108 protein-coding genes, 1 CRISPR repeat array and 1 riboswitch (1 of these 110 running past the window's edge) are annotated in these 115,343 nt (G+C 54.4%); of the genes, 34 read left to right on the top strand and 74 right to left on the bottom strand.

Features of this window, described 5'->3' with window-relative positions; all coding sequences use genetic code 11:
• Nucleotides 1-4,550: a CRISPR direct-repeat array (repeat unit 33 nt; unit sequence ATTTCAATCCACGCACCTCATACGAGGTGCGAC) (it extends 1,490 nt beyond the left edge of the window).
• Between the two features lie 182 nt (nt 4,551-4,732).
• The 11 genes from cas2 to GSF01_RS17910 form a co-directional block, all read right to left on the bottom strand.
• Nucleotides 4,733-5,023, bottom strand: coding sequence for a CRISPR-associated endonuclease Cas2 (cas2, locus tag GSF01_RS17955; RefSeq protein WP_159886480.1), 291 nt, complete (start codon nt 5,021-5,023; stop codon nt 4,733-4,735).
• 9 nt (nt 5,024-5,032) lie between these two features.
• Nucleotides 5,033-6,064, bottom strand: a complete 1,032-nt coding sequence (cas1c, locus tag GSF01_RS17950; protein WP_159886424.1) for a type I-C CRISPR-associated endonuclease Cas1c — start codon at nt 6,062-6,064, stop codon at nt 5,033-5,035.
• Complete coding sequence (cas4, locus tag GSF01_RS17945; protein ID WP_159886422.1) at nt 6,061-6,720, bottom strand: CRISPR-associated protein Cas4; 660 nt, start codon at nt 6,718-6,720, stop codon at nt 6,061-6,063. The genes cas1c and cas4 overlap by 4 nt, the downstream gene beginning before the upstream one ends.
• The gene (gene cas7c / locus GSF01_RS17940) at nt 6,707-7,591 is read right to left on the bottom strand and encodes a type I-C CRISPR-associated protein Cas7/Csd2 (RefSeq protein ID WP_159886420.1); all 885 of its coding nucleotides are present in this window, start codon (nt 7,589-7,591) and stop codon (nt 6,707-6,709) included. The genes cas4 and cas7c overlap by 14 nt, the downstream gene beginning before the upstream one ends.
• Before the next feature lie 2 nt (nt 7,592-7,593).
• Nucleotides 7,594-9,528, bottom strand: coding sequence for a type I-C CRISPR-associated protein Cas8c/Csd1 (cas8c, locus tag GSF01_RS17935; RefSeq protein WP_159886418.1), 1,935 nt, complete (start codon nt 9,526-9,528; stop codon nt 7,594-7,596).
• Entirely contained in the window at nt 9,529-10,248 is a 720-nt protein-coding gene (cas5c, locus tag GSF01_RS17930) for a type I-C CRISPR-associated protein Cas5c (RefSeq protein ID WP_159886416.1), read from the bottom strand. It lies immediately after the preceding gene.
• Nucleotides 10,249-10,471: 223 nt separating this feature from the next.
• Nucleotides 10,472-12,904, bottom strand: coding sequence for a CRISPR-associated helicase Cas3' (cas3, locus tag GSF01_RS17925; RefSeq protein WP_159886414.1), 2,433 nt, complete (start codon nt 12,902-12,904; stop codon nt 10,472-10,474).
• Between the two features lie 300 nt (nt 12,905-13,204).
• A complete protein-coding gene (locus GSF01_RS30055) occupies nt 13,205-13,339 on the bottom strand; it encodes a hypothetical protein (protein ID WP_268893721.1) in 135 nt (44 codons plus the stop codon).
• Between the two features lie 166 nt (nt 13,340-13,505).
• The gene (gene sdhB, locus GSF01_RS17920; RefSeq protein WP_159886412.1) at nt 13,506-14,273 is read right to left on the bottom strand and encodes a succinate dehydrogenase iron-sulfur subunit; all 768 of its coding nucleotides are present in this window, start codon (nt 14,271-14,273) and stop codon (nt 13,506-13,508) included.
• 2 nt (nt 14,274-14,275) lie between these two features.
• Nucleotides 14,276-16,039: a succinate dehydrogenase flavoprotein subunit gene (sdhA, locus tag GSF01_RS17915; RefSeq protein WP_159886410.1), complete on the bottom strand. Its 1,764-nt coding sequence runs from the start codon at nt 16,037-16,039 to the stop codon at nt 14,276-14,278.
• 15 nt (nt 16,040-16,054) lie between these two features.
• Complete coding sequence (locus tag GSF01_RS17910) at nt 16,055-16,711, bottom strand: succinate dehydrogenase cytochrome b558 subunit (RefSeq protein WP_159886408.1); 657 nt, start codon at nt 16,709-16,711, stop codon at nt 16,055-16,057.
• Between the two features lie 271 nt (nt 16,712-16,982).
• On the opposite strand from GSF01_RS17910, the gene GSF01_RS17905 reads away from it, so the two are divergent.
• On the top strand, nt 16,983-17,870 hold the full coding sequence (locus GSF01_RS17905) for a LysR family transcriptional regulator (protein WP_159886406.1): 888 nt from the start codon (nt 16,983-16,985) through the stop codon (nt 17,868-17,870).
• 115 nt (nt 17,871-17,985) lie between these two features.
• On the opposite strand, the gene GSF01_RS17900 is transcribed toward GSF01_RS17905, so the two are convergent.
• Together GSF01_RS17900 and GSF01_RS17895 are read right to left on the bottom strand one after the other, a co-directional pair.
• A complete protein-coding gene (locus GSF01_RS17900) occupies nt 17,986-18,648 on the bottom strand; it encodes a potassium channel family protein (protein ID WP_159886404.1) in 663 nt (220 codons plus the stop codon).
• A 15-nt stretch (nt 18,649-18,663) separates the two neighbouring features.
• A complete protein-coding gene (locus tag GSF01_RS17895; RefSeq protein WP_159886402.1) occupies nt 18,664-20,025 on the bottom strand; it encodes a TrkH family potassium uptake protein in 1,362 nt (453 codons plus the stop codon).
• A 68-nt stretch (nt 20,026-20,093) separates the two neighbouring features.
• Nucleotides 20,094-20,248, bottom strand: a riboswitch (cyclic di-AMP (ydaO/yuaA leader).
• 338 nt (nt 20,249-20,586) lie between these two features.
• Between GSF01_RS17895 and GSF01_RS17890 the strand changes: the two genes are divergently transcribed.
• The gene (locus tag GSF01_RS17890) at nt 20,587-22,215 is read left to right on the top strand and encodes a CPBP family intramembrane glutamic endopeptidase (RefSeq protein ID WP_159886400.1); all 1,629 of its coding nucleotides are present in this window, start codon (nt 20,587-20,589) and stop codon (nt 22,213-22,215) included.
• 817 nt (nt 22,216-23,032) lie between these two features.
• On the opposite strand, the gene uvrC is transcribed toward GSF01_RS17890, so the two are convergent.
• Nucleotides 23,033-25,237 (bottom strand): excinuclease ABC subunit UvrC, encoded by a 2,205-nt coding sequence (gene uvrC / locus GSF01_RS17885; RefSeq protein ID WP_159886398.1) that lies wholly within the window; start codon nt 25,235-25,237, stop codon nt 23,033-23,035.
• A gap of 96 nt (nt 25,238-25,333) precedes the next feature.
• A complete protein-coding gene (trxA, locus tag GSF01_RS17880; RefSeq protein WP_159886396.1) occupies nt 25,334-25,651 on the bottom strand; it encodes a thioredoxin in 318 nt (105 codons plus the stop codon).
• 249 nt (nt 25,652-25,900) lie between these two features.
• Here trxA and GSF01_RS17875 point away from each other — a divergent pair, with 249 nt between their 5' ends.
• Entirely contained in the window at nt 25,901-26,050 is a 150-nt protein-coding gene (locus tag GSF01_RS17875; protein WP_159886394.1) for a YqzM family protein, read from the top strand.
• A 95-nt stretch (nt 26,051-26,145) separates the two neighbouring features.
• On the opposite strand, the gene dnaI is transcribed toward GSF01_RS17875, so the two are convergent.
• The 3 genes from dnaI to GSF01_RS17860 all read right to left on the bottom strand — a co-directional run bounded on the left by dnaI (nt 26,146) and on the right by GSF01_RS17860 (nt 29,211).
• Complete coding sequence (dnaI, locus tag GSF01_RS17870; protein WP_159886478.1) at nt 26,146-27,114, bottom strand: primosomal protein DnaI; 969 nt, start codon at nt 27,112-27,114, stop codon at nt 26,146-26,148.
• Nucleotides 27,115-27,265: 151 nt separating this feature from the next.
• Entirely contained in the window at nt 27,266-28,777 is a 1,512-nt protein-coding gene (locus GSF01_RS17865; protein WP_159886392.1) for a replication initiation and membrane attachment family protein, read from the bottom strand.
• Between the two features lie 149 nt (nt 28,778-28,926).
• A complete protein-coding gene (locus GSF01_RS17860; protein ID WP_201305427.1) occupies nt 28,927-29,211 on the bottom strand; it encodes a YuiB family protein in 285 nt (94 codons plus the stop codon).
• Nucleotides 29,212-29,416: 205 nt separating this feature from the next.
• On the opposite strand from GSF01_RS17860, the gene hemQ reads away from it, so the two are divergent.
• On the top strand, nt 29,417-30,163 hold the full coding sequence (gene hemQ, locus GSF01_RS17855) for a hydrogen peroxide-dependent heme synthase (protein WP_159886388.1): 747 nt from the start codon (nt 29,417-29,419) through the stop codon (nt 30,161-30,163).
• A 207-nt stretch (nt 30,164-30,370) separates the two neighbouring features.
• Here the strand turns inward: hemQ and GSF01_RS17850 are convergent, their stop codons facing one another.
• The 3 genes from GSF01_RS17850 to GSF01_RS17840 all read right to left on the bottom strand — a co-directional run bounded on the left by GSF01_RS17850 (nt 30,371) and on the right by GSF01_RS17840 (nt 32,599).
• Nucleotides 30,371-30,949 (bottom strand): nitroreductase family protein, encoded by a 579-nt coding sequence (locus tag GSF01_RS17850; RefSeq protein ID WP_235941581.1) that lies wholly within the window; start codon nt 30,947-30,949, stop codon nt 30,371-30,373.
• Between the two features lie 183 nt (nt 30,950-31,132).
• Nucleotides 31,133-31,405 (bottom strand): hypothetical protein, encoded by a 273-nt coding sequence (locus GSF01_RS17845; protein WP_159886386.1) that lies wholly within the window; start codon nt 31,403-31,405, stop codon nt 31,133-31,135.
• 3 nt (nt 31,406-31,408) lie between these two features.
• Nucleotides 31,409-32,599 carry an NAD(P)/FAD-dependent oxidoreductase gene (locus GSF01_RS17840; protein WP_159886384.1) on the bottom strand — a complete coding sequence of 397 codons (1,191 nt, stop codon included), beginning with the start codon at nt 32,597-32,599 and terminating at the stop codon, nt 31,409-31,411.
• A gap of 464 nt (nt 32,600-33,063) precedes the next feature.
• Here GSF01_RS17840 and GSF01_RS17835 point away from each other — a divergent pair, with 464 nt between their 5' ends.
• Nucleotides 33,064-34,056 carry an NAD(P)/FAD-dependent oxidoreductase gene (locus GSF01_RS17835; protein WP_159886382.1) on the top strand — a complete coding sequence of 331 codons (993 nt, stop codon included), beginning with the start codon at nt 33,064-33,066 and terminating at the stop codon, nt 34,054-34,056.
• Nucleotides 34,057-34,139: 83 nt separating this feature from the next.
• Here the strand turns inward: GSF01_RS17835 and sda are convergent, their stop codons facing one another.
• On the bottom strand, nt 34,140-34,295 hold the full coding sequence (gene sda / locus GSF01_RS17830) for a sporulation histidine kinase inhibitor Sda (RefSeq protein ID WP_159886380.1): 156 nt from the start codon (nt 34,293-34,295) through the stop codon (nt 34,140-34,142).
• A gap of 304 nt (nt 34,296-34,599) precedes the next feature.
• Between sda and GSF01_RS17825 the strand changes: the two genes are divergently transcribed.
• Together GSF01_RS17825 and GSF01_RS17820 are read left to right on the top strand one after the other, a co-directional pair.
• Entirely contained in the window at nt 34,600-34,896 is a 297-nt protein-coding gene (locus GSF01_RS17825) for a DUF4870 domain-containing protein (protein WP_159886378.1), read from the top strand.
• A gap of 114 nt (nt 34,897-35,010) precedes the next feature.
• On the top strand, nt 35,011-35,337 hold the full coding sequence (locus GSF01_RS17820; RefSeq protein ID WP_159886376.1) for an SPW repeat domain-containing protein: 327 nt from the start codon (nt 35,011-35,013) through the stop codon (nt 35,335-35,337).
• A 318-nt stretch (nt 35,338-35,655) separates the two neighbouring features.
• On the opposite strand, the gene GSF01_RS17815 is transcribed toward GSF01_RS17820, so the two are convergent.
• Both GSF01_RS17815 and GSF01_RS17810 read right to left on the bottom strand, forming a co-directional pair.
• The gene (locus GSF01_RS17815) at nt 35,656-36,018 is read right to left on the bottom strand and encodes a HesB/IscA family protein (protein ID WP_159886374.1); all 363 of its coding nucleotides are present in this window, start codon (nt 36,016-36,018) and stop codon (nt 35,656-35,658) included.
• 33 nt (nt 36,019-36,051) lie between these two features.
• Nucleotides 36,052-36,285 (bottom strand): aspartyl-phosphate phosphatase Spo0E family protein, encoded by a 234-nt coding sequence (locus GSF01_RS17810; RefSeq protein WP_159886372.1) that lies wholly within the window; start codon nt 36,283-36,285, stop codon nt 36,052-36,054.
• A gap of 270 nt (nt 36,286-36,555) precedes the next feature.
• Here GSF01_RS17810 and mqnE point away from each other — a divergent pair, with 270 nt between their 5' ends.
• Nucleotides 36,556-37,662, top strand: a complete 1,107-nt coding sequence (mqnE, locus tag GSF01_RS17805; protein ID WP_159886370.1) for an aminofutalosine synthase MqnE — start codon at nt 36,556-36,558, stop codon at nt 37,660-37,662.
• Between the two features lie 28 nt (nt 37,663-37,690).
• A complete protein-coding gene (locus GSF01_RS17800) occupies nt 37,691-38,755 on the top strand; it encodes an NAD(P)/FAD-dependent oxidoreductase (protein WP_159886368.1) in 1,065 nt (354 codons plus the stop codon).
• A 6-nt stretch (nt 38,756-38,761) separates the two neighbouring features.
• Here GSF01_RS17800 and GSF01_RS17795 read toward each other — a convergent pair whose 3' ends face one another.
• Nucleotides 38,762-39,022: a YuzB family protein gene (locus GSF01_RS17795; RefSeq protein ID WP_159886366.1), complete on the bottom strand. Its 261-nt coding sequence runs from the start codon at nt 39,020-39,022 to the stop codon at nt 38,762-38,764.
• A gap of 79 nt (nt 39,023-39,101) precedes the next feature.
• Between GSF01_RS17795 and GSF01_RS17790 the strand changes: the two genes are divergently transcribed.
• Complete coding sequence (locus tag GSF01_RS17790; RefSeq protein ID WP_010493716.1) at nt 39,102-39,350, top strand: NifU family protein; 249 nt, start codon at nt 39,102-39,104, stop codon at nt 39,348-39,350.
• A gap of 81 nt (nt 39,351-39,431) precedes the next feature.
• Here the strand turns inward: GSF01_RS17790 and GSF01_RS17785 are convergent, their stop codons facing one another.
• The 5 genes from GSF01_RS17785 to GSF01_RS17765 all read right to left on the bottom strand — a co-directional run bounded on the left by GSF01_RS17785 (nt 39,432) and on the right by GSF01_RS17765 (nt 43,352).
• The gene (locus GSF01_RS17785; protein ID WP_159886364.1) at nt 39,432-40,253 is read right to left on the bottom strand and encodes an SDR family oxidoreductase; all 822 of its coding nucleotides are present in this window, start codon (nt 40,251-40,253) and stop codon (nt 39,432-39,434) included.
• Between the two features lie 58 nt (nt 40,254-40,311).
• A complete protein-coding gene (locus tag GSF01_RS17780; RefSeq protein ID WP_159886362.1) occupies nt 40,312-41,085 on the bottom strand; it encodes a Cthe_2314 family HEPN domain-containing protein in 774 nt (257 codons plus the stop codon).
• A gap of 215 nt (nt 41,086-41,300) precedes the next feature.
• Nucleotides 41,301-41,735, bottom strand: a complete 435-nt coding sequence (locus GSF01_RS17775) for a universal stress protein (RefSeq protein WP_159886360.1) — start codon at nt 41,733-41,735, stop codon at nt 41,301-41,303.
• Between the two features lie 103 nt (nt 41,736-41,838).
• Entirely contained in the window at nt 41,839-42,783 is a 945-nt protein-coding gene (locus GSF01_RS17770) for a COX15/CtaA family protein (RefSeq protein WP_159886358.1), read from the bottom strand.
• Nucleotides 42,784-43,007: 224 nt separating this feature from the next.
• The gene (locus tag GSF01_RS17765; protein ID WP_159886356.1) at nt 43,008-43,352 is read right to left on the bottom strand and encodes a thioredoxin family protein; all 345 of its coding nucleotides are present in this window, start codon (nt 43,350-43,352) and stop codon (nt 43,008-43,010) included.
• A 161-nt stretch (nt 43,353-43,513) separates the two neighbouring features.
• Here GSF01_RS17765 and GSF01_RS17760 point away from each other — a divergent pair, with 161 nt between their 5' ends.
• Both GSF01_RS17760 and GSF01_RS17755 read left to right on the top strand, forming a co-directional pair.
• Complete coding sequence (locus GSF01_RS17760) at nt 43,514-44,359, top strand: SPFH domain-containing protein (protein WP_159886354.1); 846 nt, start codon at nt 43,514-43,516, stop codon at nt 44,357-44,359.
• A gap of 10 nt (nt 44,360-44,369) precedes the next feature.
• Complete coding sequence (locus tag GSF01_RS17755) at nt 44,370-44,597, top strand: hypothetical protein (RefSeq protein ID WP_159886352.1); 228 nt, start codon at nt 44,370-44,372, stop codon at nt 44,595-44,597.
• A gap of 220 nt (nt 44,598-44,817) precedes the next feature.
• On the opposite strand, the gene GSF01_RS17750 is transcribed toward GSF01_RS17755, so the two are convergent.
• The gene (locus tag GSF01_RS17750) at nt 44,818-46,434 is read right to left on the bottom strand and encodes a copper amine oxidase N-terminal domain-containing protein (protein WP_159886350.1); all 1,617 of its coding nucleotides are present in this window, start codon (nt 46,432-46,434) and stop codon (nt 44,818-44,820) included.
• Nucleotides 46,435-46,567: 133 nt separating this feature from the next.
• On the opposite strand from GSF01_RS17750, the gene GSF01_RS17745 reads away from it, so the two are divergent.
• Nucleotides 46,568-47,860, top strand: coding sequence for a DUF2515 family protein (locus tag GSF01_RS17745; RefSeq protein WP_235941580.1), 1,293 nt, complete (start codon nt 46,568-46,570; stop codon nt 47,858-47,860).
• Between the two features lie 17 nt (nt 47,861-47,877).
• Here GSF01_RS17745 and GSF01_RS17740 read toward each other — a convergent pair whose 3' ends face one another.
• The 13 genes from GSF01_RS17740 to GSF01_RS17680 form a co-directional block, all read right to left on the bottom strand.
• On the bottom strand, nt 47,878-49,581 hold the full coding sequence (locus GSF01_RS17740) for a putative polysaccharide biosynthesis protein (RefSeq protein WP_159886348.1): 1,704 nt from the start codon (nt 49,579-49,581) through the stop codon (nt 47,878-47,880).
• Nucleotides 49,582-49,689: 108 nt separating this feature from the next.
• The gene (locus tag GSF01_RS17735) at nt 49,690-50,178 is read right to left on the bottom strand and encodes a DUF456 domain-containing protein (protein WP_159886346.1); all 489 of its coding nucleotides are present in this window, start codon (nt 50,176-50,178) and stop codon (nt 49,690-49,692) included.
• 29 nt (nt 50,179-50,207) lie between these two features.
• Nucleotides 50,208-50,951, bottom strand: a complete 744-nt coding sequence (locus GSF01_RS17730) for a Cof-type HAD-IIB family hydrolase (RefSeq protein ID WP_159886344.1) — start codon at nt 50,949-50,951, stop codon at nt 50,208-50,210.
• A gap of 143 nt (nt 50,952-51,094) precedes the next feature.
• Entirely contained in the window at nt 51,095-52,972 is a 1,878-nt protein-coding gene (gene asnB / locus GSF01_RS17725; protein ID WP_159886342.1) for an asparagine synthase (glutamine-hydrolyzing), read from the bottom strand.
• Between the two features lie 172 nt (nt 52,973-53,144).
• A complete protein-coding gene (locus GSF01_RS17720; protein ID WP_159886340.1) occupies nt 53,145-54,029 on the bottom strand; it encodes a metal ABC transporter permease in 885 nt (294 codons plus the stop codon).
• On the bottom strand, nt 54,026-54,991 hold the full coding sequence (locus GSF01_RS17715) for a metal ABC transporter permease (protein WP_159886338.1): 966 nt from the start codon (nt 54,989-54,991) through the stop codon (nt 54,026-54,028). Before GSF01_RS17715 ends, GSF01_RS17720 begins: the two co-directional genes overlap by 4 nt.
• Before the next feature lie 5 nt (nt 54,992-54,996).
• Nucleotides 54,997-55,764, bottom strand: a complete 768-nt coding sequence (locus GSF01_RS17710) for a metal ABC transporter ATP-binding protein (RefSeq protein ID WP_159886336.1) — start codon at nt 55,762-55,764, stop codon at nt 54,997-54,999.
• A 23-nt stretch (nt 55,765-55,787) separates the two neighbouring features.
• Nucleotides 55,788-56,756, bottom strand: coding sequence for a metal ABC transporter solute-binding protein, Zn/Mn family (locus GSF01_RS17705; RefSeq protein ID WP_407945776.1), 969 nt, complete (start codon nt 56,754-56,756; stop codon nt 55,788-55,790).
• Nucleotides 56,757-57,028: 272 nt separating this feature from the next.
• A complete protein-coding gene (locus GSF01_RS17700) occupies nt 57,029-59,116 on the bottom strand; it encodes a peptidoglycan D,D-transpeptidase FtsI family protein (RefSeq protein ID WP_159886334.1) in 2,088 nt (695 codons plus the stop codon).
• Between the two features lie 46 nt (nt 59,117-59,162).
• Nucleotides 59,163-59,870 carry an HAD-IA family hydrolase gene (locus GSF01_RS17695; protein WP_159886332.1) on the bottom strand — a complete coding sequence of 236 codons (708 nt, stop codon included), beginning with the start codon at nt 59,868-59,870 and terminating at the stop codon, nt 59,163-59,165.
• 148 nt (nt 59,871-60,018) lie between these two features.
• A complete protein-coding gene (locus tag GSF01_RS17690) occupies nt 60,019-61,197 on the bottom strand; it encodes a transglutaminase domain-containing protein (RefSeq protein WP_235941578.1) in 1,179 nt (392 codons plus the stop codon).
• Nucleotides 61,198-61,255: 58 nt separating this feature from the next.
• Nucleotides 61,256-61,693 (bottom strand): hypothetical protein, encoded by a 438-nt coding sequence (locus tag GSF01_RS17685; protein WP_159886330.1) that lies wholly within the window; start codon nt 61,691-61,693, stop codon nt 61,256-61,258.
• 72 nt (nt 61,694-61,765) lie between these two features.
• On the bottom strand, nt 61,766-61,918 hold the full coding sequence (locus GSF01_RS17680; RefSeq protein ID WP_159886328.1) for a hypothetical protein: 153 nt from the start codon (nt 61,916-61,918) through the stop codon (nt 61,766-61,768).
• A 219-nt stretch (nt 61,919-62,137) separates the two neighbouring features.
• On the opposite strand from GSF01_RS17680, the gene GSF01_RS17675 reads away from it, so the two are divergent.
• The 3 genes from GSF01_RS17675 to GSF01_RS17665 all read left to right on the top strand — a co-directional run bounded on the left by GSF01_RS17675 (nt 62,138) and on the right by GSF01_RS17665 (nt 65,793).
• Nucleotides 62,138-63,298: an MFS transporter gene (locus tag GSF01_RS17675; protein WP_159886326.1), complete on the top strand. Its 1,161-nt coding sequence runs from the start codon at nt 62,138-62,140 to the stop codon at nt 63,296-63,298.
• A 336-nt stretch (nt 63,299-63,634) separates the two neighbouring features.
• The gene (locus tag GSF01_RS17670) at nt 63,635-65,215 is read left to right on the top strand and encodes an S-layer homology domain-containing protein (RefSeq protein ID WP_159886324.1); all 1,581 of its coding nucleotides are present in this window, start codon (nt 63,635-63,637) and stop codon (nt 65,213-65,215) included.
• Nucleotides 65,216-65,442: 227 nt separating this feature from the next.
• Entirely contained in the window at nt 65,443-65,793 is a 351-nt protein-coding gene (locus GSF01_RS17665) for a toprim domain-containing protein (RefSeq protein ID WP_159886322.1), read from the top strand.
• 34 nt (nt 65,794-65,827) lie between these two features.
• Here the strand turns inward: GSF01_RS17665 and GSF01_RS17660 are convergent, their stop codons facing one another.
• From GSF01_RS17660 to cyoE, 3 genes are all read right to left on the bottom strand, one after another.
• Complete coding sequence (locus tag GSF01_RS17660) at nt 65,828-66,751, bottom strand: AEC family transporter (protein WP_159886320.1); 924 nt, start codon at nt 66,749-66,751, stop codon at nt 65,828-65,830.
• Nucleotides 66,752-66,814: 63 nt separating this feature from the next.
• A complete protein-coding gene (locus tag GSF01_RS17655; RefSeq protein WP_159886318.1) occupies nt 66,815-67,429 on the bottom strand; it encodes an SCO family protein in 615 nt (204 codons plus the stop codon).
• Nucleotides 67,430-67,547: 118 nt separating this feature from the next.
• Nucleotides 67,548-68,477 (bottom strand): heme o synthase, encoded by a 930-nt coding sequence (gene cyoE / locus GSF01_RS17650; RefSeq protein ID WP_159886316.1) that lies wholly within the window; start codon nt 68,475-68,477, stop codon nt 67,548-67,550.
• A gap of 338 nt (nt 68,478-68,815) precedes the next feature.
• Here cyoE and GSF01_RS17645 point away from each other — a divergent pair, with 338 nt between their 5' ends.
• Together GSF01_RS17645 and gerQ are read left to right on the top strand one after the other, a co-directional pair.
• The gene (locus tag GSF01_RS17645; RefSeq protein ID WP_159886314.1) at nt 68,816-69,649 is read left to right on the top strand and encodes an aldo/keto reductase; all 834 of its coding nucleotides are present in this window, start codon (nt 68,816-68,818) and stop codon (nt 69,647-69,649) included.
• A gap of 191 nt (nt 69,650-69,840) precedes the next feature.
• On the top strand, nt 69,841-70,308 hold the full coding sequence (gene gerQ / locus GSF01_RS17640; RefSeq protein ID WP_159886312.1) for a spore coat protein GerQ: 468 nt from the start codon (nt 69,841-69,843) through the stop codon (nt 70,306-70,308).
• 326 nt (nt 70,309-70,634) lie between these two features.
• Here the strand turns inward: gerQ and GSF01_RS17635 are convergent, their stop codons facing one another.
• Complete coding sequence (locus GSF01_RS17635; RefSeq protein ID WP_159886311.1) at nt 70,635-70,868, bottom strand: hypothetical protein; 234 nt, start codon at nt 70,866-70,868, stop codon at nt 70,635-70,637.
• Between the two features lie 198 nt (nt 70,869-71,066).
• On the opposite strand from GSF01_RS17635, the gene GSF01_RS17630 reads away from it, so the two are divergent.
• Entirely contained in the window at nt 71,067-72,050 is a 984-nt protein-coding gene (locus tag GSF01_RS17630) for a metal-dependent hydrolase (protein ID WP_159886310.1), read from the top strand.
• A 169-nt stretch (nt 72,051-72,219) separates the two neighbouring features.
• Here the strand turns inward: GSF01_RS17630 and GSF01_RS17625 are convergent, their stop codons facing one another.
• Nucleotides 72,220-72,447, bottom strand: a complete 228-nt coding sequence (locus GSF01_RS17625) for an alpha/beta-type small acid-soluble spore protein (protein WP_159886309.1) — start codon at nt 72,445-72,447, stop codon at nt 72,220-72,222.
• 210 nt (nt 72,448-72,657) lie between these two features.
• Between GSF01_RS17625 and GSF01_RS17620 the strand changes: the two genes are divergently transcribed.
• Nucleotides 72,658-72,858 (top strand): DUF5325 family protein, encoded by a 201-nt coding sequence (locus GSF01_RS17620; RefSeq protein ID WP_159886308.1) that lies wholly within the window; start codon nt 72,658-72,660, stop codon nt 72,856-72,858.
• A gap of 82 nt (nt 72,859-72,940) precedes the next feature.
• Here GSF01_RS17620 and trpS read toward each other — a convergent pair whose 3' ends face one another.
• On the bottom strand, nt 72,941-73,930 hold the full coding sequence (trpS, locus tag GSF01_RS17615) for a tryptophan--tRNA ligase (RefSeq protein ID WP_159886307.1): 990 nt from the start codon (nt 73,928-73,930) through the stop codon (nt 72,941-72,943).
• Nucleotides 73,931-74,464: 534 nt separating this feature from the next.
• On the opposite strand from trpS, the gene GSF01_RS17610 reads away from it, so the two are divergent.
• Complete coding sequence (locus GSF01_RS17610; RefSeq protein ID WP_159886306.1) at nt 74,465-75,547, top strand: permease; 1,083 nt, start codon at nt 74,465-74,467, stop codon at nt 75,545-75,547.
• Between the two features lie 10 nt (nt 75,548-75,557).
• On the top strand, nt 75,558-76,520 hold the full coding sequence (locus GSF01_RS17605) for a TIGR03943 family putative permease subunit (protein ID WP_159886304.1): 963 nt from the start codon (nt 75,558-75,560) through the stop codon (nt 76,518-76,520).
• 104 nt (nt 76,521-76,624) lie between these two features.
• Here the strand turns inward: GSF01_RS17605 and GSF01_RS17600 are convergent, their stop codons facing one another.
• Nucleotides 76,625-77,125 carry a hypothetical protein gene (locus GSF01_RS17600; protein ID WP_159886302.1) on the bottom strand — a complete coding sequence of 167 codons (501 nt, stop codon included), beginning with the start codon at nt 77,123-77,125 and terminating at the stop codon, nt 76,625-76,627.
• A gap of 128 nt (nt 77,126-77,253) precedes the next feature.
• Complete coding sequence (locus GSF01_RS17595; protein ID WP_159886300.1) at nt 77,254-77,754, bottom strand: hypothetical protein; 501 nt, start codon at nt 77,752-77,754, stop codon at nt 77,254-77,256.
• A gap of 107 nt (nt 77,755-77,861) precedes the next feature.
• Here GSF01_RS17595 and GSF01_RS17590 point away from each other — a divergent pair, with 107 nt between their 5' ends.
• Nucleotides 77,862-78,089 (top strand): alpha/beta-type small acid-soluble spore protein, encoded by a 228-nt coding sequence (locus GSF01_RS17590; protein WP_072334850.1) that lies wholly within the window; start codon nt 77,862-77,864, stop codon nt 78,087-78,089.
• Between the two features lie 108 nt (nt 78,090-78,197).
• On the opposite strand, the gene GSF01_RS17585 is transcribed toward GSF01_RS17590, so the two are convergent.
• Entirely contained in the window at nt 78,198-80,546 is a 2,349-nt protein-coding gene (locus tag GSF01_RS17585; RefSeq protein ID WP_235941576.1) for a heavy metal translocating P-type ATPase, read from the bottom strand.
• A gap of 363 nt (nt 80,547-80,909) precedes the next feature.
• The gene (locus GSF01_RS17580) at nt 80,910-81,293 is read right to left on the bottom strand and encodes an O-methyltransferase (protein WP_159886298.1); all 384 of its coding nucleotides are present in this window, start codon (nt 81,291-81,293) and stop codon (nt 80,910-80,912) included.
• A 249-nt stretch (nt 81,294-81,542) separates the two neighbouring features.
• Between GSF01_RS17580 and GSF01_RS17575 the strand changes: the two genes are divergently transcribed.
• On the top strand, nt 81,543-82,802 hold the full coding sequence (locus GSF01_RS17575) for a methyl-accepting chemotaxis protein (RefSeq protein WP_159886296.1): 1,260 nt from the start codon (nt 81,543-81,545) through the stop codon (nt 82,800-82,802).
• An 88-nt stretch (nt 82,803-82,890) separates the two neighbouring features.
• Here the strand turns inward: GSF01_RS17575 and GSF01_RS17570 are convergent, their stop codons facing one another.
• Nucleotides 82,891-84,681 (bottom strand): M3 family oligoendopeptidase, encoded by a 1,791-nt coding sequence (locus GSF01_RS17570; RefSeq protein ID WP_159886465.1) that lies wholly within the window; start codon nt 84,679-84,681, stop codon nt 82,891-82,893.
• 185 nt (nt 84,682-84,866) lie between these two features.
• On the opposite strand from GSF01_RS17570, the gene GSF01_RS17565 reads away from it, so the two are divergent.
• Both GSF01_RS17565 and GSF01_RS17560 read left to right on the top strand, forming a co-directional pair.
• The gene (locus tag GSF01_RS17565; RefSeq protein ID WP_159886294.1) at nt 84,867-85,055 is read left to right on the top strand and encodes a YycC family protein; all 189 of its coding nucleotides are present in this window, start codon (nt 84,867-84,869) and stop codon (nt 85,053-85,055) included.
• A 6-nt stretch (nt 85,056-85,061) separates the two neighbouring features.
• A complete protein-coding gene (locus GSF01_RS17560; RefSeq protein ID WP_159886292.1) occupies nt 85,062-85,304 on the top strand; it encodes a hypothetical protein in 243 nt (80 codons plus the stop codon).
• Nucleotides 85,305-85,393: 89 nt separating this feature from the next.
• Here the strand turns inward: GSF01_RS17560 and GSF01_RS17555 are convergent, their stop codons facing one another.
• Nucleotides 85,394-86,092, bottom strand: coding sequence for a DUF2225 domain-containing protein (locus tag GSF01_RS17555; RefSeq protein ID WP_159886290.1), 699 nt, complete (start codon nt 86,090-86,092; stop codon nt 85,394-85,396).
• Nucleotides 86,093-86,119: 27 nt separating this feature from the next.
• Nucleotides 86,120-86,509, bottom strand: a complete 390-nt coding sequence (locus GSF01_RS17550) for a globin domain-containing protein (RefSeq protein ID WP_159886288.1) — start codon at nt 86,507-86,509, stop codon at nt 86,120-86,122.
• A gap of 375 nt (nt 86,510-86,884) precedes the next feature.
• Here GSF01_RS17550 and ylbJ point away from each other — a divergent pair, with 375 nt between their 5' ends.
• From ylbJ to GSF01_RS17530, 4 genes are all read left to right on the top strand, one after another.
• Entirely contained in the window at nt 86,885-88,135 is a 1,251-nt protein-coding gene (ylbJ, locus tag GSF01_RS17545; RefSeq protein WP_235941575.1) for a sporulation integral membrane protein YlbJ, read from the top strand.
• A 64-nt stretch (nt 88,136-88,199) separates the two neighbouring features.
• The gene (glgP, locus tag GSF01_RS17540) at nt 88,200-90,806 is read left to right on the top strand and encodes an alpha-glucan family phosphorylase (protein WP_159886284.1); all 2,607 of its coding nucleotides are present in this window, start codon (nt 88,200-88,202) and stop codon (nt 90,804-90,806) included.
• A 150-nt stretch (nt 90,807-90,956) separates the two neighbouring features.
• The gene (locus GSF01_RS17535; RefSeq protein WP_159886282.1) at nt 90,957-91,394 is read left to right on the top strand and encodes a zinc-ribbon domain-containing protein; all 438 of its coding nucleotides are present in this window, start codon (nt 90,957-90,959) and stop codon (nt 91,392-91,394) included.
• A gap of 194 nt (nt 91,395-91,588) precedes the next feature.
• A complete protein-coding gene (locus GSF01_RS17530; RefSeq protein WP_159886463.1) occupies nt 91,589-92,401 on the top strand; it encodes an NAD kinase in 813 nt (270 codons plus the stop codon).
• 100 nt (nt 92,402-92,501) lie between these two features.
• Here GSF01_RS17530 and GSF01_RS17525 read toward each other — a convergent pair whose 3' ends face one another.
• Nucleotides 92,502-93,365, bottom strand: a complete 864-nt coding sequence (locus GSF01_RS17525; protein ID WP_159886281.1) for a YutD-like domain-containing protein — start codon at nt 93,363-93,365, stop codon at nt 92,502-92,504.
• Nucleotides 93,366-93,383: 18 nt separating this feature from the next.
• Nucleotides 93,384-94,259 carry a lipoyl synthase gene (gene lipA, locus GSF01_RS17520; RefSeq protein WP_159886280.1) on the bottom strand — a complete coding sequence of 292 codons (876 nt, stop codon included), beginning with the start codon at nt 94,257-94,259 and terminating at the stop codon, nt 93,384-93,386.
• Between the two features lie 169 nt (nt 94,260-94,428).
• Here lipA and larB point away from each other — a divergent pair, with 169 nt between their 5' ends.
• From larB to GSF01_RS17505, 3 genes are read left to right on the top strand one after another with little or no spacing between them, the layout of a single operon-like run.
• Entirely contained in the window at nt 94,429-95,340 is a 912-nt protein-coding gene (larB, locus tag GSF01_RS17515) for a nickel pincer cofactor biosynthesis protein LarB (RefSeq protein ID WP_159886279.1), read from the top strand.
• The gene (gene larC, locus GSF01_RS17510; RefSeq protein ID WP_235941574.1) at nt 95,337-96,464 is read left to right on the top strand and encodes a nickel pincer cofactor biosynthesis protein LarC; all 1,128 of its coding nucleotides are present in this window, start codon (nt 95,337-95,339) and stop codon (nt 96,462-96,464) included. The genes larB and larC overlap by 4 nt, the downstream gene beginning before the upstream one ends.
• A gap of 49 nt (nt 96,465-96,513) precedes the next feature.
• Complete coding sequence (locus GSF01_RS17505) at nt 96,514-96,984, top strand: nucleoside deaminase (RefSeq protein WP_159886278.1); 471 nt, start codon at nt 96,514-96,516, stop codon at nt 96,982-96,984.
• A 119-nt stretch (nt 96,985-97,103) separates the two neighbouring features.
• Here GSF01_RS17505 and larC2 read toward each other — a convergent pair whose 3' ends face one another.
• Nucleotides 97,104-97,583 (bottom strand): nickel pincer cofactor biosynthesis protein LarC2, encoded by a 480-nt coding sequence (gene larC2, locus GSF01_RS17500; protein WP_235941573.1) that lies wholly within the window; start codon nt 97,581-97,583, stop codon nt 97,104-97,106.
• Nucleotides 97,584-98,277: 694 nt separating this feature from the next.
• On the opposite strand from larC2, the gene GSF01_RS17495 reads away from it, so the two are divergent.
• Complete coding sequence (locus GSF01_RS17495) at nt 98,278-99,342, top strand: M23 family metallopeptidase (protein ID WP_159886277.1); 1,065 nt, start codon at nt 98,278-98,280, stop codon at nt 99,340-99,342.
• 19 nt (nt 99,343-99,361) lie between these two features.
• Here the strand turns inward: GSF01_RS17495 and yunB are convergent, their stop codons facing one another.
• The 14 genes from yunB to GSF01_RS17425 all read right to left on the bottom strand — a co-directional run bounded on the left by yunB (nt 99,362) and on the right by GSF01_RS17425 (nt 114,600).
• Entirely contained in the window at nt 99,362-100,150 is a 789-nt protein-coding gene (gene yunB / locus GSF01_RS17490) for a sporulation protein YunB (RefSeq protein WP_235941572.1), read from the bottom strand.
• A 59-nt stretch (nt 100,151-100,209) separates the two neighbouring features.
• A complete protein-coding gene (locus GSF01_RS17485; protein ID WP_159886276.1) occupies nt 100,210-100,596 on the bottom strand; it encodes an ArsR/SmtB family transcription factor in 387 nt (128 codons plus the stop codon).
• Between the two features lie 17 nt (nt 100,597-100,613).
• Nucleotides 100,614-101,876: a DUF445 domain-containing protein gene (locus GSF01_RS17480; protein ID WP_159886275.1), complete on the bottom strand. Its 1,263-nt coding sequence runs from the start codon at nt 101,874-101,876 to the stop codon at nt 100,614-100,616.
• A 296-nt stretch (nt 101,877-102,172) separates the two neighbouring features.
• Complete coding sequence (locus tag GSF01_RS17475; RefSeq protein ID WP_159886457.1) at nt 102,173-102,973, bottom strand: alpha/beta hydrolase; 801 nt, start codon at nt 102,971-102,973, stop codon at nt 102,173-102,175.
• Nucleotides 102,974-103,186: 213 nt separating this feature from the next.
• Entirely contained in the window at nt 103,187-103,726 is a 540-nt protein-coding gene (locus tag GSF01_RS17470; protein ID WP_159886273.1) for a chromate transporter, read from the bottom strand.
• Between the two features lie 17 nt (nt 103,727-103,743).
• Nucleotides 103,744-104,394: a chromate transporter gene (locus GSF01_RS17465; RefSeq protein ID WP_159886271.1), complete on the bottom strand. Its 651-nt coding sequence runs from the start codon at nt 104,392-104,394 to the stop codon at nt 103,744-103,746.
• 364 nt (nt 104,395-104,758) lie between these two features.
• Complete coding sequence (locus GSF01_RS17460; protein ID WP_159886269.1) at nt 104,759-105,907, bottom strand: MFS transporter; 1,149 nt, start codon at nt 105,905-105,907, stop codon at nt 104,759-104,761.
• 122 nt (nt 105,908-106,029) lie between these two features.
• On the bottom strand, nt 106,030-106,518 hold the full coding sequence (gene lspA, locus GSF01_RS17455; protein ID WP_159886267.1) for a signal peptidase II: 489 nt from the start codon (nt 106,516-106,518) through the stop codon (nt 106,030-106,032).
• An 80-nt stretch (nt 106,519-106,598) separates the two neighbouring features.
• Nucleotides 106,599-108,098, bottom strand: coding sequence for an FAD-dependent oxidoreductase (locus GSF01_RS17450; protein ID WP_159886265.1), 1,500 nt, complete (start codon nt 108,096-108,098; stop codon nt 106,599-106,601).
• An 80-nt stretch (nt 108,099-108,178) separates the two neighbouring features.
• Nucleotides 108,179-110,221: an endonuclease MutS2 gene (locus tag GSF01_RS17445; protein ID WP_159886263.1), complete on the bottom strand. Its 2,043-nt coding sequence runs from the start codon at nt 110,219-110,221 to the stop codon at nt 108,179-108,181.
• 463 nt (nt 110,222-110,684) lie between these two features.
• Nucleotides 110,685-111,617 carry a manganese-dependent inorganic pyrophosphatase gene (locus GSF01_RS17440; RefSeq protein WP_159886261.1) on the bottom strand — a complete coding sequence of 311 codons (933 nt, stop codon included), beginning with the start codon at nt 111,615-111,617 and terminating at the stop codon, nt 110,685-110,687.
• A 492-nt stretch (nt 111,618-112,109) separates the two neighbouring features.
• Nucleotides 112,110-112,994 (bottom strand): glycoside hydrolase family 43 protein, encoded by an 885-nt coding sequence (locus GSF01_RS17435; RefSeq protein WP_159886454.1) that lies wholly within the window; start codon nt 112,992-112,994, stop codon nt 112,110-112,112.
• A 78-nt stretch (nt 112,995-113,072) separates the two neighbouring features.
• Nucleotides 113,073-113,684 carry an ABC transporter ATP-binding protein gene (locus tag GSF01_RS17430; RefSeq protein ID WP_159886259.1) on the bottom strand — a complete coding sequence of 204 codons (612 nt, stop codon included), beginning with the start codon at nt 113,682-113,684 and terminating at the stop codon, nt 113,073-113,075.
• Complete coding sequence (locus GSF01_RS17425; protein ID WP_159886257.1) at nt 113,674-114,600, bottom strand: ABC transporter ATP-binding protein; 927 nt, start codon at nt 114,598-114,600, stop codon at nt 113,674-113,676. Before GSF01_RS17425 ends, GSF01_RS17430 begins: the two co-directional genes overlap by 11 nt.
• Between the last annotated feature and the right edge of the window lie 743 nt (nt 114,601-115,343).

Here is a 115,343-nt window from a genome sequence, read left to right as displayed (position 1 = left end):
GCACCTCATACGAGGTGCGACCCGAGGTACATGAAGCAGGTCAGGGCGATGGAGATTTCAATCCACGCACCTCATACGAGGTGCGACTATTAGGTTAGTCATGCCGGATTAGCCCAACGAAATTTCAATCCACGCACCTCATACGAGGTGCGACGGTGGACGATGCTAAGGAATGGGCGATGGAGCAATTTCAATCCACGCACCTCATACGAGGTGCGACCACGATTCCGGTACCACCAATCAATGCAGTGGTTATTTCAATCCACGCACCTCATACGAGGTGCGACCCTGCCTGTAAACGCCGTCTACGTACAACTTGAAAATTTCAATCCACGCACCTCATACGAGGTGCGACTCGACCGCTGAACGCGGAGCCCGGTCCGAACGGAATTTCAATCCACGCACCTCATACGAGGTGCGACTCGACCGCTGAACGCGGAGCCCGGTCCGAACGGAATTTCAATCCACGCACCTCATACGAGGTGCGACCCACTAGCTCTAGACAAGCATTTGCCGCATAAGTATTTCAATCCACGCACCTCATACGAGGTGCGACGTATACGGTTCGTCCGTGTTGATAACCAAGTAGGTATTTCAATCCACGCACCTCATACGAGGTGCGACGAGAGAGAAGGACCGGACGAGATTGCTGCCATCAAATTTCAATCCACGCACCTCATACGAGGTGCGACGTGCATAACGTACATACGCGGTGCAGACGGATCTACATTTCAATCCACGCACCTCATACGAGGTGCGACCAGAAATAGATAGAACGACGCATTACCGATGGATATTTCAATCCACGCACCTCATACGAGGTGCGACCTGCAATCGTTCTGCTGCCTCCATAATCTTGCCGGATTTCAATCCACGCACCTCATACGAGGTGCGACGTAACTTGCAAATATTGCTCATCGAGCAAAGCCTATTTCAATCCACGCACCTCATACGAGGTGCGACAAGGACTTCCGTACGGATCTCCCCGGCCTCGGCCTATTTCAATCCACGCACCTCATACGAGGTGCGACGGTTTCTAACCAAAACATTATGTCAACAACTTCTATTTCAATCCACGCACCTCATACGAGGTGCGACCTTGCCCGCAGTCGGCGCTTCAACAGGTTATCGTATTTCAATCCACGCACCTCATACGAGGTGCGACGATGCAGGACAAGACCAGGATGGATGGGCCGGAAGCATTTCAATCCACGCACCTCATACGAGGTGCGACAATCGCCAGCGAGCTTGGAAATCCGGCGCTGGCTAAATTTCAATCCACGCACCTCATACGAGGTGCGACTGGCGTGTTTGTCTTCAACGGTGGCAGCATGCCGATTTCAATCCACGCACCTCATACGAGGTGCGACGACCAGCTCGTTTGGAAGCAGGGGCAAGTGATTATTTCAATCCACGCACCTCATACGAGGTGCGACAGCGATTGAGCGTCGTCAGAAGCAACTCAAGAAATTTCAATCCACGCACCTCATACGAGGTGCGACGTGGCAGAGCAAGCCGGGGATGGTGTGGAAGGTTAAATTTCAATCCACGCACCTCATACGAGGTGCGACCTGGGTGTTATCCGCCGCCATGGTCAGGTTGTAATTTCAATCCACGCACCTCATACGAGGTGCGACGCTTGTGACTTTTCGTCAATAAGCGACGATACTTATTTCAATCCACGCACCTCATACGAGGTGCGACAAACATCTGTGGTCGCCGATCAGGTCAAAGACGAATTTCAATCCACGCACCTCATACGAGGTGCGACTGTATGATCCCGAGCAGGAGTAAATACAAGGGAGGATTTCAATCCACGCACCTCATACGAGGTGCGACATAATTGATAAATCTCTGTCGTTCAGCCCTTCGAATTTCAATCCACGCACCTCATACGAGGTGCGACCCCGGCCCACATGGATGAGTGTTCCGAAAGTGGCATTTCAATCCACGCACCTCATACGAGGTGCGACCAGGCTTAACACCTTGTTCTCGTCCGATTATGAGATTTCAATCCACGCACCTCATACGAGGTGCGACCGGCGTTCAGGCGCTTCAGGTCGATCATAGCCTCGATTTCAATCCACGCACCTCATACGAGGTGCGACACCAATAAGTTGACCTTACCTTTTGTTTTGGGGATTTCAATCCACGCACCTCATACGAGGTGCGACCCGCCTCGCGACCGCCTCCCTATTTTGACCCGTCTATTTCAATCCACGCACCTCATACGAGGTGCGACGAGTTAGCGGCCGAGGAGGCGGAGCGTAGACGTGAGATTTCAATCCACGCACCTCATACGAGGTGCGACAAATCTTTCCTGCCTCGCCCAGGATCGGAGTATGTATTTCAATCCACGCACCTCATACGAGGTGCGACCTCGTACAGGCCGGTCGGCTGCGGAACGACGGGTGATTTCAATCCACGCACCTCATACGAGGTGCGACTGCTGCCGTTTACGTCGTTCACCGTCTCCAGCTTGATTTCAATCCACGCACCTCATACGAGGTGCGACTACCACGGAAATAGTGGTAGACCTCCCGGATGTGATATTTCAATCCACGCACCTCATACGAGGTGCGACTATTGCTGATTACTCCTGTGACTGTGTAACTGCTGATTTCAATCCACGCACCTCATACGAGGTGCGACGCCCAATTTATAACCTATTTGCCGTCCGGATCGATTTCAATCCACGCACCTCATACGAGGTGCGACAAGGGCCGCTGCCTCCGTCTCGTTAGTTACCGTATAATTTCAATCCACGCACCTCATACGAGGTGCGACACGTAAACATCGTCCTTAACGTCCGAAGACGTATAATTTCAATCCACGCACCTCATACGAGGTGCGACAGCCGCGAAGACGAAACGGAGGTGAGCGCCTAATATTTCAATCCACGCACCTCATACGAGGTGCGACTATCGGACTCATACGCATGCTCGCGGGAAGTGCTTAATTTCAATCCACGCACCTCATACGAGGTGCGACGTCCTCGGGAATTGCGATACGGACATAGTGCACTATTTCAATCCACGCACCTCATACGAGGTGCGACGATCGGGGATGTATTTTGAGTCAGCTCTGATTCAAATTTCAATCCACGCACCTCATACGAGGTGCGACAAAATCGATGGAGCGGTAACCATGATCATTGTGGAATTTCAATCCACGCACCTCATACGAGGTGCGACTACGAATGGGGCACAGGAACGGTTTGGCGGTAAGATTTCAATCCACGCACCTCATACGAGGTGCGACGGGGCGTGAGTTCTTCGCGGCATTTGCTGAGCATGCAATTTCAATCCACGCACCTCATACGAGGTGCGACGGTTTATTGTCCAGTTTCTTCGCAGGCATTGGCCAATTTCAATCCACGCACCTCATACGAGGTGCGACAGGACCTCCAGGAGTGGTTTTCATCGACTGGCAAGATTTCAATCCACGCACCTCATACGAGGTGCGACGTCTACACCACGCACCACCCCGCATGGGACGCGAAATTTCAATCCACGCACCTCATACGAGGTGCGACCGAAATGATCGACCGGATAGGATTGGAGGGGATGATTTCAATCCACGCACCTCATACGAGGTGCGACGGGATATACACGCTATTCAGTAAACCGAACGGAGACATTTCAATCCACGCACCTCATACGAGGTGCGACCCTGTATCCATGCGTAATATACCAGCTTGCCGGATTTCAATCCACGCACCTCATACGAGGTGCGACGCCTGGGAAGAGCTACCTCCCGAAAAGGGCGGGATTTCAATCCACGCACCTCATACGAGGTGCGACACGACGGGTCCGTTGCAGCGGCCATGAACGGATGATTTCAATCCACGCACCTCATACGAGGTGCGACGCGCTCGGAACTCGCTTGAATTGCAAATGCGAATTATTTCAATCCACGCACCTCATACGAGGTGCGACTCTGCCTAAATTTTGGTACGATTAACCCGTCAGGTATTTCAATCCACGCACCTCATACGAGGTGCGACGGGTTTGATTTTATAAGGACAATGGAGACACTCCATTTCAATCCACGCACCTCATACGAGGTGCGACGAAAGGTATTAAACCCCGGCACGCATACCCTTAATATTTCAATCCACGCACCTCATACGAGGTGCGACAAGGGGGTGAGTAAAGGTGAGTAAACCTTATTGGATTTCAATCCACGCACCTCATACGAGGTGCGACCGTGCGCAGAAATTGGAGCATAACGCCATTGGGGCAATTTCAATCCACGCACCTCATACGAGGTGCGACGCCGATAAGGCGTAATTGGTGGACGGATACATGCCTATTTCAATCCACGCACCTCATACGAGGTGCGACTCGAACGGATGCGGTCCGGTCTACTCGGCAACACAATTTCAATCCACGCACCTCATACGAGGTGCGACGAGGGGATTACCTGGGCGGATGCAACATTCCCTTGGATTTCAATCCACGCACCTCATACGAGGTGCGACTAAAGTCTGTCTCTCGCTGCCCGCCTTGGTTTGTATTTCAATCCACGCACCTCATACGAGGTGCGACAGCGAAAATACACAGCATTGATCTCATAGCGGCATCAATTTAGTGTATTTCTCTATTCGATTCACGGAAACAAGAATGAATCCGTGCTTGACTTTTTTTATTTTGTATCATTCTAGTATATATTCGACAAATTTCGAGGTGCGAAGGAACCAGGGTTTTCATGGGAGCTTCACATTCGCACTTTATAAGATGAGCGGACTTTCCATATCGTAAGATTCTTTGGCTCCGACGTGCTGAACCTTGCTTTTATAGTTATCGCCCAGGTTGTAGAATCGCAAGCTGTCGGTTTCCTTATCGATCATGGCTTCCAACTCATACCGAAGCTTACGGAATTGGGTCGCATCCAATATACATTCAAATACGGAATTTTGTACCCTTTGGCCGTAATTCACGCACGTCTTCGCCACCTGGCTCAGCCTTCGTCGACCTTCTTTGGTGGATGTGCTGACATCATATGTGATCAAGACTAACAATGCAATCACCTACTTCCACAGAAATGGCGGGTATTCATCCAGATCTCCCCGGATATACCGGGCCAGCAGCAAGGCTTGGGCATAGGGTACAAGCCCCCAGGAAATTTTTTCATTTAGGTAAGGATGCATAATCTTCTCCTGCTTACGCTCCTGCCAAGCCATAATCACTTTTTTTCGCGTCTCTTCATCCATGATAACAGCTCCATTTTCTTTCTTATGAAAGCCTTTATCGTGAATAAGCCGCTTGTTAATCAAAGACAAGACAAACCGGTCGGCATAAACGCCCCTTAATTCCTCCATCAGGTCCAGTGCCAGCGATGCCCGTCCCGGCCGGTCCCGGTGAAGAAAGCCAACATAGGCGTCCAGCCCCACTGACTCCAGCGCCGCCTTCGTATCATTTGCAAGCAGCGTATACGCAAAGGAGAGCAACGCATTGACGTTATCCAGCGGCGGCCGTTTGTTTCGTCCATGGAAGAAGAAATGCTCCTTCTGCTGCAAGATCAAGCTGTCGAATACGGAGTTGTACTGCACAGCGGCCGCGCCCTCCATCCCGCGCAAAATATCCAAATCCTCCACATGCCGTACAAGCTTCATCGTCTCGCTCAACGACGCCGACACTTGCTTAATCCGAGCCGTATCTATCCTCAGTGCGTAGTCACGTACGGCCCGCTCCAGGATCCATTTATGATTGTACAGCTTACCGATAATCATATTTCTGGCCGCTAAAGCGCTTCTTCGTTCGTCATCCGAGATCCGGTACTGTTCCTTCCTCAGCACGACGTTGCCCCGATCTTCTCCGGTGACCCGGGCCAAGAATCGGCCATTTCGGGTCATGAAGGTCAGCGAGATATGCCGTTCGGCACAGGCTCCCATCAAGGCCGGGCTTACACCCGCATAGCCAAACGTACAGATCGCCTCCAGATTATGAAGAGGATAACGAGCCAGGACCTCCTCCTCATTCTTGATCACCACGTTTTCGCCATCCCGCGACAGATAAGTGTCAGGCGTCGTAACGAATAAGGTATTCAGGAGCTTCTTCATTCCATCAACCTGCTTTCGATAAAGCTGGCAACCGTTCTCTTGCTCATCATCTCCGGCAAACAGATCGGGTTCAGCGAGCAGCTCGCGCAATGAGGTCCCGTCTTGGCTTTCGGAGTATGCTGCCTCTGGAAATAGTGATGCATATCCTTTAACGCACTGCGAACCCGCTCCCGATCAGCCTCGGCAACCGTAATTTCCACCCGGTGCTTAATCTCATCGTAGTAGAAGTAGCCCTGCGACAGCTCGCATCCGAGCATTTCTTCCAGACACATCATCTGCGCTACCAGTTGGGACAAGTCGGAGTCGTTTTTCTTGGGCTTCCCCCGTTTATACTCCACAGGGAAAGGAAGGTACAGCCCTTCCTCTCCCACGAGCGGGATACCATCCGGATCGCGTACAAACTCCACGACATCGCATACTCCCGTGATTCCGAGCTGCCTGGAATGGACCGGCAAGGCTCGGGCGATCAGCTTATCCCCTCTTTTCTCACGAATAAAAGGCTGATCAGCCACTCGATGCACATGAGCCCCTTCGATGGTGCGAACATTTTCTTCCCACTGCTGTTCGATATGAATGAGAGCCCACTGTCTTCGGCAAAAGTTATAGTGCTGAATTCCGGAAAGGAGCAGGTAGTCCTCTTCGTTATAGCCCTGCATACTGCCGCACTTCCAGACCCTCAAGCGGCACCACAGTCACCTTGTAATCCTCCAACGACTTTGGTTCGATCACACCTTCGTTCAAATGAATCTGGAGAGAACGGTGCACCTTGGCAGAAGAGTAGCGCCCTAGCTTGGACGGATGCTCCCACCAGTAAACCTGATGCACCTCCATGGTGCCGTCCGGGCGTGCAGAAGAGGTATCGTTTTCAAACAAAGTGATAAGCGCCTCACGAATTTTCTCCGCATCCTCGTAAGTAAACCCGGTTTTCTCGGCCAATTGTGTATTAATGCTTCCATAGCATACATAAACCCCAAAATCCACCCGATGCTTCATCCCCATCGTATCGGAGCTTTTCTTATTCGGATCGGCCTTAGGGGTAACCGCGTTCACACTCTTCGTAATCTGCATACTAGAAATATCGATCGGGTCCAGGCTGACAGCCGTATGGATGGAGACGGGCCCCCGCACTCCGATGGAAACCCCGCTGCCCGAGCTCTCCGAGCCGCTGAAGGCAAATACCTGTCCGAAGCTGCGCACGTCCATCCAGGAGCGGCAAGCCGCCTGGGCATACAGCTCGTTATTCTGCTTCTTCCCTTTGGCAAACTCCTGGACCTCCGCATTCGCATCCACGCGATCCTTGATACTGCGATGACCGTCCGAGCGCCGCTCGTCCGACTGCACCAGAATGGACTCCCCCATATCCTGCAGACGATTGCGAATTTTCCGCTTCAGACACACGTCGGAGATTTCCCCGCGCCCGTCATAATTTTGCCGAGGGCGATTGCCGTTAAGCGGATCCCCGTTCGGGTTGGCATTGCGGACGGACAAAATAACGGCAAAGTCGATCTTACGATCCAATGTACTCATGTTCAGATTTCCCCCTCTTCTTTATGTTCAGGCTCAAGCTTCCCATCCTGGGCAGCGTTTGTCTCCCGATCCTTCTTGCTTTGGTACAAGTCATGGCGCTGGCTGTAAAAGCCGAGCAAGTATAACCCGCTTAGCGGTCTGTCTGTAAAATGCTCGGCTTCCAATTGCGCGCCTACTTCATCGAGCAACCGGTTGTAGTAGCCGGCATCCGTTCCCATCCGCGCCTGGTAAGGCTGAAGATTGGACTGAATAATCGTCCAGGTCCGCCCCGGACGCTGCGCGAAAGCATTCATGTACCGGATCGCATTGGTGGCGCGCTTCTCGTCCCGTCCAAGCGCCCTTCGTTCCAGCACGTCGGCAATGGCCAGCATGCGGCCGAACAAATAGCTGCGATCTGTATTTCGGACATCCAGACTCACGCTGAATCCCTCACTCTCATAGGTTTTATTGATCAGAGCGCAAGCTATGCTCAGTGTCTTCTCCCATTCCCATTCATCAAGTCCTATAGGATTAGAAGCCCTGGCTGTAACGCTGCGGACGATATCAAGCGGAATCTTGCGCCCGTCCACGATACACGGCAGCATTCGCTCCATCAGCCCCTTGACTACCTTGTCGGAAGCGCGCGGACCGTAAGCCGCATAAGCGATGTCCCGCGACGCCGGCGCGCCCTCGAAGGTCAGCGTCCGCTTCTCTTCATCCTTATGGAAGCGATGACGCCACGAGCAAGTTTCATGCCAATGCTGCAGACGATCCAGGAACAGCTCCTTGTTCATATCCCGGTAGTAGACGATCGACATCCGTCCTGGCGTGGCCGCATCCAGCACCATCACAATAACATGGGCTTCATAATCGCCATCATAGCGGTATCCTTGGAGCGCTCGCCGCACTTGACCGGCAAATTGCTTGCGCGTGCTGTCTCCGTTCTCCTCTTCTTCGTCTGCCTCATCGTACATGCCTAAGCTCAGCCCATCGCCAAGCGGGTCGGGCATCTCCAGCTGCCCCGTTCCCCAGACAAGAAAGACTTTGCCGTCCAGAGCGTAAGATTGCTTGTCGATCAGCCACTTGAGCGCATTATGCGCCTTCTGGGACACCTCGTAGCTGACGGCCGCCGCCTCCCGACTGGTGCGGAATCGCCCGCGGAACGTAAACCCGCTCGTATCGTTGGCCGAAATCAGCTTGGACTTGTCTCCGGAGTTGCGGATGCGGGACGCATGTTTATCGGCATAAGGCAGCCGTTCCCCGGTGACATAACAGAGCTCCAACTCGGTCAGCTTCCTGTCATAGTAGCGGATAAAGGCTTGCTGCACGGACAGATCACGCCACAGACGAGGTTCCGCGTCTCCCGGAATCTGGACGGCGAACCGGACGAATGCGGCACTTTGATCGGAGGCGATCACCTTGAACAGTTCAGGCTTCAAGCCCAGTCTCTCTTCCTCCGCCGATGTCCACTTCTCGATCAATTTGTGCCGTTCATCGGTCCACAAGACCTGGGCGCGTATCAGATCCTCCATCAGCGTCCCTCGGCGCAAATACGCATACACGCTCTTCACCTTTGGATGCACCGCTTCCGACTCACACCAGTCTTGCAGTTGGGCCATATAGTCGTTGTGGGGAGTTCCCTTGGCTTCCTCGCAATATCGCGCATAGTCGCCGGCCAAATAGACCAGCTTGTCGAACAAAGGATGAGGGACGGGCGCACTTGTTCGGCTAGCCGATGCCTCCGTACAAGGGATGATTGTACTGGAATCGCTTTTGTCCACCACCTTCGCGGATATGAAATTCCCCTCTCCGTCCACATACACTTCAATATGGGCGGATTGAGTCGTGTGAGATACGGGAATCAAGGCGTATTCGCGGTCGTTGCGCTTTTTTTCAAATTGCCCGACAATATGGGCGTGGTTCTCATACGTCTGGTTAAGCCGAGCCAGCCAGGTCATTTATTCGCCTCCGTTCGGAAAGCATTCCTCATACAAATCATCTACGGATTGCATAGTGTCAGAGTCAAACGGCTTCGCCGCGCCCGAACCGGTTTGCCGCACGAACGGACAATTTTCCGGACGAATAAACCGAACGACTCCCCGTTCCATTTTGGCCCGCCATAACCGAGTTTCCCGCTCCGTTCGGCCGGTCTCATCGGGATAGCTGATGCCATGTACCATCACACCGAAATCCAGCTCAGGCACCTCGTCGTAGAAGCCCTTGCCTTCGCCGAAGATACAAGGCTCCACGTACCCCTGACATTCGCGGGCTCCCAGGAAAATATCTCTCCGGCCCCCCGCCTGCACCGCGCGCTTGCTGATCTGGTGATGCTTATGCTCATTGCGGTCATGGGCCAGATCCTCGCGATATGGGTTGAATTCAAAATGGACCCGTACCTGATATTTTACATCCTTCAGGTACGTGTAATAGGCCAGCGTATTCCCCCCGCTATACTCAATGGGCCGGATTCCCTTGGACTCTGTCTGGATCGGATTCATGATTCGCACTTCATCCACATACCAGATCAATGTGGGTTTCCAGTATATGGATTCGACAATCCCCTTAATCGCCTGATAGGTGGGAATCTGGTAGCTGAACTTTTCTCCGCCAATTTTTGATAGAGGGTCTGTGAAGAGCGCGTAGTTGCCGTATACCTCGAACTCAATTTGATTGCGCATAGCGTCCTCCTTTCTTCATTTCTTCTTATATGTTATCATTTATATACTAACATTTTCATTTTAAATCATAATTCAATTAAATACAATACTTTCCATCCTAATTTAAATTGATTTGTTGCATTTCTCTATGCTACACTTTCATTGCAATTGTCGCTGCAAAGCGTGGATTGAAATTTATAGGTTATTATTTGCAGAAAAACCCGCTGGAAGCGGGTTTTTCGTTTTAACACATCGCCGCCTGCCACTCGCCTTCGCCATTCGTCTCCAGACCGAAGCGGTCCGAATAAGCCGTCTCCCGCAAAGCCAGGACGCTGCCATGCAAAACCGGGAATACATCCCCATTCTTCTCCAGCTTGCGCAGTTCATGCTCGAAGATGTTGACCATATAGGGCTGTGCCTCCTTCAGCCGCCCCTCCAGTTCCCGTATATCCAGCTCTCCGTTAAGCGACAGGATCAGCTCCCTGGCCTTGTCGTTGTAGGGAACGAGTACCGATCGGGCAGCGCTGCTGATGACCTCGAAATACTGCTCGGCCGTCGCCAGTGCCGGACGGCTCTCCAAGGAAGGCTGCTTATTTTTGCCGTGCTTGGCCTTGTAGGCATCATAATAGGCCTTGTTTTTGTTCAATAAATCAAACATGTTTTGCTCCAGCTTGGGAACCCAGTAGTGCAGCTTCTCCTTGAGATGCTCGTAGTAATACTGGAAGTAAAGCTTCATCGCGTCGGCTGACAGCAGATCATGACCGTATTGCTCCGGATGTTGACTGAACTCGTGTAGAACCCGCTCCGTCATCCCAGCCCCGGCCCTGATCTCCGGCAAGTGCGTCAGCACCTCATCTGCCGACTTAATGATAAAAACATCCCGCGTCGGGTCCTTGCCATGGCGATTGCACCGTCCTGCCGCCTGCGCGATCGAATCTAGCCCTGCCAGTGAGCGAATGACGCATTCGAAGCTGATGTTGACCCCCGCCTCGATCAACTGGGTACTGATACACACGACTCGTTCCTCAGCCTTGAGGGCCTCCTTGACCAAGTCCAGCTCAGTTTTGCGATGTGCGGCGCACATGCCTGTGCTGAGATGAAACAGCTTCACGCCGCCCTTTACCCATTCTTCCTTCTCCAATCGGTTATATAGCTTACGCACGGCAGTCTTCGTGTTCAGGATCACCAACACACTCCGAACGCTCTCCATCCGCTCTGCGATAGATGCGGACAACTCATCTGCCCCCATACCCTGCGGCGTCGTCTGATCGATCAGCTCGACCCGCTTGAATTTCCTGACGGTCTCATCCAGATTGCCGATCATCTCCGCCTGATCGGAGAGATGCAGTTGGTGCTTAACATAGTCCAGGGCCGGCTGCGTCGCCGTACAGAGAACAATGCTCGATCGACCGATGACGTGGAGAAAATTCAAGGCCGCATTGAACATCGACACGCAGGAAACCGGCACGGACTGGACTTCGTCAAAGATCAGTACCGCATTGGCCAACTGATGCATCCGGCGAATATTGCGTGTTCCTTTGGCATAGAAGGTATTCAGAAACTGCACCAGCGTTGTGAAAATAATCGGGCTGTCCCAATTGTCCCGAGCCAGCTTGAGTTTTTTGCTGCGCACATCGTATTCTTCCTGGTCCGCCCCTTCCCTCGCCTCATCCACTACGTTGGAATGATGCTCCAAGATCAAGTCGTCTTCCTGCAGGATCCTGCGGACCTCGTCGGCATTCTGTTCAATTACGGTTGTGTATGGCACGATGTAAATGATTCGGTCCTTCTTATACCGAGTAGCATGCTTGAGTGCATAACGCAGACTAGCCAGCGTTTTGCCCCCACCCGTCGGTATAGAAAGCGTATACATGCCGGATGGACGCAAAGCAAATTCGTCGCATTGACGAGACATTTCTCTCCTTAGCTTATTAATCGGATTGCCAGCGTCCGGTACAGTTTCCAGCTCCTGCATGGCATGCATTAGAGTAGCGTAGCACCTTTTAAAAAACGCAAGCCTGTCCAGCGTAGGATCGGATTTCTCATTTTCTTCAAATTCCCTCGTATTCGTACGGTCGGCATCAATCAAACAACTGAATACATATTTGAGCGTTAGGGTGTATGTGATGGGAGGTAGACCCTTTTCTCTAATCTGAGTAAATACTTGGACTAACTCGGCTCTTGCCGCTGCAAAATACTTATCCAGTTCCTCCTCTGCCACGTAGGAAAAAAATTCAGATACAGCCTGCTCATACTCTTCCAGCACCTTCCCTGCCACTCGATCAAGAAACGGCGAGGTCATATCGGGAGCGAAATAGTCTCGAAGTCCCTGGTGATGAGAAATGATGCAATTGGCTATCCATTCGGCAGTCTCCCGGTCCCCGGGAGCTCGTGCTCGTTCGTGATACCGACTGAACAACAGCCGGCCCCCTGCGGTTGAATGATCGACGGAACCGCGGCGCGGGGCACGCTCAGGATTCGCGACGGCCTCTTCAATATACGACTTGAAAGCAAGCGTATATTTACCAAGGTCATGCAGCCACCCGGACAAGCCCGCCAGATGCTGGACGCCAATTTTGGCTCCATGACGCTCACTGCTTTGCCTGACCCCTTGAAGATGATCAGGAACGGTTTGAATCTCTCCGTCTCGTTGACGAATATGGGCAATATAATCCATACAACCCTCCAGATTCAGGACCATTCGCTCAATTTCAATCGATAAGCCCATAATTTAGGAAAAAAGGATCATATAATGAGTATTCGACAGCATTTTACGAAACCCTTCCATCATTTATATTTTTTTATAATACATTGGTTCTATATGAAATACGATCCAGAAGGCCGTACGATCCTGAGTGGAGTTGGCGATTTCAATCCACACACTCCATACGGAGTGGTGATCAATAGTCTGCTATTTGTCGCGAAAACGCCAATAGCCGCCCGGCCTCCAAACGGAGTGGCGGCTAAAGAGCGTTGCCTACACAGACGGACGGTTCGGCTCGTGCTTGTCCTTATGGTAGGTTGGCATAGTGTCCGCCTTACTCGTCTGCTCCGCGTGGTCGGCCAGCGATTGCTGCTGCTGTTGAATCGTTCTGTTCTTAGATTTAGCCACAGTTCATCCCTCCGATAGATGTAGGATACGTTCGACTTCCTTCTTGTTTTCCCTCGGAACAGGCCTCGGTATCCGCTGCGCAGCCCGGCAATAATTAGTGCCTTGATGTCATAATAAAAAAGACCCTCCATCCATCCGAAGATGAAGGAGAGTCTGATCGTCTGGCTTAGTGGCTCAGCCAGTTTTTGAACAACTGCTTCGTCGTATCGAGATTCATCGCTGCGATCGACGTCGTAAGCGGAATGCCTTTCGGGCAAGAGCGAACGCAGTTCTGCGAGTTGCCGCAGCCCTCGATGCCGCCGTCTTCCATCAAGGCGTTCAGACGCTCGTGAGCGTTCATTTCGCCAGTCGGGTGAGCATTGAACAAACGTGCCTGCGAAATCGCAGCCGGCCCGATGAACGAAGTCTTATCGTTGACATTCGGACAGGATTCGAGGCAGACGCCGCAAGTCATGCATTTGGACAGCTCATAGGCCCATTGACGCTTCGATTCGGCCATACGGGGCCCAGGACCGAGGTCATACGTTCCGTCAATCGGAATCCATGCCTTGACCTTCTTCAGTGCCGCAAACATCCGCTCCCGGTTGATGACCAGGTCGCGAACAACCGGGAAGGTATTCATAGGCGCGATGCGGATCGGCTGCTCCAGCTTATCCACGAGCGCGCTGCAGGCTTGACGCGGCTTGCCGTTGATGACCATCGAGCAAGCTCCGCACACTTCTTCCAAACAGTTCGATTCCCAGCAGACCGGCGTCGTTTTCTCGCCCTTGGCATTTACCGGGTTCCGTTGGACCTCCATCAAAGCGCTGATGACGTTCATGTTCGGGCGATAAGGAATCTCGAACTCTTCGTTATAAGGCTTGCTTTCGGCCGTGTCCTGACGTGTGACGATAAACTTAATCTTTTTGTTTGCTGCTGCGGTTGCTTCGGCCATGATTAATTTCCTCCCTTCTTCTTCTTGTCGGTCGTGTAGTCGCGTTTACGAGGCGCGATCAGGGAAACGTCGATATCCTCGTAGGTAATGGTCGGACCCTCAGGCGTCCAAGTCGCCTTCGTCGTCTTCATGAACTCTTCGTCATTGCGCTCCGGAAATTCAGGCTTGTAGTGAGCGCCGCGGCTCTCGTTGCGGAGCAGAGCTCCCAGCGTCATCGCATGCGCCAGCTCCAGCATGTTCCACAGCTGACGGGTATAGGCTACGCCCGGATTGTTGAAACGCGCCGAGTCGTTGATATTGATATTAGCATAGCGCTGCTTCAGCTCATTGATCTTGTCGATCGTCTCTTGCAGCCCTTTATTGTAACGCACGACGGTCATCTGGTTAGTCATCCAGTCGCCGAGCTCTTTCCCGAGCACATAAGCATTTTCCGTTCCGTTCATGGACAAAATGCTATTGTATTTCTCCGTATGCTGCTTGGCGTAACGTTCGAACACGGAAGACGAAATATCGTCCACATGTTTGTCCAGGCCCTTGATATATTCGATCGCCTTAGGACCGGCCACCATACCGCCATAGATTGCGGACAGCAGGGAGTTGGCGCCCAGACGGTTGGCACCGTGGTACTGGTACTCGCACTCGCCGGCTGCAAACAGCCCCGGAATGTTCGTCATCTGGTTATAATCGACCCACATGCCGCCCATCGAATAGTGAACCGCAGGGAAAATCTTCATCGGAATTTTCCGCGGATCGTCGCCCATGAATTTCTCGTAGATCTCGATGATCCCTCCGAGCTTGACATCTAGCTCCTTCGGATCCTTATGCGACAAGTCGAGGTAAACCATGTTCTCGCCATTGATCCCCAGCTTCTGGTCAACGCAGACGCTGAAAATCTCCCGCGTTGCGATATCCCGCGGCACGAGGTTTCCGTAAGCCGGATACTTCTCTTCGAGGAAGTACCAAGGCTTGCCGTCCTTGTAGGTCCAGATCCGTCCGCCTTCGCCGCGGGCCGATTCGCTCATCAGGCGCAGCTTGTCATCGCCCGGGATAGCCGTCGGGTGAATCTGAATGAACTCGCCGTTCGCATAATGTACGCCCTGCTGATAGACAGCACTTGCGGCCGTACCCGTATTGATAACGGAGTTAGTCGTTTTACCGAAGATAATGCCGGGACCGCCTGTTGCCAGAATAACGGCATCCGCCCCGAATGTGTTGACTTCCATGCTGCGCAGGTCCTGTCCGGCAATCCCGCGGCATACGCCGTCATCGTCAAGGATAGCGCCCAGGAACTCCCAATGCTCATACTTCTTGACAAGACCCGCTGTTTCCCAGCGGCGCACTTGCTCGTCCAGCGCATACAGCAGCTGTTGGCCTGTCGTTGCTCCGGCGAATGCCGTACGGGAATGCTTCGTACCGCCGAACCGGCGGAAATCGAGCAGTCCTTCGGGTGTGCGGTTAAACATAACGCCCATCCGGTCCATCAAGTGGATGATGCCCGGCGCGGCGTCGCACATAGCTTTTACCGGCGGTTGGTTGGCCAGGAAGTCGCCGCCGTATACCGTATCGTCAAAGTGCTCCCAGGGAGAATCGCCTTCGCCTTTCGTATTAACGGCGCCGTTGATGCCCCCTTGAGCACAGACAGAGTGAGAACGTTTAACTGGAACCAGAGAGAACAAGTCCACATGAACTCCGGCTTCCGCAGCTTTGATGGTTGCCATCAAGCCAGCCAGACCTCCACCGACTACAATAACTTTCGAATTCGCCACGATGTACGCCCCCCCTTAACCTTTCGTTAGTGATGTCACTTGCTGGAAAGCAGGATCCAGGAAAGCAACCAGCGACATAATGAACATAACGGTCATGACTACGAACACGCCTATCCATACGTAGGTTGAAACGCGCTGCGCACGAGGACCGATCGTAATGCCCCAGCTTACCAAGAACGACCACATTCCGTTACTGAAGTGGAAGGTTGCAGCCACGACACCGATGACATAAAAGACAAAATAAACCGGATTTGAAGCAATCTGGTGCATATGCGAGCCGATAGCCATCTGATCTACGCTGCCGATTGCGATCTGGAAACGAGTCTGGAAAAAGTGCCAAGCCACAAAAATAAACGTAATGACTCCGGTCACACGCTGCAGAAAAAACATCTGATTGCGGAAATAACCGTAGTTGCTTACGTTGTTGCGCGCCGTATAAGCGACATACAATCCGTAAATCGCGTGATACGCAAGCGGAATCCAGATTCCGAAAATTTCGAGCGCCAAGACGAGCGGCAAGCTATGTAGCCATTCGACTGACTCAAGAAAGCCTACAGGTCCGCCCTTTGCCGCCGAATAGTTCGTCAGCAGGTGCTCGATCAGGAAAAACCCGACCGGAATAACACCCAGCAAGGAATGAAGCTTTCGTGAAAAGTACGAGTTTTTGAACATTACCTTTCGTTCCCCCCTATGATTTTGGCTAGCCACGGCCTTGGTGAAAACCACTACTCATTGTACTCCCGACGCCTAAGAGCGTCAACATAAAACGCTACGTCTATTTTCCATGATTCGACAGTCTTTTATACCACTCGCGGTATATTTTGTGAACAATCCGTGACACTACCATACTACTCCTGTTTCGCTTATAATGGAAGTGCCGATTTCTTATAATCGCTTATAACCTTTACACATATGTAAAATTTGTCAAGGAGATAGAGCACACATGGAGCTTTTCGATATCCTGGTTACGGTTGTCCAGCAGCAAAGCCTCAATAAAGCTTCGCAGGTGCTTAACATCTCCCAGCCTGCGCTCTCTCGTAAAATCATGAAGCTGGAGGAAGAGCTTGGAGTGGAGCTCTTTCGGCGCAAGGGCAAGCGGCTGGAGCTTACGCGAGCCGGCGAAATTTGCTATGAGTACGCGCTGGATCAACAGCGCATGGAGCGCAAGCTGCAGCAGGCGCTCCGCCTCTTCAAGACAAATACGAAGCCTGCGAGCCTTGTCATCGGCGCCAGCCTGACGACGCTGCAGTCGACGCTGCCCGATCTTATTACTATCTATACCCGGGAGCATCCGCTGACGGACATTAAGGCGCTGACCGGCAAGACGCATGAGATTGTGCCGCTCGTCAAGGAGAAGAAGGTCGACATCGGCCTCGTTGCCTCCAAGATCGACGATCCCGGTCTGGTGTGCCTCCCTTTATTCGACGATCCGCTCTGCCTGGTGCTGCCGGCCGGTCACCCGTTTGTCGATCGTACCGACCTGACGGCGGAGGATCTCCATGAATTGCCGATGATCCTATTCTCCCGGGGGACCTGGTATCGGGTGCTGATGGACGAGATGTTCCAGCGCTACAGCATCCATCCCGATGTCAAGATGGAGATCGACTCCTTCGAGGCGATCATCCGGCTGGCGGCCACCTGCCAGACGGCAACGCTGCTGCCCGAATCTTATTTGCGGCACACGCTGGTGGAGAACAATGGCCTGATCGTCCGGTTTATCCCCGAGCTGGAGCAAACCAAAAGGACGACTTCCCTCCTGTATACGGAGGAAGCCGCCCTCGAGCCGCCGATCCGGCTGTTCATCGATCTGGCCGTCAAGCATTGCAAGTAGACGGAGCCGCTTGCATCGGCGGGGCGACCGTCCTGCCTGCCCCCTGCTTGACCTGCCTGACCTGTTTGTGCCTGGGGGACAGTATGAAACAGTCCAGGCTCTTCAACATTCAGCGTCAGCGGATGACCGACTTCTCAAAATGGTCGATCTGGTCGTTCGTACCGATGATGACCATCACGTCCTTCTCTTCTACGGAATCGGTCGCCGTCGGCGCGATAATAACGCCTTCCTTCTTATTAATAGCGACGATGCTGCAGCCGTATTTCGCTCTTGTATCGAGCTCCTTGAGCGTCCGACCGTCCAGGCACTTCGGCACGGTCAGCTCGGCGATCGTATACTCGCTGGACAGCTCGATATAATCGAGGAGATTCGGGGATACGAGCTGATGCGCAACCCGCACGCCCATATCGCGCTCCGGGAAAATAATACGGTCAACGCCGATCTTGCTCAGCACTTTCCCATGAAGCTCGGACAAAGCCTTCGCTACAACTATATTGACCCCGATATCCTTGAGCAGGATCGTCGTCAAAATACTGGACTGAATATCGTTGCCGATAGCAACGATGACGCAGTCGAAATTGCGTAAACCAAGCGACCGGATCACTTCCTCCTCCGTGGAGTCTGCGACGACGACATGCGTCAGTGCCTCGCTTAACGCTTCGACGGCTTCTTCATCCTTATCGATCCCCATAACCTCATAGCCCAGCTTAACCAGTTCCTTGGCCAGACTGGAGCCGAACCGGCCCAGCCCGATCACTGCATATTGGCTGCGTTTCATCCTGTGTCTCTTCCCCTATCCGATGGTGATTTTCCCTTCCGGGTATCTGTACAATTCCTTCTCTGCCTTGGGGCCGAGCGCATAAGCAAGCGTCAGCGGTCCGAGACGGCCGGCAAACATGGTGAACACGATCATTATTTTCCCAAAAACGGTTAGATGAGGCGTCAAGCCCATACTTAGACCGACTGTGCCGAAGGCAGACGTCACCTCGAAGAGAATCATTAGAAAGTGATGATCCTCGGTCGTCGACAGCAGCATCGTTACCGCCATGACCAGAAATAAAGCCAGCATCGTCAGCGTGATTGCCTTCAAGATACGATCCTGGCCGAGACGATAGCGGAACAGGACAATATCTTCCTTGCCGCGAATCATGGCGATCATCGCCCCGACGAGCGTCGTGAAGGTGGTCGTCTTCACCCCGCCGCCCGTCGAGCCCGGGGAGGCCCCGATAAACATCAGGATGATGATGAAAAACTGGGTCGCCTGCCGCATCCCCGCGATATCCACACTATTTGCGCCAGCGGTCCGGGGCGATACAGACTGGAAGAAGGCAGCGAGCAATTTGCCGTCCCAGGTTAGCGGGCCCAGTGTTCTCGTGTTCGAATATTCAAAGGCAAAGATGACGATGGCGCCTAGAGCGATCAATACTCCGCTGGCCGACAGCACAACTTTGGAGTGCAGAGACAAGCGTCTCTTTTCCTTGTATTCCAGCAGATCCGATAGAACGACAAAGCCGATCCCCCCGAGCACAATAAGCGCCATCGATACGATATTAATAAGAGCATCATCCACATAGGAGGAAAGACTGGTGAAGGGTCCGGTTATCGAGCCGAACAGATCGAAGCCCGCGTTGTTAAATAGCGAGATCGCGTGAAACAAACCAAAGCCGATCCCTCTAGCCAGCCCTAGATCGAACGACCAGCGAATCGAAAACAAGATCGCCGCGATGAGCTCGATGGTAAGCGAATAGACGATGACTTTGCGGATCAGCCGCACAATCCCTTCCATACTGCCCTGGTTCATCGCTTCCTGAAGAATAAGACGCTCTTTCAAGGAGATCCGCTTTTTCAGTACGAAGGCGAACAAGGTGGACATTGTCATAAACCCCAAGCCCCCGACCTGAATCATCAGAATAATGATGATTTTGCCGAACAGTGACCAATGCAGCCCGGTATCCACAACAACAAGCCCGGTCACACAGGTCGCCGACGTAGCTGTAAACAGCGCATCGAGAAACGGAGTCGGATGGCCGTCGGCGGACGAAAAAGGCAGCATAAGCAGCATGGTTCCGAGCAGGATAATAGCGGAAAATCCAAGCACAAGAATTTGCGGCGGCGTCAGCTCGAATTTCTTTTTTACCGGACCAGGGTGTTTCATCGCATCGGCCACCTCATCGTCTTTTGTGAACAACAAAAAAAGCACGGGAAACCCAGTGCCATGTGTACAAGGTTCCTGCAATAAGCCTACGAGGTTAGCTGACGGATTCGGATGTACAGGCACCCTATCCATGCGGCCGGATCGGCCAAGCACGGAATTCACCCCTATGATTCATGGTTCCCCCGTTTTCGAAACGCGATTCGAAATTCGGCTTTCTATTCAATTGATATGAATGAATTATAAGCGTGTTTGGTTGGAAGTACAAAGCTGTTTTTAACGGGTTTCCAGGGATAAACCAAGCTTCCTGGCATATGTAAGCGATCCCATGGAGCCAGCGCTTGCGTTCTCTTGTTTTTTCCGTCTCTTACGCATGTTATCATGATATTACCCGGAAGCATGGATACGAATCCTTGCGAATACAATACAAAGGCAGGTGCAAACCTGCTCGGCGAGGGTGAATCCGACATTTCGGCACCGCGTTCACCATAAGCCGCATCGTACGGAAACGAGGATTTCGGAAATAGCCCCATAGGGAGACTTCAATCGGACAAGGAGTGCGCCATGCCTACTTTCTACCAACGCCCCCCGCTGCTGCTCGCGGTTATCGGCCTCCTGCTCTACTTCGGCTTGTCCTACGCGGCTCCGCTGTTCACCAAGCCCCCTTCCGAGGAGGAGGTCAAGCTCTCCGTCCCGGCTATCAGCAAGCAGGAAGCCGAGGAGACAGCCGTTGCCTTCATCGAGAAACGGTTTGGTCTGTCGGAAGAGCGCACGACTCATACCCTTTTCCAGTCAGCCACAAGCCGCAGCGGCTATTTGCAGCAAGCAGATCTTGGCAAGGAATACCGCAAGAAATATGCAAGCCGTTTCCCGATCGATTTCTACGAGGTGGAAATCCGTGACGGAGCCTTTACCTATTACGTCGGCATCAACTTTACGAATCGCGAGGTATTCAGCTTCAGCGCTCACAAATCGGCTGCCGCCAAGACCGGGACTTTGCCGTCGCGGGCAAACGATTCCGCATCAGCGGCTGCCGAGACTCTACGGGATATGGGCTTCGACCCGGCCGACTTTACCGTGCGTAGCGGGATTAGCGGAGAAGGTTCGCCGGAGCTCGCCTACGTTAGCCGAACGGAGCGGATCGGCGAAGCCGCGCTTGAGCTTCGGCTGCAGACAGCGAACGGCCAAGTTACCGCGTTCCGGCCGCTCTTCCCTCCTCCCGACAGCTTCATAAGCTGGCAAACCGCCCAAGATGAGCGATCCGGCCTCATGACGCGGATCAGCATGCTGGCTTCGCTGGCGATGGCGTTTGCAGCACTGGTCATCGTGATTCGGAACCGGCGCCAAATTAACTTTGCCCGCGGCCTCGTGCTGTCCCTGGTCTTTCTGGCCGTGTATGTGCTGAACAATTACAACATGCTGCCCGCTTTCCGCAGTATGCACGGCAGCGGGCCTTCCGAGCCTGGCGCCGTCTTGTATCTCTGGATCACCAATGTCTATGTGACGCTGATGGCGGTATCCACGTATTTCGCTTTGCTCGCGGGAGGCAAGCTCACGCAGAACCGCGGCGTCCGCCCCTGGCCGGTCTGGCGGGATCTCGATTTCGGCGAACAGGCGAAGCGCTCCATGAAGGACGGCTACATCCTCGGGTTGTTTATTCTCGGCATCCAGCAGGCGTTATTTCTGGGAGCTTCTGCGCTGTTCGACGTTTGGGCCGTCAACGACCCCGCCGACTCCGTCTACAATATGCTGCATCCCGAATGGTTCCCGCTGCTCGCATGGTCCGCAGCTATCTCCGAAGAAGCGATCTATCGCCTGCTAGGGGTATCGCTGATGCTGCGTCTGACGCGCAGCCCGTTCGTCTCCGTGCTGGTCCCCAGCGTTATCTGGGCGATGAGCCATACGCAGTATCCGATCTATCCCGTCTATACACGACTGATCGAGGTGACGGTACTAGGCATTGCCTTCGGATATGCCTTCCTGCGTTACGGCTTCCTAACCGTCGTCTTCGCCCATGCTTCGATGGATAGCATCCTGATGGGTCTGTCGCTCGTTTACAATGGAGACGCCCGGCAGGCAGTCGTAGGATTTATATACTTTCTCGTCCCTGCAGCTGCCGGTTGGCTGCTCTATGCGATCCATCGGCGGATCAAGCGCCGCCCTCCTTCGCTGCCGTCCACTCGCTATCCTTGAGACGCAGCGCCAGTCCCCCGCCGGTGGGGCGGGGGGCTAGGGCGACGGTGGCGGGTAGCCCTGGGCGCGACGATGTGACGGAAACAGAGCCGAGTAACAAGGCAGAATGAATCGCTGTAGTAGCACGCCTCGTAGCCTCCGGATTCCGCTTCTTTGTTAATCGCTCCCAACCCAGTAACAGACTTAAGTATGTCCACGAGACATTAGCGGAGATTAGGCAGGTTGTCGAGACTTAGCCTTGCTCTAGTACCACTCTCGGGGTATAGCTGGCTCGGCTCTCATGCACCGGTCGCGAAGTCTTGACGGGAATTAAGAACCGATGACAGGTTCTTCCTGAGAGGCAGCGGTTAACGGCCCGATACTGCTTGTGCGCGTTCTAACGGCTTCTTTGACCGGGAAAAGAAAAAGCCTACAAATCTGCAGGCTTTTTTCCTTTTTTTCTCCCGGGAGGCGGAGAGCCTGCAAATATACAGGTATTCTACTCCCTTTTACGCTGAATAGTCATATTGGCTAAAAAAACTGTATATTGGTATGAATTCCGAATCGAACACGTGTTTGTAGCGGAAAAGCTGCGCATTCGCAGGCTTCTGGTTTCCTTAGCAGCAAACGTACGGCGCGGCCTCTTTCTCTATTTTTGCTCCGCCTTCTCTTTCCCTTTACTCTTCTCTTTCTCTTTCTTCTCCGACCTTGCCTTCTTCTCCGCCTCCGCCTTCTCCTCCGCCCTCACCCTACTCCCTGCATCTTCCCATCCGCGACGTAAACCCTCTTTTCAGCGGAAGCACGAAGAGACCCTGGGGCATTTACCAGGGTCTTTTCGCTAGATCAGCCGAGCGTTCTCCAAACCGCCGGCTTCTCCTGCTTCCTCGGAGTACCCGGCTTCGGTTCCTGCCCCGCCTTCGGACTCGGCGGCACCTGCGGACTCGGCGTCGCCGGGGCCATTCAGCGAGCTCAAGATATGGAGAGCGAGCTTCTCTCCGATACCCAGAGGCTTGAAGTCGGCGACTTCGGCCTCTTTGATTTTTTTCAGCGAGCCGAAGTGCTTGAGCAGCGCCTTGCGCCGTTTTTCCCCGATGCCCGTAATCGAGTCAAGCGTGGAGACGGTCATCGACTTGGCCCGCGTCTCGCGGTGGAACGTAATCGCGAAGCGGTGAACCTCGTCCTGGATGCGCTGCAGCAGGTAAAACTCCTGACTGTCGCGCGGCAGCGGAACGACCTCCGCCGGGTCGCCAATGAGCAACTGCGCCGTCTTATGCTTCGCGTCCTTGACCAGCCCGCACACGGGCAGGTAGAGGCCCAACTCGTTCTCCAGCACGTCGATGGCAGCCGCCAGATGCCCCCGGCCTCCGTCGATGACGATGAGATCCGGCAGCTGCAGCCCTTCCTTCAGGACGCGCTCATAGCGCCTGCGAACGACCTCCCGCATCGTCTCATAATCGTCGGGTCCTTGCACGGTCTTAATCTTATACTTGCGGTATTCCTTGCGGTCCGGCTTGCCGTCGGTGAACACCACCATCGCGGAGACCGGGTCCGAGCCTTGAATATTGGAGTTATCGAATGCCTCGATCCGGTGAATAGTGCCGGTCCCCAGGTACTGCCCGAGGTTCTCGACGGCTTTGATCGTCCGCTCGGCATCCCTCTCGATCAGCTTGAACTTCTCTTCCAGCGCCACCCTCGCATTATCGCCGGCCATCTCCACCATGTTTTTCTTCAGGCCGCGGCGCGGCATATGGACGCGTACCTTCAGCCAGCTCTCCAGCGCTTCCTTCACATCCGACTTCGCTTCGGCAATCCCCCCGTCCCCGACAGCAGCCGCCATATCGGAGTGCGCTTCGGCAGCGCCGATCGCATCCTCATCGGCAAGGAAAAGGACACCGGCTTCCGCAGCCGCCAACGCTGCAGCAGCATCAGCTGTCTCGGCGTTGAGTCCGAGTCCGCCGGGTCCAGCAGCTTGCCCGCCCGCAGCCGCCTCCGCAAGTGCTGCGCCTGCTTCGTCTGCGTCGCTTGCTCTACCGTCCTCAAACTCTCCATCGTCGGTACTTCCTTCGGCGCTGATCGGCAAAAAGATTTCTTTCGGCAGCGCCGGATTGTCGCTGTAGTACTGAGTAACGAACGAGATGAAATCGTCATACGGCTGCCCGTAATAAGGAAACATCGTCGCATGGCGTTCGATCAGCTTGCCCTGGCGCATGTACAAAATCTGCACGCACATCCAGCCCTTATCGACAGCAAAGCCGAACACATCGCGATCCATTTTGTCCGTCGTCGTGATCTTCTGCTTTTCCATCACAGCGTCGATATGCATGATTTGATCGCGCATTTCCTTCGCCCGTTCGAAATTCAGCTCTTCGGACGCTTCCTGCATCTTTCGTTTCAGATCCTGCTTGATCTCATCATGCCCGCCGTTCAGAAACCGGGTGATCTCCCCGACCATCTTGTCGTAGGTTTCCTGCTCCACCTCATATTCACAAGGAGCGATACACTGTCCGAGGTGATAATACAAGCAAACCTTGTCAGGAAGCGTATTGCACTTGCGCAGCGGGTACAACCGGTCCAGCAGCTTCTTGGTCTCCTGGGCCGCATAGGCATTCGGATAAGGACCGAAATACTTGGCCTTGTCCTTGAGCACCCGTCGTGTCACCTCAAGCTTAGGGTGCGCTTCATGCGTAATTTTGATATACGGAAAGGACTTATCGTCCTTTAGCAGTACATTGTAGCGAGGCACATATTTCTTGATCAGGTTGCACTCCAGTATGAGCGCTTCCATGTTGCTGGCCGTCACTATATATTCAAAGTCCACGATATCGTTAACGAGCAGCTGTGTCTTGGCCGTATGGCTTCCTGTAAAATAAGTGCGCAGACGGTTGCGGAGCACCTTCGCCTTGCCCACGTAGATGATCGTGCCTTCCCTGTTCCTCATCAAATAACAGCCCGGCAGCTCAGGAACGAGCGATAGCTTCGTCTTGATCGCTTCCCGGATTTTCTTCCGTTCCTCGGGGTTCCAGTCCCCATGCGAGACGGTCATTCTGATTCCTCCTCTCCCCAAACAAAGCAAAAAAGCTCTTCCTCAGCATAGCAGAAAAAGAGCTTTTTCACATCTGTTTCGTCCGAGTGCAGCCAATTATTGATGGCGGCTAATGACGCTTTTCAAAGCATCCTTGGATTGGAAGCCGACAACCTTATCCACCGGTTGACCATCCTTGAAGACGATCAGCGTCGGGATGCTCATAACGCCGAAGCGGGAAGCAGACTCCGGATTGTCATCGACGTTCACCTTGGCGATTTTTACATTGTCGCCGATTTCCTTGTCCAGCTCTTCCAGAACCGGAGCGATCATTTTGCAAGGGCCGCACCATGGAGCCCAGAAATCTACAAGAACTGTACCGGATCCTTCCACTTCACCGGCAAAAGATTGATCATTCACATTTACGATAGCCATTAGGGGAAATCTCCTCTCAAGCAGGATAATATCAACATGTAAAGTATACCACATTGCCCCGAGTTTTCAACCGAGACAAAGTTTGCATAATTGTCACTTCCGAACCTTTACAACAATCTGCGAAGTTGGGTATACTAGCCCTATACGCTTACGATAAGCTGCCTGACGTGTGCGGTCGAGCAAGCTGCTGGACAAAGTCCGGCCATGTGCTGTATGCTGCCCTGCACGAAGCGATAAGGAGGAACTGAAATGAGCAACGATCCGAGACATCCGGAATTGCACGTGTACGAGGAACAACGGAACGACTTTATCGATGTAGCGCTGGGCTTTGCAGGATTTTTCGTCGTCCTGCTGGTGATCGCTGTTGCCGCTACGGTTATCTCACTCGTGGTGAAGTAAGGTTCGCAGCCCCATACAAAAGACCGTCCGGATCGTTGACCGGACGGTCTTTTGTATGGCCAGCGTGCTGTCCGAACGCGGTCCCGAGCATTCCCTTACTGCTGGCTCCCGCGTCCTGCACCGCGCTTGTTATAACCGTTAACCTCCACGACCTCCACGAACGGACGGATCCGGTCCATAATCCGCCGCCCCTTGAACTCCTCATCCCCGTCCTTGCTGGTGAAGCTGAAGTGCTTCTCTAGGGCGTCCAGATCGTGATTGGACGTAAAGAAGGTCGGCTTGCGATTCATCCGGTAGTTCAGGATCGCTCCCATCACATGATCGCGCAGCCAAGGATTCAAATTTTCCGCCCCAATATCGTCGAAGATCAGCAGATCGGTTTCCTTCAGCGCATCGATCGTTTCCTTCAGCTTCAACGGGTCTTGAAACATCGATTTCAAATCCTCGGCAAAGTCCGGCATATACACGATAGCTCCGGTATATCCGTCCTTGGCCAGCTCATAGAGCAAATAGCACATCAGGAACGTCTTGCCCGTACCCAGGTGACCGCTCAAGTACATGCCTTCCTGCGGCAGCCCGTCCTTGCGCACCTTCAATATATAATCCATCACCTGCATAACGGCTTCTTCCCGCTCCTGATCCTTATCCAGAATCTCCAGCGAAGAATACCCTTGCGACAGCGCCCGTTCATCGACATAGAAGCTGCGTATCCGGCTGCGGATGGCGTCCTGGTTCGACTGGGCGATGAATTTTTTACAGGCGACCTTGTGATCATATACCCGCGTCCAATCCTCGCCAGGCTCCACCTTCAGCATCGTATAATGCCCCTCCATGTCGTTGGGGCACTTATCCAGCCCGGGGCAGCTTGAGCAATTGCTATGCTCCCGCACATATTGATGCAGCTTGTTCAAGTTCAGCTTGATCGTTTGTCTGTCCAGCTCGGGGTGCTTCTGCCGCAGCGTTACGATAAGCGGATCTGACGCGATCTCCCGGGCTTTTTCCTCCGCCTGCTGCAGCAGCTTGCGGCCCGGCATTCCTCTAAGCAGCTCTCCCAGCGATTCCATTGCCATCTCTGGCCGCACCTCCCCATGAAGCAATTGAAGCCATCATTCCTATGCGGCAGCCTTCCTGTCCGTCCTCCCTGACGTCCCGCTTCCCCTTGCCGGTTTGTCGGGTTCGCCTCGGACCTCGGGACTTGGACCTGGGCCGCGCCGTCTACATCTTGCCGTCCAGCAGGAGCGCCTTCCTACGAAGTTCCTCGCGTTCGGCTGCCGACAACACCCTGGAGGACTTCGTCCCATCCTGGACCACAGGGATCACCGGCTTCTGCCTGGCTCCGCTCCGTCCTCTGCTTGTCCCTGACGACGAGCCGCCGAAAGCCGGCTTGGCCGCGCGCGCCTTTTTCTCGCTATATTCCATCTGCTCCCGTACATACTGGACAGCCTGCTCGAACGAGCCAACCTGCTTGCCCAGCATATCGGTGACGATGGCCTCCATGTATTTTTTGGACCAGGAACGCTTCGTAATATAAATAAAATGAATCAGCACGTTAATCACTTCCTCGTGCAGCCCGTAGTTCAGCTCCACCCGGGACAGGGTGTCCAGCAAACCGTCAGGCACCGTTCCCCGCGAAAAAATCTTCTCGAGCAGGAACGTATACGGCTCATTGCGCAGAATGTAATTGTATTGATGCTGATTGCACTCACCTTGAAACAAATCCGGCACATCCAGATAAAAAGCCATTTCGACGGGCTTGTCCTTGCTCTGCCCCTCTTCCTCACCTGACATGCCGCCACCAGCGGTCTCCCCCCTGCCAGGCAGCTTCGCCATCCACCTTACACGGTCCTCGCTGCGCTTCTTATCCTGGCGGAATACCTGATTGGCCCGGTGCTGAAGCAGCTCGAGCACAAGCTGTCCTCCCTCTTCGAAGACGCCGTCCTCATCGAGCAGCTTGCAAACATCCGTTAAGTATAGTCCGTATTTCCTGGCTACGTAATTGATCGTCGCCAATTGCTCCGGCTCGTACTTCAAACTCTCCACATACTCCCGGTTCACCGAATCGTGAGGAAAACGCATAATAATCTCGGCATACGAGAACCCTTTGTTCGTGACCACGGGCTTCCGATCGTCCATAACGGTCGCTGCCGATTCGAAGAACGCCTGCTCCAGCTCCGGGTCAACCTCCGCGCTAAGACGAAACAAGTCATAGAACGGTACCGATATGTTCTCCGTATTGGCCAGCTTCAGCTCGTCCGCTTCAGGCACGATCAGCTCGTCGCGGAGCGCGAACACCGCATATTTACCGACCTTATCCCTCAGCAGCAGGGTCAAATGATGGTTCTTGAAAAATTCTCCCGGCGAAAGAGGCTGAAACAATTCGTACTCGTACACATAATCTTCCGAAGCCGCGGCAAATCTGCGGGAAGTTCTCAGCAATCCGACAGCCTCCAGCTTGGATGACTGCTCGATCAGCCATTTCCGGCCCCGTTCGCCGGCCTCCAGCTCTAGTGTCAGAAACAGCCGTCTCTGCTGTTCGATATCCGAACAACCCGTTCTATCCCCCGGGAGTTGATGATACAGCGTCTGATACAGGCTTATCGCATAACCGCCGATCATAGGCTGATACATCGCCGTCAGCATTTTATAATCCAGGCTGCTTAAGGCAAAGTCCCGAACAACCACAAACCGGTGATATTCTGAAAAATGAAGCATATTGGTAATTCTCAAAGCAGTCCAACCCCATCCGTATTACCAAGTGATAATCTCCATTTTACCACAGCAATCGACAGCGGTGTAGAAGAAAAAGAAGGCTGCGCCGTTTCCTCGACGAGCCCCCTCCCTAATAACCTGTATGGCCGCTACCGCCTACCGCCGTCCTAAAACATCCGGTAGCCCTTCGAACGCAGCGACTTGATCGTAGAGCCGCTAAGCACCGCGCCGATCAACCCGCCTACCGCAGGTACGTAATCGGCAAATGAATACTCGGCGATATTTTGTCCGAGCGACCCCGTCCCCCAGCCCCAGTAAATGACAAGCCCGATCACAAGCGCAATATATCCGTATATAGGGAACCAGGTTGTTTTCATGAGCATGTTCAATATAAACCCAAGTCCGAAGAACAACACAAACAGCAGCACCGTCACGATAATCAGTTGCAGCAAGGCAAGAACAACTCCTTTTGGCATTCTCTCTCTTACTATTATAATCAATTCCCGCAAACGGTAAAGTCTGCCCTGCCGCGAGGCTGTGAACACTTTGTCACCATTTGCTCACGGCTTTGCCACACATTTGCCCTGAAGGGCTTCTTTAGCTACAATGAAACAAGCTTAAGAAATCACGATAAGTTGCCAAAGGGAGAGATGAAGCATGAGTGAAGCCGTACATACATTGGAAGGCTGGTACAGCCTGCATGATTTTCGCGCTATCGACTGGAATGCCTGGAGAAGCTTGAGCGCACAGGAGCGGGGCCGTGCCGAGGATGAACTGCTGACCCTGCTCAAGCAGTATCAGTCGACGGAGGATCAGAAGCTGGGCAGCACCGCTTTTTATTCGATCGTCGGACAGAAGGCTGATTTCGCATTCATGCATCTGCGTGAAACGCTGGAGGAGCTGAATGAGCTCGAGACCGCCTTCAACAAGACCTTGTTTGCGCAAGTGACGATCCCTACCTATTCCTATGTTTCCGTCGTCGAGCTCGGGGGCTATATGGCCAAGCCAGGCACCGACCCTATGCAGGACCCGGACATCGTCGCCCGCTTGAAGCCTATTCTGCCGAAAGCGAAGCACTTCTGCTTCTATCCGATGAACAAGCGCCGCGAGGGGAACGATAACTGGTACATGTTGAGCACCGAAGACCGCCGTACGTTTATGCGCGGTCACGGCACGATCGGACGGACGTATGCAGGCAAGGTCAAGCAGATTATCGGAGGCTCCATCGGCCTCGACGATTGGGAGTGGGGCGTGACCCTGTTCGCTGACGATGCTCTGCAGTTCAAGAAGATCGTGACCGAGATGCGCTTCGACGAAACAAGCGCACGCTTCGGAGAGTTCGGCGACTTCTATGTAGGCAACCTGCTCGATGCGGACAAAACCGTCAATCTGCTAAAGCTGTAGGCAGGCTGGCTGCCTCCATAACTCCATAGCTCCATAACGTAACAAAGAACCTTCATGCTCCTCTGCACTAGCGGAGCTGAAGGTTCTTTGTTATGAGTAGACGGTATGGGCGAGCAATGCTGGCTATCTTCTCACATGACTTGGCGGATGGCCCGCCCATTTAGGCAAGTCTTTGGCCCTAGAGGCTGCTTCTCGGCGCGTCTCCTCTCAACGGCTATCGACCACCGTCAGCAGCGTCTCGGCCGCTGTTCTGCCCTGCGCCGGTGGGATGACCTCAGGATAGCCGATCTGAAGCAGGCCTATAATCCGTTCCTCCGCAGCGACGCCCAGCTTCTCCTTCACCTCTTCTGCGTATAAGGCAGGATTCGTTCTCCAAAGCACCCCGATGTCGCGTTCCCAAGCCGCTAGCTGCAGATTCTGGATCAGCGCGCTCGCTGCCGCATAATCCTCATCGCGCTCCAGCACCTTCTCCCGGTAAGGGACAACCACCAGCAGCAGCAGCGGAATGCTTAAGAAATAGTCCATTCGCTTCATCACGGCTTCCGCATCCATCTTGCGAACCTCGATCAGGAAGCTGCTGAGAGCTTCGGTCAGTCTTTCCTTGCCCTCTTCCTTAAATGCGATAAACCGCCAAGGCTCCCGCAGACCATGGTTCGGGGCCCACGCCGCTATATTCAACAGCTCGGTTACCGTCTCCATGGGGATGGGGTCCGGTTTGAACTTCTTAATCGTTCTTCTTTCCTTGATTACTTCAGTAACGGTTCCTTTAGGCAGGGTGAGGTTCACGTGATCTCTCCTTTTCAAGTTGAAGGTGTGTGGCAGATGAAGGAAATAATAAGGTCACTTTAATGATAATGGTTATCATTATCAAAAGTCAACCTACCTCTGATTCTCACCGATCCGGCGGAGTACGCAAAAACACCTTGCGGGATCGGCTTCCATGCCGACTCGCAAGGTGTTTGTATCTAACTAATCGTCGTCTTCCTCCGCCAGCTTAGCCAGCTCCTGCTCCAAGGCTTTGCGACGCAAATATTCCTCCGTATCGCGATCACGCTGCCGCGACTTCTCCTTCAAGCGTTCGATAGCCGGCAGGATCAAAATATCGATCTCCTTCTGCACCGGGGCCACCAGATCATAACGCTTATGCTCCTCCAGGAAATGACCGACCTCGATCAAGGCATTGTAACGGTCCAGCTCCTCCCGAGTCAGCAGCCCCCTAACTTGAACGCTGCAGTGGCGCATAGGCTAGAATCGGCCTTTCTTCAGCACGAGTGGAATTCCGCCGATAATATACAGATAACGGACATCGATGATCTTCTTCATCACCGCTGCGACGCCGCCCTTGATCTTGCGCGAGCCGACGATGCCGATGGCTTCGCCCCGGCCCAGCGAGGCAACGGTTCCCTTCGGCTTGTATTCGAACTTCTTCAGGTCCGAATTACGGATCTGGGCGACCAGGTTATGCGCACAAACATCGGCCTGCTGCATCGAGATCTGAGCGGTCGGCGGATACGGACGGCCTTCCGGGTTCATCACGATGGAACAATCGCCGAGCACATAGATGTTCTCATGCCCGGGGATACGCAGCGTATCGTCTACCTTGATGCGGCCGCGCATCGTCTCGAAGCCCGCCTCATCCAGCATGTGGTTGCCGCGAATTCCGCCCGTCCAGATAACGGTAGAGGATTTGATCTCTTCTCCGGTTGCGAGAACGACTCCGTCGGGAGTGCATTCCTTGATCGCCGTGGCGATTTTAAATGTAACGCCCTTGTTCTGCAGGACGTTCATCGCATACTCGACAAGCTCCGGATCAAAGCCCGGCAGCGCTGTCGGAGCGGCCTCGATATTGTAAATCTGCACCTGAGATGGATCTACGTCGAACTCCTTGCACAGCTCCGGGATACGGTCTGCAAGCTCACCGACAAACTCGATACCTGTAAAGCCGGCGCCGCCGACTACGAAGGTCAAGTAATCCGAACGCGAAGGCTCCCGCTTGAACTTGGCGAACTGATACTCGATATGCTCGCGGATAAAGCGCACGCTGTTGATCGAACGAATGTTCAATGCATGCTCCTTCAAGCCCGGAATACCGAACGTTTCCGGCTCCCCGCCGAGTCCGATCACCAAATAATCGTAGGAAAGCGTTCCTTCCTCCAGAATAACCTTCTTTTCTTGCGGGCGAATTTGGACAACGGTCGATTTGACGAAGTCGATCTTGAACTCATCGATCAGCTTCAAAATATTAACGCGCGCATTCTCCGGATTATCCGTCCCTGCCGCCGGCATGTGCAGATGCGTAGTGATATAATGATAATCATGTTTATTTACCAAGGTAACATCGGCTTCGTTATAGTTAAGCTCCTTCTGCAACCGGATCGCCGTAACAATACCGCCATAGCCAGCACCCAAAATTACAATTCTTGGAATTCGACTCATGCTCTATCCCTTCCATCCTAGGTAGTTTTTCTATTTAGCTTTGTAGGTTCTTACAAAATTCTTTGTGAAATTTTACACAATCTATATCAAAAGTAAGTGTTTGCCCTCATATACAAATTCCATAAGGTCCCTTGAACCGAGAGGTTCATACCCCATATTCTTGAGTCGAGCCCGGTCCGTATACTTCTGTTTAACCGGGACAACGTACACCGAAAACATAAATGAACAGAACTAACCAATTCTTATGAAATGATATAATGTTACGTCTGAAATAGCAAGTGTTATTTTGATTACAAAGTAACGATTATATGACAAAAATCACTTTATGATCCATCGCAATTTGAAAAAAATTTGAACGTCATTCCACAATTTAATTGATAATTGTTCTCTTTATATTTCCATAGAGGAGACCTGCGTTTATAATAGAGGGGATTCATACCCGTACCGGAGGTGTTTTATCTTTCATGAGCAACGAAATTGTAGACATTATTGTTATTGGCGGGGGGCCTGCCGGGATGTTCGCTTCGTTTTACGGCGGAATGCGCCAGGCCTCAGTCAAACTGATCGAGAGCATGCCGCAGCTCGGCGGACAACTTGCGGCGCTGTATCCGGAGAAATATATTTATGATGTTGCGGGCTTCCCTAAAGTTACCGCCCAGGAGCTTGTCAATAACCTGGATGCCCAAATGAAGCATTTCAGTGGAATCAACGTCTGCCTCGAGGAAAAGGTACACAAGGTCGAGAAAAAGGACGAGCGGTTATTCGAAGTTACGACGGACAAAGGCGTTCATCAATCCAGAGCCGTCATTATCACGGGAGGCGTAGGCGCATTCGAGCCAAGAAGACTCGAGCTGCCGGAAGCCGCCAAGTATGAGAAGACAAACCTGCACTACTTCGTCAGCGATCTCTATAAATTCAAAAATCAAAAGGTGCTGATCAGCGGCGGCGGCGACTCGGCCGTAGACTGGGCGCTCATGCTGGAGCCGATCGCCGAAGAGGTCACGCTGATTCACCGCCGCGATAAGTTCCGCGCGCATGAGCACAGTGTAGAAAACCTGATGAAATCCAAAGTCAAGGTTCTGACGCCTAAGGAAATCGTTTCCCTCCATGGCGGAGATGACAAGATATCCTCCGTTGTCCTGAGCGATATTAAATCAGGCGAGCAGACGATCATCAATGTCGATGCCGTCATTGTCAACTTTGGCTTCGTCTCTTCCCTCGGACCTATCGGCCAATGGGGACTCGAAATCGAGAACGGCTCCATCGTGGTGGACTCCCGCATGGAAACCAACATCCCGGGCATTTTCGCTGCCGGCGATATCACCACCTACCCCGGCAAGCTCAAGCTGATCGCTGTAGGGTTCGGAGAAGCGCCGACCGCTATTAACAACGCCAAGGTGTACATTGATCCTACGGCGAAGCTGTCCCCAGGACACAGCTCCAACATGAAGCTGTAACATCGCTTGCGCTCAAACAGCCCTCTACCTAACCTAGGATAGAGGGCTGTTTGATTCGTTTGATTCCCAAAAAAAAAAGCAGGTCAGCTGACCTGCGCATCGCTTTCTCTGTGAAAATCCAAGTCAAGCTGACGACGATTTATCTCTTCCAACAGTAATTCGACAAATTCTTCTTCAAGCTTCAAGTCGAGGGCTTTAAAGTAGGATTCTACCAAGATCTCATTACTGATCAGTTTCATAGCCATCACCTTACTATTCTTAAAGTACAGTCATATTACCATGACCTGGAATATAGAACAACCGTTCCGTTATCCACATGAAGCTGTGTACATCCTGTGCATATCATGTTGACAAGTGTAGAATTATAGGGACTGATACGGAAGGATATGTGGACAACGTTATACACAACCTGTAGTTAGCCTCAGGCTATAAAAAAATTTAATCACAATCCGGATGATCCTCATTTCTCAAAAGAATGAAACGATGCTTTCTTCTCTACGTATTGACTACCAATTCATTGCCTTTAGAAGGGAGACGTTTAGTATGGAAACAAGAAAAATCATTTCATCCATCGCTTATTTCAGCATTTTCTTTGCAGGCTTTATTATACCGATTGTGATCTACTTCATAACGGATGACCGCGAAGTCCAACACCACGCCAAGAAAGCGCTGGTATCCCATGTACTTCCTTTCGCATCCCTTATTCTTTTCCTCGTTCTGTTTTTCGGTTCCTCTACGTTTGGCAGCATAATTCTGGCTTCGGTGCTATGTGCCGTCTTGTACTTGGCCGTCATGATTTATAATGTGATTCAAGGGATCAGGGTGCTGATGGATAGATAAGCCAAGGTCTACGTAACCTTTCTGCAATCGCTTGCATATTGTAAAGCAAGGGCTCGGACTCGGGTACGCCTCTCTATAGCCCTTACAGCGCTGTAGAAAGGATGGTGAGATCGGATGGCCTTCTACAATGGACTTGCCGCGTTGATCGGCATCCTCTTTGTTGCCGGGCCCTGGTGGGCAGGCTTTGCCGACAATGAGCATGCCGTTTGGACAGGAGCGGTGCTCGGCTTCCTCCAGCTCTTCTCCTCGTTATCCGCACGGGGTCAGACAGGCTGGTCTTCTGCGCCCCATTGGGTGTCCCTGCTCTGCGGCGTATCGTTCCTCATTTTTCCTTTTGCGTTTCTTTTGAATTGGATCGCAGCGCTCCTTTATATCGCGCTTGGATATGCGACTGTGCTGCTCAACTATGCGGCGTTGAACCGGCATATACCGCCTAAATAACCGCTTAACGGGAATGCAGTCCTTCACGCGACACGGAGGGCTGCTTTTCTTATGGATGCGAGCCTTCCAAGCAAGTCACCCACCCATGCTCGGGTTCAAGATCGACTCACGCTCTTCGGCTGCATGTAACTGTGGATACTGTGCATAAAGCATCTAATAAGGCGCCAGATCTTGCATCGTGCCTGTGTATATCATGAATACCGACCTGACTTATCCACAAAAGATGATCCGCACATAAAAAAACCTTCCGCGCGGGGTGTGTACACATCACACATCCTGCGCGGAAGACAGCATTTCCATGATAACTAGCTCAGGGGGTTAGTCTTCGCAAGGCTGAGCCAGCACCGCATCCTCTTCCTTCGTGCGGAACGATTGTCCGCAGCCGCAGGAAGCCACCGCGTTCGGGTTTTGAATCGTGAAGCCCCCGCCGATTCCGGTGTCTTGAAAGTCAATCTCGACACCGTACAGGTACTTGGCGCTCTCCTCATCCACGACAACCTTCAGTCCATGGATCTCCATGACCTTGTCGCTTTCCTCCTGATTGTCGTCAAAGCCCATGCCATAAGAAAAGCCGCTGCAGCCGCCCGACTTCACGCCGATACGCAGAAATAAATTGTCAGCTTCCTCCGCTTGCAGCATTTCTTTGATTTTATCGCTAGCCGTCTCACTGATCGTAATCATAGAAACTCAGCCTCCCTTGCCTAAAAGTTAGTTCTATATAAAAGTATACTCCTTTGCGTCGGACACCTCAAGGGACTTTGGATAGCCGGTTTGTTTCCTCAGCCTCTCCATTCGATAATACCGCAGCAGGAGCACGTCCAGTTGTTCGCTGCAGCGGTGAACCTCGGGATGCATCAAACCTAGCTCCACACCTAATCGAACCATCCGCTCGCGGATATGTTCGATCTCCCGAGTCAGTGTGAATTGCTGGTCAGCTAAATTGTCCATTAAGCAAGCTTACACCGCCTATCCAACTTGTACCGTCTACATGCTAACAAAAAAGAAGTATACTAGATTTCGGAGACGAAGAAAATAGAGAATCAAAAATTTATGATGTATTGCCCCGCTTGGATATGAGGTTTATAATAAGATGGATTGTCCATAGCTAGTATCAGAAGAAACATGTGCCTGATATTCGTTTAATTTGTGCCAGATTTGTAGAATGCGCCCATGAGCCAACTGCCCATGGGCGCCTATCCAGTTTACGGAGGTGGATCGATGAGCACCGCAATCAGCAACGAACAACTGCGCATGGCGGCAATCGCCGAGAAGGTGGAGCATGGCGAGCGCCTCACATTGGAGGACGGCGTGTTCCTCTATGAATCCGACGATCTTCTGACCATTGGCCAGATGGCCAATACCGTCAATTTACGCAAGAATGGCAAAAAAGTGTATTTCGTCGACAACATGAGTCTTTACTTTACGAATGTATGCGAAGAGCACTGTGCTTTCTGTCATTTCCGCCGCGACGAAGGCGAGGACGGGGCTTATACATTGACTCCCGAGCAAATGTTCGACTATATCGACAAACATTACCACCCCGGTATGCGGGAATTTCATATTACGGGCGGGCATAACGCGAACGTACCTTTCCAATACTATGTAGACAGCATACGCAGTTTGAAACAGCGCTACCCGGATGTCACCATCAAGGCGCACACGGCTGCCGAAATCGAGTTTTTCTCCAGGCTTAGCGGGCTTAGCTATAAGGAAGTGCTCCAGGAGCTGATGAATGCGGGACTCGGTACGATGCCGGGCGGCGGCGCTGAAATATTATCCGAGCGTTACCGCAAAAAAATGCGTCTCGTAGACAAAGCCTCGGCGGATCAGTGGCTGGATGTTCACCGTGCTGCGCATCAGCTCGGCATGAAGACGCATGCGACGATGCTGTTCGGCTCGATCGAGACGTATGAAGAACGGATTCGGCATCTGATGTACTTGCGCGAGCTGCAGGATGAAACCGGCGGTTTCATGGTCTTCATCCCCAACGCCGTTCAGCCGGCCAGCATAGATGCAGGCTTGAAGCGGCGGGTATCGGCTTATGACAACCTCAAAACGATCGCTATCAGCCGTCTGATGCTGGACAACATCCAGCATGTCAAAGCGTATTTTATTAACCTCGGCACCCAGCTGACCCAGATTGCTTTCTCCTTCGGCGCATCGGATGCGCACGGCACGATTATCCAGGAACGCATCAGCCATGCAGCCGGGGCTACTTCCCCTGAGGGCTTGACCCGGGACGAGCTTGTTTTCCTGATCAAGGGAGCCGGACGCATTCCGGTCGAACGCGACACCTTCTACAATGAGATTCAGGTTTACGAATAATCAGAAGTGAGAAAGGGTTCCCTCTCTTATGAAAAAACTGGTCATTCTAGGCGGAGGTTATGGTGGTTTAACGGTGGCCGGGCAATTGCTCGATGGCGATCTGCCGGCCGATACGATGATGATTCTGGTCGACCGGATGCCCTACCAGGGACTCAAAACCGAATATTACGCATTAGCAGCCGGAACCGTCTCGGATCAGGATATCCGGGTACAGTTCCCTGTCGACCCCCGGCTTATTCTCAAGTATGGGGAAGTCATAAGCGTAGACCCGGAAGCCAGGCTCGTCCATTTCGCTGACGATGAGCCCTTGTCCTATGACTGGCTCGTTATTGCGCTTGGCTGCGTCGACAAGTACCACGGCATAGAAGGGGCCCCCGAGTTCTCACAAAGCATCCAATCGCTATCCTCTACGCGCAAGGCTTACCAAAGCGTCAACGATGCGAAGCCTTACGGACAGATCTCCATCGTGGGCGGCGGACTTAGCGGCGTCGAGGTAGCGGCCGAGCTGCGGGAGAGTCGCCCGGACCTGAACATCCGCATCATCGACCGCGGAGCCAGCGTCTTGTCCCCTTTCCCTGAGAAGGTGCGGCGCTTCGTACGCGAATGGATGCTTGAGCATGATATCGAGCTGCGTACGCATGTTTCCTTGAGCAAGCTGGAGCCCGGAATGCTGCACAACGGACCGGAGATCATCTACTCGGATGTCACGATCTGGACAGCGGGCATCCAGCCTAGCCCCATCGTGCAAAATCTGAACTTGCCCAAGGACGCGCAGGGACGGCTGGTCATCAATCCCTACCATCAAGTGCCGGACTATCCGAATATTTATGTGGTAGGGGATTGCGCTTCCCTCCCCTTCTCGCCGAGTGCGCAAGCGGCCGAGGCACAGGGCGAGCAGGTCGCGGATGTACTTAGAGCTTTATGGAAAAACGAAACTCCCCGGCTTGGCAAGATCAAGCTCAAGGGAGTCCTCGGATCGCTTGGAAAAAAATCCGGCTTCGGCATGATGGGCAAGCGTACCGTCATGACCGGCATGATGCCGCGGGCCATCAAGAGCGGCGTGCTCTGGATGTCCAAACGGCATTTCGGCTAAAGCCGGCTAGTCGCTGTCACTCAAGAGATCGAACATGTCTTCGATCTCTTTGATTTTGGCCAGAACGGCCTGCTCCAGAGCTTCGGCCGTTTCGCCCGCTACAATCTCGCCGTTCACGAGCGCGAAGGGGAACAGGTAGCATTCCCCGCAGTTGCCCAGACAGCCGTATTCCAGAACATCGTAATCGGGATTGGCCTCCAGCGCATGCATCAGCTTATCCGTCCCATGATGCATATTGCTGGCACAAAATTCAATGATGGGTCTCACAGACGGCATTGCTCCTTTACAGCCATTTTAATTTTCTGACTATTGTACTATAATAAGAGTAAGAAGGGAGATGAGGCACATGAGCGAGAATACGCAGCAAAGTACCATGTATGATGAGGTGCTTGAAGTTCTAGATAAGCTTCGTCCATTCCTGCAGCGTGACGGCGGTGACGTTGAGCTGGTGGATGTGGAGGATGGCATCGTTAAGCTGAGATTGATGGGGGCTTGCGGCAGCTGCCCGAGTTCCACGATTACACTGAAAGCCGGTATCGAGCGCGCGCTGCTCGAAGAGGTCGAGGGCGTTCAGGAAGTTATGCAGGTGTTCTAATATCCCGCTCAGGGATAGAGGCGAAAGGGTCGACCGTTAACGGTCGGCCCTTTTCTGCATCTTCGAGCTGAGCATACCGCATCAGTAGGATGCGGCAGGGCCCGCGCTCGCCCCATCCCGGACCGCTCCGCCGCCTACGATAGCCCGGATGGGATCGAGTCCTCCCGACACATCGATGATATTGCCGGTCAAAAAATCCGACCGGTCCTCGCACAGAAAGGCGATGACGCGTGCGATATCTTCTCCCGTACCGGGACGCCCGCGCGGCGACTCGTCGTCGTGCAGATGCTCGACCTCCTGAATCAGCCTCTCCTTATTGGCTCCACGAATATCGCCGGGACAGATCATATTCACGGTGATGCCGCCTCCGGCTTCTTCAGCCGCCAATGTTTTCGTGAAGGAAACCAGACCTACCTTGGCCGCCGCATAGACAGCCCGGTGCGGCCAGCCTCTTGCCTCCGCCGCATGGCCGAAGCCAAAATGGATGATACGTCCCCACGAGGCGGCACGCATCATCGGGATAACCAAATGATCCAGATGCATGACGCCGAGGAGATTCCCCTGCATGAGTTCTTCGATCTCGGCAGCTTCATAATCCCTGAAAAACCGGCGTTCTCGGATAAACGGTCCGGCATTGTTAACCAGCACGTCAATCTGACCGTACCGGCTGACCGCCTCGGCGACCAGCCTTTCGCGATCAGCCGCTCGGCAGATGTCAGCCTGCACCGCGAAGCAGCGGACGCCCAGCTCACGCACCCGTTCACACAGAGCCTGGGCTTCCTCTTCGCTATGCACATAATTGACCAGAATATCGAAGCCTCGCTCGGCCAGCAGAAGCGCCGTCATCCTGCCCAGTCCCTTGGCGCTTCCGGTAATGAGCGCGACTTTCCGTAATGGCATCATGCCCATTCCCCCTGCAGGCTTATTCTACCTCTCAGTATAGTGGATGCGGGAGCCCGATTCAACGGCGCCTGACACGGCTCCGGGTATTCCCCTCTCCCGTCTTGGTACGGGTGTGAGCCTCGGGATTGGACGGCGGATGCTTGGCTATATACTTAAAGACGATGGCGATAATACGAAACGCCATATCGCAGCCTGCTTTCAAATCCGCCAGATTGCCTTCCATTTCTTCGGCCTCGGGCCTGATGCGTTCTCCCGGCTTGCTCTCTCTCGCCCGGATCAGATCGTCCAGCAGATCCGCATCGATCGTATGTATTTCCATATTGCGCTGATTGCGCAGGCGAGCCACCGGCTCCTTGTACTTCATCTTCAGATCGTACAGCATCTGTTCCAGACCCGTATGTAACCCATTCTGGTGCATGTTCCGCAAGACGGTGAAATAAGAAAACCGCGATTTGATCTTTTCCGTTTGCAGCTCGAAGCGTTCATTCATAAATTGTCCCAGCTTGTCCAATATAGAGAACAGCCGGATCAGGGCATTTTTATAATAATACAAATGGCGATTATACTGCTCGCGCTCATCGGGCGGCATCCGATGGACGAGCATCGTATCCATGAGTTCACCATAGCGGACGGCCGCGTATTGGCTCTGCTCCAGCTCATCGATTGAGCGCAGGAAGCTTTGGCTCCATATGGCAAAGCGCCGCTCCTGCGTCGTCTGCTTCTCCTGCGGGATCAGCATCAGGGTACGCATGTATTTGCGGATGGCTTCATTGGCCTCCAACAGCAGTCCTTCTTCCTTGCGGGGCGGTTCTTGGAATAATGCTCTTAACATGTCGTTTGCTCTCCATTCTTGCGGAAGTGCCCGGTCTCTTTGCTAGTATACCCTATGAAGATGGCGAACACTATGGGGGACCTGCCGGCAGCTGGACGCAATCTCTTCCGTCCTGGGGCCTATGCAAAAAGGCCGAAGCCCTTATCATCAGGACTTCGGCAGGACTTCGGCAGGACTTCGGCAGGACTTCGACAGGCCGATGCCCGGGCATCGCCTTATTTCACGACAAGAACAGGAACACGCGCATGCTGCACAACATTATGACTGACGCTACCAAGCACGAATTCGCCAATTCCGCTCAATCCTCTGCTGCCGATAACGATAACGTCAGCCGCAGTAGTTACGGCATACTCAAGTATAACCTTGGCCGGAGAGCCTTGCAGCGTAGTAACCTCGATGTTCGAGGCTCCGAACTTTGCGGCATGCTCCCTCGCCTTCTCCTCAAGCGCTTGGGTGTACTCATATTCTTCCGTGGCCCTAGCAGGTGGAGCCGCAATGAAAGCATCCCCAATCACCAGCGTCGGCCAATAAAAAACGTGAAGCACCTGAAGCTTCGCTTCCGGCGTCAGCGCCGCAAGCCGGGCTCCCGCTTCGAGAGCGCGTTCCGAAATCTCGGACCCGTCATAAGCAACCAGAATATTGGCATACATCGTACATTCCTCCCTTGTCTTTTTTTACCCTATATAGGCTACCTGCCAAACAACCTATGGATGAGGAGATATAGGTTCACGTATATACGCTTGAAGAAAAGGCTTACGGCAGCCTGCGTGCTGCGTAAGCCTGAGCTTGCGCCCCCTTCGTGTGAAGAGAAGCGATCGCGGAATAGCATAACACTCCGAACAGAAAAGAAATCAGCATCGCGTGCAGCAAGCTGGCAAGCAAATAAATGTCGTAGCCGATGGCTAGGGTGACGAAGCCGCCGCTCAGGATCTGCAGGATTACCAGATAAAAGGCTAGGCGGATCGACTGATACATACCGCTGTCCCGGCTGGCTTGTCCGCGCACGAACATAAATAAGACGAGCAGAGCAATACCGAGAACCGCTGCTCCAACTCGGTGAATAAAAGCGATTCCCGTCGGACCCGACAGCTCGGGGATCACCTGGCCGTTACAGAGAGGCCAACCGATACAGCCGCCCATCGCCTCCGTATGACGGACAAAAGCGCCCAGGTACACTACAACGTAGCTGTAGACCAAAATAGCCCAGACCGAGAAACGAACGCCCCCTGAAAGGCGGGTGCCATCCCCCTTGTTCATCGCATCGCCGAATTTCGTAAAAACCAGATACAGCAGCAGCGTAAAGGCAAATGACATCAGCGAAAACCCGAAATGAAGAGCCAGGATCGCCGATGACTGCGGCCAAACAACCGCCATAGCCCCCAGTATCGCCTGAAGCACCGTAAAGAACATCGCACCGCCGACATACCACTTGGCATCCTTGCGCCGGCTGTACAGAAACACCAGAATGGTCGTAGCCAGCAAAATCAGACCGACAACCCCCACCACAAAGCGGTGGCTGTATTCAATAAACGATTCAATCGTATACGCAGGAACAAATTTTCCGTTGCAAAGCGGCCAGTCGTCTCCGCATCCGCGTCCGGATTCGGTTTTGGTGACGAGCGCCCCCATAACAAGAATCAAGAACATGCCCAGCATGCTGGCAAGAGACCAGGCTTTCATTCTCCGCTCCATCTTCATCCGCTTCTCACCCGCTTCTTTCGTTCGTTACTTGCTTGGTATGGACATTCGATGATGTTCAGACAGCACGAACGTTCATTAATATTATAACGATTAATGGGGGTCAATTCCATGCGGAAATGTTACAAAGCCATGAAAGAAGAAAAGCCCAGAGGAGGCGCTACTTCGCCTTCTGGGCTTCTTCCGGCCGGAGCGTCCGAGCCTTGCTTCAAGCAGCCGTTTGCCTACGAGCTGACGGCTCCGGAAACCTCAAGCGCACGGTCGAGAAATTGCTCGATCTCCTCTCTCGTCTTGCGCAGCTTGCTGACAAAGCGAACAAGCTCCTGCCCGTTGCGAAACACGATAAAGCTGGGGATTCCCAGAATATTGAGCTCGCTGCATAGATCGGGAAGATCGTCGCGGTCAATGTGAATGAACCGCAAACGATCCTCATAAGCCGCCTCAACCTGCGGCATAAACGGATCGATAAAGTGGCAGTCCTTGCACCACGTCGTCTTAAACACGGCCACTGTAGGCTTATCGTCTGCCACAATTTCCTTGAAGCGCTGGTCGGTTTTGACCTGTTCCATCCTGATCACCTCTACCCACTTATAGCATTCGGCAGACAGTCTGTCAAACTTGCCTATTTTGGCTATTTTCCATTTATTACATTTTACATTATTTCCTAATAGTGATATCATATAAATATCAATTCGATATCCAAATCTCAATCTCAAGGAGTGAAAAACGCATGCACGAAAAGAAACCCTGGACTTGGAACGGTTTTGTCGGATTACTCACGCTTGTCCTTGTCGATATCGTCGGAGCCTGGTTTATGGTTCAGACCGAATCGCCTGTTCTCGGCATTGTCCTGGCCATTATTTCCATTTCCCTGCTGTCCGGCTTGACGATCGTTCAGCCTAATCAGGCCATGGTCGTTACTTTCTTCGGCAGCTACGCCGGAACTATTCGCCAGAGCGGCATCTGGATGACGATTCCTTTCTCGGTCCGTAGGAAAGTATCGCTGCGGGTCCGCAACTTTAACAGCGCCAAGCTGAAGGTTAACGACATCGAAGGCAATCCGATCGAAATCGCCGCCGTCGTCGTATTCCGCGTGGTCGACTCAGCCAAAGCGACGTTCGATGTGGACAATTACGAGCAGTTTGTTGAGATCCAGAGCGAAACCGCACTCCGGCACGTAGCGGGCAAATATCCGTACGATACGTTCGAAGACGGGGGCTATTCTCTGCGAGGCAACTCGGATGAAGTCGCCGGCCAGCTTGCCCAGGAGCTGCAGGACCGGCTTTCCGTAGCAGGGGTCGAGGTGATGGAGGCCCGCCTTACCCACCTCGCCTACTCGACTGAGATTGCCAGCGCTATGCTGCAGCGGCAGCAGGCCGCCGCCATCATAGCGGCCCGCTCGAAGATCGTAGAAGGCGCTGTCGGGATGGTTCAGCTCGCGATCTCCCAGCTGCAGGAAGAAGGCGTCATCGAGCTGGATGAGGAACGCAAGGCGGCGATGATTAACAATTTGCTGGTGGCCATCGTGTCTGATCGCTCGGCTAGTCCGGTGATCAACACGGGTAGCCTGTACTAAGGCGTCCGCCATGGCCGCGAAGAAAAATTTTGCTCTGCGGCTGGATCCTAAGCTTTATGAGGCGCTCGAGCGTTGGGCGGCAGACGATTTCCGCAGTGTGAACAGCCATATCGAATACCTGCTGCGGGAAGCCGCAGCCCGGGCCGGCAGACTGGGACCGCAGCGTCCGCCCTCCACCAGCCGCGCAGAGAACCCTTCATCCAGCTCAACGTCCAGCCCGAATGACGAAGTCGAATAAGCAGGCCTATCCTAAAGCCGGCTCCCGAAGCTCCTTCACCAGAGGAGGCTGATCGGGGGCTGGCTTCTTTACGTCTCCTGATCAATCCGTATAATAAACCGCTTGATAGGATAACCTAACCATACTAGGCGCAATCGGAGTGCCGGATGAACGTAATCGCTATGCCCGTTCTCCATACAAAAAAGCCCGGGATGCTCATGCATCCCGGACCTTCTATCATCTAGTCGCGTGTAATCTCGACCGTTTGCGTCTCTTGCGTCCAACCAACCTTGGCGTTCATGCTTTCGGCTACGAAACGGACCGGCACGTAAGTATTACCTTCTACCAGTGCAGCCGGCTGTTCCAGCTCGAACGCTTTGCCGTCAACCGTCGCCTGCTTGCTGTCGATCGTCAGCACAGCAACTTTGCCTGTCAGCGGATCTGTAATCTTCACTTGCTTAGCAGCGGCATCCCACTCAACTTCAGCATCCAACTGCTCGGTTACGAAACGAACCGGAACCATGACAGTTCCTTCATTATTGTATGGCTGAGGCAAGAAGTTCAGACTGTCGTCTCCTGCCGCCGGAACATGCATGCTTACGTTTTTCTTAGTAATTTTCAGCTCATCCTTCAGAAGCTTGTACAGATCGGATTTCGGATCCAGAGAGCCGACCAGCTTTCCTGCCGTCAATCTGCCCGAGTTGCCCTTCCAGTTGATTACGCCACCCGACACATCGATTTTATCGATCGAAACCGGCTGGTTAATGTTCCACATCTCGCTAGCGGACGTGACCTTAAGCGATTTGATCCCTTGCTCCGACCATGCCGGGAAGGCCAGCTGGACTTCTGTCAACGACTTGCGCGTAAAGTGATCCTTATCCAAGTACAAGTCCATTTTCAAAGATTGGTCATCGTTCAACGCATCCTTCAAGGAGCCGCCTTCGGCGCCGGGGAGGTTGTCGATGGTCTGATCGAAGTTTGCTACGCTTTGCTCGAGGCTGCCTTTGACGAACGTATAAAGGAATTCAACCGCCAGCGTTTTGTTCTCCAGGAAAGGTGTGATCTGATCCATCATAGGGTTGCCTTCGCCTTCCGGCATGGATGCCTCAGCAGCTTTGATGGATTCCTTGACAATCGGCACATACAGATCGTAGATCACGGCGATGAAGTCCTTAAGACCTTGCTCGTCCTTAAGTACGTTCTGCAGGAAGCCCTTCACCAAGCCGATCAGCTCGCCGCCCTTTACTTCTAGGGACAGCTTCTGAGTCTCAATGGATTCCCCATTTACCGTGATCAAAGCGTCTTCAACTTTGATGTTCTTCGGATTCGGGAAATTATTGGTGAAGAAGCTGGAGAGTTTCGGCATCGAATCAACGGCTTTTAAGGTAAGATCCTGGATCTGCTTTTGCAGCTCCTCGGTCAGCATAGCTACCGCAGCCGGGTTGCTGCCAAACGCCATGTCGCTATTGCTGACCACGATCGGTTTCTTGGCGCCTTCAATATCGAGGACATAATCCAAATCAGTCATGGTAAGGTGAAAAGGAATGCTCGAGCTGCCGTAAGACAATGTACCCTTCATGGAAGCGCTGGTCAACCCTTGCTGCTTGGAATCCGTGATATCGATCTTGAAGTTTTTAAACAAGTCCATCACGCGCTTCTGTTCCGCTGTCAAGCTCGCCGACGGCTCTTGGATCAGCTCAAAGGTCAAGCTTGACGAAGATTGCGCGGATTTAATCGCGTACGAATTCGAGATGGCTTTACTCACATCGACCGTTCCTACAGGCGCACAGCCTGCAAGGCCGATTGCGAGCGCCGAGGCCATCAGGCCGGCTCTGAAGTTCCAATTTCTTTTCTTCATCTTCTACCTCCTACGATTTTACATAAATAAAAGCTCAATAGTTATATACGTAACCATATCAGGAAATGTTTCGTTATTCCAGACAAAAAATCTACAATCTGTAGCTTTTACTTTATGCTCAGGTGGCGATGAGATGAATCGCAGCAAGTCCCGCGAGCGGCGCCGCTCTTGGATAAGCCTTGGGATATTGAAGGCGATGAGCGCTAATGCCCGCAAGCTCGGAAACCGACTGCGTCACCGGCTCAGCTCGGCATGGGGCAGGTTTACAGCAAGGGAGGACAAGGAAATCCGGTATATACGCCTGAGCGCGGATGCGGTCTCTCAGCTCGCAGCCCGCTGCTCCGGGAACCCGGGGATTTCCCTGTCAGACGCTATGCCGGAGGCTTTGTCCGATGAGGAAAGACAACTGCTTGCCCGCATCCGGACTGAACGCGACGAGCTGGGACGAAACAACGTGACCCGCACAGAGGCGTACCTGCGGGTTTATCGAGATCGCCCCGAGCTCCACTGGGCGTTTCTCGCGCATATGGTATCGCGGAACGGCGGCTGGGCCATGACGGATCTATGCGGAGAATTCGTCCCCTTCTTATTGGATGGCGAGAAGCGCACCTGGATATTCGGCTTTCTCGAGCGGGCGAACGCGCTTATTTTTCGGGACGCGTACCCTCAGCTGCTGGTCTACGAAGCAAGCATCAAGGCTCGCAGACCGCTGTTTCATCTGCTTCCGGAGCTAGGGGTATCGCGCTTTATGCGGCTGCTTTGGGAAAGCCACTGGGAGAAGCCCGACGTTTCCCTGCTTACGATCGGCTTGATCATTAACGAACAGCATTACATCGAAGAACGCGTCGTCCGCAACCCGGCCTACCGGCAGCATGTCATCTCGACTGTTTTCTTCCAGGCCCAGGCTTTGCTGCAGCTGAACCAGATGCTGCTTCCTCATGCTCGGACACAAGCATGCCGCCTGGCAGGTCTCACACTGGAGAGGTTCACCAGCTTGAAGGAGCGGATTGAAATCGGCAAGCAGATGTATGCCCTGCTATTCGCCATTCCTGCCGTGCACGAAGGCGCGGTTCGCTTTGCCTTTGCCAGGCCCCATACCGGTTCCAGGGCCGACTACTGGCCGCATTTGTTCGCTCCCGCCAGGGAAGAGCCTCCACGCCTGCGTGGAGAGCTTCAGGAGAAGCTGGATCTGGATGGCATTCGGCTGAAAGCAGGCGCCAGGAAGCTATACAGCCCGGCTCTGGCGGACGTATGGCCGGACTGGCCGGCTGCCGATCCGGAGCCTGGAGACTGGTTCTGCGACTTATCCGCGCTCGATTACTTGGGCGATATCCCGATACCAGCCCGCTATGATTTGACGCAAGCATACGGCAGCGGCCTGAAGAAGATTGAGCTGGCCGTACGGGCGGGCGAGCTGTTCAGGTAAGGCTTGCAAAGCTAAAGCTATTTCTTCAAGCGTCGCAGCAGAGGTGAAAGCAATTTGCGAAGCGGTCCAGGCAGGTTGCTCAAGTCCTGAACGCTTATCACGCGCGTAGCGAAGAGCAAGCCTGTATAAAGCACGCCGACGACACCGCACACGATGACCGCCTGCACGAAGTCGTTAGCCCGAACCCAGCCGAATGGTTGAACCGACTTATAGACAACGGCATCCAGCAGCAATCCTCCAAGCGCGACAAGCAGCGTGGAGGCGATCAGCCCCGCCCAGCGCCGAGCGCTGAAAATACGGAAAGGAACGGACTGGTGAAGCACACGCAAATTAATCGCTGTCATCAAGATGAAGCATAGGGCCGTGGCGGCGATAATGCCATAGATGCCCCATATCGGCGCGAGGACGAAGCTGAGCAGCAGCTTCGCTGCGATTCCGACCGCTACGCCAAGCACCAGAGGCTTCATCCTTCCCATCCCCATCAACACAGCGCCGGATGTTTGCATGACGATCTGGAAAATAGCCGATACCGTCAGGGCAGCGATGATCGGCCCCGCATGCGCATCCACAACGACCGACCCCGCGGCATTGCCGAAAATAAATCCGTTCAGCGGCCGGGCGCCCAATGCGATCAGCAGCACCATGGGCAGGCCCGACAACAAGGCCAGCTGCAGCACCTTGGAGGTTTGGGCGGAAACCTGCTTCATATCGTTCTGCGAATAGGCCCCCGAGATAATCGGAACGATCGACTGGCTTAAAGCAACCGCAAGTATAATCGGGATACCTGCCAGAGATTGAGCCCGGCCTGTCAGGATCCCCAGCAGCTCGCGGGCGGTATGCTCGCCAACCTGATCCTTCAGCAGAAGAGTAACGATCGAGGAGTCAATCGTATAGATCAGCGTAACGGTCATGGAAAAAATAACGATCGGCACGGAAAGCCGGAACATCTGCGCGTAAATAGTGCGGAAAGTAAGCAGTCCTCCGGCAGCTTCGCTCTCGGCCCTGCCGGTACGGTCTGCTTGGTTCGGCTCGGCGGCCGGGACAGCGACGCCGCTGCTCTGAGCGCGCTCGCCCCGGTCGCGCTTCCTCAGGCGCAGCGCGTAGTACAGCATCACCGCAGCCGCGGCTACGCTGCCCATCACGCCCCCGAACGACGCGCCGGCTACCGCTGCGTCAAGGCTATGGCTGAGCAGCAAGTAGGCCAGCGCCACCGAGGTGGCGACGCGGAAGATTTGCTCGATAATTTGCGAGATGCCGCCCGGCATCATCATCCGGCGCCCTTGAAAATACCCCCGCATGATCGCGATCAGCGGGAATAACAGCAAGGCGGGGGCGATGGCCTGGATCGGCAGCGTCGCCTGCGGGTTAAGGATGCTGCGGGCGAAATACGGCGCCCCCGCATACATGACCGCCGTCATCACCACGCCGGCAACAGCCGCAAACCAAAGCGCAGCCCGATAGATGCGGTCCGCTTCCTCATGTCGCCCGAGCGAAGTCCGCTCCGAGATCATCTTGCTGAGTGCGCTGGGGATGCCCGCCGTCGCGACAACCAACAGCACCGAGTACAGGTTGAAAGCAATCCCGTACGCGGCCATCCCGATATCTCCCAGCAAATAGACGAGCGGGATGCGCTGCACCACGCCCAGCGCGCGCGCTACCAGCGCCGCCAGCGTCAAGATCAGCGTCCCTTTGACTAACGAATCCTTCGTATCCTTTGCCAACTTTTCCCCTTCTTCCCTACCGATCCTTCGTGCGAAAGACCGCCCGGCAATTCGCCGGCCGGTCCTCTTGTCATGCTTCCAATCATGCCTTCGTCTAACGGGTTATGGCTACGCAAAGCGCACGACCCAGACGATGAACAAAATAATCATCAGCAGCTGCAGCGTAACCTTGACGAACAAACCGGAGAAAAACCCGACCAATGCGCCCAGACCAGCCCGCAGCGCCTGCTTGACCGGCGTGCCCACGATCAGTTCGCCGACAACGGCGCCTAGAAAGGGGCCCGCTATCAAGCCCACCACCGGAATCACGAATGGCCCGGCGATCAGCCCGATGGTGCTGCCGACGACGGAGGCCCGGTTGCCTCCGAATTTTTTGACTCCTATCGCATTCACCAAATAATCGGCGACCATAAGCACCGCCACGATCGTCGTTTGAAGAAGCCAAAACCATACGCCGAACGGCTTGAAGCCGATCATCCACCCATAGACAAAGTAGGCTCCGTAAATCGCCAACGCTCCGGGCAGAACCGGGTATACCGCCCCAGCCATACCGACCGCGAACAAGAGGATGACGATGATCCAAGCCGTTATCACCATGCCGACCGCTCCTCTCTAAAGTCTGCGCATCAGGCGAGCGCATGCTCCCGGATGATTTTCGCCACGCCGTGCTCCTCATTGGACAGCGTCACCATGTCTGCCAGCCCTTTGACTTCCTCCTGAGCATTGCCCATCGCTACGCCGAGCCCGGCTTCGCGGATCATGGCGATATCGTTCTGGCTGTCGCCCATCGCGATAACCTGCGACATCCCGATTCCGTACAGCTCGCATAACCGGTGCAGGCCGCTGGCCTTGCTGACGCCCTTGGGGTTCAATTCGATATTGCAAGGATGGGAATTGGTAATTTCGAACAGGTCCGTCTTCTCCAATTGGTCCCGGATCGTGAGCAGCGACTCGAGATTTTCGGTGTAATATCCGAACTTCAGCCACTCTCTTTCCTCCACCTTGCCGACGTCTTGCCAGTTCTCCTTATTAAATATCCCGCTGACCGAGTAGGCCCAAAACCAAGGGTCGTACTGAACGGCAAGCTCATGCATCCGGCTCACCTGCTCGGCCTTCAGCGTGTGCCGCTCCAGCAGCTCGTCCGGCGTCTTCCAGACCTCGCCTCCGTTCACCGTGACAAGGGGAGACTCAAGGCCCAGTTCCACGGCATAAGGCAATGCGCTCTGAAGGCCGCGGCCCGTCGCGAAGACGACCTTAATCCCCGCGTCCTCGGCAGCCAGAATAGCCGCACGGTTCTCTTCAGAAATCGTCTTCTCCTCTGTCAGCAGCGTCCCATCCATATCGAGCGCAATCAACCGGTAACGTCCCATCGTGCTTCTCAGCCTCTTTCTATCCTATAGTTCAACCGCTTTGAGTCAGGTGAATCAAGGCTTGCCACGCACCGGCGACCCTTTGTCAGTATGTCACTGGGCCTCGGTGCCAACGAGCAGGCTTGCGCGCCCGCCCTCCGCTCCTAGAGAGCATGCGCCAGAGCGGGACGGTTTTCCTCTTTCATATACGTAGAGTGCCAGAGGGCAAACATGTAGATCGTCCAGATGCGGCGGGCGTAGTCGCCCTTGCCGCTGCGATGGCCATCCAGCATCGAGCGAATCGAATCCATCCGGATATAGTCGTCGATGCCGCTGGCCTCGATCTGCTCCAATATCGTGGAGCCCCGCTGTCCCTTCATCCAGTCGCGCATCGGTACCGGGAAGCCCAGCTTAGGGCGATTCAGGATAAACTCGGGGATGATCCCCTCCATCGCCTTGCGGAACACATATTTTGTCGTTCCCTCCGCGATCCGGAATTTGGCCGGAATGCGCCTCGACACCTCGTACAGCTCCACGTCGAGAAACGGTACGCGCAGCTCCAAGGAATGAGCCATCGTCATTTTATCCGCCTTCATCAGAATATCTCCGGGCATCCACAGGTTCATATCGATATACTGCATGCGCGAGACCGGATCCAGATGCTTGCTGCGATCATAGAACGTCTTGGCCACCTGGATCGGATTGCGGTATGAGCGCAGCAGCTCGCGGTCCGCGTTCACAATATCCGCCTTCATGTCCTCGGTGAAAATTTTGGCATTCCCTAAAAACCGCTCTTCCAGCGGAGTCGTACCCCGCAGCACATACCCACGGCCCTTGAAGCCAGCCGGCAGCAGACGAGCGAGCGCATGCATCATCCGCTTCACCCCATGCGGCAGCCGCTCGATCGGCGCAAGCGATTGGGGCTCGCAATAAATGCGGTAGCCGCCGAACAGCTCATCGGCTCCTTCGCCCGACAGCACGACCGTCACATGCTCGCGGGCGAGCTGAGCTACATGATACAGCGCAATCGCCGACGGATCGGCGACCGGTTCGTCCTGATGCCAGACGGCCCGGGGCAGGGTGGCGAAATAGTCCTGCTCGGTAATGACCTTGTCGTAATGCTCCGTATCGAGCGCTTGAGCCGTTTGGCGGGCGATCAGCGTCTCGTTATTCGCTCCCTCGAAGCCTACGGAGAAGGTCCGGATCGGCTCGATCGAGCGCATCATGGTCGCGATGGCCGTAGAATCGATGCCGCTGGATAGAAAACAGCCCCGCTCCACATCGCTCTGCATATGATGAATAACCGAATCGCGCAGCGTGGAACGGATCTGTTCCACCGCATCGTCGAACGTAAGGCTTTCGTCCGGCTGCAGCATCGGATCCCAGTAACGCTTAATCGACAAGCTTCCGTCATAGCTCAAGGATATCGTATGACCCGGGGGCAGCTTATGTACATCGCGGAACATCGTATCCGGTTCGGGAACGTACTGAAAGGTCAAGTAGTTGAACAAGCTCTCGCTTTTCACACTTTTCGGCAGTCCCGCCGCGAGCAGGCTTTTGATCTCGGAGCCGAACAGGAAGCGCGTGTTGTCCTTGTAATAATAGAACGGCTTGATGCCGAACTGATCTCGGGCGCCGAACAGCTTGCGCTGCCGCTTGTCCCAGATGACAAAGCCGAACATCCCGCGCAGCTTCTCCACACAAGCTTCTCCGTATTCTTCGTACAGGTGAACGATAACCTCGGTATCGGTATGCGTTTTGAACACATGCCCCTTGTTCTGCAGCATATCGCGCAAATACTTATAATTATAAATCTCGCCATTGAACACGATCCATACGCTGTCGTCCTCGTTGGCGAGCGGTTGATGTCCTTCCTTGATATCGATGATGGAAAGACGACGAAAACCAAGCCCTATCCGGTTATCGCTCCAAAATCCGCTATCGTCCGGCCCGCGATGCACGATGCAGTCGATCATGCTCGTCAGCAGTTCCCGCGATGGTTCTCGATCTTCAAAATACATGACTCCGGTAATCCCGCACATTCCAGTATGTCCCCCTCATAGCGTGTAGCTGCCTGCGAAATTCGTTGATAAATCAGTATATCATAATTTCAGCGATTTCTGTAATTCACGCATGACAGGGAATCGTCAAAAAAAGCGCGAAAGCCCCTCTCTCTCCTTGGTCGGAGCAGCAGGGGCTTTCAGGGAAAACTTCTCAGGCTGCGATATTTCTTGCCTGCTTGTGCAGCTTGAGCTTGCGCCAGACGATACCGTGCGAAGGCGAGAAGAGGAAGGCTGCGACGAATAGAATACCGGTCACGGTAATCATGCAGCCAGCGATGGAGGCGTCAAGGACGACAGCCATCCAATATCCGAGCACAGCGCTCAGGACACCTATCGCCATGCTGTATACGATCATCAGACCGAGTCTTTCCGTCAGTAGATAAGCGGTTGCCGCAGGCACCACGAGCATGCCCACGACCAATATGGCGCCAACGCTCTCAAAGGATGCGACCGTCGTGACCGACACGAGGCCCATCAGCACATAGTGGAACAATGCCACCGGAATTCCAATAGCCGCCGCCATCGCCGGGTCGAACGCGCATAGCTTGAACTGCTTGTAGAACAGGCCGATTACGATCAAGCTGACGGTAAACACGATCCCCAACCCCCATACGGCCTTAGGTCCGATATCGATCCCGAACGCCTGCAGCGTATCCCACGGCACTTGAATAATCTCGCCGTACAGCACGCAATCCAGGTCCAGATCCACCTGCCTGGTATAGAAGCTAACGAGGACTACCCCCAGCGCGAACAAGGCCGTGAATACCACCCCGATAGAAGCGTCGGATTGCACGCCGCTTTGGTGAAACCATTGGATCAGGAACACGGTAATCAAGCCGACGACGGAGGCCCCAAGCATCATGAACAGAGAGTCGCGCGATCCGCTGAGCAGGAAGGCGATCACGATGCCCGGAAGCACGGAATGACTGATAGCGTCTCCGATCATAGCCATTTTCCTCAGAACCAGGAAGCAGCCAAGCAGCGCGCATGAGCAGGCTACGAGCGATGCGGTCAAAATAATCCAGAAATCATTCATAGCCGTCCCTCCTCCTGCGCTCCCCGGTTAGAATGAATCGCCACTCTCTCTTGCCGGCCCTTCAGCTCATCCAGCACACTCCGCTTGACCTCCAAACGCTCGAGCAGCTTGGCTGCGAGTCCGCGCCGGGGGGCGAACAAGACCGACAGCACGAACAGCGTCGTAGCGGCCAATACACTGAGAGGACCCGTTGGCAGATTGCTGCCCAAGCCGCTGATCAAGGTGCCCGCCAAGCCGCTGAGCGCCCCGAAGATACCGGACAGTACAACCATTACGCCGAGCTTCTCCGTCCAATAACGGGCCGAGACGGCCGGAGTAATCAATAGGGCGGACATCAGAACGACCCCGACTGCCTGAATGCCCACGACCACCGCAACCACGATGAGAAACATCATGAATTGGTCAAGCGCCGCGACAGGCAGGCCGATGCCTTTGGCGAAGCCTGCATCAAAGCTGAGCAGCTTGAACTCTTTAAACAGCAGCCCGCAGATCATCACAAGCACCAGAGCTACGACAGCCATCGTGATGACGTCCGTCAGCACCATAGAGGCAGCTTGCCCGAACAGGAACTTGTCGAGCCCGCTCTGATTCCCGCTGCCCCCATGCTGAATCTTGGTCAGCAGCACGATCCCGAGCCCGAAAAAAACGGAGAGCACAATCCCAAGCGCCGAGTCCTGCTTGATCCGGGAATGCCGGGTCACGTAGCCGATGCCGAATGTCGCGATCAAGCCCGCCACCGCAGCGCCGATCAGGAAGAAGAAGATCGACTTCGAGCCGGTCAGCATGAAGGCGATGCAGACCCCGGGCAAGGCGGCGTGCGCCAGCGCATCCCCCATCAGGCTCTGCTTGCGCAAATAGGCGAAGCTGCCGAGCACGCCGCTGCTCAGACCAAGCAGCATGCTGCCGAGCAGGATCCATTGCGCATTCGGATCGAGCAGCAAGCCGATCACATAGTCGAACATCCCGATCACCTCGAACTGACGATAACGGCATCGTCATCCTGCTGTAGCAGCGTAAGCCGTCCGCCATACGTTTTTTGTAAATGATCCTTCGTGAACCACTCGGGCGTCGGCCCGATGCCCATAAGCTCTACGTTGAGCAGGATGATCCAATCGAAGTATTCCTTGACGGTCGCCAGATCATGGTGAACGACGAGCACCGTTTTGCCCTGCTTCTTGAGCTCGTTCAGAAGTGTCACGATCGCCTTCTCCGTGGCCGCATCCACCCCGACGAATGGCTCATCCATGAAATACAGCCTCGCATCCTGAGCAAGCGCACGGGCCAGGAAAATCCGCTGCTGCTGTCCGCCGGACAGTTGGCTGATTTGACGCCCGGCGAAGTCGGCCATCCCGACCTTCTCCAGACAATCCATCGCATACTCCTTCTCCCGGGCGCCCGGCCGCTTGAACCAGCCAAGATGCCCGTAGCGTCCCATCATGACAACATCCAGCGCACTTGTCGGGAAATCCCAATCCACCGACTCCCGCTGCGGCACGTATCCGATGAGCTTGCGCTGCTCCTGATACGGCCTTCCGAATATCGTCACACTGCCGGTCACCTTGGGAATCAGCCCGAGCGTAGCCTTGATCAGCGTCGACTTGCCCGCCCCGTTGGGACCGATAATCCCGATCAGCTTTCCTTCGGGAATGGTCAGCGAGATATCCCGCAGTACCGGCTTCTTCTGATAGGCGACAGTCAAGCCCTGTATACTTAAAGGCGCATGCTGTTCCGTCATCGTCCTCACCCCTGTCATCGATTTTATTTCAATGCCTTCACTATCGTATCGACGTTATGTCTGACCATCCCGATATATGTGCCTTCCGGCGTTCCCGCTTCCCCCATGGCGTCGGAGAACAGCTCTCCGCCGATTTTCAACTCATGCCCCTGCTTCGCAGCTCCCTGGATAACCGCTTCGATGGATTTTTTCGGTACGCTGGACTCCACGAACACGGCCTTGATTTTTTGGGTAACCAGATAATCACGCAGCGTGCTTACATCCTTGGAGCCATATTCGGAGGCCGTGCTGATCCCCTGCAGCCCCATCACCTTAATGCCATAGGCTTTTCCGAAATAACCGAAAGCGTCATGCGCCGTAACGAGCACCCTTTGCCCTTCCGGAATCGAAGCGATCTGCTCGGCTGCATACCGGTCGAGCTCCTGCAGCTTGGCGATGTAGGCATCCGCATTTTTCTTGTACTCCGTGGCATGAGAGGCATCATGGCTCGCCAGTGTCTCCTTCACAGCTTCCGTCGCCAGGATCCACAGCTTCACATCGAACCATACGTGCGGATCATGCGTACCTGAGCCGTCATCGACCAGCAGCAGCTTGTTCTCCGGGATGCTGCCGGTGACGGCAACCGTCGTCTTCTGCTTCGCCATATTTTCGAACAGTTGGATCATCTTGCCTTCCAGATGAAGACCGCCGTAAAAGATAACATCTGCCTGCTCGAGCTTGCGGACATCTCCCTGAGACGCCTTATACAGATGAGGATCCACGCCCGGCTTCATCAGCGCCGTCACGCTCACATGCTCGCCGCCTACCTGCTCCACGATATCGGCGATCATGCCGATGGTGGTTGTAATCTTGATCTTCCCGTCTGTCCCCGCGCTTGTCGGGGCTGCTCCGCTATTGCAGGCTGTCAGCCCTGCCGTTATCCCCATCAACACGATGACCATCATGAATCTCGACCATGACGAAGGTATAGCTTTCCTCTTGTTCGGTTTCAAAACCCTCTCTCCTCTTCTTTCCCAAAATATGTACGACTAAGCATATGGTACCTAAAAGTTGTCTTAGACCTCAATTGTTGGCTCAGACAACTTTTCTTTCCCTGATGACTTTATTTTTATTATATACAATAAAGTTTACCCAATGCAACATTTATTTTAGGATGTCGGATAGATCCATGCGTATGCCTTCATTCGAGCAAAAAAAAAAGGAACCCCCGCATATAAGAGGTTCCTTCTCTAAATTTAGGCTTGCCTTACGATCCCAACCCCGCTTAGCGCGGTTTGTTCGCAGCCTGGCCGGCTGCCGCGGCATCTGCCGCGTCCTTCTTGGGTACGCCGTCCAGCCCGTAATAATAATCGTAAGCGTCGAATATTTTGCGGGCGATCGGCGAGGCTCCATAAGAGCCAAAGCCTCCCTCGGGCACAACCACGGCAACAGCAAGCTTCGGCTTATCGATCGGCGCAAAAGCGATGAACACCGCGTTGTCGACCTCCTTGTTGCCGGCCACCCGCTGCGTCGAGGTTCCCGTCTTCCGGGCAAACGGATATTTGAAATCCTCGAAGCCGCTCGTTCTAACCTGGGCCATTCCCTTGAAGATCGCATCCCAGTATTCCTTGGGGAATTCCGTCTTATCCAGCACAACCTTCTGATCGAACTTTTGGACAGGATCGCCATTATAAGTCTGAATCTTGTCTACCAGCAGGGGCTTCAACCGTTCGCCCCGCGTGGCTAGCGTAGTGGCGTACTGGGCAAGCTGCATCGTGGTGTACTTCTCGTTCTGTCCCCAGGAAGCGAACACCATCCGCTGCTGCAGGGACTCTTTCTTATTGGTCAGATACTCACTGATCCCGGGAGATTCATTGCGCAGGCCGGTTCCCGTCAAGACGCCCATACCGAACTTCGCCATGTAGGAATCCCAGATTTCAGCCGCCTTTTCTCCCTTTTGACGGTGAAGCTCATAGCCGATCATCGCCGACATGAACGTATTGGAGGAAACTCTAATAGCCTCTGCTGCGTCAATATAGCCGTTCACTTTTCCGTCGGAGTTGGACAGCTTGGCGTTGTTATCCTTACCGTAGTAGAAGGTCCCCGTGTCGTTGTATCGGGTGCCGACCCCGAACAAGCCTTCCTTCAGCCCAATCAGCACGGACAGCGGCTTGATGACCGAACCGACATATACGATGGATGTCGGATGCTTGTTGCGCTCCTCGGCCGTCGGATAATCGGGGTATGCCGTCGTGATCGTGCCGTTATTGATAAACGGCTGAATCTTCAAATAGTCAGCGTTGGTTTTGATGCCTCCCGCCCATACTCCCGGATTATAATCCGGCATGCTGGCCATCGTGACCACCTTGCCTGTTTCCACTTCCATAGCAACCGCATAGCCGGCAACGGCATTTTTGCCTTTGCCGATGTAAGGATCGTTGCGGACCGCAGGACTTTTCAGATAAGCGAGATGATCGATAATCGCTTTCTCGGTAATGCTCTGAATATCCTTGTTAATCGTCAGGTACAGATTATTGCCCTTGGTCGGAGGAGTTACCTCCGCTTGCCCGATAATTTTGCGGAGCGTGTTGACCGGGTAAGTCTTCTTACCGTTCGTGCCCCGCAGCTCCTTCTGGTACATGAACTCGATCCCGTCGTAGCCTACATATTCAGTGTCCATATAGCCATCCGTATTCGTCTTATCCTGATAGAAGGACAGGCCGTTCCTCGGCTCTCTGGCCTGCGAATACGGGCGCATGTAGCCTACGAGCTGAACCGCCACCGGCTTGACAGGATCATAGGTCCGGATGCTTTCCTCCGTGATCTCGATCCACTTCAATTCATCGCGATGCTCCAGAATGATGGCCATCTCACTGTTGTTCAAATCGGTCTTGATCCGCCGGGGAACGGAGTTATAGCTTGGTTTCTTCTCCGTTTCATCTCCATTCAAATCATAGCCGACGTCCATCTCCTTGATAATCTCCTCGGCTGTGAGCGAGGTATCGCCCTCCCGCACATTGTCCGCGAATATCTGAGCCAGCCGCTTGGCAAGCGCAATGACTTCTTCCTTCGGCTGCGGCTGCTCGATGCGGAAGTATAGCGACTGTACCGGCACGGTATAGGCCAGGGGCGCGCTTTCCCGATCGAAGATATTGCCGCGGATAGGCGGAATGGGGGTATCGGCGCTGACTATCCTGGTTTTCTCCTCCAGCAGCTCCTGGCCTTCTACGAATTGGAGCGTGGCCAAGCGCACGATCAGTACGGAGAACAGGAAAAACGTGAAGAAAAAGAATATATTAATGCGAAAGGTGAAATTACGCCGTTTGCCTGCCTCTTGCTTGGAATGATCCTCCATCACGATCGACTTCTTCATGTGCGCCTAAGCGCTCCTTTCTCTATAGGGATAGAGCAGTCCCGGACTAAAGCAGCTCTCTGAGGGAATGGATCCCATCTCCGTCATGATAGTCATAGCGCTTGATCTTCACGGCATCGATACCGGCCTGGGCCGGAGCCCAGATGTCGTTGCGGTCATGATCGCCGACGTAGAGCACATCCTCTGCAGCCAGCCCTCCCAGCTCCAGCGCCAAGCGGAAAATAGCGGGGTCCGGCTTCTCCAGCCCAACCTCCGTCGATACAAGCACCGGCTCAAAGTAGTGCAAAATTCCCTTATGCTCCAAGATCGCTTTCAACGTAGGGGCAAAGTTTGAAATAATGCCCAGCCGATACCCTCGATTTTGCAGCTCGGCAAGCGTCTCCTCCACATCCTCGAACAGCGTATAGTGCTCGGGTGAGGTAAAGAGATCATAGAGCTCGTGACAGCAGGCATGAATCTGCTCCTCCGTCCAGTTCTCGCTCTCGACACCCAGCTTTTGCAAAATATAGTGATACACCTTCATCCAGAATATCCGGTCGGATTCCGGCGAACAGGCCTCAAAATTCTCAAGCTGCTTCCCGTAATACAGTAGACGAAAGGCCTCGGTAAAAAGTTCACCGACCTGCTCCTCCCCGCGATGAAACGAACGGGCCGCCAGGTGCTGCTGCAAAATGACACGTGCCGCCGGAATGGTCAGCAAGGTATCGCCCACATCAAAATATACGGCCTTATATGCCGATAAAGACTTTTTCAACGATCATAACCTGCCTTCGTCCGCACTCGCCGCAGTCTTGCGAAACGCACCACCCGCGAATGCTCGTAATCTCCTATTAGTGTACCACAAATAGACGAATCAAGAAAAAAGCCAAAAATCTGTTTGAGCAGATTTCCAGCTTTTTCGCTTAGGCATCTTTAATATGCGTTTCATTGAAGCCTGGGGGGTTAAACCAATTGCCTCCGCTGGCCACCCAGGTCGAGTCGAGAGGTACCCAGATGGACTGATCAGACAAATAGACTTCGTTCCAGGCATGCGGACCGTAGCTGCCTTTGCCATCATAGCCAAGGCCCGTCACGACCTTCACATCCAGTCCTACCGATCTTGCCATGACCGCATAAAGGCGAGAAAAATCTATGCAGACGCCCTGCTTGGTTGCGAAGGTGTCCTCCGGGGTCTGCTCCTTCCAGATGCGACGCGTCTCATACTGCTCGACTTTATCCCAATCGTACTGGATACGGGTACCGACCCAGCGGTATAGCAGCCGTGCCTTCTCCTCATCGTTCTTAGCCTTGGCCGTTACCTGCTTGGCAGCCTGGGCAATATCGTCTGGAATCTTGGAGTCCAGCACCTCGTATTTACGCTGCAAAATGTTGCTGAATTCTTGCTCGACAGCCCTTGTAAATACCGGAAGCTGAGCTTCGAGAAAGCCTCCCGTTACCGGTTGGATAACTCCTTTGGCCCCCGTCTGATATAACGATGAAGCTTGGATATAGCCGGATATGGGCATCTGAGGAAACAAGGTCGTGAAGATGAAAAGCAGCGCGATCATGACCAGCCCCCGCCCAAGTCCCGTTACTGCGCCAATCGCCCCTCCTAGCAGACTGCTTAAGATCGAAGGGCCTGACCGTCCTCGATTCTCTGAGCTTCCTCCTGCCTGGGTCTCGGTCCGGCGGACGAGCCATCCGTCCATAAGCGGGTCCAGAATACGGTATACCAGCTGCTTGATAAGTCCAAAGCCTAGCACGAACAGTATGCTGTAACGAAGCAGCGAGAAGTCCCTTATTGCTGTAACGCCGGTGTAATAAAATTGCTCCCAGGTCCCGAGCTCCTCCGGTGGAATTTTCAGATTCAAACTGACCAGCCAGGACTGCACCTGGGGCGACAGCCAGTTGGAGAGCTGCCAGGCCAGAAGCAGGCTTCCCAGCGTAACGGCTCCCTCCATGATCATAAAAGCCAGATGCTTGGCTGAAGAGGTGGCCCCGCGACGCAGACCCTGCAGGACGGAAAAGGCGAACGCCCCCGCGATCACGATCGTCACCACATTCCATTCTCCTGCCTGGCTCCAGAGTTCCCCCATGTTCATTCCTTCTCCCCTCCCTTGCCCCGGCCCGCATCAACCTAACGAAAAGGTCCGTCGTCGCTTACTGGACGCCTGCATTCTTTTTCGCCTGATCGACCAGCGCCTTCATCACATCATCCATCTTGACCGTAAAGCTGCGGTTCATAAACGTCACCTTGATGTCGCTCTCTCCGGGCTTTCCGTCCAATCTGACGCTCTTGGTTGTAACGGTATAGGAGCCGTCGGCCTGCTGCTTGTATGCCGCTTCCTTGATTTCGTCGCCGAAAACCTTAACCACCTGAGTCTTAAGCTCGGCTGCGGCCTGAGCCCCGACCGTGGACCCCAGCTCGATAAGCTGGTCTTTATAGCTCGCTCCGTAGAAATATAGCCCTGCCAGCAAAGCCGCGATCAACACCCACTTGATGACGGTCTTGACTACCTTCACCACAATGAACAAAGCTATAAGCGCTCCCGCTATGACGTACCAGCGCTCCTGAATAAAATCCATCAAAAAATCCATTTCGAATCCCCCTTAGTCAACCGCCTTGTCCGGCGAAGCTGTCTCTTTTGTCCATCATACAACACGCGGCGATTACTCTTCATCTCTTTTTTTACGCAGCTCGGCAAGCCTGTCCTGAATCTCTGCGGAACGCTCCCGCCGCCGCAGCCTTTTCCTGATCCGCAGCAAGCGGAACACAGATAGGCCCAGCACAGCTGCCAGCGCAGCTCCCAAATAAGGGTCCAAGACCATCATCCCCCTGTACGTATGTATGTGGTTGTACGTCCAAACTCCATCGGGGTTGCGCACAAGCTTTCGTTCTCCAAAGGTTAGGGGCATTGACCATTAGCCGCCTTGACTATGTGGAATGCCGACTCCTAGTACTAACTTGGGCGGAAGCCACGTAACGTATAGAGAACGAAAGTGCGGACAACCGCTCGCATCAGAAAAACTGGGGTGATGATTTTGAAAACCGCTGTATGGCTGTACCTGTTTATGTTCGTAGCTATTTTCGACCTGCATGCGCAATATCCGATATTGACACCATTCGCCGTTTCGCTGGGCGCAGCCCCCTCTTTCATTGGCCTCATTCTAGGCGTCTACTCCATTACCCATCTGCCGGGAAATCTGATTGCAGGCTTTGGGGTCGATCGTTACGGCAGCAAGCGGTTTATCCTCTTCAGCTTGATTGTAGCAGGGGTGCTGCTGCTCCTCCAGTCCCTGGTCACGGATCCTTGGCAGCTCCTTATGATCCGCGCGGTCAGCGGATTCGTGCTGGCCTTCCTCTCGCCGGCCTGCCTGTCCATGCTCGCCAAGATCGCCAAGGATCGCGTGCACCAGGGCAAGCTGATGTCCGGCAACGGCATGGTGCACACCTTGGCCTCCGTCTTGAGCCCGGCTGCCGGCGCTTATCTGGTCGCGAAATTCGGCTTCGCGCAATCGTTCATCTATCTGGGCTGGGGACTGATCATCACGGGCGTGCTCGCCTGGCTCTTCGTCAAGGAGCCGAATGGGAGGGCATCTAGTCAGCTCGCGGGTGCAGGGCCGGAGCAGGAAAGCTTTGGCTCCCAATCTACGGACGCTGTTCTCCCGCCTATTCCCTGGCTATTTTTCTGCTTGCCGCTCGCCATCTCATGCTCTCAGGGGATCCTATTTTTCGAGCTGCCTCTGATGCAGGAAGCGCATACCTCGATTATGACTTCCGGGATTTTCTTCTCGCTGGTCAGCCTCGGCTCCCTGGTCACGCTCAGCATGCTATTTCTGAACCGTACGTCGCCTGCCTGGCGAGTGTCTCTCGGCAGCCTGGCTCTGGCCTTTATTTTCTTCGGGATGTCCGTTCAATGGGCGCTGCCGCTGTATGCGTCTCTGCTGTTAATCGGCATGACTAAGGGAGTCATTTTCCCGGCCATCGCCTCGTATCTGGCGGCGGGCACCAGCTCGAACCGGTACGGCCGGACGTTCTCGATCCTCTCCATCGCATACTCCATCGGCGCCTTTATCGGGCCGATCGTAGCCGGACATGTTCGTGACCAGCTGTCCCCTTATTTTATCGCCTTTATCTTCCTCATGGCCGCGTTAGCCATGCTCCCCTTCCGCGCTATTCTGGCACCGGTGAGGGCCTCCTAGCCTGTATGGGATGGACGGCTTGCCGGTCCTAACTTCGGGTTATTTGAGTGTCGCACATAAAAGACACGGCTCGATTTTCTACGACAAAGGCCCCATTTTACTGGGTCTTTTGTCTATTATTTGTAAATTCACTGCAACTTTGTGCAACCCCCTGTCGTTTAAGTTTGCAGCCACTGTGTTTCGAATGGGACAAGCTTGGGTAATTCTTCAACAGACTGCCGCTAGTCCGGTGGCCCCATATCGGCTTATATCGGGAGGTGACATGTCAAACTTCAACATAGTCTCCAGGCAAGATAACCTTCATTATCCGCACTAGTAGATAGGAGTGAACCACAGATGAAGTTTTCTGTTCTGCAGAAGACGGCTCAAACCACCGTTCTCATGATGCTGGTGTCCATTTTGTTGCCGATTATCGCCTTTGCCGCGAACGGCTTCAATGTCACCTTCAAAAACGGAACGGTTACCGGAAATGTATATTCCGATGTGTACAGTAACGTTGCCCCCTCTGTTTACCTTTACGATAAAAACGGTAACCAGATCGGTGTAACAACGGCAACGTACAGTGTCTACGAAGGCGTGTACAAGTATAACTTTACGGTTACCGGATTGGGCGTGTACGATCAGATCCGATTGAAAGGTCCTGTCGGCACCGACTTTTCCGGCGTCAACGAAGCCGTGTACCAAACGGTTTACCAAACGTACGACAATGGTAACCAAGGTGGCGGTGGTGGCGGCGGCGGTGGTTGGTCGTCCACTGACGGCTCCGAAACCATTGACGTTAGCAGCGACGGCACCGTCAATGCCGATCAATTGAAAAATTCGTTCGATAAGTATGACACAGTAACGCTGAAGTTCAGCGGCACGAGCGTTACGATTCCTGCCAAGGGCCTGGAAACGTTCCTGTCGAATGACAAGAAGGTGCTGCGCGTTACCAATAGCAGCGGAACCTATGTGCTTCCGTTGACGGCGCTTCGCCTGAGCGATCTGGCTTCCAAACTGTCGACAACCGTGACCGATCTGAACCTGAAGGTAACGATCGCGCCTGCGGACACCGACACGGCGACGGCCGCTAGCGCCGCAGCCACTGCACTTGGCGGTTCTATCGTCGCACAGCCGGTCGATTTTGACCTTGTGGGCGTAAGCAAGGACGGCAAGACTGCTGCTCATGATTTCGGCAGCACTTATGTGAGCCGGATTCTCCCGCTGACGGAAGAGGTCAAATCTTTCGAAACGACGGGCGTCATGTTTGACCCGGCTACAAAGAAGCTGAGCTTCGTACCAACGGTGTTCTCCGGTAAGGAAGCCCTCCTGAAGCGCAATGGCAACAGCTTCTATGCTGTCGTGAAGATGAACAAAAGCTTCTCCGACATTAGCGGCCACTGGGCGCAAACCAACATTGAGTTACTAGCTAACAAGCTTGTCGTAGACGGTGTCACGGATACGACGTTCCAACCGGAGCGCAGCATTACCCGGGCTGAATTTGCAGCTCTGGTCGTACGGGCTCTGGGCCTTGACACCTCCGGCAGCGGCTCCTTCACGGATGTAGCGGCTGGCGAATGGTATGCAGGCGTTGTCGGCGCCGCTGCAAAAGCCAAGCTGGTTGACGGTTACGAAGACGGCACATTCCGTCCGAATGCCACCATCAACCGCGAAGAGCTGGCAGCTATGGTCGTACGTGCGCTGGATTACGCGAAGGCGAAGCCTAGCGTTAATGCGAGCCGCCAGCAAGAGCTGCTTGCTCCATTCAAGGATTCCGGTTCCATTGTCTGGGCACAGAACGAACTTGCCGTGGCTATCGAGGCCGGCATCATCGACGGCATGACGGACGATACGCTTGGCGCCCGCAATGAGGCGACACGCGCACAGTCTGCTACCATGCTGAAACGACTGCTTCAAAGAGCCAACTTCATCAACTAATAACAAGTGAGCCAGTCATAATGGCTCCCCTAACCCCGTGCATCCTAAGGATGCGCGGGGTTATTTCTACTCAGGGCTCGAATATCGACATGGGTAGCCCCTGCGAATGAGACAGCTTCGACAATTTCCTGGGAAATACAAGCACTTCCGGATTGGTTTAGACATCAGAAGGGGATATACTACAACTAGATACAACTAATAATCGTACGGAATGCGAGGGATCTTGCATGGAGATAGCCATCATTGTCGAAGGAAAAAACGACAAAAGCCGGTTGAAGCGGCTGCTTACGGAGGATGTTCTGCTTGTTTGCACCTATGGCTCTTTGAATACGGCCAGACTGGAGTCCATCAAGAAAGCAGTCCATGACCGCGAAACCTATCTATTCACCGATAATGATTCTTCCGGCAAAAAAATTCGCGCTATTCTGCGCGATACTTTTCCTGACGCTGAGCAAATCTATACACGCCGCGGCTATGCGGGCGTCGAGGGAACACCCGACGAGTATCTGATTCAACAGCTCGAAAAGGCCGGGTTGGAGGACTACATCGTTTATCCTCCCGTCCTCCCGACCTTATAATTCCGAAGCTATCCTTAGAAACATACGACTGGCGTTAGCCGATAAATTGAATGAGATAGATAACCATCGTAACTGTAAATATGCTAAAAATCGTAGATGAGAACACCACTTGAGACGAAAATTCAGGCTCATTGTCATATTCGACCGCAAGTAAAACGCTGCTCAGCGATGTTGGCACTGCACAAGACAATACCAGTGCCTGGGCCATCACTCCTTCGATTCCAAGGAGCAGCACAATAGCAAACCCTACGGCCGGACCGACGCAAAGCCGCAGCACGTTCGACAGCATCACATCGGAGAACATTAATCTCCATTTCATACTGCCCAGCTGGACGCCAAGGGTCAGCAGCGCGGTCGCGATAAAGGCATTGGATATATAATTGATAGGCGTGTAGATCGGGCCGGGGATCGGTACCGCCAGCCACCTAAGCAGAAATGCGATAGGGATAACATAAATGACCGGCATCGACAAAATCGTGCGCATCGTTTTTTTGAACTCATTCTTCTTCGCATTTACCGAGTAGATGCCGTATGTATTAGGCAGCAGGCTCTGCATCATCATGATGATAATCTGAATCGACAACGTAAAGGCATCCCCTACAAAAACGAGCTGGTTCAGCGGAATCGCATAATTCGCGCTGTTGTAGAAGATCACGCTATTGCGCATCGCCGGTATCATGCCGTCCTTGTATCTGCGCAGGCGGATAACGATTTCCATCAGGATAAACATGGCTATAAAGAACACCACGAAGAACAATAGCGTCTGGCCCAATACGGCTAGTGAAAGCGTTGACTCATAGAGCATCTTGAACACGACTGCCGGGGAAAACAAATAAAAATTCAGCTTCGACAACGTTCGGATATCGAGCTGAAACGCACGGTACAGGATAACGCCGAGCGCAATCATAACGGTTAAGGGAATCACATTATTTAGCAGGATATGAGAGAACACGCCCATGACGGGTTAAGCCTCCGTCTTCTGTAAGCGCGGCCATCCTTGGAGTCGGCAGCCGCGCCCGCATTATTTTTCCTTGCTGATTTTGATAAGATCGGCTGCAACCTTCTGCACATCCAGATTTTCGTCGTGCGCACTGTAATAAGTTCGCAAATCACCCTTGCCGTCTACGAGCAGGAACAGGTTGGAATGCGTCCACGAATCATTCTTCGTATCCTTCTCGACCAGCACCCCGAATTTGCGCGCAAGCTCGACGGTTTCCTTCTCGTCGCCCCTCAGGAAATACCAGTTCTTATAATCCGGATTATAGCGGCTTGAGAACTCCTTCAGTCTTTCTGTCGTATCCTTGGTCGGATCGAACGTTATGGACATCAGCGCTGTCTTGGTGCCGAATACGCCCTCTTTGATCAATTCGTTTTGAATTTTGGACAAGGTGTAGGTCGACGGCGGACAAACATCGGGACAAGTGGAGAAAAAGAAATAAACAAGCTTTGCCTTGCCTGCCGTATCTGCCAGCGTGACCTCCTTGCCATCGAGATTTTGCAATTTGAAGTCCGGCGCTTTTTGAAGAACACCCATCTTCTCGCCTTGCGACTGGCCCTGCCACAGCATGTAGCCAAATGCGCCAATCAAACCGACAAGCAGTACCGTAACTATGGTTTTGAACGCTTTGTTAGGCATCACGATCCCCCTTCATCGTTTTCATTCATAAATAAATCCCGGGGCGCCTGGGCGCACCGGGGTTTATAAGATGATGACCTTATCTTCCCTATCTTCTTTAGCCTACGCTCGGCTTGGATCAGGTCGTACTGATCATCATGATAATAAAGAGCAGGGTCAAGTAATTCACCGAAATAATGAACATGCGCTTAGCCCACTTCATCTCATCCTCGGCTTTAAAGCCCTTGAGACAGACAAATGCCCAGTACAGGCCCATCGCCACCGCAGCGAAGAAATAAAGCTCGCCTACATAATCATAGACGTAAAGCAGCAGGGAAACCGGAACGATCAGGACGACATAGCGGACCATCGCCATCTTCGTGACGTAAGTGCCCCGTACGACCGGCAGCAGCGGGAAGCCGGCAGCCCGGTATTCCTCCATCCGGCGGATGCCCAATGCCCAGAAGTGAGGCGGCTGCCATAAGAATAAAATAAGAAATAAAATAACAGCGCCCATATCAAAATTCTGGGTCACGGCACAATAACCGATGACGGGCGGCATCGCTCCCGAGAAGCTGCCCACGAACGTACTCCAAACCGAGGTGCGCTTGAACCATGCGGTATAGATCCATACATACGCAAAAAGCCCGATCAGTCCCAGCAAGGTAGCCAGCGGACTTTGCACCAAAAACCACAGCACCGAAAGACCGGCTATTCCAAGAGCGATCCCGTACCACAGCACCGTCTGGGGAGAGATGATACCGCTGACAAGCGCCCGATCCTTCGTACGCTCCATCTTCGCATCCATGTCGCGGTCCAAATAATTATTCAATACCGTTCCCGAAGCCATAACGAGCGCCGTACCGAGCAGGGTAAAGATCAGCTTCAGCCAGCTAATCTCCCATCCGGACGCCACCCAGAATCCGCCGAGGGCGGTAAGAGAGTTAGAAAAAATAATACCGGGCTTGGTCAACTGATAAAAGTCTTTAAAACTTGCCGTCGAGCTTACCGTCGTTTCCGCCGCAGCGGCCGCTTCCGTGTGCAGCTCCAGGCCAGCCTGTTCCTTCACCTCGAGAACCTCCTTGTGTGAAAATCATCTGCGCCAAGCTTGTGATGTTCTTCACTTGCATTCCATGCTTCTTTATCATATCAACCCCAAGATCGTTTGACAACAAACAGGCGCCAGAGTTCAAAATATTGTCGAAACCCCTCGAGCTTCCTGCGGGAGGACGAAAAGCTCAGGGAGCTAAGCGGGATCTGCTCTCATCCAACTAGCCGCAGCCAGCACAAAGTCTGTCCTCTCCTCAGGCTTTGCCCTCCTTTTGGAAGAATTCCTCTGTTGTGTTATCATAAATAAGGCAGTCTAAACTTAGCAATTACCGATATTGAGAAGGGAGCAAGCTATCCATGACATCCATTGCACACATCCGGGATACGGTAAAGCTTCACAATGGCGTTAACATGCCATGGCTTGGACTCGGCGTCTGGAAGACCAAGGACGGAGATGAGGTTATTCATGCGGTAACGGAGGCTTTAAAGGCCGGTTACCGTTCGATCGATACGGCCGCCATCTATGGCAACGAAGCGGGCGTAGGCGAGGCCATTCGGCAAAGCGGCATCCCGCGGGACGAAATCTTCCTTACAACGAAGGTCTGGAATGGAGATCAAGGCTTTGAGCAGACTCTCCTCGCTTTTGAGGAAAGCCGCAAGAAGCTGCTGGTCGATACCATCGATCTCTACCTGATCCATTGGCCTGTTAAAGATAAGTATAAAGAAACGTGGAAAGCCTTGATCAAGCTGCAGAAGGAAGGCTATGTGCGCGCCATTGGCGTGAGTAACTTCCATGCCCACCATCTGCAAGATATCATCGAGGACAGCGGCGTTGTTCCCACCGTCGATCAAGTCGAGCTTCACCCGCTGCTTCAGCAGCGCGAACTGCGCGAATATTGCCGCTCCCACCAGATTCAGCTGGAAGCCTGGAGCCCTCTGATGCAAGGTAATCTCGATCTCCCGCTGCTTACGGAACTGGCGGCCAAGTATGGTAAATCCCCGGCGCAGATCATTCTCCGGTGGGACCTGCAGCAAGGAGTCGTCGTCATTCCGAAGTCCGTCACAGCTTCACGCATTCAGGAGAACGCCGACATCTTCGACTTCTCCCTGTCGGACGAGGATCTGGCGCGATTGGACCAGCTGAATGCGAATAAACGCTTCGGCTCCAACCCGGACAACTTCAACTTTTAACCTATACCATAATTGCCAAAAACACGCAGGCCGCCTGGCCTGCGTGTTTTTGCTTCGCTTTGACGCTTATCAAAAAAATCAACCTGCACCCGTCAATAATCGCCCATAGGCGTCATACAATAAATGGTGTGCAAACGCCCATCCCACGACGAGCTTTAAGTTTCATCTTGAGAAGGAGGTTTTAAAGAGCCATGTACAATCAGCATTTCAAATCGAATGCCGCCCCGTTCGGGCACCCCGTTTATTCGCAGGGCCAAGCCGGTATGGGTTTAGCCGGTCCGACCCCCCCGCCATTTCCCGGCGGCTCCCCCATGACGCCCTTCGGCGCCGTCATGAATCCGCCTGCGGGCCCTTCCGGTCCGGCCGGTACGACGACTCCAGGCATGCTCCCGATCGAACAATCGTTCATCGAGAACATTCTGCGGTTGAATCTGGGCAAAGTGGCAACCCTTTACATGACGTACGAAAACAATTCGCAATGGAATGCCAAAATTTTCAAGGGCCGCCTGGAAGCAGCGGGTCGCGACCACATCATCATCAGCGATCCCCAGACAGGCATGAGGATCTTGCTCCTGATGGTCAACCTGGACTACATCACGTTCGATGAGGAACTTCAGTACGCGTATCCATACGGAGCGGCAGCAATAACCGGCCGGTAAGCCCCTCACATACTGAAAGTACCGGCTTCCCTGCATGCCGGCGAACTCCAAAACCGTCCCTTCCCTAGTAGGGTCGTCCTCCGAGCCGAATCCTGCCAGCAGACGGGTGCTTGAGCCGTCTGCCGCCAAGGCCCCTGACCGTCTACAAGAAGGTTAGGGGCCTACACCTACGTACATAAGCTGACAAGCCCCCCAGAGGAAGACAGAAGGCCGGGTTGGACAAGCCCGAAAGACGCTGGCGAAGGGATCGCCTTCGGCACCAACCCGTTTCATTCCGAATACGATGTCGTCAATGGCAGGTGAAGGGTAACCCCACACGTGGACAGTCATATTGTTTTGAATTGCCACATATGGATCTTAGCCCGGCCTCCGACTACCCAGCGCTCCATCGTCCGCCACCCTCCCGGAGACTGTTCGCTCCCCGCTGCTTCGTACTCGCCGATCCTGGCCGCTTTCAGTTCTCCGTACGCTTCATCGCTCAAACCGCTCCAAATCTCCACGAACAAATTCGGCTGCTCCGTTCCCTCGTAAATCTCCAGATTTTCATATTCCTGTTTCAAAAGGGCCGCCCATGTCAAATAATCAGTACGACTGTTAGCGTCTATCCGATACTCAGCGAACACGATACACATTCTTTTCACTCCTTTAGCGCATTTTGTTTCTAATGAAGCTTTATTTTGTTCAAGAAAATGATACACTACTAGTAATGGACTGCAAATAACGATTGGCAGAAATATGCTTGACCAGGAGGTAAGTCCATGGATACCGGAACCCATCTCGTCATCGGGCTGGGCTTGGCGGGACTCGCTTATATCGATCCTGTCGTTGCTTCAGACCCCGCCGTAGCCACGGCTGTCCTGATCGGGACCGTCGCCGGTTCTCAGGCGCCCGATGCAGATACGCTGCTCCGACTAAAGAACAACGCCGTCTATATCAAGAACCATCGCGGAAAGTCCCATTCTTTGCCTGCGCTGCTCCTTTGGACCGCGCTCATTTCCGGCATGCTCGGCCTCATATTCGACGGCTTGCCGATGCTGCACGTTACGATGTGGGTGTTTATCGCCGTAGCCTTTCACGTTTTCACCGATTTGTTCAACACGTACGGGACACAAGCGGTCCGCCCATTCTCGGAACGCTGGGTGTCGTGGAACATCATTCACATTTTCGACCCTTTCATCTTTCTGTCTCATGTACTCGCCGTCTTTCTCTGGGCGGTACACGCGTTGCCTCCGCAGCTCATCTTCCCGGTTCTGTACAGCGTGATCGCGGTCTATTACGTATGGCGCACCTGGGTCCACTACCGGCTGGAGTCCAGGCTGTATCTGCAGGACCCCGAGCACGTCCCGGGAGAGCGATACACGCTTATACCGACGGTTCATCTGTACAATTGGCAGATTGTGAAGCTCAAGCAGGACGGTTCCTACCGCCTGGGCGAGCTTAAGAGCGGCCGGATTCAATGGATCGATCACGTGCGCTGTGATGAGCACCCGGCGGTCGAAGCCTCCAAATCGCATCCTAACGTTGCTTCCTTCCTGTATTTTACCTCTTTCGCTTGTGCGGAGATGAAGGAACACCCGTGGGGCTATGAGGTTCGTTGGGCCGATGTGCGCTACCGTCACCGTAAGCAATATCCGTTCGTGGCCGTACTGAGGATGGACAAATCGTATGAGACCCTCGACTCTTATGTCGGATGGATGAATGATTCGAAGCTGGAAAAAAAGCTTCGCGTGGACTTGAACTGAGGCTTGGATCGATAGGATCGCAATCGGCAGCCCGGGGCTATGCCGGCAAAGGCGGACAGGTGCGGCGCGAGACGTTCGCGCCCGCCTTTTGCTGCGGTCCCTGCCGAATTCACAGGAAAAAGCCCAGGGAGCGAACTCCCTGAGCTTTGCCGCAAGACCGGTCAAACGATTAGCGGGACTGTTGTCCAGCGATCGCTTGCTCGGCGATTTGCACCAGGCGACGAGTAATGTGACCACCGATTGCTCCAGTGTCACGAGTCGCCATATAACCGTAGTAACCGTCTTGAGGAATTTGAATGCCCAGCTCTTGAGCAACCTCATACTTCAATTGATCCAATGCCTGAGAAGCTTGTGGGACTACCAGAGCGTTGCTGCTGCGGGATTGACCTGCACCCATGTTCAGCACTCCTTTCGATTGGATAATGTCTTTGATGTATTTGCAAGCTTGCAAGCTTATTATGTGCCGGGGGCGCCAAACTATACGCACTTTTGAAAAAAAGTTTTCAGTTTCAAATGTTATAAGCGAGTTCAAAATACGTATGGATGGCTTCATCAAATGACGATTTTTTGAACATCCTTTATAAAAATAAGGAGCTACCTAACCGCTATGAACAAACCGCTCGCACTCCTATATGCCGTGCTCGGCACGGCTTTACTTGCCGCTATCAGCTTCTTCATGGCGGCCGGCAGGCCCTGGATGGCCGTGCTTGCCGCCATCGTCTCCCTTTTCTTCATCGGTTCGGGCTTCATTGTCAAGGCCAGACAACGAAGAAAACGGGAGCAGGAAGCCAAGCCGGGCGAAAACTGACACCCAAGCTGCAAGACAAAGAGCTCATTCCGAAGCAGGATACGCCCGGAATGAGCTCTTTGTCATGGAGATGAAGGGCCGTTCAGAGAATAACATAGCCCATCTTCGACTTAACTTCTCCGAGCGTACGCTCGGCCTGTTCGCTTGCCTTCTCCCTGCCTTCGCGGAGAATCCGCTGAAGGTCGCCCGACTCGCGAATATCCTTGTACTTCTGCTGCAGCGGCTCCAGCAGAGCGACCACCGCTTCGGCGAGTCCTTTTTTGAACGGGCCGTAGCCTTGCCCGGCATACATGGCCTCGATCTCTTCGACCGATTGATCCGTAACCGCCGAATAGATGCTGAGCAGGTTGCTGACCTCCGGCTTATTCACCGGATCGAATTTCACTTCGCGTCCCGAATCGGTCACAGCCCGGCTAATTTTCTTGCGGATAACGTCGGGAGCATCCAGCATGGCGATATAGCTGCCTGCATTCGGATTGCTTTTGCTCATCTTTTTGGACGCATCGTCCAGCGACATAATGCGAGCTCCCACTTCCGGGATGTACCCCTGAGGGATTTTGAACGTATCGCCGAAGCGGCCATTGAAGCGGTGAGCCAAATCCCGCGTCAGCTCCAGATGCTGCTTCTGGTCATCGCCAACCGGAACGAGGTCGGCATTGTATAGCAATATATCGGCGGCCATCAGCGAAGGATAGGTGAATAAACCGACTCCTACCGACTCTTTGCCCTCCGACTTATCCTTAAACTGAGTCATGCGCTCCAGCTCGCCCATATAGGTGAGCGTAGTTAACAGCCATCCAAGCTCGGCATGCCCGCTTACCGACGACTGCAGGAAGATCGTAGCTTGGCTTGGATCGATGCCCGCTGCGAGATACAGCGCCGCTACCGACTCCGTCTGTTCCTTGAGGGCGCCGGGATCTTGCGGCACGGTAATCGCATGGAGATCCACGACCATGAAGTAACAATCATGCGTGTGCTGAAGCTTGACGTAATTGCGCATAGCTCCGATGTAGTTGCCCAGGGTCGGCTGCCCGCTAGGCTGCATGCCCGATAATACTCTTAGCTTCGTCATATCGTAACTACCTCCTGTAATGATTTGGACGGATGACTCTCTCAGACTTGCCTGCCTATTCCTCAATAGGACCTATTCGCCAGACAAAAACAAAAAAGGCCTCTCCCCGCAAGGGACGAGAGACCGTGGTACCACCCTAATTCGCCTGCATGCCGACTCTTGCTTCAATTGTTAACGAAGCCAGACCGAACCTGCAAGCCTTCATGCTCCTGTAACGGGGAGTCAGCCGGAGAGGCATACTGGCGCGCGTGATCGACGGATATTCATCCATCCCCGGGCCCGGGAGGCGGCCGTTCAACCTTCAGCTCAGGGATCCATTCAGTCGATAGCGGTCTGCCGGTTCGCACCACCCACCGGCTCTCTGCCCAGACACGCTGCTCGCCTACTTATTCCCGTCATTGCTTAGTTAAGACATTGTACCGAACAGATATCGGAATGTCAATATCCTAGCCGGCCCAAAAAACTTGTCCTATAGTCAACCTTCTATGCATAAGTTATAATAATAATTACGTTTATAGAAGGAGAAATGGAATCGTGTCCACAACTGTCCAACGCTGGTTGACCAATATTCTAGCCGTCCTGTGCGTTCTGATGCTTTTTCTTATCTTCACGCAAAAACAGCAGCCCGACCTGTCATGGGCCAGCGCGGACACCGTACAAAACTTCAAGACGATGTTCATCAGTATCGTGCTGGAGGCGCTGCCCTTCGTTCTGCTTGGCGTCATCGTCTCGGCCCTGCTGCAGATGTTCGTATCGGAGCAGGCCGTGCGGCGCTGGATTCCCAAGAACCCGGTGCTTGGCGTGCTCTTCGCCTGCCTGCTCGGCATTATTTTTCCTTTGTGCGAATGCGGCATGATTCCGGTTATCCGGCGTCTTATACTTAAGGGTATGCCCATCTATGTCGCCGTCGTATTCATTCTGGCGGGCCCGATCATCAATCCCGTCGTCTACGCTTCGACTTTCATGGCCTTCCGCACCCGACCGGAGATTGCCTATTCCCGTATGGCGCTTGCCTTCTTCGTGGCTGCCGCAGTCGGCTTACTCGTCTATCGTTTCGTCAGGTCGAACCCGCTGCGTCCTCGAAAGGACGACCATCATGCTCATAGTCACTCCCACGAGAGCCATCACCACCATCACCATCCCGAAGCCGGGCATGCTCATCACAGTCACTCCCACAGCCAAAGTGACAAGGATAGTGGCGGATGGGGAGGGAAGTCGCTGAGCGTATTGAGCCATGCATCCGATGAATTTTTTGACATGGGCAAATATTTAATTTTCGGCGCGCTGCTGACAGCCTTGATCCAGACCTTCATGTCTAGGGACAGCCTGGTCGCCATCGGGGAAGGTACCGTCAGCTCTCATCTGTTCATGATGGGCTTTGCTTACGTTCTGTCGCTCTGCTCCACGTCGGATGCCTTTGTCGCCTCATCCTTCGCCACTACCTTTTCAGCCGGATCGCTGCTTACCTTTCTTGTATTCGGCCCAATGCTGGATATGAAAAGCACCCTGATGCTCCTGTCCGCTTTCCGGGTCAAATTCGTTGTCCTGCTGGCTGTTCTTGTCCTTATTGTCACGCTGCTCGGCTCTTTACTGTTCGAACGAATCGTCTTTCTATGAGGTGAATCCCATGAATCCACGCGTTCTAAGCTTTCATCATGCCATCAAGGCACTCATTCTGTTCGGCTTTGCCGGGTACATCGCTTATCTGGTGCAAACCGATCGGATCCTTCTGTACATAGCCCCCCGTATGATCGATTATGTCAAATGGTCGGCGCTCGGTCTCTATGCGGTGGCCGCCTATCAGGCGTATCTGGCTGTCAAAATGCTGCGGGCCAAGCACGAGCCCGACTGCGGCTGCGGGCATGATCATGCCCCTTCCAGGTCCGTTCTGAAGAATACCGTGGTCTACGGCTTGTTTATTCTTCCCCTGCTGCTCGGCTTCATGCTGCCGGACTCAACGCTTGGCAGCAGTCTGGCAGCCAAGAAGGGAATGAATCTAAGCAGCGCCAGCTCGGTTAAGAAAGAGGTCCCGATCACGTCCTCGGAGAGCGAGCCCGGCCATACCCCCGGCGAAACCGGCTCCTCCGGTGCGGATGGAACGGATGGCAGCATAGGAGCGAAGAAGGCCGGAAGGCCCGACCCGCTCGACGATCTGTTCCCTTCAGACAAATTCACCAAGCAGTACGCCGATTATGCGAAGGTCCTTTACCAAAACGATACGATCCAGGTATCGGAACAATTTTTCATGGAGACTCTTACGTCCATCGACCTTTATCTCGACCGCTTCGTCGGCAGGAAGCTGGAGCTGACCGGCTTCGTCTATCGGCAGGAGGAGATGAATGACCGGCAATTCGTCATCGGCCGCTTCTCGATCCAGTGCTGCTCGGCGGATGCCGCTCCATTCGGCGTGCTGGCCGAATACGACAGAGCCAAAACGCTCGAAACCGACGGGTGGGTCACCGTTACGGGTAAAATCGAAAAGACAACATTCAACGAGGCGGAAATTATGGTGCTTAAGGTCGAAAAAGTCGTCAGAGCCGAGCCTGCCAAAACGCCTTATGTGTATCCGAACATGAACTTCGGCTCGTAAGCCGACCGTGCAGGCAGGCACATATCGTCTTAACAAACCTAAAGCATCCTCCCTGGCGCCTGAGCGGAGAGGATGCTTTAGGTTTTGCGGGGGAGCACAGCTGACTAATTCGAAGCTGCCGACTGCTGCCGCTTCTGGATAGCATGAACCCCCATCACCACGACAATCAGCTCCTGCATCGATAGAGCCGAATAATTGCTCAGCTCGAACGCAGCCGAAGCGAACATCCCACTCACCCGGCGGAATTCGGCCGCTGTTTGTCCGTCACTGGAAGTTACCGTATATTCCCGGGAAAAAGCTCCGGCTTCGATAGTAAAGAGGCCATATCTCGAGCTATCGTACTCGTACCGCTTCGACAAGAAGGAGAGCCTCGGCCTAAGCATACCGATTTCTTGATCGCCCCCGCTATAAACCATCCACTTATTCGAGAAGAAGCGAAATTTGCCACTGTACGAAGCTAGCTCCGTCAAACTCCGGACCGTCACCCCGGCCTGAAACATGGTGTGTAGGTCCAAGCTGCCGATCTGCCGTTCCTCTTCATCCCAAATCTCGGTTTCACCGCTTGACAAGAAGTTATCGCGAAAATAGACAGTACGTGCTTCCATCTTTCTCCCTCCCTTTCCCGACTTCACTTTCTAGGATGTACGTAACGGACAGGGAAATAGTTTCATGGGCTGCCCACCGAGTCCGAGGGAACTAAGGCAGGTTGGAAGGTCATCCGAGATAGCCCCGCTCAAGCCGGGTATTTCTCGGACAGCTCGTTCATCAGCCTGCGTACGGTAGCTAAGGTATCCTCATAAAGAGGCTTATAGTTCAACGGCTTCACGAAGGCGAGAAAGGCTTCGCCGATAGTCATGATCTGACGCGCATACGCGGCGCGGTCTACTACATACCGCGCCAGCGTGCGAGGCTCTGCTCCTTGCCGCTCCTCTACCTCCACCAGCTCCAGCAGCGGCCTGTCGGTGAGATGGCCGACGATGAACGAGAAGCCTCGGCATTCCGGATCTCCGCAGCCGCATATAAAGAAGGGGACCTTGTCCCAAGCCTGAACGCCGGCCCACCGGTCGGGGCATACATCCCCCAGCGCACTTTGCAGCAGAGCCGGGAGACCGACATCGATGCAAAGCGGCTCATCAATGACGGTCTCACCGTCGATATCGAGTCGGACATCGGCATGCACGATTTGCAGATCGGCGTCAAACGACCAGTTGCGATAACTTAAAGTAAAAGACATTTCCGTTTCATCCCTTCATTACTCCGGGTGGACAGATTTACCAATTTTATGACCGTTTAGAAGTCTGCGAATGTTGCATACTACCTATCAGAACGGAGGTGATATCAATGGGTGCAGGACAATCCCGCAGCAGCAACGCCCTGGTCGTGCCGCAAGCTTCCCAGGCTTTGGACCAGCTGAAGTACGAAGTTGCTCAAGAACTGGGCATTCAAATTCCGCAAGACGGTTACTATGGCTTCATGGCTACCCGTGATACGGGAGCGATCGGTGGTCATATCACTCGCCGCCTCGTTCAAATCGCCGAGCAGCAACTGGCCGGCAAATTCTCCCGATAATGCTTCACCACGAATACTTAGGGGCGGCTCCACCACGGAGCCGCCTTTTCCTGAGCCATCTATTTTTAGTATAAACGATAGGCGCGCTATTTGTCCCTGTCTGCCTCCTCACGCAAAAGCGCGGAGCCGCAGAACACGCATAGCATTCAACACGGCAAGCAGGGTAACGCCCACATCCGAAAAAACAGCCTCCCACATCGTAGCCAACCCCATAGCGCCAAGCAGCAGGAATATAGCTTTGACCCCCAGCGCAAAGCCGATATTTTGCCAAACAATGCGGCGAGTCCGCTTAGCTATATAGATCGCTGTGGGCAGCTTGGACGGTTCGTCAGTCATAATGACGATATCCGCCGCTTCGATAGCTGCATCCGAGCCAAGTCCTCCCATGGCAACGCCGACATCGGCTCTCGCCAGTACCGGCGTATCATTGATGCCGTCACCAACAAACAATATTTTTTCTTTAGCCCGCTTATGAAGCTCCAATTGTTCAAGCTGTGCCACTTTGTCCTGAGGCAGCAGCTCCGCGTAAGCCTCATCCATGTCTAGCTGCTTGCGCACGGCCTCCGCGACGGCATGGGAATCGCCGGTCAGCATGACCGTTTTCTTGATACCTAACTGCTTCAATAAACGAATGGCCTCTTCCGAATCGTCCTTGACCTCATCAGAAATAACGAGATATCCCGCATATGCTCCATCGACAGCCAGATGAACAAGGGTGCCTGCGTCCTCAGGCGGGGCGAAGCGGATACCGGCTCTACTCATCAGCTTCGCATTCCCGGCCAGGACATCCCTTCCTTGAATCTTGACCTGAATACCATGACCCGGGATTTCATCATACCCCTGCAGCCGCTCCTCCTCGATGGTCTTTCCATAAGCTGAACGGATCGATTCTGCGATAGGATGGGTAGAATACAGCTCCGCGTAAGCAGCAACCTCGAGAAGCTCATCCTGGGTCCGTTCTCCCGCAGGAATTATCGCGGTGACGGCAAAAGCGCCTTTCGTCAATGTTCCGGTCTTGTCGAACACTACGTATTTCACGTCGTTCAAAGCTTCCAGATAATTGCCGCCCTTCACGAGGACGCCGGCTTTCGAAGCGGCGCCAATCCCTCCGAAGAAACCAAGAGGAATCGAAATCACCAGCGCGCATGGACAAGAAATCACCAGAAAGATAAGCGCCCGGTAAACCCACTCCGAAAAAGCAGCGCCGCTGATCACAAGCGGAGGCACCAGGGCAAGCAGAAGCGCAATACCGACAACGACAGGCGTATAGTAACGTGCAAATTTCGTCACAAAATGCTCCGTCGGCGCCTTCTTATTGCTCGCATGCTCGACAAGCTCCAAAATTTTCGAGACCGTCGACTCTCCGAATTCCTTGGCTACCTCCACAGTAAGCACACCGTTTTTATTCATAAAGCCGCTCAGCACGACACTGTCGGCTTCGACTTCTCTTGGGGCCGACTCCCCTGTCAGAGCCGAAGTATCGACCGTTGACCGGCCGCTGATGACCTTGCCGTCCAAGGGAATCTTCTCACCCGGCTTGACCACGATCAGATCCCCGATGCGCACATCCTCCGGCGCCACCCGGCGGGTGCCGGCTCCATCCTGGAGATTGGCATAGTCGGGCCTGATATCCATCAGCGAGCTGATCGACTTGCGGGAACGGTTGACGGCCATGCTCTGGAACATCTCCCCCACCTGATAGAAGAACATCACCGCAACGCCCTCCGGGTATTCCTGGATGGCAAAAGCGCCAAGCGTCGCGACCGTCATTAGAAAATACTCATCAAATAGTTGACCGCGGCCTATGTTTTTGAGCGCCTGCAGCACAATATCCCCGCCGATCACCACATAGGCGGCCAGGAACAGGGCCAGCTCCAGCCATCCCGGCAACGAAGCCAGCACAGCCGTTCCGCAAAGCACAGCCCCGGCTGCCAGGCGAACCGCCATTCTTCCTACCTGGCCCGTGCCATGCGAGTGGGAATGTCCCTGGTTCTCATCCTCATGCTCATGCGCGTGCCCGTTAAGATCCTCTTGGGAATGCGCTTCGCGTTCCTGCGCATGCTCCGCGTTCCCCCGGGTACGATCCGTCTCATCGTCATGAGCGTGCCGTTGGGCGAGCTTCTCGCTTTCCTGCGAATGTCCCGCCTGAGCACCGCTCGCCCGCTTCCGCAGGCGGGCGCCTGAAGATGCGCTTATACCGGACGGCAGCCGCTGATTCCTCGCTTGGACGCGGATATGAGGCTCCAGGCGATTCACTGTGTTCGTCACCTCGGTAGTGATCGTATCCTCCTGTCCTTTTCGAGCCTGGAACGTTAAGATTTGAGTTACAAAATTAACCGAGCAAGAGACCACGCCTTCCACTTGGGCGACTCCCTTTTCAATTTTGGCCGCACAATTGGTACAATCCAAACCCTCTAGCAGCAGTTCACGCTTCACCGTATGTTCAGCTGATTCCAAGGCAATTCCTCCCCCAAGAAAGCAATACATGAGTATACGTTCATATGTTATCTCCATTATATGCTTGCAGCTTGCTGAGGTCAATTCGTAAAATTCCAAGAAGCGAAAGAAGGGAAGGCTGCCGCTTCGACAGTCTCCCTCTTCATTGACGTTCATATACATGCCGGCCCTAACTTCCTATCCGCGGCTTTCCTTCAGGATCAGAGTTCCATTGTGAATAAGAAAAAGGCACGGCCTCCTCATTGTTTTGAGCAGCTGTACCTTTCCTGTATCAAAAGAACTTCTCTTCAGCGCCTCCGCCTAAGAAGCAGTGGCCCTCGTGCGTTATCGAATAAAATAAATAAATGATGAGAGCTGAATCTTCTACCAGTCCCGAGGTTTATTTCTAGGGGAACTAAGCAAATTTGCCATGTTATAATTGGATTCGAAGGTTACCGACGTGCAAAGTAAATCCTTTCGCATGGCAAATTCGAACTGAATCTCTCCATGCGACCATTTCTTCAGCTTTAACGACTCCAATGCCGTTTGCCGGAAGGATAATTGATGGCTCTCCGACAAGCCGCTCTCCGCTTTCTTGACCTCCGTCCCCTTACTTTCCAGCGGAAAAGCGCGAATACCAAATTTCCCCACCATGTTGTTGCGGATCTGCACGAAAACCGTTCCCGAAGTCAAAGAAGTAAGCTCCTCCTTCAATTCGCGAAATACGAGATCCAATTGTCTGGCCAACGGAAGTTGCTCCAGAATCATAGCATAGCTCCTTTCATTTTAATAATATGGAATATTATGTATTACAGGTCTGCAGACCCATTATAAGACAACGATTACAATAATTCAACAAGAATTAACTTTTTTCGGCACTTTTTTCTATTTTCAAAATTACATCTATTTTCCTAAGCATATAGACCAAAACTTCCATTCAGTGGTATAATTACCCACAGGACCAAGACCGAACAATGAGTCGTTAATCCTATATCATCTTTGAAGGGGTCGTTAGGTATGAACTGGTTTTCCGGATTATCGTTCAAATCCAAGCTGCAGATCGGCTGCTACTCGATTGTTGCCCTTTATTCCATTGCCCTGCTGATCTTTATTTTGCGAGCCGAATCGGGCATGGTACTGGGCCTCGTCTTCCTGGCAGCGATGATCGGCTTGAGCTTCCCCTTTGTAAGCTTCCTTGAGAGAGCGCTTACAGAACCGATCAGCGATATGTCGCGAGCGGCACTTAGCATATCCAAAGGAGATTTCACTGCAAAGATTGCGATCCAGTCCAATGACGCTCTAGGCGAGCTGGCCAATTCCTTCAACCGGATGACCGAGAAGCTTCGCGAAATTTTGACCGAGACCGGGAAGGCTTCCCGCCAAGTATCGGACTCCAGCCGGGACATCTATAACAAAAACGAGACCATGAAGGCCGTGCTTGAGGATGCCGCTACCGCCGCCAATGAATTGGCCGCAGGCGCTAACCAGATCTCCGAGGAAATCAGCGGAGTCTCCGCCGCAACCAAGGATATCGAGCAGATGGTGGCCAACTATACGGATTCCACCCGAGAGATGAACTCCCGTTCGGGCCAGATGTTGTCACTTGTGAACAAAGGGCTGCGATCCGTGGAAACGCAAAGCGACGGCGTCCGCAAAAACGTCGAAGCGACCGCCAATGTGTCACAAACGATCCACTCTCTTGCTGAGCTTACCAATGGCATCTCCACGATCACCCGCTCCATCTCGGATATTGCCGAGCAGACGAATCTGCTTTCTCTGAACGCCTCCATTGAAGCGGCGCGCGCAGGAGAGCATGGCAAGGGCTTCGCCGTCGTAGCTCAGGAAGTCCGGAAGCTGGCGGAGGAATCGACGACTTCGACCCGAGAAGTATTCAATCTGGTCCTCAGTATAGAGGAGGGCATCAAGCAGGCGCTCGCTTCTATGACCCAGAACGAGGAGGTTGTACAGGAACAAACCAGGTTGATCGCGGAGACGGAAGCTGTATTCGCCGAGATCGTCAGCAGCGTATCCTTCATCACCGAGCAGATCTCTACCTTCGCCCGGGAAAGCGAGCAGATGCTCTCCAGCGCGCAGCACATATCCGCAACCATGGAAAACATCTCCGCTATCACCGAGCAGTCCGCAGCCGGTACTCAGGAAGTGTCCGCTTCCATGGGTGAGCAGATTGCCGCTGTACAGGCGATCGTGTCCCAATCGGAGAATATGACGCGGCTGGTTACTCAGCTTCAACAGACCATGAGTATTTTCAAGCTGTAAAAAGGCTGCCCCGAACCCAAAGGAAACACCCCCAAGACTATGCAAGCTAGCTCTTGGGGGTTAGTATGTGATAGCTCAGACCGTCCGCCTAGGTTAAGCGCAAAAACTCCTCCACATCGGCGACGGACAGATCAAGCGCCCGCTGCCAGAAATCCGGCTTGCGCAGGTCTACGCCCAGATGCTTCTCGGCCAGTTCCTCAACGGTCATGCGTCCCGTATCCCGAAGCAGGGCAATATACTGCTCCTCGAACGCCTCGCCCCTCTGCAGCGCCTCCGCGTATAACCCTGTACTGAACATATAGCCGAACGTGTAAGGGAAATTGTAGAACGGAACCTCCGTAATGTAAAAATGCAGCTTGGACGCCCAAAAATGCGGATGGTATTCGCCCAGCGCATCGCGGAATGCCCGCTTCTGCGCGCTTAGCATAAGTTCATTGAGCCGTTCGGTGCCGACGAGGCCCTGTCGGCGTTCCTCGTAAAACTCGGTTTCGAACAGGAAACGAGCATGGATATTCATGTAGAAGGCCACCGAGCGCTGGATTTTATCCTCCAGCAGGGTCAGCCGCTCCGCTTCACTTGCAGCTGCCTTCACTGCTGCATCGGCCATTACCATCTCGGCGAAGGTGGAAGCCGTCTCCGCCACGTTCATCGCATAGTCCTGAGCGAGAGCGGGGAGATCGTTCATCACATGCTGATGATAGCCATGACCCAGCTCATGCGCCAGCGTGGCCACATTGGAGGCCGTGCCGGCATAGGTCATAAAAATTCGCGTTTCCTCGCTGGCCGGAAACGACGTGCAGAAGCCTCCGGGTCGCTTGCCGTCGCGATCCTCCGCCTCGATCCATCGGTTCTCAAACGCCATGACGGCAAAGTCCGCCATCTTCGGACTGAATCGGCGGAACTGCTCGACGATGAGCGCCGCCCCCTGGTCATAGCTGAATGTCAGACTTCCTTCACCGACAGGAGCCTCTACATCGTACCAGTTCAGCTTCGGAACACCGAGCAGCTTGGCCTTACGTTCCAGATAGCGCAAGAAGCTATCCTTGCCGCCTTCAATCACACTCCACATCGCGTCCAGCGTCTCTTGGGACATCCGGTTGATCGCAAGCGGCTCCTTATGCAGCTCCTGCCAGCCCCGGCGCTCATACAGCTTCAGCCGAAAACCGGCGAGGTGATTGAGCGCATCCGCGCAATAGTCGGCATGCTCCGCCCACTTCTCTTCCCACAGACGGAACAGCTTCTGCCGCACCTCCCGATCCGGACTGTGCATCCGGTTCGCCGCCTGGCCCGCCGACAGCTCTTTGACAGTGCCGTCCTTCTCCTCATAGGAGATCCGGAGCTTGCTCACCGTCGTATTGTATAGCTCTCCCCAGCCATGATACCCGTCGATGGCCAGATCATTAATCAGCGCTTCCTGCTCAGGCGGCAGCTTATCGGCAGCCAAAGCCCGCCGTTCCTCCAGAGGATAAGTAATGTCCGCTACCTCGGGATTCGCCAGCAGTGCCGCCCAAGCTTCCTTACCGACGCGTGTCAGCAAATCGTCGAACAGCGTCAGAGCTGTCGCATAGTCCGCTTCGATCGCCTTCACCCTGCCTCCCAGCATAACGGCCGCCTTATCATGTTGATTCTCCGCCGCCAAGCATCCGGTGAAGGAGGCTGCCTCCCGCAAAGAAAGCACGACCCTCTGCAGCAAATCGATCACAGGCAGCAGCGTATCCGCCTCGCCTGCCGTCTGTGGAGCCTTGAGCTCTCTGAGCCGGGCGTGCAGCTCCTTCAAATCTTCTTCCAGCTGGACCAGATACTTCCCGAACGATTCCGACCGGCTTCCGCCCGGGAAAAACTTGTCCAGATCCCATGTTTGAGGCAATGGACTTTGCATTGGAAACATCGCACCCTTCTATCCTTAGTCATGAAGAACCCGTTGTAAGATGGAACCCTAGCTGAACTCTCCTTCCATTAAACCATAGTCGGAGCTTATCCCCAAATACGATTGTACGCTAATCGGTTGAAAGCCGGGTACGGGTTGTGGTTAAATGAAATCATACCGGATGGGGAGTGAAAACGATGAGACCCTTGCAAATTTCACCGGAAACCGCACAGAAGCTGGCCAAGCAATTAAATGTGCCCCTGGAGCATCTGATGCACATGCCCCAGCATATCCTGCTGCAGAAGCTGGCAGAGCTTGCACAGGCCAAGCCGGAAGGCGAGCCTTCAGAAGCGGACCCTGCGCCCGGCAAGCCGGGATCGGAGTAACGAGCCATGATTCCTTTCGAGCATACCTGGCCTTATGACCGCGTCGGCCAAGATCTCTACATTCCAGGCTGCCCCTTCTGTTCGCAGGAGCATATCCTGCTGCCGCTGGGTCAACGGGAGCTGGACGAGCTTAAGGACGGCGTCAAGAAGCTGCTCGTTCTTCCTTGCTGCCGCAACAGATTGACGCTCGTAGAGGCAGATGCGGATTATCTGCTTGCGAACCGGCCGCTGCGCCGCAGCGCCAGGTAGACGGGCACGGACTGCAACAAAAAATGCTTAAAGCGCTGCTCGTCAGGCGAGCCGCTTTAAGCATTTTTTTGTCGTCAAGCAAGTCCGCCCTAGATATTCGAAGCGTCCTCGCTTAACTGGAGCTTCCGCTCCTCCATTTCTTCTCGAACGGCCTGCCACTGCTCGCGGCATGCCCGGATCATCCCCGCATCCATAATGCTTTTGTCATTGACCACGCGGGAAAACCATTTGACCGCTTCGTTGAACTGGCTCAGCCGCCGATGAAGCTCCCCGATCAGGTACATCAGCCTGGCATTGTTCATCTCGCCGGCTTCCGTCTCAAAGGCGCGTATGTATTCCTCCAGCGCATACTGAAGGAACCGCATTTCCTGTTCCGCGTCCCCTTTGCTTCTGTACAGCCAGGCGATCTGATGCAGCAGGCCGGCTGTCAGCCTTGCCTTTTCATTGACCGTCTGCGCACAAACAAGCGCCAGCTTGTAGGCGTACAACGCGTCCTCCCAGCGACGCTCTCCACCGAAATCCTTATACGTCCACTGGGCTCCGATCTTCTCCTGAAATATCTTCATCTGGGGAGGAGTCAGTTTATCCTTCGAGTTCTCCGTGCCAGCGAAGCCGCAGGACGGGCAAATCCGGACCACGTAATAATCCGGGTTTACATCCTTGTAATGCAGACAAAAATCCGTGTCCGATTTCACCGGTTTTTTGAAGCTCGGCCGGACCCGGGAGGATTTAAATTCGCCTTCGCACTGCGGACACTTCACCTTGGCCTGAAATAACGGTTCTACCACGCGTACCTTCCTTCTGCTAATGAATCCCTAGCTGTTGATAAAATGATATGCCGGACCCTTCAGACGTTCCAATGCGGCCAGCTGCAAACTGCGCTCCAAACCGACCTCTTCCAGAGCCTGAGCCATGCATCCAAGCCACGCCTTGGCCCGCTCCTCCGTGATCGGGAACGGCAGATGCCTGGCCCGCATCATCGGATGGCCATGGTGCTCCGAGAACAAGGCCGGGCCACCGAAGAACTGGCTTAAAAACATGTACTGCTTATCCATGACAGGCGTAATATCCGCTGGAAACAGCGGTCCCAAGAGCGGATGTGCCTGCACCTTGGGATAGAAGCTTTCTACAAGGCGGCGGATGCCTTCCGCTCCGCCTAGAGCTTCATAGAAAGTCTTCTGGTGGTCCTTCGCTTCCTCTGACATCGCCACTCAGCTCCTTAACAAAAAAGATGCTAACGCATAAGCCTTAGCATCGTGACCGATCCCCAATCTCCGCGGAGTATGATTGCCTTCTCGCTCCGCTTCAGCTATACGTCTTCTTCACCTGAGGTCATCAGATTTTCCCTTATGACATAAACGAATGCGCATACGAGAATTCCAGCAACAACACCCATCATAAGGATCACTCCCATTCTCATATTAGTGCCATTGTACCATAAAACGACCAAACTTTCAGCACTTTTGTAAGCCTTCCCAATATTTTTGGCTGCCCCTGCGGCTCCTTGTACAAGCATGTCTCCGAGCGGGCCGTCATATACCAGAGAGACAGGCTTTTTTTATGGAAAGGAAGTGATCCGGGTGCGAACCGCAAACCCCTCGCTGCTGGCGGCCGCACTGGCAGCGGCTGTGCTGGCCTGCCTGATTCTGGTATATCCCGAAGCGTCGCTCCATGCCTCAGTAAAGGGTATAGCGATCTGGTGGGATGTGCTGTTTCCCGCCTTGTTCCCGTTCTTCGTTATATCGGAGCTGATGCTGGGGATCGGAATCGTTCATTTTTTCGGCATGCTGCTTGATCCGATGATGCGCCCGGTGTTCCGTGTACCGGGAATCGGCGGCTTTGTCATGGCCTTGGGGTTCGCTTCGGGTTATCCGGTGGGGGCCAGAATGACCGCCCAGCTGTACGAGCAGCGGCTCGTGACCCGTGAAGAGGGCGAGCGCCTGGTCGCCTTCACCACTTCCTCCGATCCTATCTTCCTGATCGGCGCTGTCGCCGTAGGCTTTTTCCACAACGCAGCGTTAGCCGGCATTCTTGCTGCCGCTCATTATGGAGCAGCCCTGGCCGTCGGCTTGCTGATGCGGTTTCACGGCAAGCGTTCCGCGGGTAATGACTGGCAGCAGCTCCGGGAAAACGGCAGTCCTCTTCGCCGTGCCGGACTATGGAAACAAGCGTTCGAGGCCATGCATCAAGCCCGCCTGCAGGACGGAAGACCGCTTGGCGTTATAACAACCCAAGCACTCTCCTCGGGGCTTCAGATGTCATTTGTTATCGGCGGACTCGTCGTATTTTTCTCAGTCCTTATGGAGGTGATGTCATCAGCAGGGACGCTAGCCTATATTTATGCGGGCGTACAGACGCTTCTGCATAGCGTAAACATGCCCGTCGTCCTCGCTCCCGCCGTCGTAAACGGCTTCTTCGAGGTAACCCTCGGCGCGAAGGCAGCCGGCGGCACTACAGGCATTCCGCTCGTGTATCAGGTAGCGGCTGCGGCATGGGTACTATCCTGGGGCGGTATGTCCGTGCATGCCCAGATCGTCAGCGTGCTGCATCATACCACGCTTCGATACGCTCCTTTTGCCGTCGCACGGTTTATCCACGGGCTGCTCGCCTCTGTACTTGTATTCCTGCTGTGGGAACCTCTGGCCACCCGCTTCGGGGTAAACTCCCCAGCCTCCTGGCAGGCGATCGACATGACGCGGCCAGTCGCTGCCTGGGTTCAGCACACGATGCCGCAATCATTCCGGCTTCTGGCCGGCATGCTTGCCGTGCTTCTTCTGCTATCCGCTTGCTGTTACTTTCTTCGCCTGTGCATGAACCGCCTTCGTTCATAAAATACTAACAGAAAACGGCCCCGGAGAAATCGTCTTTACCAAATCTTTAACTTGAGGTGACTCCATGTCCACGTTGTTCCCGGCATCATCCGTTCAACTGCCTGCCGCTCTTGCAAGACTTCCTGAGCTTGCCTACAATCTATGGTTCAGTTGGAATGATGGCGCCAAAGCGCTGTTCGCCGATATCGATGCCGAGCTGTGGCACTTGTCTCGCCACAATCCCGTTCAGCTGTTAACCGAGGTGTCCGCGGATACATGGGAAAGACTTGCAGCCGACGAGTCGTTCCTGAAGCGATATGACGCCTTGTTCAAGCAGTTTGACGACTATATGAATGCCCCGGCCTGGTTTGTCCAGCATTACCCCCAGCATACCGGGCAGGCCATTGCTTACTTTTCCGCGGAATTTGGCTTCCATGAATCCTTGCCCATCTATTCGGGCGGACTAGGCGTCCTTGCCGGCGATCACTGCAAATCCGCCAGCGACCTCGGCGTTCCCTTGATTGGAGTCGGCTTGTTATACAAGAAGGGCTACTTCAATCAGAAGCTGGATGCTCAGGGCCATCAACTGGCCGAACATGTCGTCTATGACTTCGGAAAGCTGCCGATTCGACCTGTAACGGCTACGGCTACAGCTGCGCAAGCAAGCGTACAGTCCACTGATGCAGACGCACCCGCGCCAGACACCCCTGCCGTCCCTGCAGCCGAAGAGCTGCATGTCACGGTAGCGGTGGGAGAACGAACCGTCCATCTGAAGGTTTGGCAGGCCCAGATCGGACGTATCCGGGTCCTGCTGCTCGATGCGGATCTGGAGGCAAACAGTCCTTGGGACCGCGAGCTGACCGCGCAGCTGTACGGGGGCACGCAGGACGTCCGCATCGCACAGGAGATTTTGCTCGGGGTAGGGGGCGTGCGGGCGCTGCGGGCGCTGAATATCCCCACCGGCGCCTATCATATCAATGAAGGACATGCAGCCTTCCTGTCATTCGAACGATTGAGGGAGCAGATCGACAGAGGACTCCCTTTCCATGTCGCGCTCGAGGTTGTCCGCGCCAGTACGATTTTTACGACGCATACGCCAGTAGCGGCAGGTCATGACGCCTTCCCTCTCGACATGTTCGACTATTACTTTGCCAAGCTGTTCGCCGACTATCCTGCCTTGCGTCACGCGTTGACCAGCCTTGGATTCGACGAGCAGAAGCGGCTGTTCAATATGACTTATCTGGCCTTGAATACTTCCTCCCTCCGCAATGGGGTCAGCAAGCTCCATGGCTCCGTGTCCCGTGAGATGTTCCGCCGCTTTCACGGCAATATCGATGCACGGGAGGTCCCGATCGGACACATCACCAATGGCGTCCATCTCAACACCTGGCTCGCCCCGCAGCTCAAAGAGCTCTTCGACCGGTTTCTTCCGGGCAAATGGAATCAGCGTCAAACCAATCGGGATGTATGGAAGGCGGTTGAGCTGATTCCGAACGAATCGTTATGGAAGGTGCATGAGGAGCTCAAGGAAACGATGATTCGTCTGGCACGGACCAACCTGGCCGAGCAGCGTCGCCGTAACGGGCTTCCTGAAGAGCAGATAGAGAGCGCCCGCAGCTGCTTATCGAAGCATACCTTGACGATCGGTTTTGCCAGACGCTTTGCTACCTACAAACGGGCAAATCTCATCTTCAGCGATCTGTCGCGGCTCGACAGACTGGTCAACGATCCCGAACGGCCCGTTCAGTTTGTATTCGCAGGCAAAGCTCATCCGGCCGACCGTCCCGGGCAGGCGATGATACGCGAAATTCATAAAATTTCCCAGCTGGATCGGTTCAAGGGAAAAGTGATACTACTTGAAAATTACGATATGAATTTGGCGCGTGCGCTCTTGCAGGGTGTGGATATATGGCTCAATAACCCGCGGCGTCCCTACGAAGCCAGCGGAACGAGCGGACAGAAGGCCGCCATGAACGGCGTCATTAATTTTAGCGTGCTGGACGGCTGGTGGGAGGAGGGCTATGACGGCAGCAATGGATGGAGCATCGATTCGGACACGGATGCCGACTGGGAAACTCAAGAGCGTCAAAATATCGAATCCATCTACCGGCTGCTGGAGAACGAGATCATTCCTTTGTATTACAATCAGGGTACGCTGCCCACTCAATGGGTAGAGAGAATGAAGCGTTCGATCCGGACCCTGGCCCCGGTGTACAATACGGACAGGATGGTAACGGATTATACCGCCCATGCTTATGTGCCCTCCCTGATCAGGACGCAGCGCTTTGTTTCCAATTCGTATGAAGAGGCAAGAAAGGTAGCGGATTATAAAAAGTTTATGCTCGACAACTGGCATCACCTCCGCGTTATTGAAGTAAATGATGCCCTCTCGGGCAGCAAGCAGGCACAAAGCCCTGCAGAGCTTAAGGAAGCCACGGCGACCGTTCAGTTCGGTCCGATCTGGTATCAGGATACGGCGGTTGAACTGGTGTACTACGAGGAGTCTGCCGGAGGCTGGCAGCAGGTTGTCGTTCCGATGGAGCCTGCGAGGCAGCTTGGCGAAGGGCTGTTTATGTACCGGGCGAGCATCCCTTCGCATCTGCGGCATGGCGCCCACTTCAGCATACGAGTTCATCCGGTGAGTCCCAGCTTCGCCACCAGCTTCGAGCTTCCGCTTGTCAAAACTTACTAAAGAACACGCGGGATGCCGCTTCGTGCCAACGAAGCGGCATTTTGGCCGTTCGGGCGACTATACTTCAACGAACTTAACGAAACTAAGACGGCCCGTTCTTCGTATGAAGGATTAATCCTAGCTTACGCTTCAACAGAAAGGGGATACCTCATGAAAAGTATAAAGCCTGGGCGCGGCCCTTCCGCTATGGGAGCGGCCGGCAGTTTATTCAGTGTCATTTTCGGCCTATTCTGGACCATCATAGCCTTCAGTATGACGCGGAACTCCCCGTTTCCGATTGTAGGCATCGTGTTTCCGTTATTCGGCATTCTGTTCATCGGGATCGGCATTGTCCAAACGATCTATCATTTCAAAAATGCGATCGGCCGTAACCGGATGTCCACCTTCGATATCGTCGATGCCCGGGACGAGCCCGACCCGCTGGAACGTTACGTCCCTGCCTCCACACGATCGCGCTTCAACGAAGCTGTCCGGGAGCAGCCGCACGGGGACGTCAAGCCGGGGATTAAACAATTTTGTCCGTACTGCGGCCAGCGGCTGGAAGCGGAGTACGTGTATTGTCCGAGCTGCGGCAAAAAGCTTGAGTGACCGATCGGATCGATAAAATTCCGAATGGACAGCGCTACATTGTGTTATGGGACAAGATTGTTTATGATGGATGGGAAGTGGCGGTTTCTTACGAAAACCTGGAGCTATACCTTACGAAGTGGTTTTCTTACGAAAACCTGGAGCTATACCTTACGAAGTGGTTTTCTTATGAAAACCTGGAGGAGGACTACCCGTTGAAGTACAATGTCGTTAACCGCGGTGACGAAATTTCGATTCAATTAATGCATACGTTCCATAGCTTGATCCAGAGGTTCGGGCTCACGCAAGATGAGGAAAACCCCGATATCGTGCTGTCCATCGGTGGAGACGGCACACTGCTGCATGCTTTTCACCGGTATAAAGAACAGCTCGACCATATCGCTTTTGTGGGCATACATACAGGCCGCCTCGGCTTTTTCGCCGATTGGAAGCCGGATGAGGTGGAGCTGCTGGCCCAGTTGATGGGGGAAAGCGCACAGCAGGATGATCTCCGCGTCGTCAAATATCCGCTGGTCGAAATTCAAATTACGACACAGAACGGCATCGAGACGGAGCTTGCCTTGAACGAATTCACGTTGAAGGGCGTAGATGCTACGCTAGTGGCCGAGCTGCACATTAACGATGAGCTCTTGGAAACGTTCCGGGGCGACGGCATCTGTATATCCACTCCTTCCGGCAGTACCGCGTACAATAAAAGTCTGGGCGGAGCCATCGTGCATCCTTCCCTGGATGCGATCCAAATTGCCGAAATCGCCTCGATTAATAATCGGGTCTATCGTACGCTAGGATCGCCCATCCTGCTGCCGAAGCATCATCATTGCGATATTTATCCGCGTGCCAGCCAAAATATTATCCTGTCTCTAGACCATGTCTATATGCAGCGCAACGATGTTCTGTCCATTCGCAGCATGGTAGCCGCAGGCAAAAAGGTGAAGTTTGCCCGCTTCCGCCCTTTTCCTTTCTGGAGCAGAGTGCGCGAGGCCTTCATCGGCTACGATATGCTGTAGCTTGAACCGGTTGCTTGTCCCAAAGGGTAAAAAAGACCTTTCTCTAGTCCGCTTGATCGGGACGGGAAAGGTCTTCTCGTTTACATGAGCACAGATCGGATCAAACGCGCGAGGACTCCTGCCTCGGCTTAGGTCCGTTGTTCGGATTGGAATGGCCCTTGTGCGGCTTGGGAGGACGGTTATGGGCAGCGCCGGAATGTCCGGCAGCGCGGCTGCCTTGCTCCTGGCGATCGGTGCGTTCCTGACGTTCGCCCCGATCCTGACGCTCCCCACGGTCCGTGCGTTCGCCCGGTCCGGAGCGTTCTCCCCGATCTTGACGATGCGAGCCCTGAGGCTGTCCCCCTTGGCGATGCTGACCGCCGGGCTTTCCGTCCTTCTGACGAAAGCCTCCCTGCTTGCTGCCTCCGCCTTGTTTGCCGGCGCTATCTTGCTGGTGTTTGTCCTGGTGCCCGCGTCCGCCCTGCTGCTGACCGTATCGTCTCTCGCCGTGGTGGTGATTCCCTTTGCCGCCCTGACGATCCGGTTGCTTCGTCTCATCGCTTACCGACGATGTATGAACAGCGGCGGCCTGACGCGCGGCGATCTGATCCTTGCGCTCTTGGGCCCTATGCTGTCTGGCGCCTTGCGCCTGCTCGTACTCCTCCTCGGCCAGCGCGGGCTCGCCGGCAGGGTCCGAAGGCGACGGCTCCCTGGTAGCTACCTTCTCGATAATGAAATAGGCGCAGCCGAAGTTGCAATATTCATTCAGATAATCCTGTATCGTGGAAATAATCGTATCCTTCGTTCCCTTAGGATGCGTATCCTTAAAAAAACCTCTCAGCCGAAGCTGACTGTAGCCCCAATCGCCCACGACATAGTCGTAGCGGTCCAGCACCTCGCTATAGCGGTCGCGAAACGCTTCCGGACGCCAGCCGTTTTTATGGTCGACAAGAACCTCATACGTTTTATTGGCAATATGGATCACGATTCGTGCCTCCTCTGGTTACGACTGCTGGGCCGACTTCACCTGATCATGGGCGTGATAAGAGCTTCGAACGAGCGGTCCGGATTCCACGTGCTTGAACCCGCGCTTCATGCCTTCCGCCTTCAATTCGGCGAATTGGTCCGGGGTATAGTACTGGCTGACCGGCAGATGCTGAGGACTCGGCTGCAAGTATTGCCCGATCGTCATGATACTGCAATCGACGGCACGCAAATCGTCCATCGTCTGCAGAATTTCGTTCCATTCCTCACCAACGCCCAGCATGATGCTGGACTTGGTCGGAATCGAGGGAGCGATCCGCTTGGATCTGTCCAGCAATTCGATCGAGCGGCGGTATTTGGCCCGGGCTCTGACCCTGTCTGACAAGCGCTCCACCGTCTCCACATTGTGATTCAAAATATGCGGCTTCGCCTCCAGGACGATCCGCAGCGATTCCTCATCCCCCTGAAAATCAGGAATCAATACCTCGACTCCCGACAGCGGCATCCGCTCGCGGATAGCGGTTATGGTCGCTGCGAAGATCGAAGCCCCGCCATCCTTCAAGTCATCTCTTGCCACGGAAGTGACCACCACGTGGCGCAATCCCATTTGCTCGGCCGCTTCGGCAACCCGCTCGGGCTCTTGAAGATCCAACTCGGTCGGCAGGCCCGACTTGACTGCGCAAAATCGGCAGGCCCGCGTGCAGATATCCCCTAGAATCATAAAGGTTGCCGTACGGTTTGCCCAGCATTCGTGTATGTTGGGGCATTTCGCCTCTTCGCAGACCGTATGCAGCGTCTTGTTGCGCATCATATTTTTCAAATCTTTATACGACTCGCCGCTGGTGAGCTTCGTTTTTAACCAGTCCGGCTTGCGTTCCATCGATTGTGTCGCCATGGTCTCCCTGCTTTCCTGCTAAGATCGGAGCTTAGTATACTGCTGCTTGCGTTACCCGTTATTATATCACGAATGCGACAACAATCCACAACCGCGAATTTCACTCGATATGGAAATATGCTACACTAACGAAAGAATCGTTTCATTGATTGAGGAGGACTTGTTTCGGATGATGAACGTAGATCATATTCTCAAGCTGGTTCAGTCCGGCGATCTGGACGTGGCGGAAGCCAAGAGGCTGCTCGAGGAAGAGCGGATTTCCTCCGGCGCGGCGGCACCCCCGCCTTCCCCAGATCAGCCCCCCCTTGTAAAACAAGCCGTGGAGCCCTTACAGACGTGCACGACAGTTCAGCGGGAACTACCCGCTTCCGGATTCGATGAGGCCATCGATGATTCATTAAGCTATGCTCAGCTTGACGTACGGAGAGCAGACCGTACAGGCTTCCCGGAGGTCGTCTTCGGCGAAGGCAAATCAGCCGAGCAAATCGCCGCCATCATGGAACGGCTTGCCGGACATGCCGGCCGCGTGCTGGCTACCCGGGTAAGCGCGGACAAGGCGGCTATCGTACAGGAGCTGCTCCCGGATGCCGTCTACCACCGGGACGCCCGGGCCCTAACTTGGCAGACGGGCGATGCTAAGGCCAGTGTCCCCATTGAACCGGCCGGAGGCTTCATCGCCGTCGTGTGTGCAGGAACATCGGATGTTCCGGTCGCCGAGGAGGCTGCCGTCACGGCCGAGTACCTGGGCAGTCGCGTCGAGCGGGTGTATGATGTCGGCGTAGCGGGCATACACCGTCTGTTCCGCCGCCTGCCCCTCATCCGGGAAGCCGATGCCATCGTCGTCGCAGCGGGTATGGAGGGCGCCCTGGTCAGCGTGATCGGCGGGCTTGTCTCCGTGCCGATCATCGCCGTCCCGACAAGCGTCGGCTATGGGGCCAGCTTCCAGGGCGTAGCCGCTTTGCTCGCCATGCTGAATGCTTGCGCACCCGGCATCTCCGTCGTCAATATCGACAATGGCTTTGGGGCAGGCTACAATGCATCATTGATCGTCAAGAATCGAACAAAGAGGGATGAGCGATGAAAATTTTATACTTGGACTGCTTCTCCGGCATCAGCGGCGATATGACGCTGGCCGCTCTAGTAGACGCGGGCGCAGACCGCGAATATATCGAGGAAGAGCTGCGTAAAATTCAGATCGAGCCTTTTACTATCGATTGGAAGCGCGTGAATAAGAAAGGCATTTCTTCCTTAAAAGCGGATGTGCTGCCCGACCCGCATAATCCGCCCCAATATCACCGGCATTATTCAGAAATCGTAAGCATTATCGAAGGCTCCGGGTTTAACGAGCGTGTCGTCAAGCTGAGCTTATGCATGTTTGAGAAGATCGCCTTGGCCGAAGCCAAAATCCACGATATTCCCGTGGAACGCGTGCATTTTCACGAAGTAGGAGCCATAGACTCCATCGTTGACGTGATCGGCGTAGCCCTCGCTATCGATTCCCTGGGCATCGAGAAGATTCTATCCTCGGCCGTCCCGCTTGGTTCAGGCACGGTGCATTGCGATCACGGTATTTATCCCGTGCCCGCCCCGGCTACGCTGGAAATGATGCGCGGGCTGCCGATCGCGACAACCAGCTATTCGCTGGAGATGACGACTCCGACCGGAGCCGGCATTATCTCCGGGCTCGTCGATGAATTCGCGAAAGGGCTGCCTCCAATGATTGTAGAGTCGATCGGCTATGGAGCAGGCACGCGGGATTTACCTAACCAGCCGAACGTTTTGAGGGTCGTAGTCGGTAAAGCCGATCCGTTCATGAACAAGTGGCAGGTACACCATCACGAGGAATTGAAGCATGAGCACGGCCATCACCATCATCACGGCGAAGATCATCACCATCATGACGAGCATCATCATCATCATCACCACGATGACCATCACCATCATGACGGGCATCATCACCACCACCACGATGACCATCACCATCATGACGGGCATCATCATCACCATCACGAAGAACATGGGCAACCTGCAAGCAGCGATTCCGGGCAACGCCATGAACATGGGGAACATTCGGGTCACAGTCATAGCCGCCAGGCGCCCGACCGCGACCTTCTTCCTCGCGAGCACGGCGATACGACTCTCACGCACAGCCACAAGCATAGCTCTGCGCTGCATAACGAATGCGAGCAGCAAGAGAAGCATTAATCGTCAGCCTCAAAGGATCGGCATGCAGGAAGCGAACGGAGGAGTCTCAATGAATCATGAACAGTTCATGGATGTGGCTATTCAGATGGCTTATGACAATGTTAACTCCGGCCATGGAGGCCCGTTCGGGGCCATCGTGGTAAAAGATGGGCAAATTATCGGCAGAGGCTGCAACGAAGTAACCTCATCTCTTGATCCAACCGCTCACGCGGAGGTTCAAGCCATTCGCGCGGCATGCAAGCATCTGAACAGTTTTCAGCTAGAGGGCTGCGTCGTCTACACGAGCTGCGAGCCGTGTCCGATGTGCATCGGAGCTATTTTTTGGGCTAGACCGGATGCCGTTTATTATGCCTGCACCAAACAAGAAGCGGCCGATATAGGCTTTGACGATCAATTTATATACGACCAGATCGCCCTGCCCATGGATCGCCGCTCTATTGTGATGAAGCAGGTATACCCGCCGGACAGCCCCCTTCCTTTCCGGGCATGGAGCGCATCCGAGCAAAAAGTCGAATACTAAGCTGCAGCAGGCAGGTCAGGAAAAGCCAGAGGAACCCGGGACGTTATCTTCTAATCCCCCCTATCGAGGGCGGAATCAGAACTTAACGAACTCGGGTTCCTCTATTTTTAAGACTGGCACTAGTCGCCCCGCTTGTCCAAAAACAGCCGGCGCACTTCATCGTACACCTGCTTAAGCGGCACCTGATGCGTTTTCGCAGCCAGCTCGCATTCCTTGAACTCAGGCGCAAACTGCACCATCCTGCCTTCATGAAAGGCAGCCTTCACATGAATCGCTCCCCACCGGGTCTCAACCGGTATAAATTCCCGCCCCAGCCTGTGGCAATCCGCCCGCAAGTAGCGCAGCCCGATAGTCGTCGTTTCCGAGAAAATGACGGCTTCCAGTTCCCCGGCTTTCCCTTCAGCCGCCAGCACATTGAGCATGATGCCCGGCCGGCCTTTTTTCATAATAATAGGAATCCAGTAGACATCATTAGCTCCGGCTTCCAGAAGCTTATCGGTTATGTAAGAAGTAAACTCCGGATTCATGTCGTCCAGATTGGCCTGAATAATCAGCATTCCCGTATCTACATGCTCGTCGCGGTGGTCAAAAGCCATCATATATCCCCCCTCCCAGCATCATACCAAACTTGTACCGGGATAAAAAGCCAGTGACAGGCGCAAGCTAAGCTTACTCACTAGTAGAGCGATCTGAAAGTCATGCATCATGGAGCAACATAGGTGCGGCGGCGGGGTTACAGTTAACGGACAATTTGAACCGTTAGCGGTTGGGCTAGACACGGAAACGATTGTAAGGGACTTATGGGAGGCAGTCGATTCATTGTGGACGGCAGCGCAGTTAAGTAAAGGCTGATCGTAACGGACACCACAGTCGCTATTTCACAAAAATGGGGCCTGTTCAAATTGTAACGGACACAGACTACCTTACTTACGTCAAAACCGCATAGAATGGGCGGAAATGCACCAAATAGCGTCATCTGAGTCCGTTAGATTTTCAATATCGCGAAAATGCTGCAAATAGAGACTCTGAGGTCCGTTGACGAAACCAGAACGTTTCAACTCAGTTACTCACAATGAATCGACAACCTCATATGGGACCGTAAGAGCGACAATTTCTTGGTTTTCCGGGGGTTTGAAACCGCTAAGAGTACCCCAGTCCGTTACCTATTTCATCAAGCCCAAATCTGCTTCTAAAAGACCGCCCTGTCCGTTAGCCGATCCCCGGGACAAGCAGCCTTACTTCAAGAGCGTTCTACTAGATAAGAACTCGCATAACAGCAGGAGGAGGCTGTTCATGGTAGTCCCTATTACGAAAAATGCCGCTTTCTGGCTTTGTAGCGTTCTGCTGGCCGGTACGGTCCTGGGAGCTCCCCGACATGCAAGTGCGGCTGCAGCGCCTGCCGGGGCAGCGCAATCTGCACCGGCCAAGCCTAATACGCGAGCAGGCATGAAGGAGATCTTCGCCGAACGCAAGGATTTGTTCGATAAGGTTAGCGCGCTTACCGGCATTCCCTGGTACACGCTTGCCGCTATCGATCAATACGAACGAACCATCAATCTGGCAAAAAAAAGAAAGCTGCCCGATGGGTTGATTGCTATTTTTTTCTCGGATCTGCAGTGGGGGGGCATATTGAATCCCGATCATGAGGACCGGAGCTTATCGAGCATAGCCTTTTTCGGCGGACTCGGACAGGATGGGTCGGGAGACGGGCTGGCGGACCGTGCGAGCGATTTGGACAGGCTGTATGCGATGGCCCATTTTTTGCTGCAGCGGGGCAGCGCCCAGGAGGACCTGAGGATTGCCTTGTGGGATTTCTACCAAAATGCCCGCAGCGTCGAGCGAATCCAGCAGTTTTCTAAAATTTATGCAGCTTCGGACACGCTTGATCTTCATGAGCATTGCTTTGTGCTGCCGCTGCGCTCCGATTATTCGTACCGCAGCACCTGGGGAGCAAGCCGCGGCTGGGGCGGATACCGGATTCACGAAGGAACCGATCTGTTCGCCGGTTACGGAGTCCCGGTCCGAAGCGCCACCCACGGAATCGTGGAATTGATGGGCTGGAATCCGTACGGCGGCTGGCGCATCGGGATCCGCGATCTGAATAATGTGTACCATTATTACGCCCATCTATCCGGCTTTAATAAAAAAGAAGTCTCTCCCGGGACGGTCGTCAGGCCAGGTCAGATCGTCGGTTGGGTAGGGAGCTCCGGCTACGGAAAGCCTGGAACGAGCGGCAAATTCCCCCCTCATCTTCATTACGGGCTGTACAGGGACAACGGTCTGACGGACTGGTCGTTCGACCCCTATCCTCACCTTCGCAAATGGGAGCGCGAGGAAGGCATGCGCCGGCGCAAGTGACGGCACCCCAGCGCCCCTTCTACTTCACTGTCTGCAGGTTCAAGCCAGGAACTGTGATGCCGGGAGGAGCTGCGCCTGAACCGCCGACAGGGTTGCCTTTTCCATCGAAATAATAGGTCGGTACATCTCCAACGACGAGCGAATAGGAGACGGGAAGCTCCGTTTCGACGACCTCGGGAGCCGAGTCGAACGGGATGATGACCGTAATCTCGACACGAATTTTGATAAACACCTCGACCAGGATCATATTGATCCCTGCATTCCGGTACCGGGTGCTCAGGTCAACCTTGGCTGAACCCGCCGGCACCAGCTTGATGGGGATATCCGGCCCGAAGGAAGCGAGAATCGGGCTATTCAACGCTTGGCCAAGCGGGATATGCTCCGGAAACTTCTCCAGCTCGTCCAGCCTCTGCTGCACGATCCGAATCGTATCGGCGGTGATCTTCATATGGCGGGCCGGATTCAAGGTAAGTCCGGTCGTTCGGCCTTGCGCGTCCGTTCGCCAGTCGATCAGCTCCTCCAGATCGGTTTGCCCCGAGACCCGATCGGATATGGCCGAATTGATCGTTTCTGTGGCGAGCTGCTTCATCCGGACCGCAGCCAAATGAATGAGCGGCGGCAGCAGCCTCCGCTCGACGTACATATAACCTTGGATCCCAAGGATGATGAGCACAATCAACGCCAGGGCGACATTCCGCCGCAGCTTGCTCTTGCCGGCGGGACGGCTTCTCCACCTGCGCCTGGACAGCATAACGGCCTCCCCTCCGGCCGTAGACGCCCCGGCCTGTAGGCTATGCTTTATCAGCATATGCGGACGCGCCTGAAAAAAGAAGAACACCCGCCTCTAGCCTAGAGGCGGGTGCTCCGTCATGCATGCTTCATATGCTGAAGCATCTGAACAAAGATCTGCTCGATGTGCTCGTCATCCAGCGAATAGTACACCGTTTTGCCCACCTTGCGCCTCTTCACGATTCTCAGGTTGCGCAGATAGCGAAGCTGATGAGAAACGGCCGATTGGCCCATGTCAAGCACCTGGGTGATATCATGTACGCACAGCTCCTGCTGCAGCAGGGTATGGATGATCTTCACCCGCGTCGGGTCGCCAAGCGCCTTGAAGATGTCCGCAAGTCCTGCGGCCGTCGATTCGCCGATCAGATTCTGCTTCAGCACTTCCAAGGGAAGCGTGCCTTCACAGGCATCGTCGCATTGCTCTTGTACGATGTTGTTCACCGTAGCACCGCCCTTCCTCAACATCCGGTTCGTAAAATTAACTATACCAGAGCACGTACCCCGAATAAAACCAGACCGATCAGAAAACCGCAAATTGCCCCATTTACCCGGATCCATTGCAGATCGCGCCCGATCTTATCTTCCATCAGCGAGATCAGCGTAGCGTTGTCGAATTTGTCCACATTCTCATGGATCAGCTTGCCGATCAGATGATGGTTTTCCCCGATCCATTGGGTCAGGCCGGTACGGATAAACGTCTCCAGGCTGTTCATCGCTGCCGGGTCGGACTTCAGCTTATGAAGCATGCGGGCGAGATAAGGAAGCATATACGCATCGGCAAATCGCTCTTCCCGGATGAAGGCGGTAAGCCTTATACGGATGCCCTCCAGCACCTGGGCGGCCTTATCGGTCAGGTCAAGCCCTGCCAGCAGCTCATGCTTCCACGCCTCCAGCGCCTCGCGCTGCTCCCCGGTCTGGCCAAAGGACTGAAGCGACTTGCGCAGCTCGCCCAGCACCCACCGGCGATTGCCGTCCTGAGCGTTCTTCAGTCTGAGGATCTCACGGAGCAGCTGCTCCTGGATCATGCCGCCAAGCTTCTCTTCATTGACGAAGCCGGCAAAGGCATTCATCGCAAAGGACATGAAGCCTCCGGTATTCATTTGCGATACGGCATTGACAGCCAGAGCGCCCAGCCGGTTGCGCGTATCGGTTCGGCTCACCAGATCGTATACCAGATCCAGCAGCCCATTCAGCGCTTTCTCGTCGTATTGGCGGTCGATCGCATGACCAATCCCTGCCTGCAGCAGCTTCGACACATCGAGCTCAGCCGCGAACCGCTTAAGCTCCTTGTCCGCCAAGCTCGCCGCTTCCTCCCATGGGATCTGCTCCAGCACCGTCTCGATCAGCTTCAGCATGGCCGCCTTCGCCTGCTCCGTGCCCATCTGGCGTTCGATCAGCTCCAGCAGGCGCTCACCGATCTGAAGCGTCTCCAGCTTATCGGTCATGCTCTCCTTGCTCAGCAGCTCATTTTGCACCGTAGACACTAGCGCCTGGGTGACCCTCGCCCGATTTTTCGGAAGCAGCGCCGTATGCGGAATCGGGATGCCAAGTGGATGCCGGAACAAAGCCGTCACGGCGAACCAGTCCGCCAAACCGCCGACTAATCCGGCTTCAAAGCCGCTTTGTAAAAATCTCACCCACGGAACGGTCGCTGCCCAAGGGATCGTCAGTATAAACCCCGCAGCCATCACGATCAAGGAAATGACCGCTGTGTAGCCCGCTTTTCCTTTAGTATTGCTCCTCAATGCCGTTCCCCTCCTGCCTGCATCTCTCCTATGTTGTCTGAAATCATCATACGGGTAGGATGCCACTTTTTCAATAGGAGTATCAGCGAGCGTCCGCCCGCTAATCGGTATTTACCCTCTTCATGCTCGCCGCGAAGCGGACCGATCGGCCCCTGCATCGAAAGGCAGATCAAGAATATCCGTCGACGTGTCGTCGCTGAACGCAAAAGATAAGGCGGGTTATGCTCAATCTCGCATAACCCGCCTGCTCCATCAGACTGACGCTGGATTCGGACGCAGCGTCAGGATGCGGCACGCTAGAAGCCCCGGTTGCGCAGCCACCGTTCGCAGGCTGCCGTCCATGGCTCCGCGTACGGATGCTCCTGGGCAAGGCCGATGCCATGTCGGCCGCTTTCGTAGCTGTGCAGCTCGAACGGCACGCCGTTGCGACGAAGCGCCGCTGCGTAATACAGCGCATTCTCTACAGGAACGGACGCATCGTCCGACGTATGCCAGATGAACGCCGGCGGCGTGTCCGGGTTTACCTGCAGCTCCAGACTTAGCGCCTGCACCAGCTCCTCGTCCGCTTCTTCTCCGATCAGATTGTTCTTCGAGCCCTGATGCCCGAACTCCGGCAGCAGACTGATGACCGGATAGCAGAGAATAGCGAGATCGGGACGGGAGGATAGCTTCTGAAGCGGATCAGCCGCATGCTCATCCCCTTGCTCGAACAGTACGCTGGCCGAAGCCGCCACATGTCCCCCTGCAGAGAAGCCCAGTATGCCGATCCGGCCGGGATCGATCCCCCACGCTTCGGCATTCGCCCGAACGATCCGAATGGCTTGCCGGGCATCGGCCAGCGGTGCAGGATGCTTCGACGGCGCTACGCGGTAATCCAGGACGAATGCCGAGATGCCGATCCGGTTCAGCCACTCCGCTACGGGACGGCCTTCATGATCGGCCCGTCTGGCGTATCCGCCTCCAGGGCAGACAAGAACAGCCGGGCGACGTTCTCCCTCCTCTGCCGGCAGCAGATAGGAGGTCAGGGTCGGAGTTTCCTCCTGCACGTGCTCCTGGTGATAAGGCAGCTCCCCCGGCCAAATGTTCATCACAGACATCAGAATATTCCCCTTTCCTTGCGTTTCCATAAATTCCCCTACTAAGTGGGCCGGCCTGTCTGCCGGGACTTCTGTGTTCATGTTCGACGCCGCCACGCCAGTTCCTTCCTGCTTAAGTGCGAAAACGAAAAAACCTAAGCAGAAAACAGATACGCCAAAAGCCCCCGGACATTATATCCCGGAGGCTTGTGCTCGGAAAAAGACGAGCGCCGTTCAGCTGAAAAAGGCGATGCCCAGAAGTCCCGACCATACCAGCGCGGCAGCCGGATGCATCTTATAGCGGATCATACCGATGACCACCCCGGCGGCAATGATCGCTCCGCCGAGCACTTGCCAGCTCCAGAAGCTGCTTTCTTCGGAAGAGGCAAGACCGTAACGCAGCGCTGCGTACGCGATCAGGCCCGTCACAACGGGACGTAATCCGTAGAACGCAGCCTTGACCCGATCATGACGATGGAATTTCAGAAAAAAGGACGCAATGACAACGACGATCAGTAGCGAAGGGAGCACCATCCCTGCCGTCGCGGCGAAGGCGCCTGCCGCACCCGCCGTCTTGAAGCCGATCAAGGTGGCGCTGTTCGTTGCGATGGGCCCCGGAGCCATACCAGCCAAGGCTACGGTATCGGCAAACGCCTTGTCGCTGAGCCAGCTATGCCGGTTTACCTCATGCTGGATCACAGGCAGCATCGCGTATCCGCCCCCGAAGGACATCAACCCGATCTTGAAAAAAGTAAGAAATAAGTTCCACAGCATACCGTTTCACCCCGGTTCTAGATGCCGTCTGCAATGAAATAGTCGGCGTATTTATGCCCTGTACCCGTTGAATTCGCTTCCTCTGCTGTCTTTCCGGAAAATTGAACCACAATGCCTAATTTTTGCTTGATCATGACGACGACGATGCCGAGCCATAGTCCGGCGGCAATAACGAACAACGGATGCACAGGCGCGCTTAGAAGCAGCACGAGCGTGCACACGGCCGAGGCGAAGGTTGTCTTGTCGTACACCGCTTGTCGGCCCATTCGGTAAGCCGCTACGATGATCAGGCCGAATATCGCCGCATGAATCCCTTGCAGCGCCGCTTCGATCTTGGGGTAATGCCCCACATTGGCGTAGATCAGGCTCAGGGCCAAAGCGAGCAGAAAGGTCGGCAGCGTGATACCCAGCACAGCGGCCGCCGCGCCTGCGAGCCCCGCCATCCGGTACCCGACGAAAGCCGCAGCGTTCACCCCGATGCCTCCGGGGGCAGAACCCGCGACGGACAGCACATCGGACATCTCATGCTCGGGAATCCAGGCCCGCTTATCGACCACCTCGCGCTCGATAGCCGGAATCATCGCGTAGCCGCCGCCAAAAGTAACGGGACCCACCTTTAGAAACGTGACGAACAGCTCTCCCAAAAGCGGCCAAGTTCGTTTCTTCATCGCTTCGTCCCCCTCTCGTATGACTTGTCTTCGTAGCTTGTTACTTGTATTATACAATACTTTATTCTTTTTTGGAATAAACTATAGCTCAATTATCGATTATATTTCAGCAAACAACCTATAAATTTCGTTTATATAGCCGTCATTCTTAGGTTTCCTTGGCGTCTTTTCCGATAGGACTGGTTGATTTAATTCCAAAAAGAAATAAAGATCTTTCCTTTTTCGACAAAAATAAGCCCTCCGTTTCGCCGGAGGGCTTAAAGAAAAACATCATTCCGTCCACATAACTGTCCGCAAGAGTGCCTGCGCCACGGTCGGAAGACCAGCCCAGCCGCTATCCCGGTAATCCGGTAGCCCAAGTAAACTACGCCTCTGTCCTCCGCATCAATCCTCCGGTCGAGACGATCGCATAATAGACGGCCACGGCCCCAAGCAGAGCCGCACTGCTCCATACCGCCGTACGGGCCTGATAATGGTCCGCGAGCCAGCCGCCAAGCACGGGCCCGATCATGACGCCTATCCCTTCTACGCTCGAGAAGAGTCCCCAACCCAGTCCCTTTTGCTCCGGAGGGACATATTGGGCCAGCACCGCATTCCAGGACGGCAATACCGCGGCGTAGGAAATGCCAAGCACCCCCGCAATGACTACCGCCGGTCCCAGTCCGCTAATCTGTGTCAACGCGAACAAGCAGGCGGCGAATGAGGCAAACCCGATGATCACAAACCAACGCCTGTCATGCCGGTCGGAGAGCCGTCCCATCGGGATCAAGCCGGCTACGGTCAACCCGCCGGCCGCTATAAGTACGAGCGAATATTGGGCATAGGCGAGCCCCAGGCTGGATTGGGCAAAGGACGGCAGTACCGGCACGAGCATGCCGGCCGCCGTCGTTTGCAGAATCATCGCCGGCAGCAGCACTCTCATCGCCCGGATACGTTCCCACAGCAGCGTAATCTGCTTGCCGAGAGGGATGACAGCCGCGGTCCCCGTCTCCTTCTGACCTCCGATGAACAAGGACAACACCAAGGCCGCTCCCCACAGACCGATCATCAACCAGTACGAGGCGAAGTAGCTCCGGTCCAGCAGCAAATTAAGCACGATCGGACCCGCTCCTAAGCCGGCGAGCCAGCAAGTGTAGACGATCCCCATGTGGGATGCCCGGCGCTTGTCATCCGCGCGGCTCAGGCCGCCCAGCCAAATCGGCGACATGCCGATGCCGAATAACCCGGCCGCAAGCGCCAGCACCCACAGCGACTGCGCCTTCTGCACGAGCAGCAGGCCTGCCAGCGATGCCGTCAGGCCGATCGGGGCCACGAATCGCAGCGAGAACCGGTCCAGCAGGTAGCCCGCCGCACCCTTGACGAGCGTATCCGTTGCATAATGAAGCGACACAGCGAGCCCAATGCCGGCTACGGCCAGACCGAGCTGCTGTACGCCGTAGGTTGGCAGGAAGGAGACGAGAAACGCACCCCGGACAAATTCGACCAGGAACAGAATCGCCGCATACAAAACCATTGACCCCGCAGGTCTCTTAGAAGTCGGCACGGATGTTTACCTACCTTTTCCTCGTTTCCCTTAGAGTCCCCTTCTCCCTCCGCCTTATGCCTGCTCCTACCAAGCTTGACCTCTATGCGCCATCAAGAGGCGTTCTCCGGCAAGGCCCGCTCTCTCTCCTTCTCCCTACCCCTTCTGGACCTGATGTACTCCATCAAGGCACTGAAGATCATCAGCAGCACACCCGCATTGATCGCATGATCAGCCACATTAAGAATCCCCCGGCCATAATCGATAAAGTCGGTCACCCATCCGAATAAGGCGCGATCCACCGCATTGCCGACGGCTCCTCCGACCAGCAAGGCCGAACCGTATTCGTCAGCCGTGCCGCGCAATTCTCCCTTTCTTCGAGCTAGCCATACATAAAGGACAAATAGAATCGCAGGAATAATAAAGTAGCGGCCGTATCCCTGAAAGGTGCTGCCAGCCGCCCCGCTGTTCCGGTAATAAGTCATGGACAGAAAGTCGCCCCATACCGGGAAAGATTCCCTGAGCTCCATATGCATCCGGACCCACAGCTTGGACGCCTGATCGAGGATAAGAACCATAGCGGCTGTGACATAAAATCTCATGCTGCTTCCTCCTCCCGGCTCGTATTCTACCTTTAATAGTAGCACACTTTAGTCCGGGGAACACCGGAGAGGCTTGTCAGTCACTTTCCCGCATTTAACCGCCGGATTTCTTCTTCCGTAAGCCCCGCGATCTTATTGGCAGACTTTACTCCCGTTAACGTGATGTTATATTTTTTCTTGACATAGGCTTGCAGATCCTTCATATCCTTCGGCGACAGCTCCGCCAAGCTTCCCTTCCCATCCCAACGGGCCAGCAGGACGCCGATCACTTCTCCCGCAAGGGACGTATTGGGCTGAATACGGGCACTGCCGTAGGCGATCGCGGAGGCGCCGACATTTTTGCCTGCCATAATGACATTCGTATACCCCTTGGCCAGAAAAGCTCGCAGGGGCATACCGTATTTGTCGGGGTCGCCTTTACTCGTCCCCCAATTATTGTTCCTCGTTCCCTGAAGATCGATCGGGTATCCCGCAATGCTTACATTATCCTCAAACATCCTGCCGCTCATCAGATCGGCGGCTTGCAGCACGTATTCCGTCTCATACCGGTCGTAATCCCGAATATACAGATAGTCGGGGTAGCCGTTGATCTCGGCATTCTCCCAGCCCGGCAGCTCCTGCCGGAGATGCGGAAGTATACGCTCCGTCTCCCGCATCCCGAGCTCTCTGGCTCGAGTCACGCTATCCGGGTCTGCGGGGTCTACCCCATAGAGCAGCAGCGCATTGACCAGCACCTCGCCATCCCGCTGATGGATCGTATTGAGCCCGCGTAAGAACATCTCCTTGGAGCTGGGTTTGTAGCGACCTCCGACCCCGCTGAAGCCCCAGGTGAATTTATCCGTGACCGTCGTGTTCTTGCCGTATTTCTCCTCCCGTTCCTGACGGGTCAGCCGCCCAATCTCCTGCTGAAAACGGGCCCAGTCCACCTGCCGGAACTTCATCATCAGCGAGGCCGCCATATGGTCCCGTTCTCCGCCAAATACGGTTTCAATACCGGGAATTCGGGACAATCCCAACCGTGAGCTGAGGGCCGCCATGTCGGAATTTTCTACCCAATATTTCGCCGACAGCGTCTTCGTTTCGCCGCTCTTCGTCGTATAAGTCAGCGAACGGATCGCCCGACCGACCGCTCCCTTCTCCGGCTCGATCTCCACACCCGCAAGTGTAATCCCCGATTCAAGCCGGATTCCGTTCAGCAGGGAGGCATAATACGTCTCGAATTCCTCCCGCTTGCGGATCTCGCCTTTCTTATAGCGGTCGAACAACAGCTTGACCTTGCCCTGTAGCAGCGACTCGTTGTTGTCGCCGAAGGGCTCATCCAGATACAGCATTTCCCCTTGAATCAGTTGGCCGCCAGGCTTCTCCCTCGGGTCAAGGATGGTGACGGACAATCCTTCGTCCCGCGCCGCGCGGGCCAAATACACGCCCTCGATCTCCGATCCGATCACTACCACATCCGGGTTGTCGCCGCCCTGGTCGGCTTGAGGCGCTCCCCTTTGCTCGCATGCACCGACCAGGAGCAGCAGAATAGCCGCCATCGCCCCTGCACCGAATGAGACAAAACGTTTTAGATTCATCATTTTACAGATTACCCTCCATTTCCCACCACATCTTCCATGTATTAGACGAGGTGGGAACTGGTTTGTTGCAGCCCTGCTCTCTATTCGTCCATCTTCTTCTCAATGACAAGACCCGGAACATGCTTGCGCCCCATTAATTTACTTTTCTTGCGCGTCAGCTTGGATTCAAACACAATATCCATATCATAGTCATCGGGATATAGATCCTTGTTCTCGATATGCAAGGTTAGCCTCTTCTTGTTGATGCTGAATTTCTGGCCTTGAATCATAATCCCCACGTTCCCCCGGTCGTCCTCCTCCGCATACACAATCCCCGTTCTCTCCAGATAAGCGATATACACGCTGTCTCCTCGCTGAAGCTTGCGTGGAGCGGCAGGAACTTCAGCCGAAGAGTCGGAGTCGGGCTTTCTAGGCTGAGGCGGGTTAGACTCCGGTGGCGATTGGCGAGGATCCGTCGGTAATTGGCCAGGTTCCGGCGCCGATTGACTGGACTCCTGCGGCGATTGGCCTGGCTCCTGCGGCGATTGACCAGGCTCCCGCGTTGATTGGCCAGGCTCCTGCTGCACCTCCCCTTGCTCATAAAGGATGCCTTCGCCGAATCCTTTCTCCGCGATTTCCCTGGAGCGCCTCACCAGTTCCTCCGGTATCCCCAGCTTCTGCGCGATCAGAAACGCATAGCTTTGACCGGCTTCGCCGATCCTCAGCCGATAGAGCGGCTGCAGCGTCTCCGCGTCGAATTCCATCCTGGCATTCTGAAACCCGGGAGTGGCCGATGCAAAATTTTTAATCTCTGTAAAATGAGTGGTCGCCACCACCGTGGATTGCCTTCTTCCCAGCTCCTCCAAAATAGCGATGGACAGGCCGACGCCTTCCCCCGGATCGGTGCCGGTCGCCATCTCGTCGATCAGCACCAAGGTTGAGCGATCCGCAATCTGCAAAATTTCGATCACGTTGCGGACGTGCGCGGAGAACGTGCTGAGCGCATGCTCGATGCTTTGCCCATCCCCGATATCTACAGCCGCATGCTCGAATACGGCAAACAGACTGTTTGCCTGCACCGGTACGAGCAGACCGGACTGCACCATCATCGTCAGCAGGCCGACTGTCTTGATCGCCAGCGTCTTGCCTCCCGTATTCGGCCCAGTGATGATCAGGGACCGGTATCCGCTGCCGATAGAGAAATGGAGCGGCACCATCGAGCTGCCCATCAGCGGATGCCTCGCTTCGCGAAGCTCCATGCGGCCATCCGTGTTCAGCCGCACGTTGCTTCCTCCTAAGGCCACGGCGTACTTGGCCTTGGCGAACAGGAAGTCATAGGCACCGACCGTCTCGATATTCAAGCGAAGGTCATCGCCGTAGCTCTCGGCCAATTCCGTCAACTCGCTCAGCACCTTCAGCTCCTCGCGCGCCTCCTCCGCCTTCAATGCGGAAAGCTCGCTGTGCAGATTGGCTATGTCCGCGGGCTCGATATAGACCGTCTGACCGCTGCCCGATTCGTCCAGCACCGCCCCCTGGATTTGGCGGCGGTGCTCCTTCTTGACCGGGAGCACATACCGCCCGTTGCGCGTACTGAATAGATGCTCCTGTAAAATTCCGCTGTACCTGCTCATCAGCGCGTTCAGCCTCGTTTTGAGCCGATCCTCCACTGTGCGCATCCGTTTGCGTGTCTTGGCCAGCTCCTTGCTGGCCGAGTCCAGCACCTGTCCGCTGCGAATGCACCGTTCGATGGCCGACTTCAACGGATCAGCCGCGTACATCGAAGCCGCGTAGGAAGCCACGCGAGGGGCAACAGCCGTCTTGGCAGCCATATAGCGGGTCAACTGTCCGCAGCTGGTCAGAAATTGATGAAGATGCGAAAACTCCTTCTCGCTGAGCACATAACCGGTCCCCAACAGTGAAACGATCGTCTCCATCCCTTCCAGTGACGGGATCGGCACGCTTGCGCCAGTCAGGAGCAGGCCCTTCGCTTCGTCCGCTTCATTCAGCAGCTGCCGGATCGTCCTCTCCTGCGTCAGGGGGACGAGCTCATCGATATAACGCTTGCCCAAATAGGAAACTGCATAAGACCGCAAGGTTTCTTTCACCTTATCGTACTCCAGTCGCTTCAATGCTTTTTCATTCATGGTAGATCTCTCCTTTAAAATGGAATACAAAAAAAGGACGAAGAATGACCAAATGTCATTCTCCGCCCTTTGTCAGACTCCCCCCGTAAACATGCGCCCATGAACAAAAAAACCGCGCTGAGAACTCAGCACGGATGGGTCGCAATGGGCAGGAAGATTCCTGAGGCATTGTATGATATCCGCTGTTCTTAACCAATTCCAAGGCTTTCCGCACGCATAGCAAACTTAACCTGCCGAAATCAGCAAGCCGCTACAAGCGAACCGGAACCCTTCATATGGAATTATGAGTTAAGAACGACCACCGACATCAAAATCTCTCCTTGTTGTGAAGATAGCTTTACTATAGAACGGAATCCAAGAAGAAGTCAAGAGGGAGCATCCCTATCCGGCTATTCATCCCGAAGAAGAAGCTCAAACAAAGCAGCCGGCCGACTCCGAAGTCAACCGGCTGCTTGTTAGCATCCTACAGTTTATTGAATACGTCCGTCAGCACAGGCACGATCTGCGATTTACGGGACACGACACCCTTCAGAACGGCTTTGTTGCTGTCCAGCTTCACGTTGTACGCTTGCTCGACGGCTTCGGCTTTGCGGCCCAGGGCCAGACCGATCGAATCATTGTTCAGGATGTCCGTTACGACAAACAGGAAAAGGTCGAGGTTTTTGTCGGCGATGATTTGATTAAGCGCTGCTTCCACTTCAGCTTGGCGGGAAAGCACATCGTTCGTATCCACCGCGTTCACTTGAGCGATTTCGACCTTGTAAGCGCCCATTTGGAATTCTTTAGCGTCCAGCGTAATCAGCTGAGCGATCGTCTTGTCGCTCAGATCGGCTCCGGCTTTCAGCATGTCCAGCCCGTAGCTGTCTGCATCTACGCCTGCGATCGCCGCGAGCTCGCGAGCTGCCGCCACGTCTTGCTCCGTGCAAGTCGGGGACTTGAACAGCAGGGAGTCGGAGATGATCGCCGACAGCATCAGACCGGCAATCGCAGGGCTGATCTCTACGCCGTTCTCCTTGTACATCTTGTTCAGGATCGTCGCTGTGCAGCCGACAGGCTCCGCGCGGTAGTACAGCGGGCCGCTCGTTTCGAAGTTGGCGATACGGTGGTGGTCGATAACTTCGATGACGCGAACCTGATCGATATCCGAAACGCTTTGCTGACGCTCGTTATGATCGACGAGGATAACATCCTTCACTTCGCCTGCAACCGTCTCGACGAGACGAGGCGCTTCAACCCCGAACTTGTCCAGTGCGAATTGGGTCTCACCGCTTACGGCTCCCAGGCGTACCGCTTCGACTTCTTGCCCCAGCTTCGTCTTCAGGTCTGCGTAAGCAAGTGCGGAACAAATCGTATCCGTGTCCGGATTTTTATGACCGAAAATAAGTGCCTTTGCCATGATCAAGCTCCTTGTTCGTGAATTTGGCGCTGGTAACCGCCGTTGATAACTATTCCCATTCCCGATTATATCGTGAAATCTTGTATATTCCAATTCCTTTAATGCGAATATTTTTAAAATGTTTGGCATGGCCAGGTCTTGCAGGATGAAAGCAGTCTCGCCAGTACCATCCAATCGGCTATGAGCCGAGGCTAACAAAGCCGAGTCGGACGCCTTCAGGTCGTCCGGACCTCTTCCCGCTGCCGAAAACACAGCAAGGCGAGGAAACGCGATTGCCATGCACGGCCTCGTCAATTGGCCGCTGAAGGGCTGACTCAGCTCCCGATGCCCTTCTAAAAGAGGAAGGACCGGAGCGGATCAAGCCCGTCCCGGTCCTCCTATGTATCCAGCTGCCCGCCTGGCCAGCCTTCGCCGATCCATTGCAATTGACCAACCGCCGTCATGCAGCGAAATACCGCGCGCTGAACCCGCCCGATCTTGAGCTTGGCTATGTCAAGCTTCCGCTCCCGCCTCAGCCAGCTCGAACCGCCCTCCGCTTTCCCGCAGCTCCAACAGCACCGGCCGCTCCTGGGGATTGCGATTCGGCGTGTGAATCGTCAGCAGCAGTCTGCCGCCGAAGTCGCGGAACAGCATGCCGTGACCGCCATCCTCCTTGTAGAACGGCTCGGCCTCATGCGTCCAAGGACCGGTTACCAAGCCGCTTGCCGATCTGGCAATGCCCATCGCATAGCCCCGGGTGCCGAGGCTGGACCAGAGCATGACGAGCTCGCCGTCCGCCATCCGGTGCATGAACGGTCCATCGGTCACGTATTGCCCTTCCTTGCCGGGCAGAGACCAGCCGGACTCGGAGGCCCGGAACAGAAGGACCGGCTCCCCGACCGTACCGTCAAGGGCGGGCTTCAGTTCCACCGCATACATTTCCCCGTCGGTCACCTGCAGCCATTCCCGGCAAAATACCATCCATGGCTTGCCCGACTCATCCACGTAAAGCGTTCCGTCCAGGCATTCCCAGTCGGAAGGCGTCACCGGCCCCTCGCCATGGGGCACGAATGGCCCGCCCGGCCGATCCGCCACCAGAATCTGGGTAGCGCGCCTGCGCTCCTCCGCCTTGAACGAGGCGAACATGTAGTACCTTCCCTCGTACAGATGGACCTCCGGGGCCCAGAAGTGATGATCCGCCCAGAACCCCTCCGGCACGCGGAAGGCTGGCAGCGGACCTTCCCACTGCTCCAGATCCGTACTACGATAGCAATCGAAGCCTGACGGTTTCCCCGACCAAGCTACCGCTCCCTCCGTGCCATATAAATAGTAAGCCCGCTCGTCAGGCACCGGCAGGATGAAAGGATCGCGGAAATTAATATCCGATAACCGCAGCATTGTCAAAGTAAAATCCTCCTTAGCGTCTGTTCTGTTACGTGGGTCATGCCACCAGACTACGACGGAGGACATGCCGCGTCAAGCTCTATCTCCGCCCAGCTCGATAATCCGGCTGCACAATCGCTCGACCAGGCGATGCTCATGGCTGATCACCAGTACGCCCATCCGCTGCCGCCGGGCTCTTTCCATTACGGCCTGCCAGATCTGCGCCTGTGTAATCGCGTCCAGCATGGTCGTCATTTCATCTGCGATCAGCATCCGGGTCTGCGGGCCAAGGGCCCGCGCCACGCAGAAGCGCTGCAGCTCGCCGCCCGACAGCTCGTTGGGCCATCTCTCCAGCCAGGCGGCTTCAATGCCCAGGTCCGCCAGCAGAGAAGGATCAGGCTCGCCGCCCTCGCCAAGCGTACGCTTCATCGTCCAGCGCGGATTCACCGCCTTCTCCGGATGCTGGAAGACGAGCTGCACCGGACGGTACCCCGACTTGGGCAGCGGCTGTCCGCCCAGCGTGACCCGGCCCTCCTGGGGGCGCTCATAGCCGGCTAGAAGACGCGCGAGCGTGGATTTGCCGCAGCCGCTCGGCCCGACCAAGCCGACTGTCTCGCCCGGCTCGATGCTGAAGCTTACGTGCCGCAGCAGCCACGGATGCTTGCCGCTGTACCGGTAACCGAGATCATGCGCTTCAAGAAGCATGGAAGCACCTCACGATCCCGCCGTGAAGCTCGCGTTCTCCCGGCTGCCCCCCCGTGCAGGCTGCATCGGCCAGCCCGCAGCGCGGAGCGAAGGCGCAGCCCGCGGGCAATGCATCCGCAGGGGGCTGAGAGCCCGCTATCGGCACGAAGCCGTTCTGTGGCAGCGCGCGCCACAAGGCCTGCGTATAAGGGTGCCGCAGTTGTTCGCCCGCTCCCGTGAAGTCGCCCGCCCGGGCGATCTCCACTACGGAGCCGGCATACAGCACCGCGACCCGGTCCGCGACGGTGAGTGCCGATTCGATGTCATGCGAGATCAGCATGACTCCGCAGCCCTCGTCCGCCAGCTCGCGGAAGCGGCCGAGCGCTTCGCGGACGACCGCGGCATCGAGCCCGGGCGTCGGCTCATCGGCGATTACGAGCCGCGCTCCGCTGACCGTAGCGGTCGAGACGAGCACCCGGCGGGCCATGCCGCCCGATAGCTGGAACGGAAACTTCGACGACGTCTCCGGCTTCAGCCGGTAGCGCTCGAACACGTCCCGCTGGACGGCGGCCGGATCGCCGCCGGTCCGCACCGCATCCCGGACCTGACGGCCGACGCGCATCAGCGGGTCCAGATACTGCACCGATTGCGGAACGAGCGCAATCTCTCGCCCGCGCAGAGCCTGCTGCCTCTCTGCCGTCAGCTCCTCCCTGTCCAAGCGGAGGGTGCCCGACACGCGGGCGTTGGCCGGCAGAATGCCCAGTATGGCATGGGCAAGCAAGCTTTTGCCGGAGCCGCTGGAGCCTACGACGGCGACAATTTCGCCGGCATCGATCGACAGGCTCAGGCCGTGAAGCGCCTGCACCTGTTTTTGGCGAAAGCCGCGCACGTATTGGACAAAGGCTACCGACAAGCCGTTTACCTCGAGCAAGGACAATCCTGCCCCCTCCTTCCAGAGCTTAATGAATCTCTTCCTTTGAATCTATATAAGTTGTTCTTAAGAATCGTATTCATGGTAGTAGACAGTCTCAGTCCCGTGCCAGGTCGGAAACCTGCCAAAGCGCAGTTTTTTACATAGATGGCGTTCCTAAGGGGGAAATTCCGCCAATCATGCAGGAATTTCATGCGAGTTTTCCCTGAACAACGGGTTAAGCAGAAAAATAGATGCACGTTTGCGGGAATTTTGACATGGTGGTCAACTATAAGACAAAAAAGATGTACACCTGTAGGCTTTCAAGCACATGATGGATGTTGCCGTGGAAGAGCTAGCCGAATGTTGCCATCTTAAGTTCAACCTATCTAGCAGAACGTTCCCGAAGCAGCGTTACTTGTCCCCCATACCTGCATGGGTATTGAGATCGGCTAACGGACATGGCGTACTCTTAGCGGCCTCAAACGCCCGGAAAACCAAGAAATTGTCACTCTTAAGGTCCCATATGTCCCTTACATTCGTATCCGTGTCATTCCCAACCGCTAACGGTTCAACATGAGGTTGTCGACGATTCATTGTGAGTAACTGAGTTGAAGCGTTCTGCTTTCGCTAACGGACCTCACGGATTAACCCCCTAAATTTGGACACTACCGCCTTCAATCTTGTGCTATCGCACTAAAGCGCAATTTGTTTTGGTGTTATCATCCCATCGGATACGAGCCGTAGATATTCTTTTGGTGGCCAATCTT

Source organism: Paenibacillus puerhi (assembly GCF_009846885.1).
In the GTDB taxonomy this organism is placed as follows: Bacteria; Bacillota; Bacilli; order Paenibacillales; family NBRC-103111; genus Paenibacillus_G; species Paenibacillus_G puerhi.
This window is presented reverse-complemented; position numbering and strand designations above follow the sequence as displayed.

Coding starts and splice junctions, on each gene's coding strand:
- GSF01_RS17575 (WP_159886296.1), top strand. CDS start 81,543: ATGAACTGGTTTTCCGGATTATCGTTCAAATCCAAGCTGCAGATCGGC.
- GSF01_RS17905 (WP_159886406.1), top strand. CDS start 16,983: ATGGAGCTTTTCGATATCCTGGTTACGGTTGTCCAGCAGCAAAGCCTC.
- GSF01_RS17735 (WP_159886346.1), bottom strand. CDS start 50,178: ATGGTGATAACGGCTTGGATCATCGTCATCCTCTTGTTCGCGGTCGGT.
- sdhB (WP_159886412.1), bottom strand. CDS start 14,273: ATGGCCGAAGCAACCGCAGCAGCAAACAAAAAGATTAAGTTTATCGTC.
- GSF01_RS17765 (WP_159886356.1), bottom strand. CDS start 43,352: ATGGAACAGGTCAAAACCGACCAGCGCTTCAAGGAAATTGTGGCAGAC.
- GSF01_RS17750 (WP_159886350.1), bottom strand. CDS start 46,434: ATGAAGAAAAGAAATTGGAACTTCAGAGCCGGCCTGATGGCCTCGGCG.
- GSF01_RS17910 (WP_159886408.1), bottom strand. CDS start 16,711: ATGTTCAAAAACTCGTACTTTTCACGAAAGCTTCATTCCTTGCTGGGT.
- GSF01_RS17435 (WP_159886454.1), bottom strand. CDS start 112,994: ATGCTGCGGTTATCGGATATTAATTTCCGCGATCCTTTCATCCTGCCG.
- dnaI (WP_159886478.1), bottom strand. CDS start 27,114: ATGGAATCGCTGGGAGAGCTGCTTAGAGGAATGCCGGGCCGCAAGCTG.
- GSF01_RS17565 (WP_159886294.1), top strand. CDS start 84,867: ATGAGACCCTTGCAAATTTCACCGGAAACCGCACAGAAGCTGGCCAAG.
- GSF01_RS17580 (WP_159886298.1), bottom strand. CDS start 81,293: ATGATTCTGGAGCAACTTCCGTTGGCCAGACAATTGGATCTCGTATTT.
- GSF01_RS17700 (WP_159886334.1), bottom strand. CDS start 59,116: ATGAAGAAGTCGATCGTGATGGAGGATCATTCCAAGCAAGAGGCAGGC.
- GSF01_RS17595 (WP_159886300.1), bottom strand. CDS start 77,754: ATGTCTTTTACTTTAAGTTATCGCAACTGGTCGTTTGACGCCGATCTG.
- GSF01_RS17715 (WP_159886338.1), bottom strand. CDS start 54,991: ATGTTCGACTATGTGATCGGCTTGCTGCTCGATCCGAATGCGCAATGG.
- GSF01_RS17550 (WP_159886288.1), bottom strand. CDS start 86,509: ATGTCAGAGGAAGCGAAGGACCACCAGAAGACTTTCTATGAAGCTCTA.
- GSF01_RS17730 (WP_159886344.1), bottom strand. CDS start 50,951: ATGGGACGTTACCGGTTGATTGCGCTCGATATGGATGGGACGCTGCTG.
- GSF01_RS17745 (WP_235941580.1), top strand. CDS start 46,568: ATGAATCGCAGCAAGTCCCGCGAGCGGCGCCGCTCTTGGATAAGCCTT.
- sda (WP_159886380.1), bottom strand. CDS start 34,295: ATGAAACTGATCAGTAATGAGATCTTGGTAGAATCCTACTTTAAAGCC.
- GSF01_RS17820 (WP_159886376.1), top strand. CDS start 35,011: ATGGCCTTCTACAATGGACTTGCCGCGTTGATCGGCATCCTCTTTGTT.
- asnB (WP_159886342.1), bottom strand. CDS start 52,972: ATGTGCGGGATTACCGGAGTCATGTATTTTGAAGATCGAGAACCATCG.
- GSF01_RS17720 (WP_159886340.1), bottom strand. CDS start 54,029: ATGAATGATTTCTGGATTATTTTGACCGCATCGCTCGTAGCCTGCTCA.
- mqnE (WP_159886370.1), top strand. CDS start 36,556: ATGAGCACCGCAATCAGCAACGAACAACTGCGCATGGCGGCAATCGCC.
- GSF01_RS17495 (WP_159886277.1), top strand. CDS start 98,278: ATGGTAGTCCCTATTACGAAAAATGCCGCTTTCTGGCTTTGTAGCGTT.
- GSF01_RS17670 (WP_159886324.1), top strand. CDS start 63,635: ATGAAGTTTTCTGTTCTGCAGAAGACGGCTCAAACCACCGTTCTCATG.
- GSF01_RS17440 (WP_159886261.1), bottom strand. CDS start 111,617: ATGGCAAAGGCACTTATTTTCGGTCATAAAAATCCGGACACGGATACG.
- GSF01_RS17620 (WP_159886308.1), top strand. CDS start 72,658: ATGAACAAACCGCTCGCACTCCTATATGCCGTGCTCGGCACGGCTTTA.
- GSF01_RS17775 (WP_159886360.1), bottom strand. CDS start 41,735: ATGTATGCCAATATTCTGGTTGCTTATGACGGGTCCGAGATTTCGGAA.
- lipA (WP_159886280.1), bottom strand. CDS start 94,259: ATGGCGACACAATCGATGGAACGCAAGCCGGACTGGTTAAAAACGAAG.
- cas1c (WP_159886424.1), bottom strand. CDS start 6,064: ATGAAGAAGCTCCTGAATACCTTATTCGTTACGACGCCTGACACTTAT.
- GSF01_RS17770 (WP_159886358.1), bottom strand. CDS start 42,783: ATGAAGATGGAGCGGAGAATGAAAGCCTGGTCTCTTGCCAGCATGCTG.
- GSF01_RS17485 (WP_159886276.1), bottom strand. CDS start 100,596: ATGTTGAGGAAGGGCGGTGCTACGGTGAACAACATCGTACAAGAGCAA.
- cas8c (WP_159886418.1), bottom strand. CDS start 9,528: ATGACCTGGCTGGCTCGGCTTAACCAGACGTATGAGAACCACGCCCAT.
- glgP (WP_159886284.1), top strand. CDS start 88,200: ATGTCCACGTTGTTCCCGGCATCATCCGTTCAACTGCCTGCCGCTCTT.
- GSF01_RS17845 (WP_159886386.1), bottom strand. CDS start 31,405: ATGCGCCACTGCAGCGTTCAAGTTAGGGGGCTGCTGACTCGGGAGGAG.
- GSF01_RS17590 (WP_072334850.1), top strand. CDS start 77,862: ATGGGTGCAGGACAATCCCGCAGCAGCAACGCCCTGGTCGTGCCGCAA.
- GSF01_RS17875 (WP_159886394.1), top strand. CDS start 25,901: ATGAGCAACGATCCGAGACATCCGGAATTGCACGTGTACGAGGAACAA.
- GSF01_RS17470 (WP_159886273.1), bottom strand. CDS start 103,726: ATGCTGTGGAACTTATTTCTTACTTTTTTCAAGATCGGGTTGATGTCC.
- trxA (WP_159886396.1), bottom strand. CDS start 25,651: ATGGCTATCGTAAATGTGAATGATCAATCTTTTGCCGGTGAAGTGGAA.
- cas7c (WP_159886420.1), bottom strand. CDS start 7,591: ATGAGTACATTGGATCGTAAGATCGACTTTGCCGTTATTTTGTCCGTC.
- cas5c (WP_159886416.1), bottom strand. CDS start 10,248: ATGCGCAATCAAATTGAGTTCGAGGTATACGGCAACTACGCGCTCTTC.
- GSF01_RS17825 (WP_159886378.1), top strand. CDS start 34,600: ATGGAAACAAGAAAAATCATTTCATCCATCGCTTATTTCAGCATTTTC.
- GSF01_RS17465 (WP_159886271.1), bottom strand. CDS start 104,394: ATGAAGAAACGAACTTGGCCGCTTTTGGGAGAGCTGTTCGTCACGTTT.
- trpS (WP_159886307.1), bottom strand. CDS start 73,930: ATGACGAAGCTAAGAGTATTATCGGGCATGCAGCCTAGCGGGCAGCCG.
- GSF01_RS17895 (WP_159886402.1), bottom strand. CDS start 20,025: ATGAAACACCCTGGTCCGGTAAAAAAGAAATTCGAGCTGACGCCGCCG.
- cas4 (WP_159886422.1), bottom strand. CDS start 6,720: ATGCAGGGCTATAACGAAGAGGACTACCTGCTCCTTTCCGGAATTCAG.
- GSF01_RS17445 (WP_159886263.1), bottom strand. CDS start 110,221: ATGAATGAAAAAGCATTGAAGCGACTGGAGTACGATAAGGTGAAAGAA.
- GSF01_RS17605 (WP_159886304.1), top strand. CDS start 75,558: ATGAATCCACGCGTTCTAAGCTTTCATCATGCCATCAAGGCACTCATT.
- GSF01_RS17660 (WP_159886320.1), bottom strand. CDS start 66,751: ATGGGCGTGTTCTCTCATATCCTGCTAAATAATGTGATTCCCTTAACC.
- GSF01_RS17800 (WP_159886368.1), top strand. CDS start 37,691: ATGAAAAAACTGGTCATTCTAGGCGGAGGTTATGGTGGTTTAACGGTG.
- GSF01_RS17630 (WP_159886310.1), top strand. CDS start 71,067: ATGGATACCGGAACCCATCTCGTCATCGGGCTGGGCTTGGCGGGACTC.
- GSF01_RS17710 (WP_159886336.1), bottom strand. CDS start 55,764: ATGACGGAACAGCATGCGCCTTTAAGTATACAGGGCTTGACTGTCGCC.
- lspA (WP_159886267.1), bottom strand. CDS start 106,518: ATGAGATTTTATGTCACAGCCGCTATGGTTCTTATCCTCGATCAGGCG.
- larC2 (WP_235941573.1), bottom strand. CDS start 97,583: ATGATGGCTTTTGACCACCGCGACGAGCATGTAGATACGGGAATGCTG.
- GSF01_RS17780 (WP_159886362.1), bottom strand. CDS start 41,085: ATGTTAAGAGCATTATTCCAAGAACCGCCCCGCAAGGAAGAAGGACTG.
- GSF01_RS17560 (WP_159886292.1), top strand. CDS start 85,062: ATGATTCCTTTCGAGCATACCTGGCCTTATGACCGCGTCGGCCAAGAT.
- GSF01_RS17810 (WP_159886372.1), bottom strand. CDS start 36,285: ATGGACAATTTAGCTGACCAGCAATTCACACTGACTCGGGAGATCGAA.
- GSF01_RS17755 (WP_159886352.1), top strand. CDS start 44,370: ATGGCCGCGAAGAAAAATTTTGCTCTGCGGCTGGATCCTAAGCTTTAT.
- GSF01_RS17790 (WP_010493716.1), top strand. CDS start 39,102: ATGAGCGAGAATACGCAGCAAAGTACCATGTATGATGAGGTGCTTGAA.
- cas3 (WP_159886414.1), bottom strand. CDS start 12,904: ATGGATTATATTGCCCATATTCGTCAACGAGACGGAGAGATTCAAACC.
- GSF01_RS17835 (WP_159886382.1), top strand. CDS start 33,064: ATGAGCAACGAAATTGTAGACATTATTGTTATTGGCGGGGGGCCTGCC.
- GSF01_RS17815 (WP_159886374.1), bottom strand. CDS start 36,018: ATGATTACGATCAGTGAGACGGCTAGCGATAAAATCAAAGAAATGCTG.
- GSF01_RS17460 (WP_159886269.1), bottom strand. CDS start 105,907: ATGGTTTTGTATGCGGCGATTCTGTTCCTGGTCGAATTTGTCCGGGGT.
- larB (WP_159886279.1), top strand. CDS start 94,429: ATGATGAACGTAGATCATATTCTCAAGCTGGTTCAGTCCGGCGATCTG.
- GSF01_RS17690 (WP_235941578.1), bottom strand. CDS start 61,197: ATGAACATGGGGGAACTCTGGAGCCAGGCAGGAGAATGGAATGTGGTG.
- GSF01_RS17760 (WP_159886354.1), top strand. CDS start 43,514: ATGCACGAAAAGAAACCCTGGACTTGGAACGGTTTTGTCGGATTACTC.
- GSF01_RS17890 (WP_159886400.1), top strand. CDS start 20,587: ATGCCTACTTTCTACCAACGCCCCCCGCTGCTGCTCGCGGTTATCGGC.
- gerQ (WP_159886312.1), top strand. CDS start 69,841: ATGTACAATCAGCATTTCAAATCGAATGCCGCCCCGTTCGGGCACCCC.
- GSF01_RS17505 (WP_159886278.1), top strand. CDS start 96,514: ATGAATCATGAACAGTTCATGGATGTGGCTATTCAGATGGCTTATGAC.
- GSF01_RS17665 (WP_159886322.1), top strand. CDS start 65,443: ATGGAGATAGCCATCATTGTCGAAGGAAAAAACGACAAAAGCCGGTTG.
- GSF01_RS17645 (WP_159886314.1), top strand. CDS start 68,816: ATGACATCCATTGCACACATCCGGGATACGGTAAAGCTTCACAATGGC.
- GSF01_RS17570 (WP_159886465.1), bottom strand. CDS start 84,681: ATGCAAAGTCCATTGCCTCAAACATGGGATCTGGACAAGTTTTTCCCG.
- GSF01_RS17685 (WP_159886330.1), bottom strand. CDS start 61,693: ATGGATTTTTTGATGGATTTTATTCAGGAGCGCTGGTACGTCATAGCG.
- larC (WP_235941574.1), top strand. CDS start 95,337: ATGAAAATTTTATACTTGGACTGCTTCTCCGGCATCAGCGGCGATATG.
- GSF01_RS17475 (WP_159886457.1), bottom strand. CDS start 102,973: ATGTCTGTGATGAACATTTGGCCGGGGGAGCTGCCTTATCACCAGGAG.
- GSF01_RS17785 (WP_159886364.1), bottom strand. CDS start 40,253: ATGATGCCATTACGGAAAGTCGCGCTCATTACCGGAAGCGCCAAGGGA.
- GSF01_RS17600 (WP_159886302.1), bottom strand. CDS start 77,125: ATGGAAGCACGTACTGTCTATTTTCGCGATAACTTCTTGTCAAGCGGT.
- GSF01_RS17840 (WP_159886384.1), bottom strand. CDS start 32,599: ATGAGTCGAATTCCAAGAATTGTAATTTTGGGTGCTGGCTATGGCGGT.
- GSF01_RS17900 (WP_159886404.1), bottom strand. CDS start 18,648: ATGAAACGCAGCCAATATGCAGTGATCGGGCTGGGCCGGTTCGGCTCC.
- hemQ (WP_159886388.1), top strand. CDS start 29,417: ATGAGTGAAGCCGTACATACATTGGAAGGCTGGTACAGCCTGCATGAT.
- GSF01_RS17535 (WP_159886282.1), top strand. CDS start 90,957: ATGAAAAGTATAAAGCCTGGGCGCGGCCCTTCCGCTATGGGAGCGGCC.
- GSF01_RS17655 (WP_159886318.1), bottom strand. CDS start 67,429: ATGCCTAACAAAGCGTTCAAAACCATAGTTACGGTACTGCTTGTCGGT.
- GSF01_RS17430 (WP_159886259.1), bottom strand. CDS start 113,684: ATGCTTCTTGAAGCGCATGATCTCGGTTACCGGTACAGCGGCAAGCAT.
- GSF01_RS17450 (WP_159886265.1), bottom strand. CDS start 108,098: ATGATGAATCTAAAACGTTTTGTCTCATTCGGTGCAGGGGCGATGGCG.
- uvrC (WP_159886398.1), bottom strand. CDS start 25,237: ATGACCGTCTCGCATGGGGACTGGAACCCCGAGGAACGGAAGAAAATC.
- yunB (WP_235941572.1), bottom strand. CDS start 100,150: ATGCTGATAAAGCATAGCCTACAGGCCGGGGCGTCTACGGCCGGAGGG.
- GSF01_RS17625 (WP_159886309.1), bottom strand. CDS start 72,447: ATGGGTGCAGGTCAATCCCGCAGCAGCAACGCTCTGGTAGTCCCACAA.